This window comes from Natrinema halophilum (assembly GCF_013402815.2).
In the GTDB taxonomy this organism is placed as follows: domain Archaea; phylum Halobacteriota; class Halobacteria; order Halobacteriales; family Natrialbaceae; genus Natrinema; species Natrinema halophilum.
This window is the reverse complement of record NZ_CP058601.1, coordinates 3,819,436-3,934,778: the sequence shown is the minus strand read 5'-3', so window position 1 is coordinate 3,934,778 and position 115,343 is coordinate 3,819,436. Positions and strand designations below refer to the sequence as shown.

At 57.5% G+C, this 115,343-nt stretch carries 109 protein-coding genes, 3 tRNA genes and 1 pseudogene (1 of these 113 running past the window's edge); 60 read left to right on the top strand and 53 right to left on the bottom strand.

From position 1 onward, the window contains the following. On the bottom strand, nt 1-479 hold the beginning of the coding sequence (locus tag HYG82_RS39715; protein ID WP_179263503.1) for a polyprenyl synthetase family protein. The gene continues 586 nt to the left of window position 1, outside the view; 479 of the gene's 1,065 nt are visible here — the first part of the coding sequence; it begins with the start codon at nt 477-479; the stop codon falls past the left edge of the window. A 137-nt stretch (nt 480-616) separates the two neighbouring features. Between HYG82_RS39715 and HYG82_RS39710 the strand changes: the two genes are divergently transcribed. Together HYG82_RS39710 and HYG82_RS39705 are read left to right on the top strand one after the other, a co-directional pair. Next, nucleotides 617-1,927, top strand: a complete 1,311-nt coding sequence (locus HYG82_RS39710; RefSeq protein WP_179263501.1) for a M28 family peptidase — start codon at nt 617-619, stop codon at nt 1,925-1,927. 87 nt (nt 1,928-2,014) lie between these two features. Beyond that, nucleotides 2,015-2,833 carry an NAD(+)/NADH kinase gene (locus HYG82_RS39705; protein WP_179263499.1) on the top strand — a complete coding sequence of 273 codons (819 nt, stop codon included), beginning with the start codon at nt 2,015-2,017 and terminating at the stop codon, nt 2,831-2,833. 70 nt (nt 2,834-2,903) lie between these two features. Here the strand turns inward: HYG82_RS39705 and HYG82_RS39700 are convergent, their stop codons facing one another. Both HYG82_RS39700 and nth read right to left on the bottom strand, forming a co-directional pair. Further along, complete coding sequence (locus tag HYG82_RS39700; RefSeq protein WP_179263497.1) at nt 2,904-3,164, bottom strand: hypothetical protein; 261 nt, start codon at nt 3,162-3,164, stop codon at nt 2,904-2,906. A 119-nt stretch (nt 3,165-3,283) separates the two neighbouring features. Continuing rightward, nucleotides 3,284-3,967 carry an endonuclease III gene (nth, locus tag HYG82_RS39695; protein ID WP_179263495.1) on the bottom strand — a complete coding sequence of 228 codons (684 nt, stop codon included), beginning with the start codon at nt 3,965-3,967 and terminating at the stop codon, nt 3,284-3,286. Nucleotides 3,968-4,126: 159 nt separating this feature from the next. Here nth and HYG82_RS39690 point away from each other — a divergent pair, with 159 nt between their 5' ends. Together HYG82_RS39690 and mvaD are read left to right on the top strand one after the other, a co-directional pair. Then, nucleotides 4,127-4,771, top strand: coding sequence for a hypothetical protein (locus tag HYG82_RS39690; RefSeq protein WP_179263493.1), 645 nt, complete (start codon nt 4,127-4,129; stop codon nt 4,769-4,771). A gap of 186 nt (nt 4,772-4,957) precedes the next feature. Next, nucleotides 4,958-5,941: a phosphomevalonate decarboxylase MvaD gene (gene mvaD, locus HYG82_RS39685; RefSeq protein ID WP_179263491.1), complete on the top strand. Its 984-nt coding sequence runs from the start codon at nt 4,958-4,960 to the stop codon at nt 5,939-5,941. A gap of 139 nt (nt 5,942-6,080) precedes the next feature. On the opposite strand, the gene HYG82_RS39680 is transcribed toward mvaD, so the two are convergent. Next, nucleotides 6,081-7,664, bottom strand: a complete 1,584-nt coding sequence (locus tag HYG82_RS39680; protein ID WP_179264644.1) for an acetolactate synthase large subunit — start codon at nt 7,662-7,664, stop codon at nt 6,081-6,083. A 252-nt stretch (nt 7,665-7,916) separates the two neighbouring features. Between HYG82_RS39680 and HYG82_RS39675 the strand changes: the two genes are divergently transcribed. Beyond that, nucleotides 7,917-7,991: transfer RNA gene (locus HYG82_RS39675), tRNA-Met, on the top strand. 246 nt (nt 7,992-8,237) lie between these two features. Here the strand turns inward: HYG82_RS39675 and HYG82_RS39670 are convergent. The 14 genes from HYG82_RS39670 to HYG82_RS39610 form a co-directional block, all read right to left on the bottom strand. Further along, nucleotides 8,238-8,768 carry a DUF7974 family protein gene (locus HYG82_RS39670; RefSeq protein WP_179263489.1) on the bottom strand — a complete coding sequence of 177 codons (531 nt, stop codon included), beginning with the start codon at nt 8,766-8,768 and terminating at the stop codon, nt 8,238-8,240. Beyond that, nucleotides 8,765-8,899 carry a hypothetical protein gene (locus tag HYG82_RS44385; protein ID WP_284145011.1) on the bottom strand — a complete coding sequence of 45 codons (135 nt, stop codon included), beginning with the start codon at nt 8,897-8,899 and terminating at the stop codon, nt 8,765-8,767. Before HYG82_RS44385 ends, HYG82_RS39670 begins: the two co-directional genes overlap by 4 nt. Before the next feature lie 18 nt (nt 8,900-8,917). Beyond that, a complete protein-coding gene (locus tag HYG82_RS39665; protein ID WP_179263487.1) occupies nt 8,918-10,279 on the bottom strand; it encodes an ABC transporter ATP-binding protein in 1,362 nt (453 codons plus the stop codon). After that, nucleotides 10,276-11,481 carry an ABC transporter ATP-binding protein gene (locus tag HYG82_RS39660; RefSeq protein WP_179263485.1) on the bottom strand — a complete coding sequence of 402 codons (1,206 nt, stop codon included), beginning with the start codon at nt 11,479-11,481 and terminating at the stop codon, nt 10,276-10,278. Before HYG82_RS39660 ends, HYG82_RS39665 begins: the two co-directional genes overlap by 4 nt. Beyond that, nucleotides 11,481-12,605, bottom strand: a complete 1,125-nt coding sequence (locus HYG82_RS39655; RefSeq protein WP_179263483.1) for an ABC transporter permease — start codon at nt 12,603-12,605, stop codon at nt 11,481-11,483. Before HYG82_RS39655 ends, HYG82_RS39660 begins: the two co-directional genes overlap by 1 nt. A gap of 3 nt (nt 12,606-12,608) precedes the next feature. Next, nucleotides 12,609-13,556, bottom strand: a complete 948-nt coding sequence (locus tag HYG82_RS39650; protein ID WP_179263481.1) for an ABC transporter permease — start codon at nt 13,554-13,556, stop codon at nt 12,609-12,611. A gap of 23 nt (nt 13,557-13,579) precedes the next feature. After that, nucleotides 13,580-15,226 carry an ABC transporter substrate-binding protein gene (locus HYG82_RS39645; RefSeq protein ID WP_179263479.1) on the bottom strand — a complete coding sequence of 549 codons (1,647 nt, stop codon included), beginning with the start codon at nt 15,224-15,226 and terminating at the stop codon, nt 13,580-13,582. 186 nt (nt 15,227-15,412) lie between these two features. Next, entirely contained in the window at nt 15,413-15,982 is a 570-nt protein-coding gene (gene hpt, locus HYG82_RS39640; protein ID WP_179263477.1) for a hypoxanthine/guanine phosphoribosyltransferase, read from the bottom strand. 143 nt (nt 15,983-16,125) lie between these two features. Then, nucleotides 16,126-16,767, bottom strand: coding sequence for a DUF7344 domain-containing protein (locus HYG82_RS39635; protein ID WP_425495370.1), 642 nt, complete (start codon nt 16,765-16,767; stop codon nt 16,126-16,128). Between the two features lie 168 nt (nt 16,768-16,935). Next, a complete protein-coding gene (coaBC, locus tag HYG82_RS39630) occupies nt 16,936-18,096 on the bottom strand; it encodes a bifunctional phosphopantothenoylcysteine decarboxylase/phosphopantothenate--cysteine ligase CoaBC (RefSeq protein WP_179263473.1) in 1,161 nt (386 codons plus the stop codon). 116 nt (nt 18,097-18,212) lie between these two features. Continuing rightward, complete coding sequence (locus HYG82_RS39625) at nt 18,213-18,947, bottom strand: competence/damage-inducible protein A (protein ID WP_179263471.1); 735 nt, start codon at nt 18,945-18,947, stop codon at nt 18,213-18,215. Between the two features lie 271 nt (nt 18,948-19,218). After that, nucleotides 19,219-21,354: an IucA/IucC family protein gene (locus tag HYG82_RS39620; RefSeq protein WP_179263469.1), complete on the bottom strand. Its 2,136-nt coding sequence runs from the start codon at nt 21,352-21,354 to the stop codon at nt 19,219-19,221. An 80-nt stretch (nt 21,355-21,434) separates the two neighbouring features. Then, the gene (locus HYG82_RS39615; RefSeq protein ID WP_179263467.1) at nt 21,435-22,172 is read right to left on the bottom strand and encodes an NAD(P)/FAD-dependent oxidoreductase; all 738 of its coding nucleotides are present in this window, start codon (nt 22,170-22,172) and stop codon (nt 21,435-21,437) included. Between the two features lie 107 nt (nt 22,173-22,279). Then, nucleotides 22,280-23,032: a helix-turn-helix domain-containing protein gene (locus tag HYG82_RS39610; RefSeq protein ID WP_179263465.1), complete on the bottom strand. Its 753-nt coding sequence runs from the start codon at nt 23,030-23,032 to the stop codon at nt 22,280-22,282. Nucleotides 23,033-23,288: 256 nt separating this feature from the next. Here HYG82_RS39610 and HYG82_RS39605 point away from each other — a divergent pair, with 256 nt between their 5' ends. The 7 genes from HYG82_RS39605 to trkA all read left to right on the top strand — a co-directional run bounded on the left by HYG82_RS39605 (nt 23,289) and on the right by trkA (nt 28,581). After that, the gene (locus HYG82_RS39605; RefSeq protein ID WP_235217755.1) at nt 23,289-23,753 is read left to right on the top strand and encodes a plastocyanin/azurin family copper-binding protein; all 465 of its coding nucleotides are present in this window, start codon (nt 23,289-23,291) and stop codon (nt 23,751-23,753) included. Nucleotides 23,754-23,808: 55 nt separating this feature from the next. Then, complete coding sequence (locus tag HYG82_RS39600; protein WP_179263463.1) at nt 23,809-25,260, top strand: sulfite oxidase; 1,452 nt, start codon at nt 23,809-23,811, stop codon at nt 25,258-25,260. A gap of 2 nt (nt 25,261-25,262) precedes the next feature. After that, nucleotides 25,263-25,784, top strand: a complete 522-nt coding sequence (locus HYG82_RS39595; protein ID WP_179263461.1) for an FKBP-type peptidyl-prolyl cis-trans isomerase — start codon at nt 25,263-25,265, stop codon at nt 25,782-25,784. 132 nt (nt 25,785-25,916) lie between these two features. After that, nucleotides 25,917-26,105, top strand: a complete 189-nt coding sequence (locus HYG82_RS39590) for a hypothetical protein (RefSeq protein ID WP_179263460.1) — start codon at nt 25,917-25,919, stop codon at nt 26,103-26,105. An 11-nt stretch (nt 26,106-26,116) separates the two neighbouring features. Next, nucleotides 26,117-26,326 carry a hypothetical protein gene (locus tag HYG82_RS39585; protein ID WP_179263458.1) on the top strand — a complete coding sequence of 70 codons (210 nt, stop codon included), beginning with the start codon at nt 26,117-26,119 and terminating at the stop codon, nt 26,324-26,326. 86 nt (nt 26,327-26,412) lie between these two features. Beyond that, entirely contained in the window at nt 26,413-26,934 is a 522-nt protein-coding gene (locus tag HYG82_RS39580) for an SRPBCC family protein (protein WP_179263456.1), read from the top strand. A 306-nt stretch (nt 26,935-27,240) separates the two neighbouring features. Next, the gene (gene trkA / locus HYG82_RS39575; protein ID WP_179263454.1) at nt 27,241-28,581 is read left to right on the top strand and encodes a Trk system potassium transporter TrkA; all 1,341 of its coding nucleotides are present in this window, start codon (nt 27,241-27,243) and stop codon (nt 28,579-28,581) included. A gap of 38 nt (nt 28,582-28,619) precedes the next feature. Here trkA and HYG82_RS39570 read toward each other — a convergent pair whose 3' ends face one another. Further along, complete coding sequence (locus HYG82_RS39570; protein ID WP_179263452.1) at nt 28,620-29,672, bottom strand: NAD(P)/FAD-dependent oxidoreductase; 1,053 nt, start codon at nt 29,670-29,672, stop codon at nt 28,620-28,622. Nucleotides 29,673-29,917: 245 nt separating this feature from the next. Here HYG82_RS39570 and HYG82_RS39565 point away from each other — a divergent pair, with 245 nt between their 5' ends. The 9 genes from HYG82_RS39565 (at nt 29,918) to HYG82_RS44375 (ending at nt 37,597) form a co-directional block, all read left to right on the top strand. Then, entirely contained in the window at nt 29,918-30,667 is a 750-nt protein-coding gene (locus HYG82_RS39565) for a plastocyanin/azurin family copper-binding protein (RefSeq protein WP_179263450.1), read from the top strand. A gap of 625 nt (nt 30,668-31,292) precedes the next feature. Beyond that, nucleotides 31,293-32,084 (top strand): prephenate dehydrogenase/arogenate dehydrogenase family protein, encoded by a 792-nt coding sequence (locus HYG82_RS39560; RefSeq protein WP_179263448.1) that lies wholly within the window; start codon nt 31,293-31,295, stop codon nt 32,082-32,084. After that, nucleotides 32,081-33,661: a small ribosomal subunit Rsm22 family protein gene (locus tag HYG82_RS39555; RefSeq protein ID WP_179263446.1), complete on the top strand. Its 1,581-nt coding sequence runs from the start codon at nt 32,081-32,083 to the stop codon at nt 33,659-33,661. The genes HYG82_RS39560 and HYG82_RS39555 overlap by 4 nt, the downstream gene beginning before the upstream one ends. Before the next feature lie 91 nt (nt 33,662-33,752). Continuing rightward, nucleotides 33,753-34,559 carry a 5'/3'-nucleotidase SurE gene (gene surE, locus HYG82_RS39550; protein WP_179263444.1) on the top strand — a complete coding sequence of 269 codons (807 nt, stop codon included), beginning with the start codon at nt 33,753-33,755 and terminating at the stop codon, nt 34,557-34,559. A gap of 396 nt (nt 34,560-34,955) precedes the next feature. Next, a complete protein-coding gene (locus HYG82_RS39545; protein WP_179263442.1) occupies nt 34,956-35,351 on the top strand; it encodes a helix-turn-helix transcriptional regulator in 396 nt (131 codons plus the stop codon). A 197-nt stretch (nt 35,352-35,548) separates the two neighbouring features. Continuing rightward, entirely contained in the window at nt 35,549-35,728 is a 180-nt protein-coding gene (locus HYG82_RS39540) for a hypothetical protein (RefSeq protein WP_179263440.1), read from the top strand. Nucleotides 35,729-36,359: 631 nt separating this feature from the next. Continuing rightward, complete coding sequence (locus HYG82_RS44380) at nt 36,360-36,488, top strand: hypothetical protein (RefSeq protein ID WP_284145010.1); 129 nt, start codon at nt 36,360-36,362, stop codon at nt 36,486-36,488. 306 nt (nt 36,489-36,794) lie between these two features. Continuing rightward, nucleotides 36,795-37,334 carry an SHOCT domain-containing protein gene (locus HYG82_RS39535; RefSeq protein WP_179263438.1) on the top strand — a complete coding sequence of 180 codons (540 nt, stop codon included), beginning with the start codon at nt 36,795-36,797 and terminating at the stop codon, nt 37,332-37,334. A 137-nt stretch (nt 37,335-37,471) separates the two neighbouring features. After that, nucleotides 37,472-37,597 (top strand): hypothetical protein, encoded by a 126-nt coding sequence (locus HYG82_RS44375; RefSeq protein WP_284145009.1) that lies wholly within the window; start codon nt 37,472-37,474, stop codon nt 37,595-37,597. Nucleotides 37,598-37,704: 107 nt separating this feature from the next. Here the strand turns inward: HYG82_RS44375 and HYG82_RS39530 are convergent, their stop codons facing one another. Beyond that, nucleotides 37,705-38,553 (bottom strand): alpha/beta fold hydrolase, encoded by an 849-nt coding sequence (locus tag HYG82_RS39530; RefSeq protein WP_179263436.1) that lies wholly within the window; start codon nt 38,551-38,553, stop codon nt 37,705-37,707. Between the two features lie 166 nt (nt 38,554-38,719). On the opposite strand from HYG82_RS39530, the gene HYG82_RS39525 reads away from it, so the two are divergent. Continuing rightward, the gene (locus HYG82_RS39525) at nt 38,720-40,009 is read left to right on the top strand and encodes a DUF2238 domain-containing protein (protein ID WP_179263434.1); all 1,290 of its coding nucleotides are present in this window, start codon (nt 38,720-38,722) and stop codon (nt 40,007-40,009) included. Nucleotides 40,010-40,264: 255 nt separating this feature from the next. Here the strand turns inward: HYG82_RS39525 and HYG82_RS39520 are convergent, their stop codons facing one another. Continuing rightward, nucleotides 40,265-41,125 carry an aldo/keto reductase gene (locus HYG82_RS39520; RefSeq protein WP_179263432.1) on the bottom strand — a complete coding sequence of 287 codons (861 nt, stop codon included), beginning with the start codon at nt 41,123-41,125 and terminating at the stop codon, nt 40,265-40,267. Nucleotides 41,126-41,424: 299 nt separating this feature from the next. Between HYG82_RS39520 and HYG82_RS39515 the strand changes: the two genes are divergently transcribed. Both HYG82_RS39515 and HYG82_RS39510 read left to right on the top strand, forming a co-directional pair. Next, on the top strand, nt 41,425-42,015 hold the full coding sequence (locus HYG82_RS39515; protein ID WP_235217754.1) for an RDD family protein: 591 nt from the start codon (nt 41,425-41,427) through the stop codon (nt 42,013-42,015). 295 nt (nt 42,016-42,310) lie between these two features. Continuing rightward, a complete protein-coding gene (locus tag HYG82_RS39510) occupies nt 42,311-42,658 on the top strand; it encodes a four-helix bundle copper-binding protein (protein WP_179263430.1) in 348 nt (115 codons plus the stop codon). 395 nt (nt 42,659-43,053) lie between these two features. Here the strand turns inward: HYG82_RS39510 and HYG82_RS39505 are convergent, their stop codons facing one another. The 4 genes from HYG82_RS39505 to HYG82_RS39490 all read right to left on the bottom strand — a co-directional run bounded on the left by HYG82_RS39505 (nt 43,054) and on the right by HYG82_RS39490 (nt 46,765). Next, nucleotides 43,054-43,434 (bottom strand): SHOCT domain-containing protein, encoded by a 381-nt coding sequence (locus HYG82_RS39505; RefSeq protein WP_179263428.1) that lies wholly within the window; start codon nt 43,432-43,434, stop codon nt 43,054-43,056. Nucleotides 43,435-43,585: 151 nt separating this feature from the next. Further along, entirely contained in the window at nt 43,586-44,575 is a 990-nt protein-coding gene (locus HYG82_RS39500; protein WP_179263426.1) for a sulfite exporter TauE/SafE family protein, read from the bottom strand. Nucleotides 44,576-45,413: 838 nt separating this feature from the next. Continuing rightward, complete coding sequence (locus HYG82_RS39495) at nt 45,414-46,106, bottom strand: DUF6989 domain-containing protein (RefSeq protein WP_179263425.1); 693 nt, start codon at nt 46,104-46,106, stop codon at nt 45,414-45,416. Beyond that, nucleotides 46,103-46,765 (bottom strand): hypothetical protein, encoded by a 663-nt coding sequence (locus HYG82_RS39490; RefSeq protein WP_179263423.1) that lies wholly within the window; start codon nt 46,763-46,765, stop codon nt 46,103-46,105. Before HYG82_RS39490 ends, HYG82_RS39495 begins: the two co-directional genes overlap by 4 nt. 835 nt (nt 46,766-47,600) lie before the next feature. Between HYG82_RS39490 and HYG82_RS39485 the strand changes: the two genes are divergently transcribed. Then, nucleotides 47,601-48,569 carry an ornithine cyclodeaminase family protein gene (locus HYG82_RS39485; RefSeq protein ID WP_179263421.1) on the top strand — a complete coding sequence of 323 codons (969 nt, stop codon included), beginning with the start codon at nt 47,601-47,603 and terminating at the stop codon, nt 48,567-48,569. A gap of 63 nt (nt 48,570-48,632) precedes the next feature. On the opposite strand, the pseudogene HYG82_RS39480 reads toward HYG82_RS39485, so the two are convergent. Beyond that, a pseudogene (locus HYG82_RS39480) lies at nt 48,633-48,917 on the bottom strand (FAD-dependent oxidoreductase); the annotation flags it as partial. A gap of 262 nt (nt 48,918-49,179) precedes the next feature. Between HYG82_RS39480 and HYG82_RS39475 the strand changes: the two are divergent. Next, entirely contained in the window at nt 49,180-49,365 is a 186-nt protein-coding gene (locus tag HYG82_RS39475; RefSeq protein ID WP_179263415.1) for a hypothetical protein, read from the top strand. Between the two features lie 221 nt (nt 49,366-49,586). After that, nucleotides 49,587-50,000, top strand: coding sequence for an SWIM zinc finger family protein (locus HYG82_RS39470; RefSeq protein WP_179263413.1), 414 nt, complete (start codon nt 49,587-49,589; stop codon nt 49,998-50,000). 25 nt (nt 50,001-50,025) lie between these two features. Here the strand turns inward: HYG82_RS39470 and HYG82_RS44735 are convergent, their stop codons facing one another. Further along, entirely contained in the window at nt 50,026-50,166 is a 141-nt protein-coding gene (locus HYG82_RS44735) for an SHOCT domain-containing protein (protein ID WP_179263411.1), read from the bottom strand. 511 nt (nt 50,167-50,677) lie between these two features. Continuing rightward, entirely contained in the window at nt 50,678-52,633 is a 1,956-nt protein-coding gene (locus HYG82_RS39465) for an SHOCT domain-containing protein (protein WP_218834192.1), read from the bottom strand. 109 nt (nt 52,634-52,742) lie between these two features. Here HYG82_RS39465 and HYG82_RS39460 point away from each other — a divergent pair, with 109 nt between their 5' ends. From HYG82_RS39460 to HYG82_RS39435, 6 genes are all read left to right on the top strand, one after another. Further along, entirely contained in the window at nt 52,743-53,069 is a 327-nt protein-coding gene (locus HYG82_RS39460; RefSeq protein WP_179263409.1) for a hypothetical protein, read from the top strand. Nucleotides 53,070-54,484: 1,415 nt separating this feature from the next. Continuing rightward, nucleotides 54,485-55,186 (top strand): AzlC family ABC transporter permease, encoded by a 702-nt coding sequence (locus tag HYG82_RS39455; protein ID WP_179263407.1) that lies wholly within the window; start codon nt 54,485-54,487, stop codon nt 55,184-55,186. Next, nucleotides 55,183-55,530: an AzlD domain-containing protein gene (locus HYG82_RS39450; protein ID WP_179263405.1), complete on the top strand. Its 348-nt coding sequence runs from the start codon at nt 55,183-55,185 to the stop codon at nt 55,528-55,530. The genes HYG82_RS39455 and HYG82_RS39450 overlap by 4 nt, the downstream gene beginning before the upstream one ends. A gap of 388 nt (nt 55,531-55,918) precedes the next feature. Next, on the top strand, nt 55,919-56,980 hold the full coding sequence (locus HYG82_RS39445) for a tyrosine-type recombinase/integrase (RefSeq protein ID WP_179263403.1): 1,062 nt from the start codon (nt 55,919-55,921) through the stop codon (nt 56,978-56,980). 33 nt (nt 56,981-57,013) lie between these two features. Continuing rightward, on the top strand, nt 57,014-57,178 hold the full coding sequence (locus HYG82_RS39440; protein ID WP_179263401.1) for a hypothetical protein: 165 nt from the start codon (nt 57,014-57,016) through the stop codon (nt 57,176-57,178). Between the two features lie 355 nt (nt 57,179-57,533). After that, nucleotides 57,534-57,719 carry a hypothetical protein gene (locus tag HYG82_RS39435; protein WP_179263399.1) on the top strand — a complete coding sequence of 62 codons (186 nt, stop codon included), beginning with the start codon at nt 57,534-57,536 and terminating at the stop codon, nt 57,717-57,719. Nucleotides 57,720-57,996: 277 nt separating this feature from the next. Here HYG82_RS39435 and HYG82_RS39430 read toward each other — a convergent pair whose 3' ends face one another. Further along, on the bottom strand, nt 57,997-59,352 hold the full coding sequence (locus HYG82_RS39430; RefSeq protein ID WP_179263397.1) for a hypothetical protein: 1,356 nt from the start codon (nt 59,350-59,352) through the stop codon (nt 57,997-57,999). Nucleotides 59,353-59,635: 283 nt separating this feature from the next. Here HYG82_RS39430 and HYG82_RS39425 point away from each other — a divergent pair, with 283 nt between their 5' ends. Together HYG82_RS39425 and HYG82_RS39420 are read left to right on the top strand one after the other, a co-directional pair. After that, entirely contained in the window at nt 59,636-60,160 is a 525-nt protein-coding gene (locus HYG82_RS39425; protein WP_179263395.1) for a winged helix-turn-helix transcriptional regulator, read from the top strand. A gap of 166 nt (nt 60,161-60,326) precedes the next feature. Continuing rightward, nucleotides 60,327-61,037: a DUF429 domain-containing protein gene (locus HYG82_RS39420; RefSeq protein WP_179263393.1), complete on the top strand. Its 711-nt coding sequence runs from the start codon at nt 60,327-60,329 to the stop codon at nt 61,035-61,037. A gap of 57 nt (nt 61,038-61,094) precedes the next feature. Here the strand turns inward: HYG82_RS39420 and HYG82_RS39415 are convergent, their stop codons facing one another. After that, nucleotides 61,095-62,486 (bottom strand): ATP-binding protein, encoded by a 1,392-nt coding sequence (locus HYG82_RS39415; RefSeq protein WP_179263391.1) that lies wholly within the window; start codon nt 62,484-62,486, stop codon nt 61,095-61,097. Between the two features lie 166 nt (nt 62,487-62,652). Here HYG82_RS39415 and HYG82_RS39410 point away from each other — a divergent pair, with 166 nt between their 5' ends. Then, nucleotides 62,653-63,336: a hypothetical protein gene (locus HYG82_RS39410; protein ID WP_179263389.1), complete on the top strand. Its 684-nt coding sequence runs from the start codon at nt 62,653-62,655 to the stop codon at nt 63,334-63,336. A gap of 7 nt (nt 63,337-63,343) precedes the next feature. Here HYG82_RS39410 and HYG82_RS39405 read toward each other — a convergent pair whose 3' ends face one another. Beyond that, the gene (locus HYG82_RS39405) at nt 63,344-63,706 is read right to left on the bottom strand and encodes a hypothetical protein (RefSeq protein ID WP_179263387.1); all 363 of its coding nucleotides are present in this window, start codon (nt 63,704-63,706) and stop codon (nt 63,344-63,346) included. A 240-nt stretch (nt 63,707-63,946) separates the two neighbouring features. Here HYG82_RS39405 and HYG82_RS39400 point away from each other — a divergent pair, with 240 nt between their 5' ends. Further along, a complete protein-coding gene (locus tag HYG82_RS39400; protein WP_235217752.1) occupies nt 63,947-64,522 on the top strand; it encodes a tyrosine-type recombinase/integrase in 576 nt (191 codons plus the stop codon). A 109-nt stretch (nt 64,523-64,631) separates the two neighbouring features. Here the strand turns inward: HYG82_RS39400 and HYG82_RS39395 are convergent, their stop codons facing one another. Further along, on the bottom strand, nt 64,632-65,132 hold the full coding sequence (locus HYG82_RS39395; protein WP_179263383.1) for a hypothetical protein: 501 nt from the start codon (nt 65,130-65,132) through the stop codon (nt 64,632-64,634). 554 nt (nt 65,133-65,686) lie between these two features. Between HYG82_RS39395 and HYG82_RS39390 the strand changes: the two genes are divergently transcribed. Next, entirely contained in the window at nt 65,687-66,664 is a 978-nt protein-coding gene (locus HYG82_RS39390) for a tyrosine-type recombinase/integrase (RefSeq protein ID WP_179263381.1), read from the top strand. A gap of 262 nt (nt 66,665-66,926) precedes the next feature. Here the strand turns inward: HYG82_RS39390 and HYG82_RS39385 are convergent, their stop codons facing one another. The 5 genes from HYG82_RS39385 to HYG82_RS44825 all read right to left on the bottom strand — a co-directional run bounded on the left by HYG82_RS39385 (nt 66,927) and on the right by HYG82_RS44825 (nt 70,798). Beyond that, nucleotides 66,927-67,667 carry a hypothetical protein gene (locus HYG82_RS39385; protein WP_179263379.1) on the bottom strand — a complete coding sequence of 247 codons (741 nt, stop codon included), beginning with the start codon at nt 67,665-67,667 and terminating at the stop codon, nt 66,927-66,929. Between the two features lie 444 nt (nt 67,668-68,111). Further along, the gene (locus HYG82_RS39380; RefSeq protein WP_218834191.1) at nt 68,112-68,954 is read right to left on the bottom strand and encodes a DUF8168 family protein; all 843 of its coding nucleotides are present in this window, start codon (nt 68,952-68,954) and stop codon (nt 68,112-68,114) included. Further along, nucleotides 68,947-69,234: a hypothetical protein gene (locus HYG82_RS39375; protein WP_179263377.1), complete on the bottom strand. Its 288-nt coding sequence runs from the start codon at nt 69,232-69,234 to the stop codon at nt 68,947-68,949. Before HYG82_RS39375 ends, HYG82_RS39380 begins: the two co-directional genes overlap by 8 nt. Continuing rightward, nucleotides 69,231-70,196: a hypothetical protein gene (locus HYG82_RS39370; RefSeq protein WP_179263375.1), complete on the bottom strand. Its 966-nt coding sequence runs from the start codon at nt 70,194-70,196 to the stop codon at nt 69,231-69,233. Before HYG82_RS39370 ends, HYG82_RS39375 begins: the two co-directional genes overlap by 4 nt. Before the next feature lie 2 nt (nt 70,197-70,198). After that, nucleotides 70,199-70,798, bottom strand: coding sequence for a DUF8112 family protein (locus HYG82_RS44825; protein WP_484549568.1), 600 nt, complete (start codon nt 70,796-70,798; stop codon nt 70,199-70,201). Nucleotides 70,799-70,993: 195 nt separating this feature from the next. Between HYG82_RS44825 and HYG82_RS39360 the strand changes: the two genes are divergently transcribed. After that, nucleotides 70,994-71,227, top strand: a complete 234-nt coding sequence (locus HYG82_RS39360; protein ID WP_179263371.1) for a helix-turn-helix domain-containing protein — start codon at nt 70,994-70,996, stop codon at nt 71,225-71,227. 216 nt (nt 71,228-71,443) lie between these two features. Here HYG82_RS39360 and HYG82_RS39355 read toward each other — a convergent pair whose 3' ends face one another. The 4 genes from HYG82_RS39355 to HYG82_RS39340 all read right to left on the bottom strand — a co-directional run bounded on the left by HYG82_RS39355 (nt 71,444) and on the right by HYG82_RS39340 (nt 76,680). Further along, complete coding sequence (locus HYG82_RS39355; RefSeq protein WP_179263369.1) at nt 71,444-73,018, bottom strand: ATP-binding protein; 1,575 nt, start codon at nt 73,016-73,018, stop codon at nt 71,444-71,446. Continuing rightward, nucleotides 72,966-74,219 carry a tRNA-guanine transglycosylase gene (locus HYG82_RS39350; RefSeq protein ID WP_179263367.1) on the bottom strand — a complete coding sequence of 418 codons (1,254 nt, stop codon included), beginning with the start codon at nt 74,217-74,219 and terminating at the stop codon, nt 72,966-72,968. Before HYG82_RS39350 ends, HYG82_RS39355 begins: the two co-directional genes overlap by 53 nt. 3 nt (nt 74,220-74,222) lie before the next feature. Then, complete coding sequence (locus HYG82_RS39345; RefSeq protein WP_179263365.1) at nt 74,223-74,684, bottom strand: DUF6884 domain-containing protein; 462 nt, start codon at nt 74,682-74,684, stop codon at nt 74,223-74,225. 73 nt (nt 74,685-74,757) lie between these two features. After that, entirely contained in the window at nt 74,758-76,680 is a 1,923-nt protein-coding gene (locus HYG82_RS39340) for a tRNA-guanine transglycosylase (protein WP_179263363.1), read from the bottom strand. 142 nt (nt 76,681-76,822) lie between these two features. Between HYG82_RS39340 and HYG82_RS39335 the strand changes: the two genes are divergently transcribed. From HYG82_RS39335 to HYG82_RS39295, 9 genes are all read left to right on the top strand, one after another. Next, the gene (locus HYG82_RS39335) at nt 76,823-77,290 is read left to right on the top strand and encodes a 6-pyruvoyl trahydropterin synthase family protein (RefSeq protein ID WP_179263361.1); all 468 of its coding nucleotides are present in this window, start codon (nt 76,823-76,825) and stop codon (nt 77,288-77,290) included. Between the two features lie 6 nt (nt 77,291-77,296). Further along, nucleotides 77,297-78,079: a 7-carboxy-7-deazaguanine synthase QueE gene (locus HYG82_RS39330; RefSeq protein WP_179263360.1), complete on the top strand. Its 783-nt coding sequence runs from the start codon at nt 77,297-77,299 to the stop codon at nt 78,077-78,079. Between the two features lie 12 nt (nt 78,080-78,091). Beyond that, on the top strand, nt 78,092-78,802 hold the full coding sequence (gene queC / locus HYG82_RS39325; protein ID WP_179263359.1) for a 7-cyano-7-deazaguanine synthase QueC: 711 nt from the start codon (nt 78,092-78,094) through the stop codon (nt 78,800-78,802). Nucleotides 78,803-79,094: 292 nt separating this feature from the next. Then, a complete protein-coding gene (locus HYG82_RS39320; protein ID WP_179263358.1) occupies nt 79,095-81,863 on the top strand; it encodes an alkaline phosphatase family protein in 2,769 nt (922 codons plus the stop codon). 9 nt (nt 81,864-81,872) lie between these two features. Beyond that, nucleotides 81,873-82,631, top strand: coding sequence for a hypothetical protein (locus HYG82_RS39315; protein ID WP_179263357.1), 759 nt, complete (start codon nt 81,873-81,875; stop codon nt 82,629-82,631). Between the two features lie 5 nt (nt 82,632-82,636). Next, on the top strand, nt 82,637-82,957 hold the full coding sequence (locus HYG82_RS39310) for a hypothetical protein (protein ID WP_179263356.1): 321 nt from the start codon (nt 82,637-82,639) through the stop codon (nt 82,955-82,957). Further along, on the top strand, nt 82,954-86,811 hold the full coding sequence (locus tag HYG82_RS39305; protein WP_179263354.1) for a hypothetical protein: 3,858 nt from the start codon (nt 82,954-82,956) through the stop codon (nt 86,809-86,811). The genes HYG82_RS39310 and HYG82_RS39305 overlap by 4 nt, the downstream gene beginning before the upstream one ends. Then, nucleotides 86,808-88,049, top strand: coding sequence for an ATP-binding protein (locus HYG82_RS39300; protein WP_179263352.1), 1,242 nt, complete (start codon nt 86,808-86,810; stop codon nt 88,047-88,049). Before HYG82_RS39305 ends, HYG82_RS39300 begins: the two co-directional genes overlap by 4 nt. Before the next feature lie 616 nt (nt 88,050-88,665). Continuing rightward, entirely contained in the window at nt 88,666-89,400 is a 735-nt protein-coding gene (locus tag HYG82_RS39295; RefSeq protein ID WP_179263349.1) for a hypothetical protein, read from the top strand. A 23-nt stretch (nt 89,401-89,423) separates the two neighbouring features. Here HYG82_RS39295 and HYG82_RS39290 read toward each other — a convergent pair whose 3' ends face one another. The 3 genes from HYG82_RS39290 to HYG82_RS39280 form a co-directional block, all read right to left on the bottom strand. Then, on the bottom strand, nt 89,424-89,636 hold the full coding sequence (locus HYG82_RS39290) for a hypothetical protein (RefSeq protein WP_218834190.1): 213 nt from the start codon (nt 89,634-89,636) through the stop codon (nt 89,424-89,426). 540 nt (nt 89,637-90,176) lie between these two features. After that, nucleotides 90,177-90,959 carry an HNH endonuclease family protein gene (locus HYG82_RS39285; RefSeq protein WP_218834189.1) on the bottom strand — a complete coding sequence of 261 codons (783 nt, stop codon included), beginning with the start codon at nt 90,957-90,959 and terminating at the stop codon, nt 90,177-90,179. Between the two features lie 180 nt (nt 90,960-91,139). Beyond that, on the bottom strand, nt 91,140-92,306 hold the full coding sequence (locus tag HYG82_RS39280; protein WP_218834188.1) for a DUF262 domain-containing protein: 1,167 nt from the start codon (nt 92,304-92,306) through the stop codon (nt 91,140-91,142). A 103-nt stretch (nt 92,307-92,409) separates the two neighbouring features. On the opposite strand from HYG82_RS39280, the gene HYG82_RS39275 reads away from it, so the two are divergent. Continuing rightward, on the top strand, nt 92,410-93,207 hold the full coding sequence (locus tag HYG82_RS39275) for a hypothetical protein (RefSeq protein WP_179263345.1): 798 nt from the start codon (nt 92,410-92,412) through the stop codon (nt 93,205-93,207). A 191-nt stretch (nt 93,208-93,398) separates the two neighbouring features. On the opposite strand, the gene HYG82_RS39270 is transcribed toward HYG82_RS39275, so the two are convergent. Continuing rightward, nucleotides 93,399-95,285 carry an ATP-dependent nuclease gene (locus HYG82_RS39270; RefSeq protein ID WP_179263343.1) on the bottom strand — a complete coding sequence of 629 codons (1,887 nt, stop codon included), beginning with the start codon at nt 95,283-95,285 and terminating at the stop codon, nt 93,399-93,401. A gap of 52 nt (nt 95,286-95,337) precedes the next feature. Then, nucleotides 95,338-95,550: a KTSC domain-containing protein gene (locus HYG82_RS39265; RefSeq protein ID WP_179263341.1), complete on the bottom strand. Its 213-nt coding sequence runs from the start codon at nt 95,548-95,550 to the stop codon at nt 95,338-95,340. A gap of 381 nt (nt 95,551-95,931) precedes the next feature. Here HYG82_RS39265 and HYG82_RS39260 point away from each other — a divergent pair, with 381 nt between their 5' ends. The 5 genes from HYG82_RS39260 to HYG82_RS39240 all read left to right on the top strand — a co-directional run bounded on the left by HYG82_RS39260 (nt 95,932) and on the right by HYG82_RS39240 (nt 103,804). Further along, nucleotides 95,932-97,449 (top strand): metallophosphoesterase family protein, encoded by a 1,518-nt coding sequence (locus tag HYG82_RS39260; RefSeq protein WP_179263339.1) that lies wholly within the window; start codon nt 95,932-95,934, stop codon nt 97,447-97,449. Then, a complete protein-coding gene (locus tag HYG82_RS39255) occupies nt 97,446-100,157 on the top strand; it encodes an AAA family ATPase (protein WP_179263337.1) in 2,712 nt (903 codons plus the stop codon). The genes HYG82_RS39260 and HYG82_RS39255 overlap by 4 nt, the downstream gene beginning before the upstream one ends. Then, nucleotides 100,157-101,422 carry a DNA double-strand break repair nuclease NurA gene (locus HYG82_RS39250; RefSeq protein WP_179263336.1) on the top strand — a complete coding sequence of 422 codons (1,266 nt, stop codon included), beginning with the start codon at nt 100,157-100,159 and terminating at the stop codon, nt 101,420-101,422. The genes HYG82_RS39255 and HYG82_RS39250 overlap by 1 nt, the downstream gene beginning before the upstream one ends. Before the next feature lie 73 nt (nt 101,423-101,495). Continuing rightward, the gene (locus HYG82_RS39245) at nt 101,496-102,161 is read left to right on the top strand and encodes a DUF8166 family protein (RefSeq protein ID WP_235217751.1); all 666 of its coding nucleotides are present in this window, start codon (nt 101,496-101,498) and stop codon (nt 102,159-102,161) included. After that, on the top strand, nt 102,161-103,804 hold the full coding sequence (locus tag HYG82_RS39240) for an ATP-binding protein (RefSeq protein ID WP_179263334.1): 1,644 nt from the start codon (nt 102,161-102,163) through the stop codon (nt 103,802-103,804). Before HYG82_RS39245 ends, HYG82_RS39240 begins: the two co-directional genes overlap by 1 nt. Nucleotides 103,805-104,331: 527 nt before the next feature. Here the strand turns inward: HYG82_RS39240 and HYG82_RS39235 are convergent. Beyond that, nucleotides 104,332-104,405, bottom strand: a tRNA-Phe gene (locus HYG82_RS39235). 265 nt (nt 104,406-104,670) lie between these two features. On the opposite strand from HYG82_RS39235, the gene HYG82_RS39230 reads away from it, so the two are divergent. Continuing rightward, nucleotides 104,671-105,117 (top strand): DUF7344 domain-containing protein, encoded by a 447-nt coding sequence (locus tag HYG82_RS39230; RefSeq protein ID WP_179263332.1) that lies wholly within the window; start codon nt 104,671-104,673, stop codon nt 105,115-105,117. A gap of 587 nt (nt 105,118-105,704) precedes the next feature. Here HYG82_RS39230 and HYG82_RS39225 read toward each other — a convergent pair. Continuing rightward, a tRNA-Val gene (locus HYG82_RS39225) sits at nt 105,705-105,778 on the bottom strand. A gap of 62 nt (nt 105,779-105,840) precedes the next feature. On the opposite strand from HYG82_RS39225, the gene HYG82_RS39220 reads away from it, so the two are divergent. Then, nucleotides 105,841-106,491, top strand: a complete 651-nt coding sequence (locus tag HYG82_RS39220; RefSeq protein ID WP_179263330.1) for a DUF192 domain-containing protein — start codon at nt 105,841-105,843, stop codon at nt 106,489-106,491. A 10-nt stretch (nt 106,492-106,501) separates the two neighbouring features. Beyond that, nucleotides 106,502-108,439 (top strand): ABC transporter ATP-binding protein, encoded by a 1,938-nt coding sequence (locus tag HYG82_RS39215; protein WP_179263328.1) that lies wholly within the window; start codon nt 106,502-106,504, stop codon nt 108,437-108,439. 48 nt (nt 108,440-108,487) lie between these two features. On the opposite strand, the gene HYG82_RS39210 is transcribed toward HYG82_RS39215, so the two are convergent. After that, a complete protein-coding gene (locus HYG82_RS39210; protein ID WP_179263326.1) occupies nt 108,488-108,832 on the bottom strand; it encodes a DUF5789 family protein in 345 nt (114 codons plus the stop codon). 138 nt (nt 108,833-108,970) lie between these two features. Here HYG82_RS39210 and HYG82_RS39205 point away from each other — a divergent pair, with 138 nt between their 5' ends. Next, the gene (locus HYG82_RS39205) at nt 108,971-109,708 is read left to right on the top strand and encodes a creatininase family protein (protein WP_179263324.1); all 738 of its coding nucleotides are present in this window, start codon (nt 108,971-108,973) and stop codon (nt 109,706-109,708) included. 68 nt (nt 109,709-109,776) lie between these two features. On the opposite strand, the gene HYG82_RS39200 is transcribed toward HYG82_RS39205, so the two are convergent. Both HYG82_RS39200 and HYG82_RS39195 read right to left on the bottom strand, forming a co-directional pair. Further along, nucleotides 109,777-110,229, bottom strand: a complete 453-nt coding sequence (locus tag HYG82_RS39200) for a DUF5790 family protein (protein WP_179263322.1) — start codon at nt 110,227-110,229, stop codon at nt 109,777-109,779. Nucleotides 110,230-110,554: 325 nt separating this feature from the next. Then, complete coding sequence (locus HYG82_RS39195) at nt 110,555-110,929, bottom strand: dihydroneopterin aldolase family protein (RefSeq protein ID WP_179263320.1); 375 nt, start codon at nt 110,927-110,929, stop codon at nt 110,555-110,557. A 144-nt stretch (nt 110,930-111,073) separates the two neighbouring features. Between HYG82_RS39195 and HYG82_RS39190 the strand changes: the two genes are divergently transcribed. Then, a complete protein-coding gene (locus HYG82_RS39190) occupies nt 111,074-111,946 on the top strand; it encodes an LLM class F420-dependent oxidoreductase (protein ID WP_179263318.1) in 873 nt (290 codons plus the stop codon). Nucleotides 111,947-112,030: 84 nt separating this feature from the next. Here the strand turns inward: HYG82_RS39190 and HYG82_RS39185 are convergent, their stop codons facing one another. Next, nucleotides 112,031-113,002, bottom strand: a complete 972-nt coding sequence (locus HYG82_RS39185; RefSeq protein WP_179263316.1) for an aldo/keto reductase — start codon at nt 113,000-113,002, stop codon at nt 112,031-112,033. 225 nt (nt 113,003-113,227) lie between these two features. Here HYG82_RS39185 and HYG82_RS39180 point away from each other — a divergent pair, with 225 nt between their 5' ends. After that, nucleotides 113,228-114,226, top strand: a complete 999-nt coding sequence (locus HYG82_RS39180; protein WP_179263314.1) for a hypothetical protein — start codon at nt 113,228-113,230, stop codon at nt 114,224-114,226. 332 nt (nt 114,227-114,558) lie between these two features. Here HYG82_RS39180 and azf read toward each other — a convergent pair whose 3' ends face one another. Further along, on the bottom strand, nt 114,559-115,308 hold the full coding sequence (gene azf / locus HYG82_RS39175) for an NAD-dependent glucose-6-phosphate dehydrogenase Azf (RefSeq protein ID WP_179263312.1): 750 nt from the start codon (nt 115,306-115,308) through the stop codon (nt 114,559-114,561). Nucleotides 115,309-115,343 lie beyond the last annotated feature (35 nt).

Below are 115,343 nucleotides of genomic sequence, written 5' to 3'. Positions count from 1 at the left end.
ATGAGCATCTCGTAGGCGGCCAGTCGTCGATCGGCCGGGAGGTCGGCGGGATTTCGGGTGAGGATCTTCAGGGGGAGAAAGTACATCGCATTGCCGGCGTTGAGCGCGACATCGCGGCCGTAGATGCGGTGCAACGCCGGTTCGCCCCGTCGGATCGTGGCACCGTCTTCGACGTCGTCGACGATGATTGTTCCGTTGTGCAGAATTTCCGGAATACAGGCATAGGGTAAGTATTCGGTGGGATCCTCGCCAAAGCCCTCCACGAAGACGAGAAAGAGTATCGCACGCCACCGTTTCCCGCCACGATCGAGCAGGTCCCACAGCGGCGTCGCTAACGCATGCTGGATACCGTCGGGATCGTACGCGTAGGTCGGAGAACCGAAGAAGGACTCGAGGTAGTCGGCGTCGATATCGCGTGGAATCAGGGTGGCGATCGCCTCGTCGATCGCCGGCTGCCAGTCGGCAAGCGTCTCCCGCATATCCGTGACGAGTTGGAGCGGCGTAAAAAAGATTCGTAGTTTATCTTGCCAATGAACAGTGATAATACCACTCATACAGGCGACATCCGACTCGAGCAGGCGATACAATTACACGATCGTATCGTGACGAGTCCGCCATGTCCGACTGGATCGGATCCGTCTTCGAAAGCGACGCGGGCTGGACCCACCTCGAACGACTGGTCGACCTCGATAACCGGATGGCCGGCAGCGAGGGTGAGCGCGAGGCTGCCGAATTGACACGGGATGCACTCGCCGACGCCGGATTACGAAACCCCCGCCTCGAACCCTTCGAGATACAGGGGTGGACGCGCGGTGACAGCGCGATCACGGCCGGTGAGACGACGCAGGACTGCATCGCTCTGCCGCGCAGTCCGTCGGAACGCGTCATTGCACCGCTGGTCGATCTCGGCTATGGCCTCCCCGAAGACTTCGAGGAGACCGACGTTGCAAACGCGATCGTCATGGTCCGTAGCGACGTCCCGAACTACTCCGACCGATACATCCATCGTCGAGAAAAGTACCATCACGCCGTCGAACACGGTGCAGTGGGCTTTCTCTACCGGAATCACGTCGAGGGCTGTCTTCCGCCGACAGGAAGCGTCGGCTGGAACGAGGACCCGATCGGTCCGATCCCCGCCCTCGGTGTCTCGAAAGAGGTCGGTGCCCGTCTGGCCCGCCGATTCGACGGTGAATCGATCACGATCTCCGTCGAGGCCGACATTCACCCCGCTGAAAGTTACAACGTCCGCGCCGAAATCGGGCCGGATACGGACGAGCGCGTTCTCGTGACGAGCCACGTCGACGCTCACGATATATCTGAGGGAGCGATGGACAACGGTGCTGGAACCGCGATGGTGGTCGAGATCGCGACTGCGCTGGCGGAGCGCGAAGACGACCTCGAGACCTGCGTCGAGTTCGTCGCCTTCGGCGCGGAAGAGGTCGGACTTCTCGGATCGACGCGCTACGCCGAGAAAGCCGACCGCGATGCGATCAAGGCGGTGATCAACAACGACGGCGTCGTCCGCGATCGGACGCTCTCGATCGTTACGCACGGATTCGACGCGCTCGAGGAAACCGCAACCGACGTTGGGGACCGGTACGGTCACCCGATCGGAACGGTGCCAAAAGTCGGCCCCCACAGCGATCACTGGTCGTTCACCAGGTGGGGTGTGCCCGGGTGTCACGTCAAATCGAAGTCCGACAACGCCGGCCGCGGCTGGGGTCACACCGTCGCGGATACCATCGATAAGCTCGAGCGCCGCAATCTGTCCGAACAGGCGATTCTCCTGACCGCGTACGTCGTCGAACTCGCCCGCCACGGGGTGACGGTCGAGCACAGGGACCCCGCCGACATCGCGGCAGATCTCGAATCACAGGGACTCGCCGAAGGAATGCGTACGACGGGCGACTGGCCCTACGACGAGTAGGAGGACGAATCCGGGAGACCGTTAGACGGCGTCCGGTCGACGGGCGACAACCGTACGCTTTTGAGCGGGCCGCGTGAAATGACCGGCATGGACGTCGCGTGGAGTGCAGACGAGGAGCCCGTTGTCGGCGTCGTCGACCGCGGGAGAGACGCAGGCGATGCCGTCCAGATCGACGATTCCCTCGAATCGACGCTTACAGACGCGACGATCGTTCGTGGCAGCCGAAACGAGGTCCTCGCTGCCGGGTCGTCGGTACTCGTAATAGCCGGCGAAGAGGGGGTATCGGCCGCTGCACGTGCTGGCGTCGAGACGCCAGTTCTCCCGGTCGGCTCTATCACGGGCATCGAGTCGGTCGATCGTGATCGGGTGTCCGACGCTCTCAGAGAAGTGCTCGATGGACACGCCATCCGCCGCACTCGACCCGTTCTGAGCGTCACGCGTACCGCCGGGCCGAAAACTGAACGCGGGACCGAGAGCGACGACGGCAGCGGCTGCGAGCGAGCGCTATTTGACGTCACACTCGTCACCGATGAACCGGCTCGAATCTCGGAATACGGCGTTCACAGTCGGGGATCGTCCGTCGCGACCTTCCGCGCTGATGGCGTCGTGGCGGCGACCCCGGCCGGAAGCCACGGCTACGCGAGCGACATCGATGCTCCACAGCTCTCAACGGCCATCGACGCGCTCACGGTCGCCCCGATCGGCCCGTTCATCACCCAGACTCGTCGGTGGGTGCTGCCTGAGGACGACCTCGCATTGACGATCGAACGCGAGGAAGGTGACGTCACTCTCGTCGTCGACGGCCATGCGGTCGGTGCAGTCAGCGTCGACTCCCGTGTGACCGTCGCGGCGACCGGAACGCTCCCGACGCTGGTCGTTCCAGACGAGGGACACGAGGAGCGGTAATCGAGATCGGCTCGAGACTGAAACACTGCGAGACGAACGGGATGCGACCGAAAATCAGTAGTTGATTCGCTCAACTGTTGTACGGCTCTTCGTCCCGGTGATTGTCCGGATTCGTGTTCTCGAGTGCGTCGTCTTCCCGGTCGACGGATTTGTGTTCGATGTCCTGTCGTCGCTGTTCTTCATCCTGTCGCTCGCGGGCCTCCTTTTCCTCCTCGGTGAGTCCCTCCTCGTCTTCTGCCTCCGCTGGATCGGTTTTCTCTTTTGCGAGTTCGACGTCTCGCCCGTGTTCTTCTTTCCCGGTGTTGTCACGCTGATCTGTGTCGTCGGACATTGTTCTCCGGCCGTGACTAACCGAGATCAGTGAAAAGGCATTGGGCTTGCGAAGGTCGGGACGTCGAGTGAAGAGAGGGGGTGAGTCGAAGAAGGAAGCGTGCTCGCAACGGGTTCCAGTTACCAGGAATTTCCAGAGGCGAGGTCGATCTCGCTGTCACCGCGTTCCGAGGGACAGATGTCCGCGAGAACGCAGTCGGAACAGTCGGGTGATCTCGCCGTACAGACCGCTCGCCCGTGATCGATACAGAGGTGGGTGAACTGTTGCCAGTGCACTTCGGGAACGATCTCCATCAATTCCGCTTCGATTCGTTCGGGCCGTTCCGCTTCAGTCAGCCCAAGCCGACGCGAGAGCCGCTGGACGTGTGTGTCGACGACGATTCCCTCGACGACGTCGTGTCCGTGCTGGAGGACGACGTTCGCCGTCTTTCGACCGACGCCCGAGAGTTCCGTCAATTCGTCCATCGTATCCGGAACCTCGCCATCGTGTTCCTCGACGATCGTCTCACAGGCGCTGCGGATATACTTCGCCTTGTTGTTGTAGTAGGTGATCGAATTCAGGGCCTCCGCCAGTTCCTCCTGTGACGCGTTGGCGTACTCTTCCGGGCCATCGTACGTCTTGAAGAGGTCCTTCGTCTCCTCGTTGACCCGCTCGTCCGTACACTGGGCTGAGAGGATTACCGCAATCAGCAACTCGAGTCGGCTCGAGTATCGTAGCGAGATCGTCGAATCCGGATACGTATCCTCGAGGCGGTCGACGATCTCTTCGGCCTGTTCGGCGCGGCTCTCGAGGGAAGTTCCCATGGAAACCCGTTGCGAGACCGTACATTTGAGCCGTTCGATTCGAGTCGGTACTCCGCGTTCGCCGCGTGCGTATCGACACAGAATTCGTATTTAGGGACACTATTATTATCTATGGCACTAGTAGTATGAAAAACGAGACGTCGGGATGGAGGTTCGACAATGACGGGGGACAACGAACAAACACAGTTTGAGAGGCGGGGAAACGAACGGCCGACTGGAATCCTGGACGTACTACTGGCCGAACTCGAGGCCGACGACGGGGAACGCGCCGCGGCCTTACGATGGACGCTCGATGTCGAGGAAAACGGCACCGAAGAGAAACTCGAAACCCTCCAGAACGAGTTGATGTCGCTCCGGTCCGAGGTCAATCAGCTATCGGCGGCCGGTTCGGAGCGACAGTCGGTGATCGAAAACCAGATCAAGCCCAGATTTCTCACCCTCGAGCGTCGCTTGAGTGAACTCGACGACGAACTGACGAGCGTCCGGGCCGAAATGCGCGGTCTTCGATCGGAGTTTACCGACATACGAAATTCCCTCGAGAACATAGAGGCCAATGGTGGCAGCTCGGCCGACGTCGACGCCGTTGCGGCGGAACTGAACGAACTCGAGCAAACGGTCGCCGACGCCTTTCAGTCTGTTACGTCGAATCTCGAGAACGATCTCGAATCGCTGCAAGCGACGTACGAGGCGGATATCGACGCACTGAGGCGGCGACTGCGCGCACTGGAAGTGGAATCCCGGACCGGCAAATCCAGCCAGACGGGAGCCGAACAGAACGCCGACGATAACTATCGGCGCTACTGAACGAAGCGATAGGCTCGTTCGCGGTACGGACTGTGCGATCAATTTGGCTGGATTCAGCCTCGAGCCGCCCCGTCTGTCCGGGAACCCACGTCCGGTCGTCACGCTTCCTCACGGGTTGCGCCATCGCGGCGGAACTGTTGATGAGATGCCGTGAACTTTAAGCGGTCATCATCCACCTATCTGGGTATGAAAGCCACGGCCATGGCCCACCCCATCCAGGGGCTAGTCAAATATCACGGAATGCGCGACGAAATAGAGCGGTTTCCGTATCACGACAGCATCAGCGTCTGTACGGCACCCAGCCATACGAGGACGACCGTCGAGTTCTCGATGGACTACGAGGACGATACGTACGTCGTCGATGGCGAAGAGCTCGAAGGGCGCGCGTACGAACGGGTGGAGGCCGTCGTCGAGAAAGCGCGCTCCATGTCCGACGCCGCCCACACAGTGTATCCACTCCGCCTCGAGAGCGAGAACAGTTTTCCGTCGAACGTCGGCCTCGGCTCGTCTTCGTCGGGATTCGCGGCCGCGGCGATGGCACTAGCGGAAGCGGCCGAACTCGACGCCTCGAAGCAGGAAATATCGGCGATCGCTCGCGTCGGATCGGCCTCTGCGGCGCGTGCTGTCACCGGCGCATTCTCTCAGCTTCACACCGGGTTGAACGACGAGGACTGTCGCTCCCAACGAATTCCGTCGAACCTGCACGAGAATATGAAGATCATCGTCGGTCTCGTTCCCTACCACAAGGAAACCGAAGACGCCCACCGCGAGGCCGCCGACAGCCACATGTTCCAGGCGCGAAACGCCCACATTCACGACCAGATCGCCGAGATGCGCGATGCGTTGCGATCCGACGACTTCGAACGCGCGTTCGAACTCGCCGAACACGACTCGCTGTCGCTTGCGGCAACCACGATGACCGGCCCGTCGGGCTGGGTCTACTGGCAGCCGGCCACCCTCGCGATCTTCAACCGGGTGCGCGAGCTCCGCGAGGAGGAAGACATTCCGGTCTACTTCTCGACCGACACCGGCGCCAGCGTCTACGTCAACACCACCGACGAATACGCGGAGGAAGTCGAAGCGGAAATCTCCGACTGCGGCGTTTCGACGACGACCTGGAACGTCGGCGGTCCCGCGCGTCTGCTCGACGAAGACGATCACCTCTTCTGAGAGGGAGTAGCGTAGCCAGCCGGAGGTCAAAGCCACTCCGGCTGGTCACGGTGTGTCGATTCGGACCAACCGAATCGAGGAACGCCGACGCTACTCCCTATGAGACGACCGCCTCCTGCCGTTTTCCGCGATCGAAGGGCTATCCCTCGAGCCGGACTTCGATCAACGCCGGTTCGTGCGACGGTATCGCCCCCTCGAATGCCGCTTCGAGGGCGCCCCAGTCTCCAGGCCGATAGGCCTCGATTCCGAAGCTTTCCGCGAACGACACGAGATCGGGATTGGTCAGCTCGGTGCCCGTGTGTTCGCCGCGGTGTTCGGTCTGCTTTTCGGAGATCAATCCGTAGTCGTCGTCGTTGAACACGACTGTGGTGAAACCGCAGTCCAACCTGCGTGCGGTCTCGAGTTCGGCCGCATTCATCATGAAGCCGCCGTCGCCGGTGGCGGCGACGACGTTCGCATCGATGGCCAGGTCTGCCGCGAGAGCACCTGGAACGGCAATTCCCATACTCGCCAGGCCGTTCGAAATCACGCACGTGTTCGGCTCGTACGTCGGGAACGTCTGGGCGATGGCCATTTTATGACTTCCCACGTCCGAAACGAGGACGTCCGAGTCGTCCATGGCTTCGCGCAGCAGCGGCAGGGCGTTCCTGACGGTAATCGGATCGTCCTCGGCCGGAAGCTCCGTCACCGCCTCGAGCAAGCGATCGTGCAGATCGTCACACCACAGCGAACACGCCTCGTCCGCGAGCCGATCGTCGATTGCGGTGAGCGCCGCACCGACGTCGGCGACGATTTCGACGTCGGGGTTGTAGTGACGATAGACCTCCGCTGGTTCGTAGTCGACGTGAACGATGGTCTTCTCGAGGGTGGGGTTCCACCCTTCCGGATCGTGTTCGGCGATGTCGTAGCCGACCGCGACGACGCAATCCGCCCGCTCGATCGCCCGCGCAGCCTCTTCCTCCGGGCCGGAGTCGAGCGTCATCAGCGAGGCTTGCTCGCGGTCCGAGATCGCTCCCTTCCCCATATACGTCTCGACGACGGGAATGTCCACGCGGTCGACGATAGTCCGAATGGTCTCCGACGTGCGAGTCCGAACGGCGCCGTTGCCCGCGAGAACGATCGGCCGCTCGGCCGACTCGATCAATTGGGCGGCGCGAGCGGCGGATTCGTCGTCGGGGTCCGGGCGGCGTACTGGGTCGCGAGTTTCGATGGGAGCGGCGTCGACCGTCTCGGCGGCGACGTCCTCGGGGAATTCGAGATGGGTGGCTCCCGGTTTCTCGTACTCGGCGAGTTTGAACGCCTTGCGCACCGACTCCGAGACGATTTCGGAATCGGTGATCTGAGTGTTCCACGCCACGATCGGCTCGAAGATGTCGACGACGTCAAGCGCCTGGTGACTCTCCTTGTGTAAGCGTTCGCGACCGCCCTGACCGGTGATCGCGACGACCGGGCTCTTGTCGAGTTGGGCGTCGGCGACGCCGGTCATGAGGTTCGTCGCACCGGGACCGAGCGTCGAGCAACAGACGCCCGCTTCGCCGGTCAGTCGGCCGTGGACGTCGGCCATGAACGCCGCTCCCTGTTCGTGGCGGGTCGGAACGAAACGAATCTCCGAGTCGCGCAGGGAAAACAGGACATCCTCGATTTCCTCACCAGGAACGCCGAACACGCGGTCGACGCTCTCGGCTTCGAGACAGGCGACGAGAAGGTCGGATGCGGATTGCATAGTCGTTTCGTCCACATCGCTCGCATTAATACCGAGGTCGAAATCAGCGTCGGCGTCGCGAGCGAATTCGTTCGTTTTGTCGCGGCTTCGACGCCACTTCGACTGAGCCACTGCCGTCATTTTTCAGCTCACCGGAGCACGTACGATTCACGACCTGCCCGGACCTGAGGCCTTTCCGTGGCCCCAAAACGGAAATCCGCATACGGCAGTCGAATCATAACCCTTAACTAGCACACTCGGTTACGAGATGGTAGCGGGATGGGATAGCCAGGAGATTCCGGCGGGCTCATAACCCGCAGATCGGTAGTTCAAATCTACCTCCCGCTACTTCTGACGGATTCATTGACGAACGAAGAGCCCAGCGAGGCATGTGTTCGGAATCCGTCGAAATGCAACGAGTAAATGTCAACCCCCACGAGCGACCAATGGGTGCGACGTGGACGCCGTTTACTTCCCCTTCCGCGACAATTCTGTTGCGAGCACGTTTGCAAGCGGCGAGTATAGCACGACAAACGCAGGACGCGTTGAGTCGAATTCGCGAAACGGGGCTTCGGCAGAGACGAAGATGGCGTCTCAGTCTCGGATTTCGATTTCGGTGGCATCGCCGAGGCCCCGTTTAGCCGCGTCTTCCCGGGTGATGCTTGCCTCGATCGTGTAGGTTCCGGCGGCAACGGGTTTCCATTCGTCGTCGGTGATCCGAATTCGTTGTGGCCACGTCCGCCGAAAGCGTTTGCATTCACCCCGGTCGAAGGAGAACGCGGCAGGTCGATCGGGAACCGCACGAGGCACCTGTGAAGCCTCGCGGTGACCGTCGACAGCCCAAGTCCAGCGGTTCGGTGACTCGGTACGGAGTCGAATCGGAAACGGAAACCGGTTCCGAAACGAGACCACGAGTTCGACCGGTTCACCGAGGTCGTAGCGGCGCTTGTCGGTCGAAACGGTGACGTCGATCGCACGGCGACGCACCGCCGTCGGCGTGAGCGCGTGGCTCAACGCCGCCCAATTTACTGCGCGCCCGCTTTTCTCGTCGTTCGAACGACGGTCCGGCGTGAACGGGTCGTCGTCCGTCCGCTCGAGCGCACCGGATTCGTAGATTCGCTTCACTGTCGATCCCCTCGAGCGTGGTGTCCGAGGTGTTCGATCCGGATCGACGTCTCGCGTCCGAGATTGGTGATTCGGACCGACGTCTCGAGGCCCGGGTATTCGACTCGTGTCGCGATGTCGGGTCCGTTCATGCTGGCTTTCGTGGTCCGTTAGTTGGTGTACGATCTACCGGTCGGCTCGGCGTCGGCTTCGAATCGAGCGTCGAACCGGTGGCAGGCTATCGGGTGGTCGGCCGATCCCGGTTCGAGGGGCGGTTCGGTCGTCTCACAAGGCGTCTCGAACGCCGAGGCGAGCCGACGCCGGGCGGCGACAAGGTTACCGGTTGCGGCGGCCTCAAGCGCGTCCTCGAGGACGGCATCGGCGTCCGGGTCGGAGAGTCGGTCGGGAATTCCGCAGGCCTTCCGAAGGGCAGTCGGTACGGTCTCTGGATCGTCTCTGGTCCGCGAGAGCAGCGCCTCGAGTCCGGTGCCGGTCTGCCCCTCCGCTTCGGCGAGTCGGATTCGCAACGTCATGACTGCTCGAAATACGTCCGCGCCGAGGTCGTATTCAGCCGGCGGAATAATCTTCGGACAGCGCGTGTGAAACCGGCAGCCCGACGGCGGGTCCGTCGGGGAGGGAACGGAACCCTCGAGGACGATCCGGTCGCCGTCCCAACAGGGGTCGGGTTCGGGGATTGCCGACAGCAGCGCTTCTGTATACGGATGGGAGGGTGCGTTGAATACTTCGGCAGTCGTCCCGGTCTCGACGAGAGTGCCGAGATACATCACCGCGACCCGATCGGCGACGTGTTCGACGACCGAAAGGTCGTGGGTGATAAAGAGAAAGGAGAGTCCGTATTCGTTCTGCAAGTCGGACAGCAGGTTGAGGATTCCGGCCTGAACCGATACGTCGAGCGCGGAGACGGGTTCGTCGCAGACGATGAACTCGGGCTCGACGGCGAGTGCGCGAGCGATTCCGATCCGCTGGCGCTGGCCGCCGGAAAGCTCCCGCGGGTAACGCGACGCGTGTTCGGCCTGCAAACCGACCGTTTCGAGCAGGTCCCTGATGCGTTCGTCGCGTCGATTTGCAGGACCGATGTCGTGAACTGCAAGGGCTTCGCCGATGCTGTCGCCGACGGTCAGCTGCGGGTTCAAACTGGCAACGGGGTCCTGAAAGACGTACTGAATCTCGGTTCGCAGCTCTCGGAGGTCGGTTCCGGAACAGTCGGCAATCTCCTCGCCGCGATAGGTGATCGACCCTGCGGTCGGCTCGAGCAGACGAACGAGCGCCCGGCCGAGGGTGGTCTTACCGCAGCCGCTCTCGCCGACCAGCCCGACCGTTTCGCCCGGTCGAATCTCGAGGTCGATACCGTCGACTGCTTTGACCGTCTCGGTTCGCCCGAGGAGTCGGTCGAGGAACCCGTCAGCGGTAGTATAGGACTTCTCGAGGCCCTCGGCCCGGATGAGCGGCTGGTCGTCGGTCGGCTGACGTCGGTCGGCGGTCGACGATAGCTGGTCGTCCGCTTTCGTCATCGTGACTCACCGTGCTGTCCGTGTTCCCGTCGGGAGTCGTTCTCTCGCTCCGTTTCGTCTCTTCCTCGCTCACCCTCGTTTCGTTCGTTCTCCGTTTCGTCTCTTCCTCGCTCATCCTCGTTTCGTTCGTTCTCCGTTTCGTCTCCTCCTCGAACGTCTTTTTCGCCGGCTTCGTCCCTGACGTGCACCTCGTAGTCCAGCCCTCCGTCAAGGTCGCCGGTGTACTCGAGGCAGGCGGCGACGTGGCCGTCTGTCTCGCCGTCGGTCGGCGTCCCGCGATCGGCCTCCACGAGCGGTGGCTCGCGTCGAGCACAGACGTTCTCGGCGTACGGACAGCGCGGATGAAATCGACAGCCGGTCGGCGGATCGACGAGATCGGGGGCCGAACCGGGAACAGTCGTGAGACGGTCTCGCTCGTCGCCCAGCTGGGGGATCGAGGCGAGCAGGCCGACGGTGTACGGGTGTTTCGGGTCGTAGTACAGCTCCTCGATCGGCGCGCGCTCGACGATCTGCCCGGCGTATTGCACCAGCACCCGATCGCAAAGCTCCGCGACGACTCCGAGGTCGTGCGTGACCAGCTGGATCGACGTTTCGGACTCCCGCGAGAGGTCCGAGAGCAACTCGAGGATTCCCGCCTGAACCGTGACGTCGAGCCCGGTCGTCGGCTCGTCACAGATGAGCACCGACGGATCGCAGGACAGTGCCATCGCGATGACGGCCCGCTGTTGCATCCCCCCGGAGAACTCGTGGGGGTAGTCCGAGTACCGCGCGGTCGGATCGGGGATGCCGACCCGGTCGAGAAGCGCGGTGGCCCGGTCGCGGGCCTCGGCGTCGGAGACGGCTTCGTGGGCGCGTATCGCTTCAGCGATCTGCTCGCCGACGGTGTAGACTGGATTGAGCGCCGCCCCGGCGTCCTGAAACACCATCGCGATCTCGTCCCCGCGAAGCGCCCGGAGCTCGTCGTCCGGGAGGTCGAGGAGATTCCGACCGCGAAAGCGGATTTGGCCGCCGACGATTTCGCCCGGGCTCTCGATCAGCCGAAGCAGCGACAGGCTGGCGACGCTCTTGCCGGCCCCGCTCTCGCCGACCAGTCCGACCGTTTCACCCGCGTCGATCTCGTAACTGATGCCGTCGACCGCTCGAACCACGCCGTCTTCGGTGTAGAACTGGACGACGAGGTCCTCGACTTCGAGCAGGGCCATCAGCGGAACCGCCTCCGTTCGTCCGCCACGTCTCTGTGCGGATCGAGCGCGTCGTTGATGCCGTCTCCGACGAGGTTGATCGCGAGTACGAACAGGAAAATCGCGGCTCCGGGGAACATCGTTACGTGCCAGTCACCCCTGATGAGCGAACTTCGGCCCTGCGAGAGCATCGCGCCCCACTCCGCGCTCCCGGGCTCGAGACCGAGACCGAGAAAGCCAAGCGCCGCCGCAGTGAGGACGACCGTTCCGATGTTGAGCGTCGCCTGGACGATGACGGGTGCGATCGCGTTCGGGACGACGTGTCTGCGAATAATGGTCCGATCGGGAACGCCGAGCGCTCTGGCTGCGGTTACGTACTCGCGTTCTCGGATCGAAAGCACTTCACCCCGCAACAGCCTCGCATAGCCGATCCAGCCGGTGACGACGAGCGCCAGCACGACCGTAGAGAACCCGCTTCCGAGGATCGGCACTGGCTCGAGGATCGGGACGATTGCGATCGCCAGCACCAGAAACGGGAACGCGTACAGCACGTCGACGAGCCGCATAATACTCTCGTCGATCCAGCCGCCAAAATAGCCCGCGATAGCTCCGAGCGGAACGCCGACGGCGAGTGCGAGCACGACGGCGACGAGGCCGATGCTCAGCGTGTATCGCCCGCCGACGAGGATGCGCGAGAGCTGGTCGCGGCCTGCCCAGTCGGTCCCGAACGGATGCGCCGGGGAAGGCGGAGCGTTCTGTGGCCCGACTAACGTTTCGGATGGATCGTACGGAGCTAGCGAAATCGGCTGTAACGTGACCGTCACCTCCGCAGTTGACACCTCGATCGGCCGCGCGAAGAGTGCCAGTACCGCCATCGTGACGATAACGACCGCGCCGAACAGAGCCGAGCGGTTTCGGCGAAACCGTCGCCACGCATCTTCGAGGCGGTGACGTCTCGTTCGCTCGGCCCATCCGGTTTGCCGTTTCTCCGTCGGTGTGGCCGCCGTTTGATCTGTATTCGGTGCCGTCGCCGTCACCCCGTCGGCGTGCGTCTCGTCGTCCTGCCGGTGCTGGTTCGAGACGGCGTCGTCGAAGCCGACGATTCGAATACGGCCGCGTTCGGTGGTGGGGTGACGGTCGCTCATCGGTTAGTATCGAATGCGGGGATCCAGTACAGCGTAGATGATATCGACGAGCAGATTCGCGAGGACGATCGCGAGGCCGATAACCAGAACAGTCGCCTGGATGACGGGATAATTACGTTCGAGGATGGAGCGAACCAGGAGCCGTCCCATGCCCGGCCAGGAGAAGATCTGTTCGACGACGACGGCGCCGTCGACGAGGAAGGCGAGCTGGAGGCCGGCCACGGTCACGACCGGAAGCAAAGAGTTTCGAAGCACGTGTTTCAGGATTACCGTCCGCTCACGAAGTCCTTTCGCGCGGGCGGTCCGGACGTATGCCGCGTCGAGTTCACTCAACATCGACGATCGGAGCAGTCGCGTGACGAGCGCAGCCGAGGCCGTCCCGAGCGTGATCGTCGGCAACAGCATGAACTTCGCCATCGCGAGGCTCGCGAGCGGTGCGTCCGGTGGGATAACTCGAAACCAACCCAGCCGAATGCTGAACACGAGCAAGAGAATGAGGCCGAGCCAGAAGTTCGGCGTGGCGATTCCGGCGAGTGCGGCGACTCGGCTGAGTTCGTCGGCCGGTTCGCCCCGCTTCACCGCGGCGACGATTCCGGCTGGAATCCCGATTACGAGGGCGAGCAACCACGCGGCTCCGCCGAGCGCGACCGTCGCGGGGAGTCGGTGCCCGATCGATGCCGTTACGTCGCGACCGGTGATCGGTGAGTGGCCGAAATCGAGGGTGAGGACGTCGCCGAGCCACAGCAGGTACTGTTTCCACACCGGTTCATCGAGGTGGTATTCGGCTCGGATCGACGCCTCTGTTGCCGGGCTGACGTCTCGAAAGCCGATAATCGCATCCACTGCATCTCCCGGTAATAGATGGACGAACGAGAAGGTCAACGCGGTGACGCCGATCAGGACCGGTACAGTAATCAACACCCGTTTGCAGACGTATCGTCCGATCGACATTGGTGAAATCGTAAGGGTCGTGGTTAGTTCGGATGGACGTACTCGTTTGCGATTGCGTTCTGAAACGATTCGTCGGCGTAGTTCTCGAGCAGGGGCGAAATTGGCGTATAGCCCAGTTGGCCGACCCCGTGGTAGACGGTTTCGAGGGTTTCCTCGCGTGGGATCAACATGTTACAGCCCCGGCGGACCGCCCGATCCGAAAACGGTGCCAGATAGGCGGGATACAGAACCATGTCGAATCCGCCGCTTACGTGCCGGCCAACGCCGTACGCATCGTTCCCTTCGAAATCGGTAAGGCTCGCCGAAGGAATCCCGTAACTGAAGTCGATATCGCCTCGTTCGAGCGCTCCCTGCCTGGAGGACTTTTCGGTGATGATCTCGAGCGTTACGGATTCGATCGGCGCCGTCGCCGGGACCGATTTACTTCCGTCGAACCAGTGATCGTCGAACCGTTGCATCCGCCAGTGATTGCCGCTATCGTGCTCTACGAACCGGTAGGGTCCAGTCCCGATCGGTTCCGACGCGAGATCGTGAGTTCCGTCGATTGCCGCCATCGGCACGATCGGGACGTTGAATAGCGCCGTTTCGAACGGACCGTACTCTTGCGAGCAGACGATCTCGATCGTGTGGTCGTCGATGATCTCGCTGGTCTCGTACCAGTCGTAGACGTCTGCTTCTCGGACCGTCCCTTTATAGCGTTCGAGCGATCCCGTGACGTGTTTTGCGGTGAGTTCTTCGCCGTTGTGGAACGTGACGCCCTCGCGAAGCGTAAATCGGTATGTCTTCGGGTCGCGTTGTTCCCAGTCGGTCGCGAGCATCGGTTGGACCTCACCGTCGAAGTCGACACCGACGAGTTCCTCGTAGATGAGCGCCGTCGCTTTGCTGGAGACGGTCCCGTTTATCGAGACGGGATCGTAGTTGGCGACGTCGCTACCGAGGTCGCCGACGAACTCGGTTCCTTCCTCGAGATCGGCATAGACCCCGGCCCAGGGGGCGTACACCGCGTAATACGCCCCCGTTCGGAGTGGATACGTCTGCCAGTCGGCAACGACGCCGTCGTCCCAGACGTGAGTCGTCTCGCGAAAGCGGAGGAACGACGCTGGAGAATCGGCGACGAGTTTTTCCTGCAGATTTCGATAGATGTCGACCCGCTCGTCCAGGTCAGTCTCTGTGAGGCCCGAATCGATGTATTCGTCGACCGTCTCGTTTTTGTAGTGGCCGACGTTGAAACCGTTCGGCGTCCGGCTGTCTGAGTGAAATAACATCCCGACGTAGTCGCTTGGATCCCAGCCGCCTGTCCAACTCGCGACGAACATGGCGTTCGTGTTCGACTCGGCCGCCCCGAGCATCAGATCGACCTGAGAGCTGAAATCCCGCTGTTCGATCGAAACGTCGAAAAAGCCGGTGTCGTTGAGGACGTTCCGAAGAAGTTGGGCGAATCTCTTTCGCTCTTCGTCCTGTGTGATGGCGATTGTCGTCTCGAACGGCGGATCGACGTCCGTAGCTTCGAACCCTTTCTGGATCAATTCTTCTGCTGGACCGTCAGCCGTAACGTCATTAAAGCTGATACACCCTGCAAGCCCAGCGATGCCAGCAGCCCCCGCTCGCGTCAGGAACGAACGACGCCCCACCCGACTTCGTTCATCCCTCCCGACACTATTCCCTGCCATTGTTGATGGGTTCAGATCCTGACACCATATTCCTTGTGATGCGGAACAAAGACCGGTTCGGGATGGCGAATGTTGGCATCAATTGTATTCAATTCTCAAATATATCAATCCTCTTTTATTGCTGAATCTGACATTCGGTGATGGTGGCGAACGCCGGGACGGTTGTAGTGGCGTCGCTCGGTTCGGTTATTGGTCACCATCTTCGTCGATGATGACTACCTCTCCGTCGACGACGTCGACATTGATCAACGTCTTGACGTCGTAGTCGGCATCGTCGACCTTGTTTTCCCCGCCGACTTTCTTGATGACCGCGACCGTATCGACGACTTCCGCACCGATTTCGTCGAGCGCCGCAAGCACCGATGCGAGCGTGCCGCCGGTCGAGAGGACGTCGTCGAGCACGAGCACGCGCTCTCCTGCACGAACGTCGTTGATGTACATTTCGTTCTCCGAGTAGCCCGTCTGCTGCGAGATAGCGACCTCACCTTCGAGGCCGTACTGGCGTTTTCGGATGACCGTCAGCGGAATGTCCGTCATCAGCGAAACGGCCGTGGAGATATGTATGCCCATGGCTGCGGGAGTGACGATCCGATCGACGTTTTCGAGTTCGGCTTTTCGAATGATGCGGATGACGATTTCGCGCAGCAGCGTCGGATCGAGCTTGGGCACGCCGTCGCTAATCGGATGAACGAAGTAGTGATACCCGTTTTTTTCGATGATTGGCGCCTCCAAGAGCGACTGTTTCAGCTGATCCATGTCGTCGGTCGGACGGAAGCGGAGTAAAAGTTGACGATACGCGCTAGTTCTTTCGTTTGGTGAGTGGCAACGGTAATACCCACTCGCTGGTCACGACTGACCACACGTTCTTGCATCTGTGTCCTACGCGTCGGACCAGAGCGTCACTCCTCGATGCTGTAGTTGAGTTCTGGTGGCTGATTACCGTGGCCGAGACGCATGTTTCGCTCGTAGTAGATATGGATGACGGCGGTGAGCGTAAACGTCGCCGCCATGATTGCCGCCCAACTGAGATTCGAAAGATACGTCAACGGATAGATATTCAGCCACAGCGCGGCGACCAGCGCGCAGCTGATCGCACCGAGCGAGAGGTAGAGCTCCCGCCACGCGAACTCCCGACCGGGGACAATCTCGAGATAGACGCTGATGTCTCGCGTCCGCTCGGTCGACTCGATGACGCCCCGATCCGAGTCGAAGCTGAGGATGCCAACCGAATCCATTTTCGGAAGATGCGTCTGCTGAAGCGTCGTATAGACTCGCTTTCGTTGCTCCGGAGTGACGTCCTCGAGGGTCGTCTCGTACTCCCAGGCGGCTATCTGTTGGGCCAGATCGCCAAGTTCGACCGGCCGGGCGTCCTGTTTGAGAAACTGAAGAACGTACCGACGCCGCTGGTTTCGCAGCACTTCGAATACTTCTCCCTTCGAAAGGGAATCGTCGGTGTCCGAGTCGTCATCGGCGTCGTCTGCATCGGGACTGTCGACGGCGCGATCATCATCGGGTCGGTGTCGTTGCGCCACGCCGGTCACCTCAAGTTGCTGGACGGTCCCAATAACTCACGCGCGTTCGTTTCTGTTCGTAGACCCATTCGTTCGATCGAATGAACCGAACCTATATAATTCTCCTGACGGCCCTATCGGGACGCCGTTTTGGCCCGATGTCCTCGCCCGATCGGCCACCGGCGCTCAATCGGGCGACTAATCCGCGGCCACTACTGCCGCAATTGAGTCGGCGATTTCGCCACCGAGTCCCGCCTTCGTCCCTTCGTATCGGGCCGCGTCGTTTGCGTGGACGAGCAACGCAGTCGTCGACTCCGCACCCATCACGCTCGCGTCGTTGGCGACGACGAAAACGAGGTCGGTCCGTTCGAGGGTCGTCCTGGCTTTCTCGATCATCGCCGCCTCGTCGCCGGAAGTTTCGGTCTTGAAACCGACGATCGGCAGATCGGGATACTCGTCGCGGATCCGGTCGATGAGCTTTGGCGTCGACTCGAGTTCGAGCGTCAGATCGCGGCCAGAGCGGATCTTTTCGTCGCTCGATTCGACGGTGTAATCGCCGATAGCGGCCGCCGAGACTAGCGTATCCGCGTCATCGCAGGCGTCCTTCGTCGCCGCGAGCATCTCTTCTGCGCTCTCGACTGTACGGACCGCAGCGTACGGCACGTCGGAACCGTCCTGAACGAGCGTCACGTCAGCACCGCGGACGTAACATGCTTTCGCGACGGCTCGCCCCATCTTGCCCGACGAGCGATTCGTGAGGATGCGGACCGGATCGATCGACTCGCTGGTCGCACCGGCGGTGATCACGATGTGCTCGTCTTCGAGCGGCCGATCGCCGGCCGCCCGGGCCACGTCACAGACGATCGCTTCCTCGCTCGCGATCTTGGCTTTGCCCTCCTCGATACGCGGGTCGACGAAGTCGACGCCCCACTCGGAGACGGTGTCGATCGCCTCGAGGACACCCGGATGATCGTACATCGGTTCGTGCATCGCAGGCGCGATCACCACCGGCGTTCCGGCGCCGAGCGCGGTCGTGGCACACGTCGTCACGGGCGTGTCGTCGACAGCTCCGGCGATCTTTCCGACGGTGTTCGCCGTCGCGGGCGCGACGAGAAAGACGTCGGCCCACCCGTCGTAGCCACAGAGATCGACGTGTTCGACGTTGCCGGTGATCTCGGTGACGACGTCGTTCTCGGTGGCGAATTCGACGGCCCACGGGTGGATAATTCCCCGAGCACTGTCGGTCATCACACCGCGAACCGTGGCTCCGTGCCGACGTAACTCGTGGGCCAGTTCGACCGTCTTGACGGCCGCGATCGACCCCGTTACCCCGAGCGCGACGTTGACTCCCTCGAGCATTCGTCTGGAGTTTCCCCCGAGAACGCTTCAAGCTTGCTGCGGCGTCCTCCTCGTTCGTGATCACCCGCGGAGTCGAACGGTTCCGGATCGTCGCTCGTTGTCGGGCCAGCGGGTGCTCACTCGTCCGGCGCTATTGCGATCCGATCGGAGAGCCACGTGACGGCCGCATCGACGACCGCTGGGTCCGTTCCGGTCACTTTGAGGCGGTTTCGCGCCTTCTTGTCCGGATAACTGCCGACGGTCACGTCGAATCGTTCGCGGACGCCGTTGACCGCCTCGACCATCGATCCCTCCGGCTGTGGCGTGTACACCGTTCGGGCGACGGCGTCGCCGCTAAATTCCTCGGCGATTCCGTCGAACAGGGCCCGCATCTCTCCCGGAACACCCGGGAACGCGTAGACGTTCTCGAGGACGCAGCCCGGACAGAGCCCGTCTGGATTCAGGAGCGGCCGACTGCCGGCGGGCAGCGCTGCCCACTCGTTGACGTCGATGTCGAGTTCGTGAGCCGCGACCGTTTCGGGGTTCGCATCACGGTACTCCGCGACGGTTTCGATGACGTCCCTTCGGACTGATTCGTAGACCGCAAGGTCACGATCGAATGCGTCCGCGATTGCGTCGACGGTGACGTCGTCGTGTGTCCCACCCAGCCCGCCGGTGACGATCGCAGCGTCGAAGGCGTCCGTCCACGTTCGGATCCTCGTCTCGATGAGCCCCCGATCGTCCGGGACGGTGAGAATACGACCGACGGTGGCGCCGCGGTCGGTCAGTCGACTCGCAAGCCACTGTGCGTTCGTGTTCGCGATGTCCCCCGCGAGCACTTCGTCGCCGACGGTAAGAATGGCGACCTCCATCGTCGGATGCGACGCAGGCGACGAACATAAGATTGCGGTCGAACGCCTGTTCGCCCTTTCACCGGTACACTGATTCACCCTTCACCGGTACACTGATTCACCCTTCACCGGTACACTGATTCACCCTTCACCGGTGCACTGATTCACCCTTCACCGGTGCACTGATTCACCCTTCACCGGTGCACTGATTCACCCTTCACCGATGCACTGATTCACCCTTCACCGGTGCACCGTCCCATAATTTCGGATCGAACGGACGAATAACGGACCGTTATTCCCCCTCCGGCGAATCGATCCGCTGCCGTCCGTCCGACGAGAGCGGGTTCGACACATCGCTCGTCACGTACTCGTGACGCTTGCCCTGCAGTCGCATCGCGGTCAACGCTTTGTGTGTCGCCGGCTCCGCGAACAGTGCGCGCTCGTCCCGTCGGACCCGGTCTATCGGATCAGCTCCCTCGGCTCGGAGTCGGTCGAACGCACGCTCGCAGTGACCGCGAATTCGCGCCCAGCAAGCCCGCTCGTCGACGGCCAGTTCGTGTCCGATCGTCGCGACGAGTTCCGCGAGATGGTTCTGGAAGAGTGCATAGTACAGCTTTCGGTAACAATCCGCCTCGCTGTCGGCGTCCAGGTCGGAATCCGGATACGGATCGAGCGAGAGACCGTGATCGGCCAGTCGGCCGCGATGGACCCGTATGCCACCGAGATCGCGAACGAGGGTCGCAGTGGGTCGCCCGGTCGCTCTCTCGAAGACGACCAGACTGTTCTGGAGGTGACTCTCGAGGGCGAGGCCGTACCGACAGAGCAACAGGAGCTGTTCGGGGACGACGACACCCGCGTAGCGATCGACGAACGCGAGCGCCGCATCTGTGGGGCTCGCCGCGTCAGTTTTTGCCCCGTATCGCTCGATCAGATCGCAGACGAGCGGTTGCCCGGTAGCCGGCGAGTCGGCGACGAGGCTTGCGGCAACGACCGGCACGGTGTCGTCCGTAACGAGCGGGTGGGCGGACGGTGACGTCCGGAGTAATCCCGAGAGATGACGGGCGTCGTCGAACGCATCACCGCCCTGGTGGAGACCGCCTGGTCGATCGTAACACGTCGCAGCGGGCTCGGCCACCACCCCCAGCGTCTCGAGTGATTCCCGCCTCTCGATCGCTCTCACGACGTCGGTCACCTGTGGCCCGTTCGTCACGGCGTGTGGCGACAACGTACGGACGACGTTCGTCGTCTGAACCCCGATCGCGAGCTTGCAACGCGGTAGCGGTCCATCAGCGGTGCCTTCGGTGTCGAACGGAACGACGGTCCGAAGGTTGAGCTGTGGCGTCGCCGGCCGTGCGTACTCCGGAATGGGGATGACACGGCCGTCGGCGCGCTGGTCAGCGAATCGGGCCGGAATCGTGCGATGGTACTGTAGCGGGTGAACGGGAACGACGGCGTACTCGGCGGGATCGCAGCTCTCGGGAAGCGCCCGCTCGAGTGCATTCTCGAGGCCCTCGAACGTTCGGTACAGTCGATCGGTCATGCGGTCACCGTCCATCGAGCTCGTCTCGAGGGCGTACGCCCGGTCGATCGCGACGAAGCGGAGGTCGATCCGGTCGGTGAATTCAGATGCGTACGCGAGTCCCTCGGCGGGGCCCATTCCGCGCCGGATCTTGCCGCTCGGGTGAAAGGGATGGCCGTCGGTGACGATCCGCTCGAAGGCGGCGGCTGAATCGGCGGCCGGAACACCGTTTACGACCAACTCCAGGGGCGACTCGTTCGATTCGTCGGCCCCATCTGTATCTGGGTCCTGGGCGGCCGCAGCGAGCCGTGCGAGCGCGAGATTGACGACGCTCTCGGCGACCTCCGCTCGAATCCGTTCGGCCTGTTCGCCGTCGCTGAACGCCTCTTCGCACTCGAGAACGGGAACGAGATCGACCGGATGGACGTCTCTTTCGACGAGGGTAGCCGACGGATCGTCCGCCGACCACCGACGCACCGGTCCAACCAGTCGGAATCGATCGTATCCGTGTCTCGCTGCGATCTCCGCGATCAGGACGTTCCTCGAAGCGGGAAACGGAACGAGTGCGAGCCGGCGACACCCTTCGGAGACTGGGTCGACGATCGACTGCAACTGCTCCGACTCGAGCGCCGAGAGCGGTTCGGGTTCGGACGGGATGGCCGTCGGCGGCGGTTCGAGAACGATGGGTTGCGAGGCCGGGAGTCCGTCCGGGTCGCCGCGGAGGATGCCGCAGACGAACCGGTGGCAAATATCTCTACGGGCGCCGGCGAGCGCCTCGAGGTAGGTGGCCTCGGCCGGCGTCGCGAGATCGTGGGTTCGAGCGTACCGGGTCGCAGCGCCGAGTGCGTTCCGTTCCGCCGCCGTTTCGAAGGTATCGCGATCGCGGTTTCGCTGGATCGTCCCCTTCATACGTAGAACGGGCCAGAACGGAGCTTCGACGCGCGCCGTGTTAATTCACAGGGAGCGAGACAGCGAATACGAACGACCGTTCAGTCCCCCTCCACGCTCGGGTGCATCGTCGGCTCCTCGTCGAGCGGTTCGTCGAAGGCCTCGAGCAGTCGCTTTCGTGCCCGCTCGTCGCGTTCTCGGCGTTCAGCGTCGTCTATTTCCTCGCAACACGGCGGAACTTCGCGGCCGCGGCCCGTGAAGTAGCCTTCGGGTGCGACCCAGTCGTGATAGAAATTGGCGTCCGAGTCGTGGATCACCGCGAGCCCGACTTTGGCGCCGTGTCCGGCCGCGACAATCGCCTGGTGGGGTTCGTCCGCGAGCCGGCCCGCCGCGTAGATGCCGTCGACGGCCGTTCGCCCGCCCTGGTCGACCGAGACGAAGTGTTTGCTCCCGCGTTGGATACGGCCCACATCGAGCGGGACGAGGTAGTCGCTATCGGACCACGAGGCCGCGACGACGCGTCGCGCCTCGAGCGGTTCGCCCCCTTTTGTCTCGAGGACGAAGCCATCGTCGAGGTCGCGCTCGGTAACCGGCTCGATACTCGTCACCCGACCGAGTTCGAACGCGGCGCCGGCATTTTCGGCCTGTTCGCGGCTGAGACGCAGATACTGGCGGGCGTCGACACCGTCGGGGAATCCGGGGTAGTTCTCGAGGCTTGCGTTTCGCGCGAGAATGGACTCCCCGCCATCGATGACGAGGGTGTCAAGGCCCGCACGAGCGGTGAAGATCGACGCGGCGAGGCCGGAGACGCCCCCGCCGACGATACAGACGTCGTACATGGTCCGCGGTTGTTCGGCCCGCGTATAGAAGATTATCGTCTCCGTCGGGGTGCTCGAGGGGAAATCGGAGTCGGCCCCAACCGAAAGGGCCCCGAATACGTATCAGATCACGTGTGATGGCTAACTTGCGTACGGAACTCCTCGTCAGACCGTTGCAGGTATCCCTTGGCGAGTTGTGCTTCGGCCTGGCGGAGACGATAGGATACCGTCGACTGCGGAACGTCGAGGACTTCCGCGAGTTCACTGACCGTGATTTCTCGTGGCGTTTCGTAGTATCCGTGTTGGATGGCGGCCCTGATCGTATTCCGCTGTTCTTGGGGCATCGAAACCGTTGCTAACGAATCGTAGTTCAATTGTTCGGCTTCACAGAGGCGACCGAGGGTGAATTGAATCCCTTCGTCGAGGTTCGTTTCGACTTGTTCGTGGAACACGTCGACGTTCTCGTCGGTCGGCATGAGCATGCGCCACTTGAAACAGTTGCCACGTCGATGTGACTGGAATATGCCACCGAGATCGAGGTGACGGGCCGCAACCGCCATCACAGAATCGCAGGTATGGAGCCGTTTGACAACCGAATAGAGCGCGAGCGTCGTCGGCGATCGCTCGAGTATGTTGTGCTGGCGAACAGCTCCGCAGTTCGACTTCGTCATCTCTTCTCTCGGTGTTTCGTCGTCCAACCGGATGCGTTCGACGCTATCGAGTGCTGACGAGGACCCAAAGAACCGCTCGAGAGACCACAACCGATCCCGGCGGACACAACTGGCGATGGACTCCGACGAAAGCGTCGGATTCTCGATAAACGTGTCCATCAGGGGATCGACCCCGTCTTCGTACTCGAGCGTAAAAGTCAGCTCACGCATATTGTTGACCATTAGCACACGGTGGTAAATAGGTGTATATATTTTAACGCCTGAGTTGAATATCCGTAATCTTCGACTCGGCCCGAACAATCGTTCGGATGTGATAAATACGACGATCAGTCGCTGCCGATTCGAAGAGACGGGGCGACTCCGAGTGGTTGTACGATGAGCGTTAGTATCATTTCAGGACACTGGTCGAGTTGGTCTGTGCCAATTCAGGTTATTTGTGAGCCGAATACTTGCGATGGCGTGCAAGATGAACGAACGACGTACGTTCCTTCGGTCGGTCGGCATTGTCGCGATCGGAGCAAGCCTCGCCGGTTGTTTTGGGGGACAGAACGACGACCAGCAGGATGACACAGACAATACTAACGGCGGTTCCGATGAGTCTCCCGGCAGCGGTGGTACGGAAATCGATGTCGGTCCGGAGGGCCGACTTCGGTTCGACCCCGAGGAAGTAGAAATCGAGACGGGCGATACGGTCACGTGGATCGCACGGAGTGAGGGTCACAACGTTACGAGCCACCCAGACGCATCACCGAAGTGCAAAAATCCGGACGGTTCAGACCCCTTCACGTCGTACGATGGCGACGATCACTTTGCCATCATGGACGTCGACGAGACCTTCGAACACGAATTTACCGTCCCAGGTGAGTACGTCTACGTCTGTACTCCTCACGAAGGGCAAGGTATGGTCGGGACGGTGATCGTTTCCGAATAACGGTTGGCGTACACCAGACGATGTTTGATATTGTCCAACAAACACAATAGAGATCATGTCTGGCCAACAACCGGACGGTAGACACGGTTCTGACAGAGGGACACTGCGCGATCGGTTCATCGAACGACGCCGATTCCTGATGGCAACGGGATCGCTGGCCGGAGTCGGCGTTCTCGCTGGCTGCGGAGCGAATTCCGACGACACCGGCAATGGAAACGGCACCGGCGACGGAAACGGAAATGGTAACGGAGACGGCACCGACGATGGTGACACGGAGCCGTCGCTCGAGGATCGGTATCCGGGGCTCCGAATTCTCTCGCCGGAACCGGAAAACGGGGAGGCCGCCGCCAGAGCGACGTACGCGGATTACATCACCCCGCGTGAAGAACACTACATCAGAAATCACTACCCGACTCCCGACATCGACGAGTCCGAGTGGACCGTTTCGTTGACCGGCCTCGTCGACAGCGAAATCGACCTCTCGATGGAGGAAATAAAACACTCGTACAGCACGGAGTCGGTTACCCACACGATGCAGTGTGCCGGCAACGGGCGATCGTACTTCGACCCGCAAGTCGGGGGGAATCAGTGGAGTTTCGGTGCAGTCGGAAACACCGTCTGGACGGGAACTCCGGTCTCCGATATCTTAGAGGAGTACGGGGCAGAGACGAGCGATGGGTACTTCCTCACCGTGATGGGTGGCGAACATCCGGAGGGGGAAGACGTGTTCTGTCGGTCGATTCCGATGGAGAAAGTCATGGACGACACCCTGTTGGCGTATAACATGAACGGCTCGCCGGTGTCTCCCGATCACGGATTCCCGGTGCGGTTGCTCGTGCCCGGTTGGTTCGGTTGTAACAACGTCAAGTGGCTCAATCGGATGCACGTCATGGAGTCGATGGTCATCGGTAACGAGTGGGAAGAAGAAGGTGCGCCAGAAAACGGACAGCGGACGTACACGCACTGGCAGCAGTACTCCTATCGAATCTTGCCCGAAGAGGATTCGGGTGCAGAACACTACGAGGACATTCCGGTTTACGACACGCGCGAACAGATGGAACAGACCGACGCGATCAAAAACGCCTACATGTACGATCAGTTAGAAAAATCGCTGATCGGATATCCGGGAGATGGACAGACAGTATCCCAGTCGCCTGCTGGAACGGTTGAAGTCATCGGCGTCGCGTGGGCCGGAGACGACGCTGTCCAGACAGTCGAGGTATCCACGGACGGTGGCGACTCGTGGGGCGAAGCCGAGTTCTTCGGTCCGGTCGACGGCGCTTCCGGCTGGCGGCAGTTCCGCTACATCTGGGAGAATCCGTCTTCGGGCGACCACACGCTCGTCTCGCGAGCCACCGACGAACGCAGATACACCCAGCCTGCGGCGATATCCGGCAAAGACGAACAACTCCGCTCTATCGCGGACGACAAGTATCCGTGGAATCAGAAGGGGTACGGGAACAATGCCTACATGCCCCATGCTGTTTCCTGCACCATCGAGGAGTGACAATGATCGGACCAAGCCAGATCGTAATCGTTCACCTGACCGGTCGTCTGGTTGACGGCCCGGAATCGGGAGAGGTGTTCGAGACGACCGACGTCGACGTCGCACTTGAAGAAGGTGTCTATCATGATCACCGCGATTTCAAGCCCCTCGAGTTCCGCGTTGGGGAGGGCCACGTCCTCCCGGGAATCGACGAGGCTATTCAGGACATGGCTGAGGGCGAAACGAAAACGTTCGTCCTCGAACCCGAAGCGGCCTACGGAACCGTTGACGAAAACGCAATCGTAACGGTCCCTCGAGACGAGATCGAGGCTCGTAGCGATACGATCGCCGAGGTCGACGAACTTGTCCAGAGTCAGTCCGGTGCCGTCGGCTGGATAACCGACGTTTCCGAGGACTCGGTGACGATCGACTTCAATCACGAACTCGCCGGTGAACGCATCGAATTCGAACTCAAGGTCCTGGAAACACACGCCGTCACTACAGGCCACGAGGTGGATCCAGCTGACGGCGTCGGGACCACCTGAGCAGGCTGCCAACCGATTTTCAGGGCGCTGGGCGTCGCTGACAGCCTCGCACGAGTTGCCTTCGCGAACGATTCGTATCGATCTATCGTCGTTTCAAACGGTGAATTGTAACGCGAAACGCACGGTGCGACTGTGATTGCCCCACTCGCTCTCGTAATCACGCGCATCGTCGGGCCGGTCCTGACCGTCTGGACGTCCGCCAGGCGGGTCGAGCCAAAAGACGCATCCGTCGAGGATCGCTCGCACCGTCTCAATCGCGCTCAGTACGGGGAGTTTGCCCGTCCGACCCTCGGGATTCTGGGACCGACGCGCTCGATCTGATGGACCGGGCGATGACACTCGTCGGATCGACTGACCCGGAACTGGTCGGGCTCACCGACCTCGAGTTCGGGGCGGTCATGCTCGTCCCCTTCGCGACCGCAACGCTCCCGATCGTCTCGATAATCGAGTCCGGACGCGGCGTCATCGGCGAGAAGCCGCGAGCAGCGACGGACGATCGGTTCGGAGGCCCAGCCGTGAAAACGTGCTGTGTCGTACACTGACCCTGCAGCATCGCCGACGCCGCGAGTCGCCAGCGTCGATTCCGACAGAGAGTAATCCTTACGTTCGAACCCACCGTAGGCCAGCCGTGGACAGAATTCTTCTCAGCACGCTCGCCCATCGGTCGCCCGAGGAGGTCTTTCCGTACGTGCGGTCTTTTGCCGACTATCCGAGATACACGGACCACCTGAGAGACGTTCGAGTCAACGGCGACGGGACCGTCGGCTCGGTCTATGACCTCGAGCTGGCGTGGTGGAAACTCAGTTACACCGCTCGCTCGAAGGTGATCGAAGTTTCCGCTCCCGAGTCGCTCGAATGGCAGCTAGTCACGGACATCGACGCCCGCGGGGAGTGGCGCGTAAAACCGGAACCGGAGTCTGCACCGCCGACCGAAGAGACGGCGAGTCGGATCTACTTCGAGGCGGTCTACGATCCCCATTCGGCGGACAAAAACGCGGTTTCGCTACCGCGGTTCGTCTCGCTGGACTGGGTCGTACAGAAAGTCGAGCCGAAACTGCTCTCCGAAGCCGAGCGTGTCGTCGAGCGGCTGGTCGCGGACATCGAAGGCCGGCGACGCGATGTCGAGTTGACGGTTCACGAAATGCCGTGACAGCCACCCCGGCGGAACAGGCAGGGCTTCACCAGTGGGAACCCCGGTCGGTGCTGGTTCCCGGATGACGCTCCTCCAGGCAAGTACCGGGACGGCAATCCTCCAGGCAGATACCCGATCGTGCGATCGTGGCCGGTCGTCGTCGGGTTCGTCGGTTCAGCGTTCAAAGACCGCGGTTCGCCGGTCGTAACTGCGATGACTATCGGAGAAATCAGACCAAACCCACTTGCTGCTCGGAGTACACGTCAGTGACATGGGTGGCATCTGCGCCGACTCGAGTCCGCATCGCTCGCGGGTGAGACGACGGTGCGCGTGATCGTCGTCGGTGCTGGACAAGTCGGCTCGAACATCGCCGAGGGCCTCGCCGAAAAACACAACGTCGTCGTCGTCGATACCGATCCTGTCAAGGTCGAGTCGATCACGTACTCCCACGACGTGCTGGCGCTGGAAGGCGACGGGACGTCGATCGAAACGCTCACCGAAGCCGGTATCGAGAACGCGGATCTGGTCATCGCGAGTACCAACAGCGACGAGACGAATATCGTCGTCTGCGGTGTGGCAAAAGCCATCGGTACACCGTTTACGATCGCCCGAGTCAAGAAGACGAATCTCCTGCAGACCTGGGAACGTTCGGCGGGTGCGTTCGGCGTCGATTTCATGGTCTGTACGGATCTCCAGACTGCTGAAACGATCGTCCGCATCGCCGGCCTGCCCGGCGCACACGACGTCGATACCTTCGCCGGCGGACTCGTTCGGATGGCCGAGTTCGAGGTCGAGATGGAGAGCCCTATCGCCGGCGAAACAGTCGCAGAAGCCGATCGATACGAATCGTTGACCTTCGCCGCCCTCTTGCGCGGTGACGAGGTCATCGTGCCGACTGGCGACGCGGTCATCGAGGTCGGTGACGCCGTCGTCGTGATCGGCTCCGAGGAGAGCGTCCGCGCGTTCGCGGCCTCACTGACGCCCGAACTGTCCCTCGAAGACGTCGACGAGGTCGTCATCGTCGGTGGCGGCGAAATCGGCTACCAGACGGCCCGGCTCTTCGAGGAAGAGAAGGGCGTCGATGTGCGTCTCATCGAACGTGACCCCAAGCGGGCGCGCAAACTGGCCGAGATGCTACCGGAGACGCTTGTTTTGCGAAGCGATGCGACTGACATCGACTTTCTCGTTCGAGAGCACGTCGATGAATCCGACCTCGTCGTCGCCGCCCTCGAGAGCGACGAGAAGAATCTGCTCGTCTCTCTGCTGGCCGGGCGACTCGGTGTCAGTCGCACCATCGGTGTCGTCGAAGCGGGTGAGTACGTCGACCTCTTCGAAACGGTCGGAATCGACGTCGGAGTGAATCCGCGACTCGTCACTGCCGAAGAGATCACTCGCTTCACCCGCGAGCAAGAGACCGAAAACGTCGCCATGCTCGAGTCGGACCGCGCGGAGGTCCTCGAAATCGAGGTCAACCGTGACAGTGTACTGTTCGAAAGTCGGATCGACGATGCGATGACAGAACTCCCGACCGGAATCGTCATCGGGGCGATCACCCGTGACGATGAACTGATCACTCCGCGGGGCGAAACCGTCGTCGAGCGCGGGGACCACGTGGTCCTCTTCGTCGATACCGAGGTGTTAGACGAGGCCACCTCGGCGCTGTAAGGTTCCGCGACCGGTCGCAACCGCGGCGGACAGTTCCGCTATCGCTCCGTATCGGTGTCGGCGACTCGCCGCCCGACATCCAGTCCGTTGCGAAGCGCCGCGTGGATACGCCCTTCGCCGACGACCCAGTCGCCGAGACAGTACAGCCCGTCGCGTTCGGCGCGCTGTAGGGGCTCACGGTCGAGGCGATCGTCCGGTAATGCGTACCGCCAGTCCTGATAGTCGGTCCAGCCTGGGTCACGCAAGCGATCGTCGTCCAGCAGATCGGCGGTCAGGTCCGCGAGGCGCTCGAGCGTTGCTTCAGGCGGCTCGTCGGCGCGGTCGACCGACCATTCGTGATTTGCCTGGACGACCAACAGCGACTCGCCGTCGGGAACGTGGCCGGGCTTGCACTCTTCGCGACCGATCCAGCCGACCTCGTGATCCTTGTCCGTGTTGACGAGGGCGTAGTACGGTCGCTCGAGTTCGAACGGGTAATGGAAGATACCGGTCCAGACCGACCGATAGGGAACGCGCTCGGCGGCCGCCGCGAGCGAGTCGCGTACTGGCGCATTCCAGTCGGCCGACCGCAACAACTCGGCGGTCTGCGGTGCCGGCGGGTTCAGTAGGAGGACGTCGAACGGACCCCACGACCGGCCGCCGTCGTCCTCGAGTCGCCAGGTTTCCGTTTCCGCGTCCCTGAACAGGGTCGACACTCGCGTCTCGCGATGCACCGTCGCGTCGGTCCGAGCGACCAGTCGCTTCGCAATCTGGGTCAGCCCCCGCCGATAGGTCCATTTGTGATCGTCGCGACCTTCGCCTTTCGAAATCTCGCCGCGGCTATCGAACGTCCACACCGGGTCAGTCACGTCGACCAACCCGTCGGTATCGATCGTTTCCGTCAGCAACTCGTTTACCCGCTCGTCGTCGGATTTGACGTAGTTCGCCCCGTAATCGTAGACGACGTCTTCGTGGCGCCTGGTCGCAGCACGGCCGCAGAGTCCACGTGATTTCTCCAGGATGGTACTGTCCACCCCGTCTGCTGCGTCCTCGAGCGCGTAGGTTGCCGCGGTGGCTGCTGCTCCCGCTCCGACGATTCCGATCCTGATCATAGTCGTCCTTCCGTGTCGGATTCATAAGTATTCAGCTCCCGATTCCGTGCCCGGATACACGCCGGGACCGGTGGTTCGAAATCGGAGTAGATTTTCGGTATCGCAATACTCACCGGTGGACGCCCGACCCGAGTCGATCGACCTGCTTTGCTTCCCGAGGGAAAGAGGGACTGCGATCTGTTGGTAACTACACACCTAATATAAAGCGAAAATAATTTATATACTATTGATTTCTGCTTGTACTAATGGCTGGACCGACCGTTTGTCGGCGCCGATTGCTACGGTACAGTGGTGGCACTCTCACACTCGTAGCAGCGGGATGTCTCGGCGGAAACGACGAATCTGACGACGACAACGACGGAACAGACGACGGAACAGACGACGGGACCAGCGATACTGCCGACGGAACTGACGGAAACACCAGCGGGACCGACACTGAAACCGGAACACACGCCCACTCGTCCGATCACACCGTCGGGCAGCCGGTATCGGATATCGAAGTCGAGATGATATCGAACGAGGCGGGAATGCACTTCGGGCCCCACGTCGTTCACGTCGAGCCGGGAGGGACCGTTACGTGGGTACTCGAACGTGGATCCCACGATACAACTGCGTATCATCCGGAGACACACGGCGACCAGCAACGGATTCCCGACGCAGCCGAACCGTGGGGAAGCGGGCCGGTGAGCGAGGAAGGCGATACGTTCGAGCAAACGTTTGACGTCGAAGGCGTTTACGACTACGTCTGTACGCCACATGAAAGAGATGGAATGGTCGGCACCGTCCTCGTCGGGTGGCCGAGTCCGGACGACCAACCCGGCCTGAAACCACCGGCAAAGGACCGACCGGATGCGGCAATCGGGCAACTCGAGCGATACAACGAGCAGGTCCGCACCACTCTCGCGGAAGGTGAGAGCGGTCACAACGATTCTACCGGGCACGACCACAGCGGCAATGATCACGGCGACAGCAGCGACGACGGCCATAGCCATTGATTACGCGGCTCGAGCGGACTGTCAGAACACGGGTGACCGTTCCATCGATACTGGAACGAAGTGGGGAGAGAGAAAGAATACCCGATAGAGCGACTATTCGTGAAGTCCGGGTGCGACGAGCGGTCGGAGACCGATGTCACGTCGTTTCGCGTTCGATGTCACGTCGTTTCGCGTTCGATGTCACGTCGTTTCGCGTTCGATGTCACGTCGTTTCGCGTTCGATGTCACGTCGTTTCGCGTTCGATGTCACGTCGTTTCGCGTTCGATGTCACGTCGTTTCGCGTTGGTTCTCAGTCATCCCGTTCGCCTGTGACCGGGTCGTGCCGCCGTTCGCCTGTGACCGGGTCGTGCCGTCGACGACGATCACACTCACACTGTGCCGCGACTTCGCGTACCCAGCGGCGTTCAGAACCTTCGAGTGAATCATCGTCGTCGTCGCTGCTTCCGTGGGGCAATCCCTCAGCGACTGTCTAGTGGCCCGGGTCGATCCGACGATAGCTCCCTCCACTCAGTTCCGCTCCACGTCGCAGAGATCACCGGCGCGACGAGGACCTCGAGCGGACGAACACTCACTCGAGGCGGTCGATCGAACGGCTTTTGCAACGTCGGCAGGTAAGAGCGACCGATGGACGTACTGATCGTCGGCGCGGGGTCGATGGGGACGTGGTTCGGGAACGCGATCGACGCCCGGATCGCCTTCGCCGACGTCGACGACGACGCCGCAGCGGCCGCGGCCGAGACGGTCGACGGTGAGGTCGCCGACCTCGAGGGCGACAGTCGCTACGACGTCGTCTGTCTCGCTGTGCCGATGACGCACGTAACCGATGCAATCGCCGCCCAGGCGGGACGGGCCGAACGAGCGGTCGTCGACGTCTCGGGCGTGATGGAACCCGCACTCGCGGCCATGGAGCGCCACGCGCCCGAACTTGAGCGAGCGAGCCTCCATCCGCTCTTTGCACCCGAACGCTCGCCGGGCTCGATCGCTATCGTTTGCGACCGAACGGGACCGGCGATAGACGAAATCCTCGCCGCACTCGAAGGTCGCGGAAACGACCTGATTGAGACGACGGCGGCGGACCACGACGGAGCCATGGAGACCGTTCAGGCGGCGACTCACGCCGCGATACTCTCCTTCGCGCTGGCTGCAGAATCGGTTCCGGAAGGGTTCGAAACGCCGATATACGAGGAGCTTCGGCGGCTCGCTCAGCAGGTGACAGCGGGAACGCCGCGAGTCTACGCCGACATTCAGGACACGTTCGACGGAGCAGCCGCGGTTGCAGACGCCGCCGCGGCTATTGCCGAGGCCGATCAAGATGAACTCGAGTCGCTCTACCGGGAGGCAGCGTCCCACTGGCACGACGAGGCTACTGACGAAGTCGCCGTCGACGCGGGATCCACCGAAGGTGATGAAGAGTGACGGATCAACGCGAAGCTATCCGCTCGAACGCGAAGTATCTGCGGAACGTCCGACCGATCGATCCCGACGAAATCTGTGAATACGTCGAGGGAACTCCCCATCCAGCCGTCGTCCGTCAACATCTCCGCGAGGACGCTGCCGACCTCGGCCTGATCGAGCGCGACGACGGAACGTTCGTCCCGGTCGGCGACGATCCCGTTCAGCCCCGACGAAAGCCGGTCGAGCGAATTCCCCCCGAACTCGAACGCCGACTCGAAGATTTGCTGAGCGACCGCTACGGGCCGAACTGGGCAGACGGTGCGTCCGGAGACCTGCTTCGCTCGACGATCCGCCGATTCAAAGCCGACTACTTCGACGGCCGGCCGGTCGAGTACGACGAGGACGGTGCGGCCGGCTACGCGCTGTACCACCTGCCAGGCTACTACGCGGCGATTCAATACGCGCTCGACGACCTCGCTGATCGGGGCCTGCTGGGGCGAAACCTCCGAGTGCTCGACATCGGTGCAGGCGTCGGTGGCCCCGCACTCGGGCTCTGTGAGTACCTCCCCGACGACGCCTTGCTCGAGTACCACGCGATCGAGCCGAGTGCCGCCGCAGACGTCCTTGAGGATCTGCTTACGGTGACAGGGCGGAACGTCCACGCGACGATCCACCGGACGACAGCAGAGGAATTCGATCCGATCGAGAGTCTCGATCGGAGTGGTGATGGCTCCATCGACGGGTTCGATCCCACAGCACCCGACGACGGCTTCGACCTCATTCTCGCCTGTAACGTCCTGAGTGAGCTCGCCGACCCGGTCGCTGTCACGGGGACGTTTCTCGAAACGCTCGCGCCAGACGGGACGTTTCTCGCCATCGCACCCGCAGATAGGAACACGAGCATCGAATTGCGAGAGGTAGAACGCGAACTCGAGGGCGAACGGATCTGGGACCCGGAAGACGCTCGTATCGACATCGACAGCGGCGAGGATTCGGCCAGCCACCGACTCGGCGAGGTGACCGTCTACGGACCGACAGTCAGGCTCTGGCCTGGGGAAACCCCATCCGATCGCGGCTGGTCGTTCGACGTTCGACCGAACGTAGACGTTCCAGGGTTCCAGCGGCGACTTGACGAAGCCACGCCCGCCGACGACGAGGACCACGCGCCCGGAGAGTTCGTGAACGTCGACGTCCAGTTTTCCGCCACGCTGCTCCGACTCGACGGTCGTCGCCGGATCGACATGAGCCTCGAAACGAGCGAATGGGCGAAAATGGCAGCGATGAACCAACACGTCACGAATCGGATCGACCTCGTGGCGGCGAAACTCAGCCGGTCACTGAGCGGGAACGACCCCGCGGGCGACGAACCCGATAGCCACCACGGCGGATCGAACCCCCTGTTCAAGATCAGTGACGGAAGCGAGAAAACCGATCACTACGCCGTCCTCACGACGGAGACGTCGCTCAACCGGCCGCTGCTCGAGGCAGACTACGGGGAGGTCTGTTCGTTCGAAAATGCCCTCGCACTCTGGAACGACGACGAGGAAGCTTACAATCTAGTCGTCGACGAAGAAACAATCGTCGACCGGCTCGCCTGACAGAAGCGGGGGCGGTCGTCGATCACGTAGTCTCGGAACGGAAAGGTAAGAAAGCGGTGGGCTTTTCGCAGCGCCGACCGACCGGAATTGTATGAGCGATGCCTTCGAGATTTTGTTGACAAACGACGACGGGATCGACAGCTCCGGTATCCGGGCGCTGTACGATGCCCTCTCTCCGATCGCGAACGTGACCGTCGTCGCTCCGGCCAGGGACCGGAGCGCGTGTGGCCGATCGCTCTCACACGAAGTCGAAGTCGACGACCACGAATTGGGATATGCAGTTCACGGGACGCCCGCCGACTGTGTCGTCGCCGGCCTCGCCGAACTCGGGCCCTTCCCGGACCTCGTCGTCGCAGGCTGTAACAAGGGTGCGAACTTAGGTGAGTACGTCCTCGGTCGGTCAGGGACGATCAGTGCGGCCGTCGAAGCAGCCTTCTTCGACGTCCCTGCTATTGCGACGTCGCTGTACATTCCCGCCGACCATACACCCTTCTCCGAAATCGAGGTGACAGCTGGCGACTACGCTGAAGCGAAGCGCGTAACGAGCTATCTCGCAGATCGCGTGCTCGATGCAGGCGTCTTCGATCATGCTGCATATCTTAACGTCAACGTCCCCTTGCCGGACGGGGAGCCAGCGCCGATCAAGATCACGCGGCCCTCGAAGCGCTACGAGATGGACGCCGAACGCGACGGCGACCGCATTACACTCCACGACCGCGTCTGGGAGGACATGGACCCCGACTCGCTTCCCAATCCCGAAGACACCGATCGTCGCGCCATCGTCGAAGGTTGCATTAGCGTCTCGCCGCTGACCGCGCCGCACTCGACGAACCACCACGAGGCGCTCGACACACTCGCGGAGTCGTACCTCGAAGCAGTGGGGAGGACCGACCGGTAGCAGCCACGGCGATTCGGGCAGCCAAAAGCGCGACTCGACGACGATTCGGTCCGATCGAGCGTCCTCGACGGGATCGCACCGACCGATCTGCTGGTAGCGGGGGCTTTTGCCACTCGCGCGCTAAGAGAACGGGAACCGGGCGGGCACACTCTCTCTCGAGTCAACGGGCCCGTCGGTCACCGAACATGATAGCACCGCTGACGTATCCTCGCGACTGTCCCAGCAAGAGGAGATCAAAACTAACTTGCGGGTCGCAAGGTGGTTGCTATTCGACGACGGTACCGTCACGATACCTACGACGTAACCAATGGAAACCAAGTGTGTAAAATATGAAACATAAAATCAAATTAGGTGGGCGTTCAAGCTGTGGTAGTTCCAATGGAGCGTGATTAACACATGGTATTCAATACACTCTGGACGCGCCTCTCGTCTCTCTGGAGCAGTTCAACCGACGACACCCCATCAGACGAGCCGGCGGTGACTTCGACCGAGCAACAGGATACGGAAGGGGAAGACGAAACGTTAAGCTACGCAGAGGAGATAGAATACGGCGTTGACGAACGTGAACTGCCCGACGAAGACAAAATTCTTCGACTACTGGTCAAACGAGGTGGCCGGGTCGATCAATCGACGATTCGCGACGAAACCAAGTGGTCGAAAGAACGGCTCGAAGACGTAATCGATCGCATGGAAGACGATAACCAGATCAGCGCGATTACCGTCGGTCGCAAGCGCGTGATTTGCCGTCGTGGTTTCGAACCGAAGGGATATCGGGGCCATCTCAACGAATAAACGCGACGTATCCGCCATCCCGATCAAAACGGCGCTCTCCGCTCTAAATTGCGTTCTTACTCGAGAAACGGAGCCGTCCGGAGTTTCCCTGCAGTTCCGCTCTCGCTATCCACTCCGACAGATCGATAGGACGATGGTGTTGCCTTGCTGTTCCTCGGCTCACTTTTACGAGCATCGTTGACGTACGGCCGAGCCTGATGGACCTCACAATCGAGAACGCGCAGGTCGTCGTCGACTATGAGGGCACTGACTACGCGTTCGAAGTCGTCGGCGAAAACGAACTCGAGTACGCCGAGACGAGCGCGCCGGAGGCGACGGTTCCCGACGACGTACTCGAGGTGCTCGAGACGCAAGGGTACATCGTTTATCGAGAGTGATATCCACCTCACCCTGCTGGAACGGAATCCCGACGAGAGTGCGCGAATCACGACGCGACTCGTGTACGCGGCGCGAGACGTTCACCCGCTGAATGAAACAGGGACACCCATGGCCGTTCCGGTCAGTTGTTGAGCCTGTTCACCGGCAGAACCAACGCTGGTATTTCCCGTTATTGGCAGCATCGACGCCGGGACTCTTCTTTGCAGTGGAGTCGGCGCTGGTATTCCCCTCTACCGGCAGAGTCGCCGACTTCGGGGCTATTTGCCGGACAGACCCGGCATCGACGGCAACGTCCGACACCGTCCCCCGCTCCTCAATACGGACCCCGTCCTATCGTAGTCGGTGAACGTCATTACACACCCCGCTTCCAGATTCGCGGCCTGCGAGCACTCGCTGGCCGCCCCAGCGCAAGCGGTGGGGCCATCGTTTCAACGACTACTATAGTCGCAGCCCGACGGCGGAACCGACGTCATCCGGACTCTGCGATGACACTGTCTGTGGCTCGGCCGGGAGCTCACCACACGGTCTCGAGTTCGAATCACCTCCGCGTAACGACCCACGGCAATCCCTCCAGTGGGTCTTGCACCGACTGACCAGTACGTTTAAGCGAGCGGCTCGATATTTTCGGGCATGGTCTCTGACGAATTCCTCGACGGAGAATCGCTAACCGGCCGGCAAGCAGCGATGGTCTTTGCCGGTTTCCTCGGCCTCATTATCCTGTCCGGGCTCTTGCTAATTCTTCTTCGGGGCATTTTCTGACGGCTCTCGCGGTTTTTATCCGCCGTCGGCCCGCCTCGGCCCGATTCGACCGCCGCCCGACGGATTCTGAACCGACGCCAGGTCGCACACAGCGTGATTCTCTGTCGAATACCTGAGAGAGGGACCTGCAGAGACGCTCGAGCGGAACGCGTATTCAGAGAACTCGGCCGTCGAGTATCGGTTTCCAAGTCGCAGGCTGCCGTGTTCGGTTTCAAACGAACGATCGGCGCCGTCGAATTCGCTACAGCTGGGGGCTCGGGAAGGCATTGGATATACAAATCGAGCGACCGTATCGACGACCTGGTAATGGCACTTCTCAAGAACAAGTGGCTCTGGCTCGCCGTATTCGGCATTCTCCTCTCCGGGGGCCTCGTACTCGTCGCCGTCGGCTATCTCGGATTACTCGTTTACTCGGGCCTCGTCAGCGGGACGCCGGTCGTGGAAGTACTCCTCGAACTCGCGGTCCCCTTCCTCGGTAGCCTCTCGGTCCTGCTCGTGGTTTTTACGCTCTCCGTCAGCGGCGCCCTCTGGATCGTCGTCCGGAATGCATCGCTACCCCAGAGTGACCGAGTGGCAACGCTCGTGGAGCGACTCGAATACGAATATTCGCCGCTTCCGCCAGTCGGGCTGTCGGAATTTCTCTCACCGCCGGAACCAACAGCGACGGAGCGAGCCGAACGAGCGCTCGCCGACCTGAAACAACAGTACGTCGAGGGGCAACTCACTGAAGCGGAGTTCGAACGAAAGGTCGACCGGCTCGTCGCGAACGATTCCATCGACGAAGCCCGGGCCGCCCGCGAGCGGACACGACTCGTCGAAACCGACTCCAGGAAGCGCGGAGGCTAACCGGTGAGAATCCGTTCACATCGGCGGACCTCGGTCGTCTTCTCCCGCACCGAAGTCCCAGCGATCTCGGATCGCGTTGCGTGATCGGACAACGGTCCCGTAACTTGATACTCCCGTCCTCCCAAGAACCGCATAGTATGACCGAACACGAGTCCGTGCTCTGTCCGGAGTGCGGCTGGACGGGCACAGCAGACGTACTTGTGATCGACGATGGAAAGCACGAGTGTCCAGTCTGTGCAGAGGCGATCGAGTTCGTCGACTGAAACCCGATTCCGATCACCGCGGACCACGTTCGACTCCGGTTCGATACCCAATACAGCCGATCTACTGCACCGAAAATGAGATCCCACCGCCGGGCCGAACCGTCTCGTTACGCCGTGTCCTCTAGGAACCCCGTCAATCGGTCGATGAAGTACGCCGGCCGTTCCTCGGGGATCCAGTGGCCGGCGCGGTCGACGACGTCACCGTCGACTGCGGTCGCGACCGCGTTCATGTCTCTGATCGGCAGTTCACCGAACGAAGCGTCGCCACCGAGAGCGAGAACCGGCATCTCGAGTGGTTCTTCGGCGTGTTCCCGGTTGTGTTCGGCGTCGGTCTCGTAGGCGCGGTAGTACTCGAAGCCGCCGCGAAGTCCGCCGGGTGCGGAGTAACAGCGGACGTACTCGTCACGAGCGTCCGCATCGATCGCGGACGGATCGTAGGCACCCTTTCGATAGAACCAGGAAAGATAGCGACGTTCGCGTCCGGCGACGAGCTGTTCGGGCAGGTCCCGAACGCCGTGAAACCGTGTATGCCAGAGTTTTCGCTTCTCATCTTCGTTTATACCCGGTAGTCCAGCCTCGAGGACGGCGAGCGCTCGGACTTCGTCGCGGTACTGAGCGGCGTACGCGTAGGCCGTCGGCATCCCCCAGTCGTGACCGACGAGAGCGATCAGTTCGTCACCGAATCCGAGGTGGTGTACAAGTTCTCGGACGTCCGTCGCGACCGTGTCTTTGTCGTAGCCCGCGACGGGCGTTTCCGAGTCGCCCATCCCGCGAAGATCGGGTGCGATGAGGGTGTACTCCTCGGCTAATTCCGGAATCACGTTTCGCCACTCGTACCAGGTCTGTGGCCAGCCGTGGAGCAAAACCAGCGGCGGACCCTCCCCGGCGGTCACGTAGTGCAGTTCGACGCTATTAACGCGGGTTACTCCGTGCTCGAGTTCATTGATTTCGATCATGTTTCGATATTGAATCACTGCTCTATCAGTCTTCGGTAAACGAACCCCAGAGTGACCCGACGGAGCCGGAGGGATCACCAGTCGAGATCTTTGTGGGAACGGTCGACGCACTGACCGCTAATACACAGGCCCGCTCGTTTAGGTGGTCGAACCCGTGTTCTCGCATATGGCGGGCACCAGATCCGGTGAATCGTCCGATAGGTCAGAGCGACGCGCGGCGCTTGCCTGGCTCATGACGATCGCCCTTGGCGTCCTCGCGATCAGTCACGGATTCACCGGATCGTACCGCTGGTTCGTCTTTACCGGTTTTGCGGTCGCGATAGCGTTGCTCCCGGTCGCCGTCTTTCGGGATCCGCTCGCGATTCCACCCTGGGATCTGCTGATCCTCGTCCTGCTCCCGGTCGTCGACGCGACGGTGTACGGCGAGTCTATCCTGACGGGGATCACGACGTACGTCGCCGTCGCTGCTGTTGCGCTCATCGTGGCAGTCGAGATCGACCGGCTGACTGCGGTTCGAATGAGCCACTCTTTTGCGGTCGTGCTGGTCTCCCTCACGACGCTCGCCGTCGCCGGGGGCTGGAACGTCGCTCAATGGGTCGCCGACGTGGCGTTCGGAACCGACTACCTTCTTGACGGTCGCTCTCAGGATGCGGCCAATCGAGCGCTGATGATCGAGTTCGCCTATGCGGCGGTTGCCGGCTTCCTCGCGGGGATCCTGTTCGACCGTTCGTTCCGGTCGTACTCGGAGAGCGTCTCCGAGCGGGTCGCTCCGGCGGACGACTCCGGATCGGCCTCGAAATCCGAACCGATCCCCGCCCTGATCCGCGACCGACTGGACATCCCAGACGAGACAGTCCGACGGTTTTCGAGAGGAATGCAGATCGCACTCGCCGGCCTCCTCCTGTTCGGTCTCTTCCGTCGCGACCTGACGACCGTCGTCAACGCCGGCGTTGCGCTCGCGATTACGTTCCTTCCGGCTATCCTCGAGCGAGATGCCAGATTGCCACTCGAGCCGGGACTCGTGTTCTGGCTCACCGTGGCCGTCTTTCTCCACGCACTCGGTTCAGCTGGCGTCTACGCGCTCGTCGGACAGTGGGATAGTCTGACACACACGATCTCCGCCTCGATCGTCGCCGCGGCTGGATACGCGGTCGTCCGGGCGATCGATCTCCATACCGACGACGTGTATCTGCCGACGACGGTGCTGTTCGCGTTTATCCTCGTGTTCGTCCTCGCATTTGGCGTCGTCTGGGAACTCCTCGAATTCGCCATCGACGAAAGCGCGCGGCTGCTCGGGTTTCAGGCAGTCGTCGCCCAATACGGACTCAGCGATACAATCGTCGACCTCATGTTCGACAGCGCCGGCGCCGTGGTTGCCGCGGTCTGGGGCTCGTTCTACCTCACCGACCTCTCCCGGCAGATAGCGAGCCGACTCGAGGGAGAACCGGACCGCTAATCGTCAGCGACGGTGTGCTGAACGGAAACTCGTCAGCGACGGTGTGCTGAACGGAAACTCGTCAGCGACGGTGTGCTGAACGGAAACTCGTCAGCGACGGTGTGCTGAACGGAAACTCGTCAGCGACGGTGTGCTGAACGGAAACTCGTCAGCGACGGTGTGCTGAACGGAAACTCGTCAGCGACGGTGTGCTAAACGGAAACTCGTCAGCGACGGTGTGCTGAATGAGGACGGTACAAGACTCCGCAGTTAGTATCAGTCCGCCGCTTCGGTCAATCGCTGTACGTCGTCATCGCTGAGCGATAGCTGCGATGCAGCGACGTTCGACTCGAGGTGACCGGGATCGGACGTGCCCGGAATCGGGAGCATGACAGGCGAGCGTTCGAGGAGCCACGCGATTCCGACCTGTCGACGCGACGCATCGTGGTCGTCGGCGATCTCGTCGAGGAGATCACCGTGTTCCTCGAGATCAGCGCCGTTGATCGGCGCCCACGGGATGAAGCCGATGTCGTGTTCCTCACAGTACTCGAGGGCCGCTGCGCTTCCGCGATCGTTCAGATTGTATCGGTTCTGGACGGTCGCGACCTCGACGTGTTCGCGGGCTCGTTCGATGAGGTCGACCGAGACGTTACTGAGTCCGACTTGTTCGACGACCCCCTCATCTTTGAGTTCCGCGAAGGCCTGAACTGAATCCTCGAACGGTGTGTCGTCGTCGGGCCGGTGGAACTGGTAGAGGTCGATCGTGTCCGTTCGAAGCCGATCCAGCGACGTGAGCACCTGATTGCGGATGTAATCGGGGTCGCCGTGGGCGATCCAGTCACCCCGACGGTTGCGCAGCAATCCCGCCTTGGTCGCAATGAGAACATCGTCCGGATCGCCGATCGCCTCGCCGATAAGCCGCTCGCTTACGGCCGGGCCGTACGAGTCGGCGGTGTCGATGAAGTCGACACCGCAGTCGACTGCGTTTTGGACGATTTCGCGGGCAGTTTCTTCGTCGTCAGGCGAACCGATGATCTCGTCGCCACAGAGCCGCATCGCACCGAATCCGAGTCGGTGGACGGTCCTCTCGCCGATTTCGAACGTTTCGCTTTCGTTGATAATCGAGTTACTGCTCACGTGTATACTTTTGCACCGTAAGGGAAAGTCGTTGCCAGATACGAGCGTCTTGCCGGAACCCGAACGTCCCGGATCTCTACAGACACTAGCGGATGTGTCAGAATGCGTATCAACACACCTCTCCGTACCCTCGATCCGGAACCGACGGCAACTGATTCGTCCCTCCTCGTTTCATCCTGGACGGATCGCGCCTCTCAGTCACGACAGACGTTGTCCCGGTTCGAAATCGAGTGTATATATGAAATTGATTAAATGTATTTACCATTTATATTGAAATGTCTAGATTTCCTCGTGGTGCTTTGCAACGATATCCGACCCCGAACACGAACGAGATCGCCGGCATTCTCGACCGACGCGCCGAAGCACTGCTCATCGACGGCCTGTTCGTCGCCCTCGCCGTCGGCGTCCTCGCGTACGCCGCCGGAGTGGTCGTGATCGGTGGGCCGTTCGGCGGGTACTGTGTGCTCTTGCTCTCCGTGCAGTTCGGTGCTCCGATCGTGCTCTTACTGTACCAGACCAGTTTCGAGGGGTACTACGGACAGACGATCGGCAAACGGGCTCGAGGAATCGTCGTCAGGAAAGAAGGCTCTCGATGTACGTGGGGTGCAGCCGTGCTCCGAAATCTCCTTCGAATCGTCGATGCGCTTCTCATCTTCTACTTCGTCGGGACTTCGAATCGTCGATGCGCTTCCCATCTTCTACTTCGTCGGGATCGTCACTGCGTACGTTGCGTCGGACCAAAATCGGCTCGGCGATCTCGCGACCGGAACGATCGTCGTCTCGGCCGACGATTGAGATCCGATCGGTTCGGCATCGATCCGGCCTCGGTGACGGTCAGAGAGGGCGTCGCTATTTCCCCCTGCCGCCGTGAGGCGAACATCGGACGGTGACGACTCCCGCTATCAGATCTGTGGATGCAACGAGTGACAATGCGAATGCAACGAGCGATCGAGAGTCCAGGGAATTGCCCGCCCGGACTCAAAGAGAGGTGCCGGTCGCAAAGAACGGGACTGAAACTCTTCGCATCCTGCGAGTCCGGGTATTCGATGCTTGCAACCGAACGGGAGCGACAGCAATGGCCGGTCGCACACGTATGAGAACGGTTTTGCGACCCGATGTCACCACCCATACCCTTGGATTCGAAGGCACAACCACCATCTTCGCAGGAGATGTGCCTGGCATGCGATGGCGCTCCAAGAACTCGATCTGAATGAGACCGAAGAAACGTGCTTAGATAATTGCCTCGAAGCGGTACAGTCCTGTGAGTGGTGTGCCGATGAGTGCCTCGACGAGGACATGGACATGTCCCGATGCATCCGACTCTGTCGGGACGTCGCCGACCTCGCAAGCGACCATGCTCGGTTTATGGCGCGCAACTCAAATTACAGCGACGAACTCGCCGAAGCCACTGCCGGGGCCGCCGAAGAGTGCGCAGAGGAGTGTCGGCGTCACGATCACGATCACTGCCAGGTCTGTGCCGACGTCGTCGAAGCGTGTGCGGAATCGTGTCGCGAGATGATACAAGCGTCTTGACGTTCCCTACTCCCGAAAGGACGAGGATTCCACGAATGGGATATTCGCGTTGTTCGTTTTCTGGTTTTTCGGAGACACTTCCACGTATCCTGTCAACAGTCGCCGTCCAGTGGTAACCACAGACGCACTTTTCAGCGCGTACGGCCCTATCAACGGGGCCGTCCTCCACGCAGACAGCGACCGTCGAGGACGACGGGTCGTTCACCCCGCGAGGTCCCACGGGCCGCATCAACTGCTATACCGTACATGGGGTCGGTGATACTTCGACGATGGCGCCGGTGAAATACGCTACTGCCGACCCAGCGGGTCACCAAACGGTCTTGTCACCCAACGGTCTTAGAACTCCCATCACTCGTTCTCCGGACGGGGACCGAGCTTCGACCCGTCAGTTGCTATCAGCCTTCTTTCCGGGCCCGAAGTCGCTGTCGTCGCTCCTCGAATTCCTCGTCGGAGAGTTCTCCTCGAGCATACGACAGTCGCAATTCCCGCAGCGCGGCGTCGGTATCTCGTCCCGTTGGCCGACGAACCGCTCTATACAGGAAGTACCCGAGACTGACGACGACTGCCAGCACTACTGCCCACATCACGAGCCACATCCACGTCGCCCCCGTCCCACCCCAGGTCCCACCATCCCACATGTGTCCGCCGCCCCACATGTGTCCGCCGCCCCACATTCCCATCATGGGCATCATGAGTATCATCATGAGGAACGGAACGAGGATGACTACGGCAACGATGAGTAGCAGGCTCCTGACGAGCGGTTCTTGCGATGTCATAATTCATAATGCCCCTGTGAGAATATAAAGTCCTGTTCTGATTCCCGGTCTGTGGACTTACACGGGAGGATCACGATCCCGGCAGACCGATTACCGTCGGCGGCTATTCGTTTCCGTGGCGTGAAACGGGAGCAGTGACTGGACCGTCACCCTACCGTCTGACGGCCACTCGATCTTCGTGTACGGTTCGTATTCCGAGATAGAGAAGGAGTACGCTCATCACCAGCGCTCCACCGAGTAGGAACGTCAGACTGAGGTTGTGCAGTAGATCGATGTCGTACGTGTGGCTGACGGTTTTGCTCGCGACCGAGGCGCTCCCGACGAGTAACATGACGCCGAAAAACGTTCTGAGCGCTTCATCGTCGAGGTACTCTGTAAGCACGGCACCGATGTGAGTCCCGACCGTGCTGCCGACGAGCAGCGGGACCAGCATGGCGAAATGAATCGCCCCCTGTCGTCCGTATACGAAGGCACCGTAGGCACTGGAAATAGTTATCTGAAAGATGTCCGTCCCGACGGCGACAGGTCCCGGCATCGCCAGACCGTACACGAGAGCGGGCATCATCAAGAAACCGCCGCCGACGCCGAGAAAACCGGAGAGACTCCCGATCACCACTGCGATCAGTAAGATAACCCAGAGTGAGACGTCGATACTTTCCCGAACGGAAACCATCGGCGGAAGGGAGACGCGCTCGAGGGCCGTAGACGAGCGGGCCACGAGGTTCGTTTCGTCCTCGATTGCGGGGTGTCGTCCGTCACGGATGACGAACGTGCCAACCGCTGCGAGCAGTACGACGTATATGAGACTCACAGTGAAATCTGCGACTCCGACGACCACGAGTACCAGCAGTACTCGTTTCCCAATCTCGATGCCGACCGTCATTCCGACGATCAACAGAACACCGAGTCGATAATCGATGTGATCGAGGTCACGATGGCTGAGAGTTGCGATGAGTGACGTCCAAAACACGAAGGCTAGCCCAGTTCCGACGGCAGTAGGGGCGGAATGACCGAGAACGAGAAGTGCGGGGGTGACGAAGAAGCTCCCACCCATTCCGAAAAACCCAAAGAGAATTCCGACAGTCAGGCCAAATACGACGAAAAGCACGACGAGCTGTGTAGTCATTTCGAAAAGGCTCATACGGTCGATACGGTCGCGAACACCACAATTGTTTCAATCATCGGCTCGCTATAATTGTAGCGAGAGCTAAATTTCACGCTCGTCGATACCCCTCGTTCCGATGAATAGACTGCCTGCGGAACGTCTGGTCGGTCCCGCGTATTTCGTACGACAGTTCTATATCACGTACCGAACCGGGACGAAGTCGGTGGTAGCACCGATATCGTTTGCTCACGCGTCAATTCGTGCTGGAGACAGGCAGGGAAATAGACGAGCCCAAGATTGCGCTGTGACAGTATCACTACGGGAACTGGAATGCCTGCTGGGCACATTCAGAGACGTCAAACCGCGGTTCGAACGTGACGATGATGGGAAAGAGTCCGCCTCGCCGGGACCACGTCGTTCCCTTTGGGATCGCAAGAAACGAGTCTGGAATACTTACGCATTCGAACAGTAACTGAACGAAAGCGGACCCCGGACTGTGATGTGCCGAGCCCACGAGTTCAGCTACGCACACCCTACAGATTGCCGACTCGTTACCAGGCCAATCGCTGGAGGGGCAGAAGTCTCACGAGCAAGAAACTATCCGTACACAACACCGGATTGGTTTTCGGCTTCATCTTCGCGCCATCTCACGCGGCATGGATCGGATTCGTCACCGCCGAAACGTCGAGAACAGCAGTCGAAGCCACTGCGCTGACGAATTCCGGCACACCGGGGGGACGGTGGATTTGGCCTCTCGTTGATGCACGGTGGACTAACGATCGATTCAGTCGCCGGATACCTGATGGGGACTGTTCGAAGCCGTCTAAGATCACACATCGGCACCTGAGGCGACTAAGAGACCGCCTCGAGCCGATTACACGAGCGAACCGACGAGTGCGAAGAGGTAGTAGACCACGATGTAACTGACAGTGATCGTAAGCCCGATTCCGACCCCTGCGGTGAGCCACTCTCGTCTGACCCAGTAGTAACTCGTCGCGAACATGAGGGCTTCTGCAATCACGATAAACAGCGGTGCGTGCCCGATCCATCCGAGCGGGGCCGTCGTGTAGACCCACCCACCACCGTTGCTAGCGAACGACTCATATCCGCTTTCGGAGACGAACGCGAACGCCGATGGACCGATGTACGCAGCGAGTGAACCCCAACGGTCTGCAAACCGCAGCGCAACGTATCCCATGAACGCGATGAGGATCGCCCACGCGAACGGCATGTATGCCGGGGAACGCAAGAGGAACGGGTAGCCTGTCGGATAGACGAGCGTCTCCGCGATGCGAACGAGAAAGTAATCGCCGAGTAGTTCGATGAACCCGCCGATCGTCCCGATCACGAGCAATCGCCGGATAACCGCATCGTATCGCGCGTACACCGTTCCAAATCCGTACGCGCCGAAGGCGTAAAGATACGAGAGTCCGGTCGAGTGAACAAACAGGAAGTTGTGATAGAACGCGAGAACGGTCAGCGTCATCCACCCGCCGACGAGAAGGTCGCGGCGAGTGACCCCAGATCCCCGCATTCCGGCCTCCCGTCCAAGAGTTCGGTCGATCATACAGTTTCTCCTGACCGTTCGGACTGGGACGACTGCCGTCTGTACGCTTCGTAGAGCGCCGGCAGCCCCAGCGGCAGTGCGAGGACACCGAATGCTCCGATCCAGTACTGCGACCGCAGCCTCTTCTTATAGGCCAGGATTCCTGTGAAAACACCGAACAGTGCAACGACGTATGCGAGATTGTTCCACAACGGGTCGTACGAGGAACAGTACCCCCAACAGACGAACGTGTACGACGGTGCGTTCCACGATGCCGGATAGAGTTTCGGCCAGAAAAACCGGCAGTAGGTCGTCACGCCACCCATTACCACCGCCGGCATCCAGACGAGCCACGTCGTGCGGGATGTGTTCCACCGGGTCCGATATCGACGCCATCCGGCGAAGAACGTCGCGGGGACGCCGAAGACCCAGAGCCAAATCCCGATCGTGTACGTTACAGGCCAGTGCTCGATTCGAGGCTGGGTGAACGGGAGTCTCACGGATTGGGGAAGCGTTGCCCACGGGAACGATGGGTCAGGGATCGGGTTCGTAAACAGTGCGAAGAGACACAGTGCCGTTCCGACACCGAGCCCGTACAGCGCAATCGTGGTGTACCGATCGAGCCACGTTGGAAGCGACTGAGCCGACGTTTGCATCTGATTCTGCGTGTGCGTGTTCATAGTTCTGTGCCGGGATGCGTGGTCGTGCTGGTGGATTTCGTGCTCGCTTTGGAATTCGCTGCTGCGGCCGGCCCACTGACGGTCGGAGACCTAGACGGGAAAAATGAGCGTGAAAAGAGCGTTCCGGTACGTCGTGTCCTGCCAGAAGCAGCCCCGTCTGCATCTCCTCGTGGCACGACGAGATCGATTCCCGAACTTGTAGTACGGTTGTCCATCCGTGACGGATAATACGATATCGTTATTCAATCCGATTATGACTAAGAAAGTGCGTGTTTCGAAAGCGAATAGTTACGAATCCAAACCTGGCTGTAGTCGTCCACGGGCTAACGGGAACGGACCTGCGGCATCCCCCTCGGGAGGGCCTTTTTAGCCCAGCGTGTCGTGCCTCGTCGGTCTTTCGTGCCTCGAGAACGAGCAAAGACTCGCAAGCATACTCGACCCCTATCGCTCCCGCCTCAAGCACTGTAGCCAGTGGCAGGAGGAGAACTCGCGCGTCGAGAGTGAGGTTGCCCTGAGCGGCCGCGATCTGCAACGCGTCAAGACCTGGCAGAGGGCAGAGACGTCGTCGACTACGCCGAGCGCGACGGTTACACCGAGGCGTTCGTCTCATCGCGTTCCCCGACCGGCGCTCCCATCCAGCTGATGGAGTACACGACACCACCGCGGCGGAGTCGAACAGTTCCGCCGCGGTTTTGTTCGTCGGCGGGCGTCGGGGGGAGAATGATCCGTCCGGCGGCCGACCCGCCGACAGGGTTCCCCGCCTCGGCTCCGAGGACACGCAGCGGTAGTACCCGGGAAAGAAAAACCTAACGCGGAGGACGTGCTTTCCGGGTTCATGGTCACCATTCTCTCAGAATCCAAGGTTGAGCAGGTTCTCGACATCGAGGCGCTGCTGCCGGTCGTGGAAGACGCGCTCGTTCAGCAGACGGCGGGAAACGTCGAGCGTCCCGAGCGGATCCACTTCCCCGTCGGGAGCGGCCTCGAGGGCGACGAACCACTGGGGACCGGAATCGCCATGCCCGCCTACATCCACGGCGATTCGCAGTTCGTGACAAAACTGGTTACGGTGAACGAGGGCAATGAGACGCGCGGGCTACCGACACTCCACGCACAGATTCTGCTCACCGATGCGCGGACCGGCGTAACGAAAGCCCTCATGGGCGGGACGACCGTTACGAACGCCCGGACCGGGTGCATTGGCGCGCTCGCGGTGAGAGCGCTGGCCGAAAACGCGACCACCCTCGGCGTCTTGGGCGCCGGCGCGCAAGGATTCTGGCAGACCCGGGCTATCAACACAGTCGCGTCGCTGGAGGACGTCAGAATCCACTCCCCGAGCGATTCTCGAGATCGTTGCGCCGCAAGGCTCCGCGACGAGGGGATTCCAGCACACGCTGTCGACTCGGCGCGACGGGCCGTCGACGGTGCGGACGTCGTCGTCACCGCTACCACGAGCTTGGAGCCGGTGTTTCCCGCAGACGCGCTAGCCGACGGTGCGCTCGTCGTTGCCATCGGCGCCTACGAAGCGGGGATGCAGGAACTCGAACCCGAGGTGCTGGAGCAAGCCGACTGCGTCTTCGCCGACGTTCCGACGGAAGTAGCCGAAATCGGAGATCTGCTGGCAACCGACCTGTCGGAGGATGACCTCGTACCGTTGGGCAACTTGCTCGCGAGCGGTTACACACGCGCCTCGCCGTCGGAGACGCTGGTCGTGGAAAGTGTCGGAACCGCCTCTCTCGACGCGGCCGCCGCCCAGGCCGTATACGAACGGGCCGAAGAAGCAGGCACCGAGGTCCCGATGGACTAAGAAAGGGCTGTCTTCGTCGACCCGCGAGTGGACGGCAATTTTCTGGACTCGCCGGCGGGAGAGTCAGACGACGCTCCGTTCGACGAGCACTTCGTCCCCCTCGAACCGGTCGGCCGTCAGATCCGAGACGTCGACGAGCCGCGTCGTACCGTCGTAGACGAGTTCGGACACGATCTGGCCAGTCGCCGGTGCATGCTGGAACCCGTGGCCAGAAAACCCGGACGCGGTGACGAAGCCCGGGCCCGTTTCGTCGATACTAGGATGATTGTCTGGGGTAACCGCACACAGCCCGGCCCAGCCGCGTTTGATGCGAGTGTCCAAGTCGAAGTACTCAGCGAAATCTGATGCGGCAACCAATGGCAGCACTCGACCCCATCACTCCCGTAGACGCGAGAGAATGTTTCTGGCACAACGTCGTGACGAGGTTGCAGAAGCAACGCTACAGGGCTACCACTACCGTCTGGAGCCGTTCGCTCAATGGTGTGATCAAGTGGGTATCACCAACCTCAACGAACTAACGGCCCGCTCACTCCACGAGTATCGACTCTGGAGGAAACAGGACGGCGATCTCTAGACGATCACCCTCAAGGGACAGCTATCGACTCTTCGAGTGTTCATCAAGTTCCTCGGATCTATCGACGGGGTTGAGCAGGGCTTGCACGACAAGATGCTCATCCCCTCGGTTGAGGACGAGAAAGCGGTGAGGAGCAGCATCCTCGAAGCGGAGAAGACAGAGCAAGTCCTCGACTACCTGGATAAGTACGAGTACGCCTCGAAAAGCACTACTCACAGTTGACCGAGGAGGCGAAAATGGAGTAACGGAGAGAGTACCTTAGCCAAATCTGACCAGCAGAAATCTCGCGGGTCAAGAATCTTTGACGAGATACGAGTGGCTAATCACCGGGATTCTGTACCGCTATTTCGATCAGAAGGTAACTGTCCCTGTTGGGCATATCGCTTGGAAAAGCCCGCCTGTTGGAGCAGGCGGACAGTGGCCTTCTGTGGAGCAAAACGCCAATGAGCCAATCAACACTCGAACTACTTGAGTACGACGAACAGATGGCCAAACGAGCATCGTGGGAAGCTTTCGAGTTTACCCTTCTCGGAGAGGGTGTCATTGAAGTGGTGAACGGTTCCTACGACGATCCGCGAGAACACACCTATATGGTTCACGCCGAAGGGAAAATCCCGTCAGATTGTACCTGTCCCGCGTGGGAGTACCAGGAAGGGGCCTGCAAGCATATGGTCGCTGTCGCTATCCGTGAGCCCCTTCTTGAAGCTGTAGCGACTGAGCCTTCCACGAGAGCGGATGGTGGCATAGCAGTCGAAGCACCACCCTACGACGACTCCGAGGAGGAGTGCGACTGCGACAAGCTTTCGGATGATTTCCCCTGTTGGCCCTGTGTTCCTGATGGAAGACGCGAGCTATGAACGGCTAATAGACAGACTCTGTCGATCAGAAGTTGTCCAGCACATCTTCTTTTTTCGACTCAAATTCGTCGTCAGTGAGGATACCCTCTTTGTGGAGATCGTTCAATTCTCGAAGTCTGTCTCCTGCGCTATCATCCGATGCATTTTCTTTCAGCGAGATAATCAATCACCGGGGGCTCGTCCAGCTGTATTCCTCGTGTGACTAATCCAGACGTGTCTAATTGAGTCAAACGCTCTTCTGTTACCGTACTACTGTATGCTGCTTCTACAAGCTCAGTCACTCGCTCACGAGAAGAAGCAGTGTCATCTGAGTTACTCGAAAATAATCCCATATCTGAATAATCAAATAGCTCCTTATTACCTTTTGCGTCAGTACAGTAGCTTAATTCGCAAACCAACGCGGGTCAAGGGTTCTTAACGACTGGTCATATCAGACGTGTATGATCCATCCACGATACTGGAGCAACTGGCAGTCGACTTTGCCTTAGCAGTTCCTACTGTCGATAGTAAAGCTGATAACGAATCCTGATGGAAAGCAACGGGCTGACGTCTTTACGGAAAGAGCAGACACGAAGCTTCCAATTGAGGCAAAGCTCCTCCACTTCCGCTACGACAACGGAAACCATCGATCCTTACAGCTTTGAGACTACTGCCAGAAGAAAAGTAGATTTTATCAGTTAAAAGTCGTCAAGCAACTCTCTTTTCTTCGACTTAAATTCGTCATCAGTAAGAACTCCTTCTTCGTGGAGGTTTTTTAGTTCCCTGAGTTTGTCAGCTGGCTTGTTGTCACTCTCCTCTACAGGTTCCTTATTCTCGCGGCTCTGGCTCACCTGCTCCTGAATAAATGCGATTGCCTCTTCGAGAGCGGGTGAGTCCAGTGAGGAAAATAAACCATCTTTCCCAAACAGCATATTTGACGTCTGTCTCGGGCCCACGATAGTGTAAACAGTTCCGTCTGCTTCAATGCTGAAGCCGTTGTCCCTTTTCAGAACCCTATCGATTGCACTATAATCGAAATTCAAAACAGGATCAGAGTCAACGAATATTCCCTTCCTTGATATTCGCAGGAAGCTGATTTCGGATGAAAAGGAATTATCAGAAATACTACCATCCAACTCTGCAATAATCGACCCTTCAGACTGAGATCTAGCACTCGTATAGGGCCCAACTTGGATTCCTCGCGATTTTCCGCTGCTTTCTATATCTCCACCAATCCCGGCATTTATTTTGGTAGCACCTGATTCCTGCCACCCTTCTATCTTGAGATGCGAAGGACGTTCAATATAATCCTGAAGTATATACACCTCTGAAGACGTGGCTGACACGTCATCTCTGACTTTGTCGAAGAGCGTTTGCAAGTCACTTCTGGAAGCAGATGGAGCATCACTCACTTGATATTCGTTATCGCTCTTGTGAGATCCCTTGGCATACCTTCTGAGATCTTTCGGAGAACCAATGAGGTACAGATGAGAGACGCCCCCTTCATAATCAGTAGCTGTTTGATCTGGAGAGACCCCATCAGTGGCGACTGTGAGAGCAATATAATCGCACCCGCGTAGTACGGATAGATTAGATCCGGCTACAAGATCTCTATCTTCTAAGAACCGGACATTCAGAATGTCTAAAAATCTTAACTGCTTACCACCAATAGATAATCCATCATTTTCTTTGTAAACTTCGGCTATATCAGTAAATCCATATATGAACTCAACATAGTCACTACCAAATACCTTAGTATGATTTATTGATTTTTGTTGCGTGGCAACAGTTCCGTCAATGTTTTTCAGCCAGTCATCAGTATCCGCTGTTTCTGAGTGAATTGAGATACCAACCTCAATAGATGATGGCTCTGCTGAACCTGCCGAAGAGTCAGAAGCCTTCGGTCCTAAGTTATCAGGAGACTTTGATTCGGTAGTTGTGTCCGTTATAACCTCAGAATCATTTTCGCTATTAGGGTTGCCGGAACCGGTGGCTGACTCGGTATTTTCAGTAGTAGTCGGTTCTTGATAGAAATCAGTTGCTTCCTCAATTGCAGATCTGAGATAATCACGAGCATTTCGCATAACATCTATTTTGGACTTATGACCAGTATCAGAATCAAATGAGACATACATCGCTAAGTTCCAAAGATTTCCTTTGTCGGAGACTTGCTCACCAAAGCTTGAAAATATATCCTGGATAAGATCTGTAGCTTCTGTTTTGAGTTGTAGAGAAAGCTCGTAATAGCGATTATGATCCTCAATTCCTATGATTTTCGAAATTGCCGTATAAGGGATACTTTTTGCTAAGTCTCTACCATTACTGCTCTCGATGAGAACTATCCTATGGTCTGTGAGGCAAATGACAAAATTAGGTTTTTTCTCGAATTCCAACCTCAGATCAAGATTAACCTCCGTTGCCTGCAGGACAGGGGTGTCGTTTCTATAAAAAATAAAGTGGGGCTGTTCGTTATCTTCCAGAAAATAGTTGACTGGGTTATTCTTGAGCGTTATTCCATCTGAGAGGATACCACTCGTCTTAGTGCTGGTCAACAGCTCCGAAGTAACAGTGTCGCTTTCCGCGTTCTCGACCAACTCACGTACGACGGCCTCAGAATCACTCGTCTCACCTGAGTTTCTCGAAAACAATCCCATAGCAGTTTTGAGATTTCAGGCAATATTAACTTTTGTGTCTGCGTAGTAGCTTGATCGGAGCATTCACGCAGATCAAAGATTCTTAACGACTGATCATATTGAACCTGATATGAACCGATCTGCAATACTGGACCAACTGGCAGACGACTTTGCCTTAGCAGTTCCCACTGTCGACAACAGAGCCGATCACGACCGATGGCAGGCGGGCATCGGCCCGTTTGAGGAATGGAATCAGATAGAGATACTTCGAGAGGAAATTGATGGGGACACCAGCTACACCATCAAGACTGAGGAGCCATATCTTGATGGAGGGCAACGAGCTGATATCTTCACCGAGAGCACGGACACAAACTTCCGATTGAGACGAAGCTTATCCGATTTCGTTACGAGAACCGAAACATCTATCCAAACAGCTTTGCGAATGTATTCCCCCTAAACTGACAACTTTTACACTTACTCATAATTGAGGCGATTAGTAGTGCTTGGTGGAATTAATCACCTCACCTTTTTGTACAGTCGTCTTATCTCTGGCACGACCCAAACCAATCCATTAGGCCCGTGTTCTGCATATAATTCGCGTAATCGGCTTAGTGAACGAGCAGTCAGGCATTTAGCAGGTCTATACATCCGTCTTCCAGCCAGCAATAGGGTAGGCCCAATAATCAATAGTAGACTCAGATACACACCAATACGCACCTCCGTTGTGAGTTGAGGGAATAATTCAACTAACAGATCACTCCCTCCTGTAATAAATTGAACAAGTCCTAAAAGACCATATATGAGACAACCTAAACCGATACAAAACATATTTATTACAATTAGTATCGGCCATAGTGAAATTAGCAACCCGTATAGGTAAGGGAGAGAAAATAGCAGTATAGCAGCTTTCATACCTAGAATTATAAGAAATGCAATAGCCCCACCAATACCTCCAGCAAGATCTCGACCAGGATCATCAGATGGCATATATCTATTCATTATTCTACTTCCGGCAAGGGAGAATAGCTTTTTGATGGGATTTTTGCATCTTTCTGTTTGGCTTTACCGAACCTGCGCGTTCCTCAAATAGATGAATTAGGGAATCAGCACGGGTCAAAGGTTCTTAACGACTTCAATTCACCGTAAGAACTAGGTTCCCCCAGCGCGTTTCGATTATTGCACAACGCCAGACGTGACGGGGTGCACCCAGTGACCGGTTGAACTCGCACGAGAAAAGTTGGCGTCGCAGGATGGCGCGGATGCTTTCGGTTATTGATCAACCGGTAACAGGATGCCGCCTCCCGGATTTGAACGTCCGGAAGGCTTCGCTGCGCTCGCCTTCCGTAGCCCCGCTCGCTCCGCTCGCGGGACCGGGGACAGCTCCACTCCTCGCTCATGGGGGTACTTCGGAGAATCCGATGACGAAGAACGAACTCGAACCCATCTCGCCTGTTGAGGTGAAGGAGATGTACCTCGATGCGCGGAAGAACGAAGTATCGCAAAGTACGCTCGACGGCTTTCACTACCGGCTCAACCCCGTACACTCCATCCGCAGGTACGAGCCCGTCGAGGGATTCGGGAACGGGAATACGCTCTCCGGTCGGAACCGACAGCGACACAGGTCGCGCCGACACCCCGAGTTGCAACTCGCGGCAGGGAACGCTCGCCGCTCTTCTCGTGTCGTTCAAATACGATCGACGCCACGCAGGCGCTCTCACCGGTTCTCGCTCGCTAGCGGGGCATCGTTCCGACCGTTCCCAGTAAGGTGAAACCGCTCTCGAGTCGAAGGAAGTGCCACCGCCAGAACGCCAAAAACCTCGGCGGTATCGATAAACCGGTACGGTTTCACACTCGCGTCAGAGAGCGCTATGTATGATACTTCGTGAACGGCTTCATCCCGATTTATTTGCCGGTATCCGTGCAGCCATGCCGCTCGTCATCGGAATCGTTCCCTTTGCACTTATTACCGGAATCACTGCCATCAGTGAGGGTTTGACGATCGCTGAAACGGTCGGGATGTCCGCAATCGTCTTTGCGGGAGCCTCACAGTTAGCCGCCATCGACCTCATCGGTTCGAACGCGTCGTTTATTATCGTCGTTGGGACAGCGGTCGTGATCAATATCCGGATGGTGATGTATTCGGCGTCGATCGCACCGTATCTTCAACCGTTCTCCCTTCGTATTCGCGGGCTGGCCGCCTACTTGCTGACCGATCAGGCATACGCGATGTCCGTGGCCGAATACGAAACGAACGACGAACGGCATCGACTCTGGTACTACGTTGGGATAGCTGCGACGCTGTGGATCGTCTGGCAAATCGGAACGTTCGTCGGAGCCGTTCTTGGAGCAAGTGTCCCAGATGCACTCGAGTTAAACTTCGCGCTGCCACTGGTGTTCATCGCGGTACTGGTGCCGGCAATGAAAGACGCAGGAACAACAGCGGCGGGCGTGGTTGCCGGGGTCACTGCCCTCAGTATTGCGACACTCGGCGTTCCGTTCAATCTCGATTTGCCCATCGCTGCCGTGATCGGAATCCTTTCCGGAGTCGTCGTCGACGCGTGGAGGACAGCATGACCGAGTGGTCTCACATACGTATCTGGGCCGCGATAGCGGGTATTGGTATCTGTACGTACGTGATCCGGCTCTCATTCGTTTATTTGTTCGGGCGAATCGACTCGGTGCCGCCGCGCGTTGAACAAACACTGCGATACGTCCCTGCGGCCGTCCTCGCTGCCCTCGTCGTCCCTGCGGTCGTGACGGTCCAGCCGACGCTGGGAGAAACGGTGCTCGACGCACGCCTCGTCGCAGGGTCGATCGCCACGACGGTTGCGTGGCGCACCGAGAACGTTTTTTATACGATCGTCGTCGGCATGGCCACGTTGTGGGTGATACGGTTTGGGCCATCGCTGATCGGGTGACTCGTCTCGCGATCACCCGACTCGGGAGAGGGTAACGATCGCCCGCCGTCGAGCGAACCCGACCGGTTTACAGCCATCGCGAATCGAACCGCGGCAGAGCCACGGCCGATAAACGGTTGGCTGAACGATCTCGGTGAACGCGATCCGGGAAAGCTGTCACAGAAGAAGGGGCGCCTCCCGGATTGCGAACCTCGCCGAGACAGTCCGGGGTACTCGCTTCGCTGCGCTCCCGGGCTGTGACTCGTCTGGTTCAAATCCAGTCGAGTTCCATATTTGCGACTCTCGAAGAGGCGAGCAGATGAACTGCTCGCCGTAGTTCGTCGCAAAAGTATGCCGCCTCCCGGACATATACCAAGAGTTCAAATGCCTACCCATTCTAAATTAGAGTATGCCAAAGCTGCCAGACAAGATCGAAACACTCCACACGCGGATTGAGAAATCGGAGACTCTGTCACCAGAGGAGAAAGACGCCCTTCTCAAGTTCTCCTCAGAACTCGGGGTCCACAATTACTCTGAGGGCCGATGGACAAAGCTCCTCCAACACTGTACGATGATGGCTGGGGATTCGTCCAAATATTCGCCAGATGAAATACCTGAGCCAGATTTAGTAGAAATCATCGGAGAGTCAAAGAAAGAGAAAGAGGCCGCAAAGAAATACGTCAGTTGGATCAACGCAAACTATGATAGCGAAGAATCGAAACGTGACCATCGGGTCGCGCTTCGAGTGTTTGGTGGGCACATAACAGAAGGTGATTATGAGGACGAGAAACCATCAAGTATCGAGTGGATCTCGGCCGACCTCCCCAGAGACTACAACCCAAAACCAGACCCGACGAAGATGTGGTGGTGGGACGAGCACATCGTTCCTGTCCTAGATAACGCCAAACACGCACGCAACAAGGCAGCAGTCGCCGTCAGCTGGGATGCTGGTACGCGATCCGAGGAGTTCCGTGAACTAACTGTCGGTGACGTTAGTGATCACAAGTACGGGATGGAAATCACCGTCGATGGAAAGCGGGGTCGCCGCTCGATTGTACTAATCACATCAGTCCCATACCTCAAACGCTGGTTAGAGGTTCACCCTCGGGGTAACGAGCCCGATGCACCGCTTTGGTCGGACTTAGACACCGGGCGGGACGTGAGCTACAACATGAAGTTGAAAATGCTCCGAGCACCCGTCAAACGAGCAGTCGATAATGGCGATCTCAGAAAGCCGTCGAAGATAGAATTCACGCGGATGCGGAAATCTTCCGCAAGTTACCTCGCACGAAAGAACGTGTCACAGAATCATATAGAAAAGCACCATGGGTGGGTCGAAAATAGCGACGAGGCCCGCCGATACATCAACGTGTTCCGAGAGGATACTGCACGAGAAGTTGCCCGAACCCACGGAGCAGACGTTTCTGAGGATGAGATTGAGGACATCGGGCCGGTGGAGTGTCCGCGCTGACAACGCGATACGCCCAGGGGAGAGGCCCAATGTATGTGGTGTGGGCAGGCTCTGAGTCCGAAGGGTGTCGAGCGGCTCGAAGAACGGGAAGAACGACTCTTCGACTCAGCGTTGGAAGCTGGTGGCGACATGAAAGAGCGAGTCAAGAGCATCCAAAGCGAGATCGAGGAACTCCGCTCATTGGGGCTTGAAATATAGAACATACACTTCCGGTAAAGCCCCAAGATAGAGTTAGATTCGGTCTTGCTCTCACACATCACTTTTCAGTCATAACTGGTGTCCCGTTCGTTTTCGATTTGTAGTCTCTCACAACCGAACCAATTCAGTTCACTCAGATTCGCTGTACAGAGACGGGATGGTGTCTCCCGGATCTTATCCGGTTAGCAGACTCAACCAAATCCGCTGGACAGAAGTTCCTGCTATGATTTCGGAGGGGTCACAAGCCACCCAACTCAAATAATAATAAAACAGACATCTGGAAGTGATACATGGCGAAGGCTACGGCCCGTAATCGGCATCGACGCTTTTGTCAATAGAGCATACACCTTCAATTATGGACGACGAAGAGTTCCGGCGCTTCTTCACTAGTCTCGATCAGTTAAATCGGATGTTCAGCCATCCAATCGATGATCACGCCGAGGGTGAAGAAGACAAGCCACCAGAACAGGTGGATGATGCTGAACTCGATGCAGAACTCACTAACTTAGAAGAGGAACTGCGAGAAGATCTCAGTCGGTAAGTTCGGCTCACAGTTGAGCAGAGCCGTCAAGCGCGGGCAGCCCAGTAACCCTATCACTACGATACGACGGGACAACCCCCTACCACGCTGCAGACGCACGCCACCGACGTCCCAGCGGACGCCCAACCACGTGATGAAAACTTGACTATCCGGGGTCTGAAGCACCCGAATTCGGACACCTCACGCCTTAGAGGTCGATTCGTTCGACAGTCGAACCGGTGCCTGTAGATATCAGTGATCGGCGTGAGAGAGCACGCTATTGACTCCGCCAAAGAAACTACGCGTGAGTGTCGTAATCCTGAATCCTGGACTGTCCGCCGAGGTGTGACTCTTGATCTAATTCAGCTTGGAGCACAGCAGGTGTTTTGCCGAGATCGAGAATGCCATTGAAATATTGTCGCCCCAGTTCTCGAACGTGCTCTCGGTTCTCGACGTTATCGAGATAGTTCTTTTCGTCAACGCTAGGTGTTTTCGTCCCACCCTCTTCCGACACGAATTTGATTTCTTCTCGATTTTCGTGCAGCGCTCTCTTATACAGTGTCTTCCAGAATTGCCGGAAGTTCTGGATGGTCGGGAACGATCCATCGTCTAATCGAACATCAGCAATCTTGCACAGTTCCTCCAGCCAATCATTCAGCGTGGAGGCTCGACGGGACCCAGATGCAGATTGGGAGCTGGGGAGTAATTTCCCATTCCCGTCAACCGAGTTGATGTAGTCTACATAGAGTTCAAGCAATGTTGTGTCCATCATGATCGGGACTTTGCTAGGCCCTTCATTCCGTCTCTGGTTCTTTCGCTCGTCAAAGTGGACGTACGGATCGTCACCGAAATGAAGCTGGGATCGTACATCGATTTGCTCAACCTCGCTTGAACGAGGACCGACGGCAATCAAAAAGACGAGGAGGACCTTCATCCAGAGTCGCCATCGTTCCAACTCATAATCTCCTATCGGACACTCCTCAAGCACAGTCAACGCATTCCACAGATCGTTCAATTGCGGTTCAGTTACCGGCTGTGGGTCGCTCTCGCTCCGATACCATTCAAACTCGTCCAACGCTTCTGTGACTGGGTTAAAGCTGACTTGATACTTATTCTTCACAATATTGTAGTATTCCTCAAAATACCGGGGATAGTTCCCCATCGTACTGTCTGCTAGATCACGGTCCATGTATTCGATTACCGTGATCGTGTACTGGATGTTCTCCACACGCTCGTCGTTAGAACTGTAGACACCGAGGTCCAGTAACTCAATGTCGAGACCTTCCTCTCGGATCGCCTCGTACACTTTGTTGATCACTGATCGAACGGAATCAATGGTGTTCTCTTTCCATCCTCGTCGATCCTGAGCACTATTGACATAGTATTCCAGAGACTGAATGGTCTCTTCATCGTCGGTAGGCCATCTCCCGGTGTTACGGACACCAAACCCTTGTTCTCTGAGAAATTCGAGGAGGGTTTGTCCGTACAATTCTTTGGACCTGTTGTTCAGTCCTTCCGCAGAGTACCGAGTATTCGCGGTGATGTATTCCCAGGATGGGGCGTGGTCGCGCGGTAGTCCATCCAGTTGAAATTGCTCGCGGAGGATCGCCGGTAACTGTTCTTCGAGTGTTTTCTGGTCGATACGTCCCCTCATTTTGAGTCGTCACCTCGTGCTCGATCTAATTCTTCTAAGATGCGTTCGGCGTCGTAGGCGAACGGGAGATTGCTCGCTGCGATTGCCTCCAAATCATCTCGTAGGTCCTCTGCCGTGTCGATGGCCGACTGGTATGAGTCAGAAGCTTCAGAACTCATGTGAGCCCTGTTCACCTCTGTTCGGCCGGTTGTGGATCAAATACATAGTAGTTCTAATTTTGAGTAAGTAGTGGTTTGATTCACTGTAAGTTAAAACCTTGGAGCCCGAAGAGGAGGATAACAACATGCCGAACGACACCTCAAACACCTCTGATAACGAAACAGAGACTGTCGGGAATTTAGAAAAAACCAGCAACTCGGGCTCTGAATACCCTGATCAGAACAGTAAGTCCGTAGACGCTACTGAAGATACAAAACCGGATGATGAACCGGAAACCGAGATTGATCATCAGAAGGTCAGAGACTTCTTCCAGAAGAAAGGCGCAGTAGAAATCGTCGCTCAGCTCGCTGATGGTCCCAAGCGATTCAGCGAAATCGATGATGCACTCGTGGTGAGTCACGGCACGGTTGCAAGTCGGCTCACCGAAGGTGCCAAAACTGGACTCTGGAAAGAGTATTTCCAATACCCAGATGATGGCGGGAAAATCAAGCTATACCAACTCAACCCTGAAGCTGAAGACCTCGCTGATATCGCCCAACACAACAATATCGCTGAGACAACGGAACGCAAACGACAGGCCACCGAACAACACGCCGATGCTGTCTCGAACTTCCAAGACGAGATCACAACAGACAACTCTGAAGAATAGGTCACCAGTCTGCTGGGTATTCAATATCACGTATTCGGTTCCTGCACCACACCGTTCGACCTTATTCAACAGATGACAGACAAGACTGCCTCGTTCTTAACTGACCGTTTCTCATCCTTGGCCCCTCTTTGTTGGAAACTAAGTGTATTCCTCAATTCTCTTCTCTATGGGTTCACACGTCGGCGTGGATTGGGCAAGCGGATCATGGGTCGTTGTCGAAGCGACCACAGAGACCACCAACGTCAGTACAGAACCTTCACTGCTCAACGTCTGGCACGAATACAGGGAGCGAGCAAACGAGATCCTAGTGGATATCCCGGTTCACTTAGAAAGTGAGGGGGATCGAGAGTGTGATCAAGAAGCCAAGGACTTCCTCGGTTCGCGTGGCAGTACCGTCTTCTGGACACCGAACAGTGACGCAGTAACCGCAGGAGACTATGACGTGGCTGTAGCAAAGAATACCCGTGGGCTGGGAAGCCACAGCTGGGGCCTCGTCCCGCGTATCCAGGAAGTGAACACCTTACTAGATGAATTCGATACTGCACATAAGACACTCTACGAGAGCCATCCAGAGGTGTGCTTCAAAGCGTACCACGGCGACAATCTCCCGTCGAAGAAAAGCGACGCAGGCTTCGAAGTACGGAAAAAGTGTCTCATCAAGAATGGGGGCGAATCCTTCCAACCAGTAATAGAACTCGCTGACAAACGGCAAGCAAACAGCCAATGGCACCACCGAATCCAGTCTGGCCGCGTCGACGACGTCCTTGACGCCGCCATCATTGCCCTGACAGCACGGGAGTCTGCCGGCTCCTACTCAACCCTCCCAAAGGATGCTGACCCCGCCTGTGACCCTTCCATTGTCTATCCCGGCAACTAACCATTACCGGCGGAACACGCTGTTCTCTAAGCAACTCGTATCGTGCCCCCAATAGTTCTACTTTGACTCACTTGGGTCAACGATCCGTTCGAGGTCGAACAACTGCAGGTCGTCACGGTCCGACGCTTCATCACGAACAGATTGCGTGAACCCGTTTCGCGCGAACAGCGCATACTGGTGCTCTACCTCACCATCATCAGGCGACCATCGAATCTCATCTGTGTGGTCTTCAAGCGAGGCAAGCGCACCGTAATCAAGTGGCGCGGACGTGAACTTGCACTCACCCGTTACCATCGTCCCGTCTGCATCGAATCCAACCACATCCACTTCGTACTCGTTGTACCACCAGCGGCCGATATCGGTGAACATCAGCTCGGGGTAGATATCCGGGAGGATGTCCTGACAACGATTTTCAAACTCCTGGCTCACGAAATCCGCCAGCTCCGGTTCGATAACCGTCTCGTAGGCGTCGGCACCCAATCGCTCGTAGCGGTCTTCGTTCCCGTAGACGAACCGGAACCAAAACCTGAACAACGGATCGAGAATCCGGTACCGCCCTCGGCGTGACTTCGTCTTGTCCTCTGTCACCGGAACCTCACGTTCGACCAATCGCAGCCGCTCCAGTTTCTGCGTGTACGTCGAAATCTGTTTGCCATCAATCCCGACTGTTTGTGCGATCTCGTTCGAGGTCGTGTTCCCAGCGGCAATCGCTTTCAGGATGGCAAAGTATCGATTCGGCTCCGTCAGCTCAGTACGGAGCACGTATTCCGGTTCGTCGTGCAGGAATCCCTGCCGTGACAGCAGCGACTGCTGGATGACTGTCCCGAGGTCACCATCCAGATCGATGCCGTCCAAATAATACGGTGTCCCGCCAAACACGCCCCACGCGAACAGCAACTGTTCGGGGGTATAGCTCTCGGGAAAGAACGTCCGCACGGCAGCAAAGTCGAGCTGGTGGAGATCGATTTTCTCAGTGAATCGACCATACAACGGACTGTTCCCGAGGAGTGTCGCCTCCTCCATCATACTGATCGAAGATCCCACGAGCACGAGCGTCACGCCCGTGTCACGCAACTCCTGATCCCAGAGTCGCTGGATAACAGATGGGAGGCTTTCGTCGGCGTCAATCAGGTACGGGAACTCGTCCAGCACGATGACTGCATCCTGGTCAGCGAGGTACCCAAGCAGCGATTCCCACTCGTTCTCGATCCGGTCGATCCCCGGAAACGACTCGGCCGCTACGTCCACAAACGCGTCCAGCTGGATCTGCCGAGTCGTCTCAGTCGCTTGGTACAGAATGGCGTCATCGCGGTTTGTTAGTGACTCTCGGACGAGTTCGGTTTTCCCGAGACGACGACGCCCGAAAATCACGACCATATCAGCGTCGTCCGACTCATAGCAGTCTCGAAGCCGACTGAGTTCATCCTCCCGATCCACGAATCGCTCCATATCCTTTGACTGCGGCCCAACCAGATAAAACTCTCGAATAGCCTAATACAGAATAGGCTAACTGAGAATTGTCTATTCTGGTATAGTATATCGTCACCGGATTGAGAAGGACATTGGACCCGTTTGCTGAGGAGGATTTTTCAAGGCCGGTTCTGTCTGTGCATCTATGGAATTTTCTGAGATAGTCGGTGATGAGGACGGGAAGTCCAGTGACTGGCATACAAGCGATATGCCGGATGATGTCAAGAATGCACTGTCGTTGGCATTCCTGGACGGATTCCACAATGAAGTTCACCGGCTGCATGATGAACTACAGCAGGAATGGGAAGAGGCAGAGGATGATGATCTTCCCATGGAGTTCAGTTTCGGCGGTGTCGGGTTGAAGACGTACGAACTCCATAGCTTGACAGTGAGTTATTTCGAGGCAGGAGTTCCGATCCTGTGCTTCCACCACTTCCGAAATGAGACGGAAGAAGGGTACCAAATTCTGGAGTGGATGGAAGAGAACCGAAATCGTGCTCTTGACGAGGACAGTGAAGAGCCGTACGGTACACAGATCATGCAGTGGTTGAATAGTCGGAGATCCTCTATCACCGACATGGCCCGGTTGATGGATGAGACCGGGCTGTTGAGCCATGATAAAGTGAAGCGGGTAAGGTCTCACCGCCACGACTTCCTCCACTCTCCTCTGCAAATACTATACATCTCTGGTTGGGAAGACCTGCTAAAAATGTCGGAGAGATGTATCACAGTGGTCGATGACTTGGATGAACGACTGTACCAGGATATCGATCTCCACGCATTCTATCCGACTCTCACAGACAAAGAACGCTCCAGCCGTACTTTCTGACCTTTACTTACCCCTGTCGCAGCTGGATCTGTACTTTATCTCCGACTGCTGGTTCGCCGTTACCGTAGGTGAGTTCATAGAGGTCGCCGTTCTCTTTTTCTCCGACCGGGATGGTATTTGCCCCCTCAAGCAGGTGCGCAATCCGCTCAAATCCTTCGTCCAGCAGTGGACTCCATTTCGACTCCTCAATTATCTCGTTCACATCTCGTACCAGAACGTCTTCTTCGACGCCGCCGCGGTCACGATGATAGAACGCAGTAAACTTAGTGGGCTCCTCGTCAAATTCTATCCCGGATTCCATTTTAGCGAGTCGCTCGTCGGTTGCGAAGGTGTACTGGTAAAGTTGCTTCAACGAGAGTTGTTCCGCCATGCACGATAATTAAACAGACCTTGGATAACACTGTTGAATACCTTGTCTTCCTCGAAGATAGAGAACTCACGGACAAGCAACAACGTCCAGAGAAGTTGGGCACCGCATGTAGGGTCTCGCCGAAATTTCCTCGGAGAGCAAACGGCTGTTCTGTGAACGGTGACGGAGGCGTGTTCGAAGATATCGGCTTAGTCAACTTTGGAGTCTCCTGCAAACTCCAAAGTTCGCGCGAAAGTATGGATGACACCGGACCAAGTCGAAGCACTCCGATCAGCATGCTACACCACCGGTGCAGAATACCTCCAGCAGCGCAACGAAGCCATTATCGCGTTCATGTACGATACTGGACTCCGCGTTGGAGAACTCGTCCAGATCAACAAGACGCTGCTTCGAAACGGAAACTCGGAACTCTATCTGCCGACAGACATCCAGAAGGATTACCCGAACGAAAATTCCCCACCACCAGTGACCCTCACACTATCGAAGGACACAGCGCGATTGCTCTCAGCATATCTTAACTCCCGCTGGAAAGATCCGCAAGCACTCTTCCCGTCTCGATCCTCCAATCGGATTTCTGAACAAGGCGTTCGGAATATGCTTCACAAGGTCGCTGAGGAAGCAGGGGTTCAGCCATACAAGATTGATGGCACTCGGGGGAACGCCAGTGACGTGACACCGCACGCACTCCGACACAGCGTCGCCTACAGAATGATGAACGAAGAAGACGAAAATACGCTCTACCATGTCCGGAATCGATTACGACATCGCAGTATCCAGACCACTGAACGAATCTACGATCATATGCTGAAGGTCTGATTCAACTTGAGGACAGTGATTGGGTTCCCGACGCGACTTCACAGCAAATCTGCCTAAGGAGAGGAACACAAAGGACATCGCGGCAAAGAATTCTGTCCAGCGCCCCGGGTTAATCGATGTACCCACGATCACGGAGAAACGCGTGTCGATTTTTGTGATTGCCGAGAATCCCTTCGTGAGGGTACTCTTCGGCATACCGGTGGAGAATTTCTGGATCGTCGATGACGACACCGTAATAGTGGTCAAACGATGCTGTCGTCGGATCGACTAGATGCTCCCCGTCAAGCAGACACCAAGCGTGCTCAATCCCTCCAACGTCAAGATCACCCATGACTGCGAACCCTTCGACGTAGCTAAATCTCTCGTTGAACTTCCACATCCCGAGCGAATTACTGAAACACGACTTTTCCGCCGGGTCAGTCACTCGGATCCCATCCGAGATGAGATCCTGGTCGTCAGCATTCACGTCATTTGAGAGGGTTATCGACCGACCAGCAATCTCCGTATGTTTGAGATCACTTTGCGACACGCCTTGCCCATGATCTGCCACATACGCGCGCAGTGGAGACCCTGACTTCGACGCCTCCACGTATCTTGTAGCAGCGTTCATCTTCGCACACCACCGACTACATCCGTGTCAATGGGGTGGCGCTGTCCTCGTTTCTGAACTTGCTCTCTCTCGAATCTCATGATGAACAGGTGAAACCAGCATGCAGGGATAAACCCTCGTGCTCTCAGCAACACCGTCGGGGAGTTGCCTTCACACTGCGTCTTCCACTAGATTTCGACTCACCGATTCAACGCAACACTCCCACTACTTCGCCGCAAGATGTAACGAATTCTCCATAATCCAGAGACAGCCCCATCCGCCGCGCAAACCCGACTGCTTACAAGCCGTCGCGGGCGCACTCGCAGCAACACTCAACGCGTCCAACGACACGGATGGGTTGCAGCTAAGAGACGCCCATCGATCCCAACCGAAACGCATGGAGGACCGAGAAAGACACGCTAATTGAGAGCAGTCAGGAGCGACTCACAGTACGACCACATCGCCGAGGGCCGCACTCACGGCTGAATATCCCGATGTGAACCACGATAATCGAACAACATGACTGGAGGCGCTTATCGCGCGGATTATCTCCGTAGAGACCCTGTCTGGATGGCATGCCGACGATGGATTACGAAGCGGCAGCCGCCCGAGTACTGACCTATGTTGAGTCAGCCTCACAGATCCACCCAGAAAATAAGCGACTCATTCAGGAGTATCACCGGGATATGGTTCTCGCAGATATCAGCCACGCACAACAACAGAAAGTACTCTCTCATTTCAAAATCATCACCGACCACGTCGGTCAGACTCCGTTTGCTGATCTCGACAAAGAAGATATCGTGGAACTCGTCGCGTGGTTGTACACCCGCGGAACGAGCGCTTCGACAGTCGTTGATTACAAGCAGGCTATCAAGCAGTTTTGGAAGTGGATGAATGATGGCGAGGACCCCGAGGAAACGAAGTGGATCCGGCGCGGGCCGGTAGAGCAGAAACGAATCCTTCCCCAGAGTCTTCTCACGCCACGTGATGTCCAAGCATTAGTCGATGCGTGCCACAACGAGCGTGACCGCGCATTCATTGCAGTGCTGTGGGAAACCGGAGCCAGAATCGGCGAACTCATCGACCTCCAAGTCAGTCACATTGAGAACACGACGCTGGGGAAGCAAGTCGTTGTTTCAGGGAAGACCGGTTCACGCCGACTACTACTGCTCGAATCCGAATCGTATCTCGACTCGTGGCTTACCGCCCATCCAAACAGACGGCCAAACGCGCCGTTATGGTGCAAGATCGATGAAAAACAAGGCTCTCCAGATGAAACGATTGGCTACCAGTACATTCGATTACGGATTCTCGACCAGGCGCGAGAGCGGGTTGGGATTGAGAAGCCGGTCAATCCCCACCATTTCAGACATAGTCGCGCAACCTACCTGGCGAACTACCTCACAGAAGCACAGATGTGCGTCTGGTTTGGGTGGGTCCCTGGGTCGCGTGTCCCCGGTCGCTATGTCCACCTCTCAGGCCGAGATATCGATCACGCGTATCAATCGATGCTCGACGAACCGGGATACACCCGTCTCGCTGGAGCGAGTTGAGAGACGGGTCCCGAATGAGGCCGTGCTCGGACCTGCTGTTGTGGTAGCGTTAGTACCAGAGCCACTCCAATTTGCTGCTGGAATCCTCCCAACCTACTGGCCGGTGAAGGCTGTTGTGGCTGGCATCACTGGCGATCCATTTTGAGCATTGTTTCTCCTCGGTGGACTCATTGTGCACCTTCTCGGGATCGCTGTTCTCGATCGGTGGTTTGCCAGTTGGGCCGACTAATACAGAAACAACTCACAGATCCCGACTAGCAGCCTACCGAGAGTCTTGGTTGTCGGGCTGTCCGACTGGCCCGAGCCGTGTGACCCGTCCGTTCTCGATTAATGTTGTAATCCCGTCTTTCGCTGGGAAATCCCAGACAGCGTCTTCATCGGGTTGCCCTGGTGCGAGTGACTTGAAACGCCGGCCGTCACGGGTCATAGCGATCAATCGGCGGTGACTGCCTGCCAGGTCGAATAATCCGAGATCCCACCCGAACGCTCGCCGCGCAATCCGTGCTTTCCCTTTCCGATACCCAAGGATCTCCTCAGGCCGAAACTCAGCGAATTCCTCGACGGGGAACGCGTAGTTCTTAAACGTGATCGGGGTCCCCACATCTAACTCGTCTGCCAGCGGATCATACTCGCCGAACTCAAACGGACCCTCCAGCTCCGGTTCGAGCGCCGATCGCGCCGCTACCTGCTGCTCACGGTGCTCAGTGTGGAACACCCAGTGGACGACACACCCGAGCCGGAGCGCTTCCCGTGTCTTCGCGCGGTACGGCTGGTCACTCCCAGCGACGATCTCGATCCACCGATTCACCGGCCCGCCATACACCAGACAATCCGGGACCCGGTCAGCAAACTTCTTCTCGAATCGATACTCACCTGGAAACCACGGCTCACGTTCAGCCTCCCGTCGCCGATCTAACTCTACTTTCGCCCACAGATGTTCGACCGATTCCGTTCCCGCCGTTCGAAACTTATCGACATCACCCCAAATCTCGAACCCACTCATACGTCACTCACCTGATGAATGGTAGTCATACATACATCCCTCCGTTTCCACTCCAGGTTCTGTGCAGACGTGTGCCACCACGCACACGCTGACAACCGCCACACTCACGACACCACTGCACCCCCACACACCCTGTTTCAACTGTTCTCCGCACGGGCGTCCCAGCATCGGACCGGCCACACAGCCGCTGCAGCGACCACACAGAGCCACCCGCCACCACGCAGCGAGCGGTCGAGCAACGACGTCGGGACACCACCACGCATCCCGACGCCCGCCGTCGCCCACCGCACCCACGATCACTCTCACTGCTGCTCGCAACGGCACGCCCACCACAGCCTGCCACACAAGCAGCCACCGTTCGGCGTGACCGGTACCCCACCACGAGCACCGCCACGCCGCGACGACAGCCACGCCACCCGCCACCGCACCCCCATCCCACCGGCATCACCTCCCACCCCCAACACGACCGCCGCGACCCGAACCACGCGAGTCGAAGCGCCGACAAAACTCCTCAACATACTGGAGCGCCGCCGACCACGAGCGGATGCGCCGCAACTGCGCATCCAACACCCGCCACCGCCGCTCACCACCCACATCGAGCGGGTGTTCTGGCAGGCGTGCCCACACGTCCGCGAAGCACCGCGCCGGCCCGTCACCAAGCCGCGCCGCCGGTCGGCCACCCGGCTCACCAGTCACGCACAGTTGCATGTCGGGAGTCGAAAGCACCGTCCGGTGCGGCGTTACCGCCCCATCCGGCTCCTCGACCGCCAAGAACAACTCCTCGAACCCGAACCCCGCGTGGTAATTATCAAGGAGCGCCGCCGCCAGCAGCGTGTGGTACTTCAGCGACGTGTACGGATAATGCACTGACTCGTTGAACAGCCCCGCTACGTCCGACGACAGCCACGCCTCATGCATCTCCTCCGAATCCTCAATCCGGACTAACTCCCGCACGCCCGCGTCACGACCATCCGCACCGACCGACCCAGATATCACCACGTCACCAGTCACCAGCGACACCCGCGACGGAGCCGCGTGGGCATCCAGCGTCTGCTCCGGCTCCCCGGCCGGGCGGCTCAGCAGCGCCGCATCCCGATCCGCACCCAACAGGACCGTCTCATTCACCCGCACACCAGCAACGCGGTCACGAGCCGCTGCGTGTGACCGGCCACGCAGTTTGTGGACGTCATGCCGGTACACCGCCAGCATCGGATCCACGTCCGTCACAGCCTCACTGCCACCCGACTCTCGCCCCGCGCCCGCAGTCACCGACGACGAATCAGTCATCGCCACCACACCCCTCATCACCGTCATCACTCGAACCATCAGCAGCACCCGCATCGGGTTGGCTCTGGGCAGTCCGCACCCCCGACGCAACCGGGGCTAGCTCATCCAACGCATCCCGATCCGACTCCGCGTGGTCATCCCCTCTCTCCACGATCTGGTCCGCCCCGCCATCCTGCTCTTGCGCCGTCCGCAACGACGACACCACCGGAGCCAGCTCATCAAGATCTTCCTCCGCGTCCACATCGTCACCAGGATCATCAGCCTCGTCCGACCCCGTCATGCCGACTCACCACCGGGGACCGGCAGGTCACCATCACGCGCAGCCGTCCGTGCCTGCAACGCACGCACGAACTCCGCACGACACTGGTCACGCCACACATCGTCCTTCGTGTCCATCCCGCTCGTCGCATCCTGCGCTCGATTATACACCCGCCGGAGTTCAGCGTCCGTGTACAGCGGGTTCACCACGTCAGCATCGACAATCCCGGCACCGAAGTTCCGCGCCCCGCCAAGCTGCATTGCATACTCGGCACTATGCGCATCCAGATAATCGACGGCCTCGACGAGCAAGCCCACATATTCAGGTTTCAACTCCCGCAGCGTGAGCCGCCATGTCCCAACAAGATTCCCGACGACATCCCGCGTCGCCTGCCGCAACGGTTGGCCCTCATCTTCGGCGTTGCGGGAGCGCACCTGCGTGTTGAGTTGTCGGTAATGCGCTTCCGCCTCACCCTTCGTCACATCCACCTGGCGTCGGATCGGCGAAAACCGAATCGGACGACGAATCACTCGACCCGCCCGATCACCGAACCCACCGAACAAGTCATGAACGACACAGCCCGCGTCAGCATCGCCATCGACACAACTGCCTTTCTCGTGATACCCTGCATCCAGATCACGAGCGTACACGTCTTCCAACATGTAATCCGCGTTCGATTCGCCCGGATGGCACGCCGTCGCGCCCGCCGCCTGCACCACCCGTTCACAGCCATGGCGCAGCCACCCCGACAACGTGAACGGCGAAATCTGCCCCGCGATCTGATTCTGCGGATCGTCGGCTTCGTACCGGTCAGCTGAGGCGTGGTGTCGATCCGTGACGATCCCATCACCCGGCGCGAGCAAGTCGATATCGAGACCAACGTACAGGTCAGGAAACGCCACCTCATCTACGGGACGCGAGAAGTCAAAGTCGATATCCAGGTGCGATTCGTCGAAGGCCTGCGTGTCTTGCTCCCCGTGCATCGTCAGCGAACACCTCCCTGACGGCCACCATCAGCAGCGTGTCGGGCAGTAGTTTCAGTCGTATCATCACTCTTCGAACCAGCATCCGACTCGGACGCACCCTCGCGGTCCGATCTGTCAGCCCGCACCACCGCACGCTGCCACGGCTTACACGTCGATTCACCATCCGCAGTAACGAACGTCTCACTACGCGCAACCGGGCGTCGAAACCACACCACACCCGGCAGAGGTCGTACCGTAGTCGCATCTGCCGGACTCACAGCACGCGGCTGCGGGCCCAGCAGAACAGGCCACGACGACTGAGTCGCCGGATCACTGCACGTGCCGATCCGGCCATCCAAGACAAGCTCGTGCACACCCAGCGTGAAAAACTCCGACGGCTCATGCCGACACTCAATACATTTCACGTGCCCGAACTGGAAAGCCGGTTGATCGACCGGCCGGAAGACGAACACGACGACCGGTGCGCCTTCCCGCAGTTTTTCACCGCAGACTTCACAAACCGCGGCCCCTTCCCCGAGCGCAATTTTATCCAGCTGCTGTATTTCTTCAATTAACGCTTGGTCGATAGCTTCTTGAGCAGGTAGCTTTGATTCTCTCATGGGTTCGCTCATGTCTGTGTGGAACCCGACCCGGGTGTCTCAGCACCCAGGCATTCCTAATGACCTTAATGCCCCGAGGGGCCGGTGTCCACATCCATTATGAATGCTCCTATTGGTAAATGCCTTTCGGAGAATTCATAATGGTCTCTGATTAGACCGTTAGGACTAATCAGAATGGAACTGAACGATTGAGTAATGCCCGACCGTGACGAAGAATCTGGCCGGTATACCGGCGAGTACTCTACTGAAGATTTTCATAATGCCATCAGTGACAAGGGGGGAATGGCAGGAACGGGCGATATTGCAGATTATGTAGGTTGTGCCCACGACACTGCGTATAAGCGACTTCAGAAGATGGAAAAAAATGGATTAGTTTCCTCACAGAAAGTAGGGAACACTCTCCTGTGGAGACTTCTCAAAGATGATTGACCACTTATATGCTTTCCAAAAACACGCTTATTTACGCACTAATATAATTGAAATATAGGTGTGTCCAAACCTTCTACCCATCGGAGGGTCGATATCGCATAATCAGTGGCGTGCACTGGATTGTTATTTATGATGTGTCATCTCCTCACGATAATGAACGATATTCGGAAAGTCGATAGGTCTGCCAACTGTTCTATGACACTCTGCATCCGATAGCTACATTTTGTCGACTAATTCGAGAACAGGGATTGTTTTCTTATCTTCCTCTCCATACGTCACTTCGTTGTTGCTGAAATCAAAGCGGATGGGGTCACCGAGATAGGAGGCCCGCTCGATCTTGGTCAAAGCATCCCGATCACCAACCTTCCAGCAGATGAACCGGTCTATGTGAGTCAGCGGTGTCTCATCTTCGAAGAAATCACTGAGCTTGGCTTGTAGTGCTGCGTTCTTATATCCATCATCGGTGTTGACGATGGCATTAACCTCTTCGTCCATCCGGAAGTCCGCAATCTCAACAGTCTCTGGCGATCCATTAGCGCTGTACCGTTCTAACGCTGCGATGACCTCGGCAGGATTCGATGGTGAGAGCCCACCCTGCTCTTTGGTTTTCACCAGGCGATCTTGGAGTGAGCTTTCCTGCGATTGAACGCTTCGTTTCTTGTCTTCGAGTTTGCGGCGGGCGATGTAGTCTCTGTACCATTCTTCTTGGCAGACCTTGGTCATGAACCGTTCCAGTTCGTTCGTGATGGCCTGATAGACATCACCTGATTTATTCCGTATCTTTTCCCTATTGGCGGATAGTTCGAGCGACTGGCAGTTTGCGACGAAGAAGAAATGGAAGAACTCGTTGTCTGCACCGATAGCATCGTTGTACCGTTCGACCTTGATGTGGTCCTTCGCCAGCCAGATCCCGAACTGGGCTGAGTGCTTGCCATAAGTCGGAAGTTCATTACGCGCCTCTTTTCCACCGACCATTCCCACGACTTCGATAGTAAGCTCTCGGCCATCGTCCAACGTGACAGTTAGCTCACGCGGTGGGAAATGCTTGCACATCCGCTCTGCAACGAATTCACCGTCAGGATGGAGGTTTTCATCGGGGAATTCTAGCTTGTTGGTCGTCTCTATTGGCTTGCGCGTATTGTCGATTTGCGGTGAGAGCGTGACCTCAATATCGAATTCGTGGAAGTCATCATCGAAGTGCCAAGCAGTTGAGCCACCGATTGTCTTCCACTTGATGTAGTGCTCGATTTTGTTGTATGTGAGCTGTTCTGGATCGAAGCCTTGGCCTGCCCGGAAGCCGTGAACCTCGATCCGGGTGCCAGAGGTTTCATCTGTCTCTTCCGTATCAACCGAGTAGGTTGGTAGTTCGTGGTTGTTCAGTGTCTCCCACGGCTGCTCCATCACAGACTCAACGTGGTTACCGTCTTTCACGCTCTCGACACGAATCTCGTCGCTCTTGTAGTAGATCTTGGTTCCGTGTCCCTTGTACCCAATCGCGTCGTGCTTGTTGGAGTTGCCGAGGTCGAAGAACGATTCCAGGTCCTGTTCGTCCATACCGTGGCCGTCGTCCTCGATGATGAGGGTGTTCCTTCCCTCGTCATCTTGTTTGATCTCAATTTCGACCCAGGTTGCCTCTGCGTCGTAGGAATTCGACAGTGCTTCTCGAATGACTTCTAACGGATCCTCGAAGTCGCTTGCAATCTCGATGAACTCGTTGACCTCGTTAACTTTCGGTGTCTTATGCATAGCTTGTCTCTCCATCGTCGTCGAAGTATGGCTTGATTCGTTCATTGATCAGTTTGTAGGCGAACTTGCGGAAGCCCTTCTGATCCTTGACGGCTTCTTCTAGATACGCAGCGATTTGGTCTTCGTCGGCTTCGGCGATCAACTGACGGAACCGGCGTAGCTCCCTTTGTTGGATCGCCAGATTGTGGGCTGCGACGGAGCCCAAGATGTCCTTCTGATACAGGTCATCCAGTCTGTTCCGCATCCGATCGCGGTGGAGTCCGTCATTACAGATCCGGCAGTCACAAGCGTGGAAGTCCGCTTCCTCTACCGGCACAGTCTCGAAGAGATTCACACAGTACTTGCCGTTTATTGCCTGGTGGAGGTAGGAGGCTGAATCGAAGGTATCAGCCCCGACCGCTACAAGTAACGGCATCGCATTCCCCGAAATGCCGAATACGTGCAGCGGAAGATCATTGTATCCGCGTTGCTGCATTTCCAGTCGGCAGTCAGAGACTGCTTCAATCAGAACCTCGACGTTGTCCTTTCGTGGGACGAGGCTTCCCAGCGCGATACCATCGAACACTTCGGGGATTGGCTTATCCAGTTCGTTCTCGATCGCGTCAAACGATCGCTCCAGCATCGCCTCGTAATACCCGTGGACAGTCAGGTAACACGCGCCGTCAACTTCGTCCCGACGTTTTGCGAGCTGTCGAGCGTTGACCGCAGTCTTTTCCATCTTCTCGATCCGCTCCTCGAACTCGTCGTCTGGATGGATCGGATGATCGAGGTTGACGACGATGTCCGGCCCGAGATCCAACTGCATGTCCAACGCCTTGTCTTGGGTGATATCCTTCGTGAAGTCCTCGCCCTCCAGTTCGCCGCCCTGTTTTAGGATTTTATATCCACCTGAGTCAGCGAAGATCATACCGTCGTAGTCGCTGAACTTGCCCCATTCACGGATCTCGTTATCGAGGTACTCCTCCAGTTTCTTCTCCCTGATCCCGTAATCCGTCAGGGAAGAGATAGAGGTCATAACGCCGCCGAAGAGGTCGCTATAGTCCGTTCCACCGGTGGTCGGCGGATGGTTGACCATAAACTCCTTCACCGTCCTGTGGATACCGCCGCCGAACAAGGCCGGTTCGTTGCCGCCTCCATAGAAGTTGACGACAGGAAACAGGTGCGGGGTCTCCAGTGTTCTGTCGTTGATCTGGAGCTGGCCTCGTCGTGTCTCCCCTGCCTCAGCGATGACGTCGAACGACACCATCTGTTAATCTCCGTGGGTCGGTATCGAGCGGCTGCTGGACACCAAGTGTTTCAGTTGTTTGCCTTTCATTCCGATACCACTACCCTCGATATGGAGAACCGGGACATCGACCGCTTCATCAATTCCATCTACAGCGGGCATGTAGTCCTTGCCCAGATTGACCCATACTTTCTCGTACTCGTGTTCGACAACCTTGCTAGCGATAGCGTCGATAATTTCGTCATTCAATTCGTTGGCCCGCTCTGTGTCCATCTCCTGATCATAGTAGCCAATGTGGTCGTCAGGTTCGACAACACCATGTTTGGCTGATATAATTGTTATGTCAAGTCCGGGCTGAAACCGGTTCGTGCGCACTGCCTTTTTGATGATCCTGAAAAAGTAACCATCGTACAAATCAAGGGCAGGCACCGGTGTATCCACCGCTTCCTTGGTCGCAGAACACGATTGAATGAGTAGCGACGTCATCTACCTCCCTGATCAACGGCGAAGACCTATAGAACTATCGGACGACCTGAAGCAACGTATCTCACAGCACGGATTATTCGACAAGTGCTGTATCAATCCGCTCAACTAATTCATCGATGTTGGTGTTCCGGAAGTGTTCGGTCAGTTGGAGAGCGCGTGGCTCGCGCGGATACATCTCACCGCGGCCGTACCGGGAGAAGGCTTCCTCGATTGCTTGGCGGTAGGCTTTACTGGTCGTGTAGGCGAGGATATGATCAAACTGCTCACCGTACCGGTCCAGATACGCGGCCAGCCGGTTCGCAACGAGGTCAACCTGGTCCTCGTCTGCAGTGGTGAGCACGTATTCGTAGCTCATCACAGGCTCCACCGTTTCCTGTGCTTCGGGCACAGGTCCGTACAGTCCTGAGAGAGAAATCTTGTGATAGCTGTCCTCATAGTCCTTGAGTCGGGAGATGACAGCCTGGTGTGTTCGAGAGTCAGAATACGGCTTCTCTTGGCTGCACGGCAGAATCAGCAGTACCGATGCATCACTGGGTGGCTGGTAGCTGTCGTACTGGAGAATATCGAAGTCGTTTGGACCGTGTTTCAGTGAGATTGTTCGTTTCTCCTCCTGTTCATCATCGATGTCATCGTAGAAGCTGGACAGTTTGGTCTGGAAGGTTTCTGTGTCCGGCCCGGCGACAAGTGCTTCGTAGCCAAGGTCAGCAAGCTGTTCACGGAGCTCCGGGTTGTGGAGCTGTGCCCGTTTCAATCCCTTCTCGACAATGTTTTTGTCCTGGGCGAAGTCAGCGACCAGTTCGAGCAGTCCATCGTTGTCGATAGCATCGCGGACGTCCTGCATCTGACGGCTGTAAAGTTCGAAGTTGTGGTGAGCAATCTGGGCATAGTACTCACTCTTGAAATGAGTGCCATGCTCGCCTTCGATTGGTTTGTACTTGACGTCGGACTCCAAAAGGGCATGCCGCATATCATCGATATGAATATCCTGGCATGCCTTACAGCCACACCAGTTGTCCCAGTCCTCGATTTGATCCAGCTTCGTGCGTTTCCACGTCTCTGGATGGATGAAGCTCTTGTTACGGGCGGCTTTCAGATAGTTCGCTGAATCGAATGTATCGACACCGAGCAACGCGAGGAGTGGGCAGAGACGGCCGCTGATACCGAACACGTGGAGCGCTATATCGTCGTACCGTTCTTCGGGTATCGCATCTTTCGCCCCCTGGACAATGTCTACTAGGACATCAGGAGAGTTGCTGAGCGGGACCAGTGATCCGAGTGCGAAACCCTCGAAGGCTTCATCGAGTTCATTTGCGCGGTCTAGGAACCGGCTAACGTACCAGTGAACGTCCTCGTAGCTGTGACCGTGAATCGCCACGTAGACAGACGGCGTTTCATCTACATCCCATTCATCCAGCAGTTCGGGGTCATTGAGCATCTGCAGGCACTCGACTGCGTTGTCGATGCTCTTTTTCATTCGTTCCGTGGCTTCGTCTTGGTTCAGGTTCTGTGGAATCGGGAAGTCCAGTGTAGCGATGATGTCAGCCCCGTAGTCCAGCTGCAGTTTCAAGATGCTTTCTGGATTCGTGTAGATACCCCAGTCATTCTCACTGCCACCTTCTTCCGGTGGCTGGCCGAACGTGGTCGAGTTCATCAGCTTGAACCCGCCGGAGTCCACAAATAGTGGCTGGCTGAACCCGGGTTCTACATCACTCTCCTCGAAATGCTGTTTGAGGGGCTTCTCACGCCAGTCCGCCAGGTTATCCGGGGTGAGATTGTAGTCCAGGAACGTCATCGTCTGAAACATGATTCCCTGGACGCTGTCGCTCTCGAAGAGATACCGGCGGGCGTACCGCCAGATTCCCCCTGATTTTGGCGTAGTTCCTCCAATGAGGTTCGCAACGGGGAGAAGCGCAGGCGTCTGAATTTGGCCCGCAGGCGTGTCTATAACGCCTCGACGACCATATTCATCTTTTGCGAGCGTCCTGAATGCAGACATTAAATACCTGTGTAGTACCTCTGTGTGAGACCTCAATTAACCCTCCGCTCTCTCAATTATCATACTATAAACCATTCTGGTTTGAAGATACTACTTTCAGGGAGTGGTTTAGGTTTAAGTATTACCCGAGTAATCTCCGGATATGGCTCAACGTGCCCTCGAAGAACACTCTTTGGCCTCACACGATTTCACAGAGGATGAACGGACCCTCTCTGTCGGTCAGGACCGGCCGATCCGTATCAGTACAGGCCACCGCATTCTGCACCACGATGGGAAGTGTAGTCGCCCGCATGGTCACAACTATTCGGTCACTGTCTCAGTGACTGGTACCCTGACCGAGGACGGTTGGGTGGTTGACAAAGGTGATATCACCGATATTGTCTCTGACTGGGACCATCGCTTCCTGCTTGAACGGGGCGATCCACTGATTGAGGCATTTGACGCCAGCGGGGACAGTGATGCCGTCGTTGTCTTGGATCACCCACCGACAGCCGAAGTGATGAGCCTCGTCCTCGAACAGCGTCTCCGTCGTGGCTTACCCGATAGCGTGAGCGACGTTACTGTTGAAGTACAGGAGACCGGTGAACTAGCCGCTGGTGCCCCTCAATAACAGCGTATGCCGGTGAATGCTGATACGGACGTTGTCGATGGAGACGTTGATAACGTGGAAACGGACGGTTCGCTACCGATCAACGAGTTGTTCTACTCGTTACAGGGTGAGGGAAAACTGGCCGGTGTGCCGAGTGTCTTCATTCGGACGAGTGGCTGCAATCTGCGGTGTTGGTTCTGTGATTCCTACCACACCAGTTGGGAGCCCACCCATGCCTGGCTTGACCTCGACACCATCGTCGATGAGGTAAAAGACCATGATGAGGCAGACCACGTAGTGGTGACCGGCGGTGAACCGCTCATCCATGATGAGACAGTGCGGCTGCTGGACAGGCTCAGTACCGCCGGGTATCACACGACCGTCGAAACCAACGGCACAATCTACCGTGATGCATCGATCGATTTAGCGAGTATCAGTCCGAAACTCGCAAGCAGTACACCGCTCCCGGAGAAAGACCCGAAAGAGGACGGCCAATGGGCCGACCGACACGAGAATCAACGGATCGACATAGATGCCCTATCTCACTTGGTCGAGGACTACGGGTTCCAGTTGAAGTTCGTCACTATGGATCAGGACGATGTGTCGGATATCAACCAGCTTGTTGATCGGTTAAGGGCGTCAACAGATGCTGTAATCCGTGATTCGGACGTGTTGTTGATGCCAGAGGGGGCGACACGGGAACGATTGAACGAGAGGCGGGAATTGACTGCAGAAATGGCCTTGAAGCATGGCTACCAGTACACGCCACGGCTCCACGTCGATCTGTGGAACGACGCACCAGAAACATAGAGATAGTCAATAATGACGACTGCAACTAACGAAAACCGGAATGGAGCTGTTGTTCTTGTATCGGGTGGTATGGATAGTGCGACGGCAGCGTTCGAGGCGAAATACAGGGGTCATAACCTGTACTTCCTTCACACGTCGTACGGTCAGCAGACCGAGAACAAGGAACTCGACTGTGCCCACCAGCTTGCCGAACGGATGGATGTCGCTGACTTCCTCCACATCGAGACCGACCACTTGGCGCGGATCGGTGCCTCCAGCCTGACCGATGATAGTATTGATGTCAACGAGGTGGACCTCGACAGTGATGAGGTTCCGTCCAGCTATGTCCCATTCCGGAACGCAAACCTGCTCTCGATGGCAGTCTCCTACGCTGAAGCAAATGACTGTGAGACAGTCTATATTGGAGCACACAGTGAGGATTACTCGGGTTATCCTGACTGCAGACCCGAGTTCTTCGATGCTTTCCAGCAGGTCATCAACGTTGGGACGAAACCGGAGACATCGATCGAACTAGTGGCCCCGTTTGTCGATTGGAGCAAGACGGATATTGCTGAACGCGGTCTCGAACTTGACGTGCCATACGAGTTGACGTGGAGCTGTTACCGGGACGAATCTCCGGCCTGTGGGACCTGTGACGCGTGTGCCTACAGACTCAAAGCGTTCCAAGAAGCGGGGACTGAGGATCCGATTGAATACAAGGAACGGCCAGTCTACAGCGACTGATATCGGGGATATTCTACAGGGAGTCACTCGTCAGGGGCGAGGCGGCATGCCATACATTAATCTCATCAAGTATGCCGGGTGTCTTTCCGCTTCTATTCGTGAGCAGTTGTATACAGTCGCAACGGTAGGGTTCTCTGGATCGTCCTCTTTTGTACATTCTCGGGGCCGTGATGTCCGTTGTTGGCTGATTACCTTGGCAGTAGACAATCCTCCATTGACGATGATCAGAAGCAGAGGGTGTACTCGTCACGTTGGAAGCATTAAGTGGGGCCGTTGACAACGTACCGTTTAGATGAAGGAAGCCCTGGAACAGTATCTGGAGGATTCGTTCGATTTCACTGCGTTCCAACGTCTTACTGGAACTCGGGATGCGATTATGGATGGGACGGGGAAGATCCTCTATGTGCCGACTGACCTCCCGGTGCCCTTTGATAAACGGGTACTCAGTGCTATTGTTGATAGTGACGATGTCCGTGTCCTGTCGATGCCGGTCGATGAATGGGAGTTCCAAGAGACGATTTACACCGGTATCGATTACCTCGTGAACAACGACGGAGATGGAACTGTCGTATTCTTCTGTCCTCGGTTTCTCGTTGATGGCTACCAAGAGATTCCCGGCACATCGTTCGTTCATTTTGAACGTGTTCAGTTGGATGATCCGACCAGAACCATCCGTAGTGCCTTCGAACGCGGGGCTGGCACAGAACCACAACCGCGCACCATCGATGACCTTGCCGAGTTCGCTCTGCGCGCTTTCACCGCGGCAGCCACAGGAGCTGAGCTGAATCCCACACACATTCAGACCAGTACTGACGACCAACTTGACGACTTCTACATCCCCTACGACACCTTGTCGTCCGTCCCGACAGCTGTCCGCGAGTTCTTCCTCGACAGTATTGGTATTCCCAACACCGAGCTGTTTGACAGCCTCGAACCAACTGCCCAACAGAACGTCTACACGCCCCGGCTCCTCGCCACGTATGGCGACAGATTTGCACAAAACGAGCCTAAATATCCTGTCGCAGCCGAGATTCAAGATCTCGACCCGGATCTTCAGCGCCTGTATCGAACTCTGATTACCAAATGGCTCGCCCAGCGGCGGCTGTTCGATGCAACCCTGACCGAACTTGCCACCGTCCGATTAGACCGGGATGTCATCGATACCATCCAAGAGAGCTACCAAGAGATCACAGGACAGGACACGGCAATCAATATCCAAGAACCAGAACACGCCGCTGAGATCCTGACCCAACACTTCGGTATCCTGTTTCACACCGTTGACGAAGACGAATTCACCGATCTGGTCAATACTGTACGGGACCAATTATCAAGCGACAGCCATCAAATCGAGGACTACGGACCAGACCAAGCTCTCAACACCGTTGAAAAAGTTGATAGCCTTCTCCAACTCCTCGCGGAAGTCGCGCTCATCAAACACCCTCGCTTCGTCAATGCAGCGTTCCCGGAGGATCGCTGGGCCGACATCTTCCAAAAGTTCCTCCACGTTGTATATGAGAACGATCGGGAGGACCTGCTCGCCTACCGGTACCTGACCGCACTAAACCAGGCACGCAAACAAGAACTTCGTGAACGCGAGGCCGAAGACCTCGCAGAGGACATTCGGACACAGGAGGTAGAGCTAGATACGCTGCCTCACTTCTTGGACCAGTGGGCCTCGTTCCTCGCGGACACGCGGGAGGAGGAACCGGTCTCGGATCTCCTGCAACAGGAGTTGATCGACAAGTACGACAGCTACTGTGCTGAAGTCGTTGATCGGTACGACGAAATTGTCTCCGACGATGAGTGGCTCCATCTCTCCGATCTGCTCACGGCACCAGAGGACGGCAGGATCAAGCTTACTGTCATCCTCGATAGTGTCGGCTATACCGACTACCTGCTTCTCAACCAGTTCGGTTTCCTGAACACAGAACCGGACGATGTGGACCTTGCTTTCTCCAATTTGCCGTCGTACACACCCTCCGCTATCTCGACCATCCTCACTGGGCTTCCCGCTGAGACCACGGGTATCTACAGCTGGCAACCCCGGCACGGTGACGACATATTCAATCTCAAGCACAGCAGCTACGATCCCGACGCTTTCGATTTCGTCGATGAACGCACCGAGAACAATTTTCATCTCATCCAGCGACCGCAGCTTAATTCCTCCGGGATCTCACGATTTGCAGACCAAGTCGCCGATATCCGGTTCTCCTCTGACCTATCCATCGAAGCTGATCACCTGGGCGCAGTCCGCAGAGGCTTCGTAAACGAAGTCGAAAGCACGTTGAACGAACGCCACCACGTCCTGAACACCGACGATGTGGACCCGGAAGCGCGCGCAGCACAACGGTCCCAAATCGTCCTATACTTGGAAGACTTCGACAAAATACTCCACGAGATGCTCTCCTTCGAAGAATTCGAGAACTACTATAATACGCTTGGCAACTTCCTCGACAACCTTCTCGCAGATCTGCGCGAAGCTACAGACACAATCATTGAGGAACCGATTGACATCGAGGTCATCTCAGACCACGGGAAACTCACCCGTTATGAGATGGAAATGGTTCTCAACGAACGCCCGGAATACGAGTTCAACCAACAGATGCTGACAGAGACCGTCCCGCTACAACACGCATACCGCGTCAATTTCCGCGAGGCAGAGTTCACGAATCGAAGCGACCACCAGTTCGTGACTGTGGCCACCGATGAGAATGGCCCACCGGTGGACCGTATCCGTGCGATGCTTACTGAGGAGGATGCTAACGATGTCAGTGACGATGCACTCCGGGACGTAACTGAGAAAGTCGAGTATCTTCAGTCAGGCTCTAAATTCGTCTTCGGGTGGCATGCAGACAGCGATAATGCTTCGCTCAGTGATCTCCGGCAGTTCGACGGTGTCGATGTTTACCAGCCACGCGGTGACGGTATCTTCGATTTGCCTGATGTCGGGCTGCTCTCCCGGTACGATATCAAGAACAGGAGTGGGCACGACCACGGCTACCACGGCGGGACATCGATCAGCGAGATGGCGGGGCTTCGGCTTATATACGAAGACGAGTGATCCATATTTATGCCAAAAACAATCCCTCGTATTGGACGACAAGACCTTCTCAAGGGCATCGAAAAGCTCGCCCAGATCGTTCACTTCCGCGGCGAGCTTACCGAAGACGAACTCCGTGACGAAATGGAGGCAATCAACCGCGACAGAAACTCCAAACTCTTCAAATCGATCGACGGTTGGTTCAAATTCACCCTTCAAGACGAGAACCGGTCCATCGAGATTCTCAAACAGGATAACGACCACATCGAACTCACCGACGAAGGGTTGAAGCTCCTGAACGCCCCTGACTTCCGTGTTGCAGCATTCCACCTGTTAGAACGCAAATCACGGACCAACTTCACCTACTTCCACACCCTCCTTCAGGAACTTGACCGGAAGGTTCAGGCTGGCAATTACGATATGGGGGCCGACCTCGCGGACACCGTCAACACGTTGATGAAGGACACGATCAGCGGGAACAAGGTGACTGCAGGAGCGATTGCGAGTTTCCTCCGCGATTTTGAGATCGTCGTAGAAGAGGATGGACGATGGCATATCGACCCTGCTCAGTACACGTACTTCCGAGGCGAGGATGCGGATATCGTCGAGGATATCCTTGCCGAACATGGGAACCGGATGGATCTAGCAGAAATCCAGCGCGTCCTTACAATGGATTTCAAGTGGAGTGAGCAACAAGTCGAGAGTATCCTCCAACAGTTACAGGACGAGAACCGGGCTGCAACCGACCGCTACGAGGGCAAGACCGTCATTGAACTCGTTACCACCTAAACAGTATGAATATTGTACGCACCGTTTTGGATCATCTGGATCAAGCCGGCACCGATATCGCCATCGTTTCAATCGATGATATCCATGCCGAATATGAGACAGTCTTTGACTTCATCAGCGAGTGTCAGCGCCGAACACCAGATACAACGTTCGACACAGAATTTGTCCGCCCGACAGACCGTGATAACAATAATGGCGAAAAGATCATCTTGATGGCAAATCCACGACGTATCACGGAACACGACGTGCTTGATACAAGGATTTACATCGTCGACCCGAGAATCAATCTGAAACGGTCACTCTTCAAATACCAGGTAAACACATGACACTGGAGGAAGCAAAAGACGATGTTGTCAACATTCTCGACCGTCAAACGATAAAACGCGTCCGGCGAGAATGCCAACGCCTCGCCGATGAGAACGACCTTCCCCAGTTCGAGGAATTCCTTCAGGAAGGCACCCATTTCATCCTAACGGAGAAACGAGCCCAGATCCTTCGGGGGATCCAACAAGGCTTAGCAGAGCAGGAAACGCCTGGGGCGATACTACACGGAGCGTATGGCTCTGGTAAAACGGTGATGATGGAAAACATCGCCCTCCTCTGTCAGGACGATCAAGAGTACGGTGACAGAGAGTTTGACCAGCTCCACTACGGCGGGACACCTATCGACTGTCTCACGATCAGCCTTGAACAACATGATACCCCGACGGAGTTCCTCCACGCCCTCTTCACTGCACTGGTCGAGTACAGTTCGTCTGTCGATGAGGATGATCTCCTTGCTATTTTCAACGATCGGAAGATCAATCTCACACTTGAGGATCTTGATGACGACCTCCCTCCGAACCATCGTCAGGACCTCATCGATATCTTCGAAGATCCGTCCTCGCTCGAAGACATTGCTCGCGTCACAAAGTCACTGACAGCGGGTGATGCGCACCAAACGATCGCGTGGTTCACCACCTACTACCGCGAGCGAGAGGACCACTACCCGGCGTTCTATATTGACGAATTCGAACAGATCACGCGGCAAGGGGTGGACCCAGGTGGGAACTATCGGCTTAAAGCCATCGTCCAGAAGATGATCCGGAACACCGTCTCCGGGTTTGATGATTTCACCACGCCGCCATACATCTTATTCGCAAACACTGTCTCCCACGATGAGTTCAGGGAGAACTTCCCAGCTGCTGCACGGGACCTCACCGACCGCATTGATGAGAACATCAGCTACAACATCGATCACTCTGAGGAGGAAACAAAGGAGCTTTTCGCCAACCTGTACCGGCTCTACGTCATCCCATTGCTCGCGGACCGCGGTGGAGAGGCGGGTGACTGGTACGACACTATCGCCTCCGCAGAACCCGGTGAAGATGGCTATGTCTATCCGTTCACCGATGATACTCTCGAATTCGCCCTCAGTATCGTCCAAAAGTTCGAAGACGAAACACTGGACGAAACCGTTGTCCGTGCCTTCCGCGATTACAAACGCATCCTGATCTCGTTCCTCGACCACTGGGACGGTGAGGGCCAGATTGATCTCGATTTCCTGTATCAACATGGTGATGCAGTCCGTGACCAGCTCCGGGGGAACGTCGAACGCGTCAACCTCGATGAACTGCCGGGAGAGGACAGCATCGAAGCCACCATCGAGGCAGACTACCCAGATGCGTCCGGGATCGATCTCCGAATCCTCTGCGAAATCGCCAAGACGGGTATCCTCGACCGGACAGAACGACCGGTCTATTTCACCACTGATCAGATAACCAATATCGCTGGATCCATCGAACTTCAGATAGATGACAGCGAAGCCGAGGACCTGATCGGTGTCGCCACCCAAGGATCGGAGTATTTCTCTCTTGAAAATGAGCGATTAGAATTCAACCCGAACGAACTCACCGGGACAGCAGCAGATGAAGGCGAACTCTCCCTCGCAGATCAGGTTGGTGAAGCCGTCACAGACCTGCATTTGGAGGACCACGAGGAGAACAATCTTATCCAGCTCTGGGCGGATATGCTCAATCACCGGTTCCCCGATACTGCCTTCGAGAACCAGCAGGGCCAGTATCTCGTCTTCGATACAGACCAAGACCTCAATTATACCTCCAAGGTTTTGTTCACTGTCGCACCTGATGACCTGCCGGAACAGCTCAGTACCGAGGTCGATGATGATGCATTACACATTGTCATCCGACTGGGGCGGGACACAGAAGGCGACCTGCCTGCCAAGTACTATGTGACCGAGCGGAACGGGCAAGCAGGCATGGTCACGGACGATATTGCTTCGAACCTCAACAGAAATATCGAACTCCACATCGACGAAGAGTCCGGGTACTACAACCTGATCGAAGCGACCCAAGAACATTTCCCACGATACGATGATTACCAAGCCTATGTGATGTTCCTGAAGCTGTCGCTAGCCTATCTTGCAGGGAACGACCTGACGGAGGATATCCGTGACCGGACTGCCGATCCAACGAGTTTTTCCCTCATCCAGACTGTTGACAGTAACCTGACCAACATCGCAGACACGTATCCCTGTGAGAAGCTTGGATTCACCGGGACCTACCCAGGGAAGGATTATCTCAATCTTGTCTACGGGATCAAACACCTTGACCGGGAAGGGGACCTCATCTTCGAGAGCGCGAACCACCCCCACATCGATGTCCAATCATTCGGCAGAGTCAATCGTTCCCGCGAATCCGGGGACGAATTCCGCGCGATCGTTGAACAGTTCGCGGATAATGAATCCTTCATCGAGGAACGCAGCAATGGAGACTACGACATCGTCCCCCACCTGAGCAGTTACAGCCACGTCTTGGATTCCATCGAGGAACATCTCGACGAGGATGGCCTTGATTTCGATGAGATTCTGGAGCTGATCTTTGGCACCTCCGAAGTCGAAAACGTCACCCGGGCAATGGTCTACCTGCTGTTAATCCTGGGCCAATACGTAGATGAGTACAGTTGGGTCTTTGAAGACGATAACGAGACGACGATCATACCGGCCGATGTCCGTATCGAGACCCAGCGCCGCCAAGTCCGCAAACGGGTCGGCCGTAGAATCAAAATAGCGATCCTCGACCAGGCAAAACAGGACGACACAGATATCAGCCAGATTGAGGATTTGAACGACACATATGACAGCATCGAGACCGCTGATGCGACCGAGTTAGAAGACATACAAAACGATATCGATGCATCCTGGGACTTCGAGTATCAAGGCGCAGATGAATTATTACGCGAGATTATGGCAAATGATGTCTTCGTAGATTCTGCTGTCGCCAGCTATGCGAACACTATCCACCCGCTCAGTAACCTCGATCCCGAACTCCGGTACCTCGTCCTTGATGACTTGGACCACCTGGCCACACAGGTAAAAAAAGCCGCGACCATTTTGGCCAAGAAAGACGACCTGGAGGCATTGGCTACAAAGCTTGAGTGGTTCGGAACGGATCCTGATCTCCAATCTGAGGGTCTCAGCATCGAGTGTATAACCACTATCAACGACTTCTGGGAAACCCACCAGGTCGAACGCAACATCGAGGAAGCCGATGTTGCTGCTGACTTAGAACAGTATCTTGACGGGGATATCCGTCTCGACCGTTTGATCGAAATGCTCCGCACACAGCGGAAAAGCATCGTCCCACCGGTGGACACTTACGATCCAACCGAGGACGAGGCCTCCCTCGATGATGACATCAGATTCGTCACAGATGCGATCAGGGACGGAATCAGTGAGGAACAGGACAACGTCGCTGCGGCGAAGGAGGAACTGGAAAACTATGCTGACCGAATCCCTGGCGAATCAAGCTGGATCCGGAGAGGAGAGGGCTATCTGGAAAGCTGTGAATCAGAACTCGAAGCCGAACCTCACCGCTTCGATCACACTCAGTATGAGGACTTCTGGGAGCAGTGGGAAACCGCACGAAATCAGTTAGACGAGGAAGCCTTCGACGGTGACGAGTTCGAAGAAACTGTCCGGAAATACGACCCCGACATCGAAATAGATGTGGTCGAAGACGCGACCGAGGACAGCATCTCAGACAAGTTCTCTGAACTGGATGATGACGAGTTCCAGCAGGTGATCGATGGGTTACAAGGATCCACAACTGCTGCCGAGGAACTAAAACAGTCCCTGCTGAAGATACGTGTGAAAGCTGAACTCACTGGTGATGAGACATGATCATTGGCGGGGATAAAGAAGAACTGTCAGCCTATCTTGGCCGCAAGTTCGACAGTACTGACGAGCTCGGTGAACAGGTCCGTCTTGATCTTAATGAGCCACATATGGTTACCGTCTGTGGGAAACGTGGCTCTGGGAAATCCCACACTCTCGGTGTTATGATGGAGGAACTGATGACCCTCCCCGCCCAGGCCCGACAGAATCTGAACGGCTTGGTCATCGACGCGATGGGTATCTACTGGAGCCTCCAGGTTCAGACGCCTGACACAGATCTCCTTGATGGCTGGGACATCTCCCCCAGGGAGTACCCGGTTAAAGTCTACTACCCGGCCGGTCTCGAAGAACAGTACGAAGAAATCCAGCAGTACTTCCACGAAGGGTTCGAACTCTATCCCTCTGAACTCTCCGTCGAGGACTGGCTTTACCTGCTTGATATCGATGAAACCCAAGCACAGGCCGGTCTCCTCTCCCAGGTCATCGAACAGGCAGAGGAAGACTTCGGCCAGTACTACAGCATTATGGATCTACTCGATAAGGTCGAAGCATCCCCCGAGTCCGCCAACATCAAGGATGCACTCAACCGTCGCCTAGAGAAAGCCAAGAACTGGGGTATTTTCAGTTCCTCTGGATCCAAAATCGAGGAAATCGTCGAAGGCGGGGAGTTTGTCGTCCTTGATCTCAGCGGTGCCGGTGCCCTGCCCTGGAACGTCCGCACCATGCTCACCGGCATTCTCGTCAAGAAGATGTACAACAAGCGGAGCTTCGATCGCAGCCGCGAAGAAGTTAAGAAAATCAAAGGCGAACACACCGAAGTCAACTTTCCCCTTGTCTGGCTCTTTCTCGATGAAGCGCATCTGTTCGCACCGTCTGGTCATTCTGAGCCCAGCACCGATCCGCTCGTTGAATGGGTTCGGCAAGGCCGCCGCCCCGGCCTCTCCCTCGTCATGGCCACCCAACAACCCGGTGCTCTGGACAACAGGATCCTCTCCCAGTGTGACACCCTAATCATCCACCGTCTCACCGCAGGCCAAGACTCAGACGCGGTCGGAGACAAAATCTCTGAACTTCACGACGCCCAGACCATCAGCCACTATATGCAACAAATTCCGAAAGCCCCGGGCTACGCCTACGCCATGAACGACGATGCCGAAACTATCGTCCCCGTCAAGGTCCGGCCTCGGAAAAGCTGGCACGCTGGTGAATCCGCTAAACTCGAAGAGTTCCTTGATAACCAGTAAAGGAGTTTATCCGAGAGAGTTATTTCTGATAGCCTGAGTAGTTGAGAAGTTCTGCAATCAATGCCTGCTCCACTACGTTCTTTTTCTGGGATTGATTCTCGTTGTGGACCAGCCACATCACACGGTCGTCGGTATTTCAGCCGGTCAAGTGTCCCGGATCTACGCGGAGGAAGCCGTCTGAAAGGATATCATCCGGACGAACGTATTGTTCAATTTCGTGCAGCAGCTCAAGCATATCGGTGTGCTTGCCGCGGAGACACGCAGTCACAGCGGGAGGGTCAGCGAGTACGACTCGGATGCGAAGCCGTGGGTGTTGCGTGAAAGCTTGTGAAGGAATACGGATCTCAGACACATTTCGCCCTCGTTCCATTCTCGTCCTGCAGGGCGAGAGTTCAGGACATCTCAGGACGAGGGTTTTTAACTGCCAGATTCATCACAGCAAGTAAGCGACGCCCGAGAATCTCCCCGCATCTACAAGCTGACGATGCATAGACCTCTCTGGCAAACTAATTTGATACCAAAATCCCCGGTATCGTAGTCTCCTGCTGACGCGAGGCCAGCGCGTCATCGGACGTCGCGTGTTAGCAGTACGAACAGCGGACAGCACGCGATACCAATGACACGAAAAACAGCATCCGAAGCCGACGAACGCACAGAACAGGGCGATGAAACAAGCGTGGTCCTCGAAACAGCAGAAGACATAGCAAGGGAAGCTCTCAAACACGACCATCCGAAGAAGCCCTGCGAGGTTACCGTTCGCGCGCATAACCGCGATCGGAATTCCGACGGGAACGTGACTAACCACCTCATTAGAACCGGCGAGCTGTGGATCGCGGTTCGAACGTGGGCGGAGGCTGGCGGCGGAAGCGGCCTCACGGTCAAAGACCACGGCGGGACGCTTCAATTGGAAGCGCTGGAACTTGACCGTGATCTCATCGCTGACCGCATTTGCAGCGAAGCGCTTGACGCGATCGACACGCACGAAGCGGTCGGGCGACCCGTCCAACCGTTCACTACTATCGTCCGGAATGCTGCGGAGGTCACGGACGACCTCGTAACCAGATGGCAAACCGCAGCCGAACATGTCGTCGGTGAGCGGCTCCACGAAGGGATTGCCGGATGGACCGGACGCACAGCATGGACCGCGTACGAAGACGCAGCCATCTATCTTGAAGCAGATAGAGCCACGACGTGGTTCATCGACGAGCATGTCACCGGTGATGTGAGTGACGAAGTCGAAGCGACCATCCAAGACATCTACCGCGAAGCATTGAACGACGCCATTTTCGAGTACCGCGGTCGTCGAACCCCACATCTGGACTACGCAGCGGAGGTGATGCTCAAAGACTAATATTTTAGAATCCTGCCGGCAATTCAGATGTCGAACTTCCGAACGACTCGTTCCGTTGGACGATCGTCACTCACTCGCCAGAATCCTTGTGGCCAGAATGACTCTTCGTAACCGAGCAACCGATTAACGGTCTTCGGATCGATATCGATGGAGTCGTCGTAGTCCTCTACGGCGTAGATGTCGAGTGCTGGGCCCCCGTCCCAATACTCGTCGCGGACGTGGTCCGTATGGGTCATTGGCCCGACACGCCCAGTTGCGGTGTATCGGCTCTCCGAGTTGCGGTAGATCAGGAGCGGATCGTCACGCTCTATTCGTTCAAGATTTCGACGGTTACGCTCCCAAGAACCCTGTTCTGGATCAGTCCGGACGCCCCAAACGCGGGTGGACTCGGGGAATGTGTCGGGCCGGTCATCCCAGTCCGACAGGTCGATTGGCTTAGCAAGTGTCCGCTGGAAAGACGCTTCGTCGACAGGCACGAGCCACAAGTTCATACGCCACCCATGACGCTACAGTAACTAAACCGACGGGGAGCAGTGTAGCGCCGCTTAGCTTTGACAACGGCGATATATCACTCCCTATCATCTGTTCAGTCGGGCAAGTGTCTTTGCTAGAGAAACCCCGTTGCTTGAGTCTCGTGTGGGGTCTCTACAGCGATTCGTTGTTCCGTGCTGGTGACACTGTGGATTCAGGGCAGGGGCACATAGTCCACCACACCGATCACAGACACCAACGAAAATTCGGAGTGCGAGGTTTAGAAGGATTGAAGAAACCGAACGTTAGGTAGGAGCCTCCACTGAAAGCGCCTCGTCGGTGGGTGACCAGGTATGCTTGTTCTGCTCAGCGAGACCGACGTTTTGGAGGCGACTCAGAATCGAACCCACCTCGTTTCGTTCTGTACCGTTCGAGTTTGGATCGTCAAACGGTGAATCGGAAAGTTCGCACACATCTCCATGGATGACACGGCGAACCGCGCCACCGGTGTTCTGGCGGAGTGCCTTGAGGACGAACTGCTCCTCCGTCGTGAGTCGGTCAATGGCGTCTGCAGGTTCTTCAACGCCGCCAAGGCGTGTCTCAGGGGTCGCCCATTCTTCGAGAACGAACTCGATTATCGCCTTCTCGCGGTCCTCGATATTTGCGACGGACCACTCGTCGTAGTTGTCTTGGATGTCCCATTGCACCCAGAGCTTCGACTCTACATACCCGTCGTCGCGCTTTGTCTCGAACGCAGCATTTCCCCACTTCGAGTTCCACGATCTGCTCGCCAATGTGAGGTTTCCGAGATGGTGAACATATGCGTCATATCGAGCTTCGGGACTAGAATACTCGTCGGCATCCTCGATAGGGAGTCCGTCAGGACTCTGTGGCCAGATGTGTTCGACCGTGTATTCGTTACTCATTGCTTCCGAGAGCGTCGGGCCCCCACGTTCACCCTTCTCGTCAGCTCGGTGTTCGTTGTAGAAGTAGAAGAGGTACCGGAGATCCTGTGAGCTTGCTTTCGAGTAGAGGTCAGCAGCGGACAGTGACCGTCGGAACTGTGAGTCGTCCTCGTATCGATTCATCAGGGAGACGACTTTGCTCACCCAGACATCGGCAGGGCTGTCCTTGCTGAGGTTCCGAGTGCGGACGTAAAGGCTGGATTCACCGGTGTGGCTCCGATGGTTCCCAATAGAGTAGACGCGGAAGATGTACGTCTCAATTGCGTTCAGGAGATCCTGTCTCCCGTCCTCATCGAGGTTCGGCTAGGCTTTGAGGAGCAACGGGTAGAACTTCGTCGCATGACGCAGGCGATGTATCCGCTGGACAAGCGTCGAGATGTCGTCGTCGCCAGTACGGTCGAGTACTTTCGCTAACGCGTTGAACCCGCGCTCCAAGCTGTTGGTGTAGTTGCGGATGTATTCCAAGCACGCTTGAGGGTCTTCCCTTCGAAGCGTGCGAACGTGTTCTTTCAGTTCGGTGAGGAAGGCGGGATCGCTGTACTCGTCGGAGTTCGACCAGTCGAAGTACGAGATGAAGTGGTACCGTTGAACCGCATCGTCGCTGATGTCGGTGACGTACGGTGACTCCAGCATCGTCTGGTGGTCGTTGTACATCTCTCCGAAGGACTGCCGAATGCGGCGAATGGTGGCTTGGGCCTCACCTTCGTCGTCAGCAGCGAGGTATGCCATCCGCATCAGGAAGGACTTCGTCTTGTCGAACGTTGAGAGTGACCGGCCGCGGTCGTTGACGCTGTCGAAGATGAGTGTCGCCTTCTCCGGGTTGGCTGCGTCAACGACGTACACCATCAGTTCGAGTTCGAGGATGGTCTCCCAGAGTTGCTTGAGTTCGGTGGCGACGTCTACAGGATTAACATCAGGGGACGCAGTGAGATCATCGAGTTGCTCGTCGAAGTATTCCTTCGCCTCGATCATCTTCCGCTGGGACGGGCGCTCCGGTTCGTGAACGTCGTGCCCGGTAAGCAGCCATTCGAGATACTTGTTGTCCTCCTCGTCAAGTAATTGGAGCTGGTAGATGTTGTCCTCAATGAGAAGCGTCTCGCGCATCTCTTCGACGTCACCGAGTATCTCGGCCTCGTGATCCGTCTCCGGTGCGATCTCTTCCAGACACTCCGTCATTGAGCGCACCAGCAGTGCAAGTGAGGTGAGGCGCTGTTGGCCATCGATGAGGAGGTTGATCGGTTTCTCTCTGGAAGAGCCGTATCCACCAGTACTCCCGCCGCTTTCCGTTTCGTCCGTCTTCTGGATGATGATCGTCCCGAAGTAGTGCTGTTTGTCCGGAGGTAGCGTGTAGAGGTCAGTCCAGAGGTCGTCCCACTCCGGCTCGGTCCACGAGTAGTACCGCTGGTACTCCGGAACATGGAACACCCCTGCTGTCGTCAGTTCTTCTAACGATTTCTTTCCCGATTCCATACACCTGATTGCTCAGAGAAGGCAGAAAGTTCCTGTGGGAATCACGCTACTGGAGTTAAAGTATCCTCAACAGATTTTTCGGCGGTACATAAGACGGATGCGTATGGCTCAGGTCGAGTGGACGTTCTCAGACGAGGAGATCGGCAACGTTCTTGAGATCATCTCCGATCAAGAAGACGACCCGTTCGTGCAGAAACGACGGGAACAGAACGTGAACAAAGCCGAGATCGAACTCACTCCGGATCAGTTCTGGAATGCGCATCTCGCAGCACTACTCACCTCCCAGCAGCGCTCGGGACCGGACAGTCACGTCTCCAAATTTCTGAAAAACGAAATTGAGACAGTGGGTCTCGGCCAGTGTCGGAATGTGGATGACGTCAGTGGATTCGTTTCCGAGACGCTCGAAGAACACGGAGGGATTCGGTACTACAACAACATCGGTGACGCATGTGAGACGAATCTCGAACGACTGGACTCAGGAGGGTGGGACGAACTGTGGAGTGAACTAGAGCTGTTACGGGAGGCACGAACGCGAGAGCCGAAAGCCGGCGATCCGGGAACGGAGCGTGAAGCAGCGACTTACCTGTCCGAGCGACTCGCTGGTGATGGACTCCACAGGGTGGGGTCAAAGCAAGCGCGGAACATCCTCCAGATTCTCGGTCTGACAAGGTTCGAGATTCCACTCGACTCTCGTATCACGAAGTGGCTGAACAAGAACTTTGATCTTCCCTACCACGTTTCCGGGTCAGGACTCAGCACCCCGGAGTATTACCACTTCATCATGGACATCGTTCAAGACGGCTGTTCAACAGCCGATGTGCTCCCCTGTGTCTTCGACGCCGCAGTGTTCTCAAGCTACGATACGAACTGGACAGAGAGTGATGCCGATGCGATCTTCTAAGAGGCATTATACGACGCCGTTGCCGATCATCGCGGCCGCAGAACTCCGCACCTATATTACGCAGCGGAGGTAACGCTCACAGATGAGCAAGCCGGACGTTGTGCCGCGGTGGGATTTCGCTCGCAGACTGGCCCCTCAAACCGACATTAACTCGAAACATCACGACTGACGAGACACGCCACGCTAACCTCTCAGTTTTGGTTACAGTATTCATGCACGTGTTGCATGATATCGATGATCTCGGTTGGGTGTTCCACGCTGTCTAATCTCCCCATCTTAAGCCCGATGTTTGGTTTAGTCACACTGGGGCAGTCTTGGATATTCCGCGCGCAACCAGTTTGAATGATGTTAACGATTTCTCCACTTGGTTTCTCTGCCTCGTCTATTGACTGGAAATGGATTTCATCCCAGTCATTGCCATCTGCACGTGGCCAATGTTCTTCAGCGAGTCGGGCTAAGTCGTCTTTCTCCCACGTGTCTTCAAGTTCCTTGTCACCGACCCAGACGAGTTCTGGTTCCGAACCGCCGACTTCGTACATCTCTTCAAGATGGTCCTCAAGAGTATCTTCAGAATAGGTTCGCTCTTTTGCGTCGGAATCTAGGATAACGAACGTTCGTGCTCGTCCACTGTCCTGAAGGCGCTCAAGGGTTTTTACGATATGACCACACCCCTGACTATCCCAGACTTGGACGCCATCCTCTACGAGGGTGCTACCAGTGACTTGGTGGTATAGTTCTTCGATATATTTGTGTTCAGTTGCCCCCTCTACGACAATCATCGCTCGTTCGAGATAGACCCAGCTAGCAGAAAGGCCCAAACCGGCCATGATGTTGCCCATGAAATCCTCAGCCTCTGCCTCGTCTTTCGAAACTAGCGGAGCCCTTTCGTCGTTCGTATTCACTTCTTCAGGGAGATATACTACTTCATGTAAGGGAGTACCATCGACCATAATCAAACTATGAGTCGAGACGATACACTGGGAGAGATAACTATCTTCACCCGAGATATCACTCCGGAGAAGATTGATCAGCCTCCGTTGGACGTCAAAATGGAGCCGGTGATCCGGTTCATCCATCGTCCGGATGACAGATCCTTTTCCTTCATTGGCCTCTGCGCTCCATTCAAGCATTGAGAGGGCCGAGCGGGCATTAGTTCCCCCACCCAGTTCTTGAAGCGGGATCTGTTCACCATCCCGGCGAAGCACGATATTAGAGAGATCTGCCCCGTTGACAAAACTCCAATCAGGATCTACTGTGATCTGGTCCAGACCGGGGAGGTATCGCACCATCCTGTCGGAAAGACTTTCGAGTCGTTCATTAAGCGCATCCGTCGCCTGTTCTTCAATTTCGACAAGCTCATCAACTCCACTCTTCTCACCATCCTCATCCTCGGCATAGAGGAACGATTTGGTTTCTTGACGGAGTAGTTTTGAGAGTAACTTGATTGGACTGTCTACATCCTCGGTATCGATTTGCTCACTGGCTGGAGCTAAACGACCGAATTCTCTGGTTCCGCAAGATATCCAATCAAGACAGGTGTCTTCGGGATTTTCAAGGATCTCAGCCTTCAATTCCTCGAACTGTTCTTCCCGCTCATCAGCGTTGCTTCCTGGCTCAATATCGTAATCCTTCAGAATCTCCTTTTCGCCATCCGCATAATAGTCCCATTCGTGGAGCCGCTCATCTTCGGGAACCCGCTCTCTGAGATAGTGGTCTGGGGACTCCAAATAGACATCTTCTTCTGAATCTCCAGTTACTTCCCATTCCATCTTCAGCCCTGCAGCATCGCCATGCTCAAGATTGGCACGATCTGCCAGATCGTCCGGCGGGTTTTCAATGATCGCCTCGATTGAGGCGTCGGGTGCTCTTCCGGTGTCTCGTGCCATATCACGCCGGATCTGCTTAATGTCCAGACTCGAATGATCGCATACAGTCTGTAATGCCTCCAAGAGAGTAGTTTTTCCAGCGTCGTTAGGGCCCACCAAGAGTGTGAACGGGGTCAGCTGGAGTGTTAAATCCTCAAATTTCCCGATGTTCTCAACTGAGAGTCGTGAAACGTGTGTCCATCCGTCACTCACGGCTCCGCCCTCTCGATTCGGGGATCTTGGACACGGACTAAATTGATACGCATTATTTGATCTGATCGTATCGGTATTTATCTTCGATATTCTGATGGAAGTATTTCCCGTGCGAATTGGCGTTCATGAGTTCCTGGTGAGTTCGTTTGGGGACATCGAAATACTGGTAGACTCTTCCACCGTGGAACTCAATCTCTAGAACTTGATTCGACTCATCATACCCAACACTACTGGGGTTACTTGAGGAGACGGGGACCCGTTTCATACTGCGTTATGTGGCAGAATAGTCATTTAATTCTATCCATTAAATGACGGTTTGCTTAGCCTCAGTTGCTGTGTTGGGTGAGGCAGTAGGGAAGGCCGTGGACTTCGACGGCCCGAGGAAGATGTTGGTGTTGGTTTGTTTGAAGATGTCGCCGTCGATGTCTTCGGGATTTTGGGTGATCATGAAGAAGCCGAGTTCGTCTTTGCGGCCTTGTTTGACGGCGTCACGAGCGCGGTTGACGATTGTCTGTCGTCTTTACTTCACTTCCACTCTGGTTGGATGGTGTTTAATAGTCGTCCGGTTACACGTAGTCACATACTTTCAGGCCCGTGATTTGGTAGCACGCTTGGCTGAACAAGTACCCTCCACAACACACTGATCATGCTGACACTTACACACATTGCTGATACGCACCTCGGCCATCGACAATACGGGTTAAAACAACGCGAGGACGATATGGTATCGACCACGCGTGCTGCGTTCCAAGAGATGATTGAAGAGCGCGGGACGGATGCGATTCTGTTACCGGGTGACCTGTTCCACTCACGGGATTTGCGCCCGAAGATCCTGCATCAGATCGAACAGGAACTCGAACAGATCCCCGATGAGGTACCGGTGTTAGTCTCGCGCGGTAACCACGACGAGAATCTGACGCCGCGTGACGTGACGTGGCTGAATTACCTTCATCAGCGCGGACATATCGTGTTTTTGCAAGCCAACCTGAATGCGGATCCCGAGACAGCGTGGCTCAACCCGTACGATCCGGAAGAGCCGGGACAGTCTGCAGGGTTTTATGATATTGATGCCGCGGACGTAGACGGACCGATTCGCGTGTTCGGCCTGCAGTGGCGCGGCGCGAAGACGGACCAGGCGCTCCAGCAGGTGGCGAAGGGGATTCAGGAAACGAATGAGATGCATGGTGAGCCGGCGTGGACCGTGTTACTGGCACATTTCGGAATTGAAGACGAGGTGCCGACGCTCGGCGGGACAGTAACCCATGGCGAACTACGAGATGTGAAGGATGTCGTGGATTACCTGGCGCTCGGGCACATTCACAAGCGGTACGAGTCGGGCGGGTGGATCTACAATCCCGGGTCGCCGGAAGCGCATAACACGCGGGAAGGGCGGTCTGAGTGGGACCACGGCTACTGCTCGGTCGCACTCGACGCCGGAGGATCCGAGGCTGGTGGTGATGCGATTGATTTCGATGCGGAGCACCATCCGACGAAGCGACGGCCGTACTACCGGATTGAATTCGATGTTACCGCGTATGAGTCTCCGGGCGATCTCGAAACCGCGTTTCAGAACCACGTCCGGGACGAGCAGGCTGCGATAACAGAGTACTGTAGTCAGGACGAGTTCACGGCACGAGGCGAGCCGCGAGAACCGATTATCGACCTTCGGTTCACGGGGACGTTGCAGTTTAGCCGTGGGGATTTCCGGACGGATGAACTTGCAGAGTGGGCGGAAGAGGCGTGCGATGCGTTGTACGTGCAGGTGAATACGGGGATTCGGACGGCGAACGTGCAGCAACTCCTCTCGGAGATCGATGAGGATGAAGTGTTCAAGGATGGGCAGTTGAACACGGCTGCCTTAGAAAACCGCGTTTTCGAGACGATTGCGAAGGAATCAATCTACGATGACCACGCAGCCGATGTCGCTGACGTGTTGGGGAACGCTCATCAGATGGCGCAGGCTGACGAAGCCGTCGAGGACATTCGTGACTCGGTGAGTTCGGCGCGTCAGGAGTTGTTCCCAGAACTGACAGACGACGTCGTGCTGGACATTGAAGAAGATCCGTTCGCCGATGCCAACACAGGCGAGGAAGCGTCTGATAACACGACAGACGGCGACGAAGCAGACGGAGAGGCGGAGGCAGGGGAGGTGGTGGAGCAATGAGAATCACGGAAGTTGCGTTGGAAGACATCAAGTCGTATGAGGATCGGACTGTCGTGCCGATCGAAGGCGGTGTGACGGCGATTCTCGGTGAGAACGGCGCGGGGAAATCGACGGTTCAGGAGGCCATCGGATTCGCGCTGTTCGACTCGCTCCCGTTCAACAACAAGGAGTTCGTGCGGGAAGGTGCGAGTTCAGGAACGGTCGAAGTCACATTTGAGCAGGACACGCAGAACGGGACGGACAGGTACAAAGTTGTTCGGTCGGTCGGCCGGTCGAAGTACGGTGTACACCGGTATGATCCCGATTCTGACGAGTGGATCGATCAGGACATCGATTCTAAGACACAGTTGGTGGACTGGTTGTGTGCGCGCTTCGATGTTGAAGATGGAGACGAGCTTAGCAGTCTCTGGAGTTCCAGCATCGGAGTCCCCCAAACGCGATTCCTCTCGGACTTCTCGCAAACACCTCGAAACCGCAAGGCAACGTTCGATGCGCTCCTGAATCTGGACGCGTACGAGGAATCGTGGGAGGCACTCAAGGACGTGCCGGACGCAATCGAGAGTCGGCAGCAGGATCTTCGGAGGGATATCGATACGCTCACCGGCGAGGTGCAGGGGTTGCCGGACGAGCGAGCGGAAGCGGAGTCGTTGGCCAACGACGTTGAGGAAATTGAAGCCGGAATCGAACGGAAAACCGGCGAGTTGTCGGAGAAAGAAGAAGAGTACGAAGAGTTGGAAGCTGTTGAAGAGGAAATCGACCGCCTTGACCAGGAGGTTGAGTCGCTAGAAGGGGACATCGACTCGACTAAAGACAATTTGGGGACGGCGAAGGAGGAACTCGCGGCTGCTGAAGAGGCACAGGAGAAGTGCGAAGAAAACCGTGAGGGGTACCGTCGGTACAAGGAGGCCCGCGAGCGACAGGACGAGTTAGAGGACCAAGAGACCGAACGCGACGCTCTCATCGAGGATCGAGACGAACAAGAAGACACGATCCAGGCGATCGAATTCGAGGTCGAACAACTGGAAGAGGACTTGGAAGAACTGGAGGCTTCTCGGGAGACGTTGGAGGCGCGTGAAGAAGAGAAAGAGCGGTATGAAGAACTTGATGACCGTATTGAATCGCTGAAAGACCGCAAGGACGACGTCGATGCGTTAGAGGAAGAAATCGAGCAGTTGACCGAGGAGATTGAATCGAAAGAGAGCGAAATCGAGGCCAAAGAGGAGATAATTGCGGAGATAGAGGACGAGTGGGAAGCGACGACGGATCCGGAAGCGCTCTCCGAGGAGATCAATGACCGGGAGGCGAGCCGGAAGCAACTTGAGAGCGAGCGTGAGCGGCTTGAAGAGCAGTTGGATCGGTTGCGTGACACGGATGTTGATGCGCCGTGCCCGACGTGTGATCGTCCGTTAGACGAGGATCACCGGTCGAAGACGATTGAGCAGCGTGAAGCCCGCATCGAGGAAATCGAAGCGGAACGTGAGGAACTCGCCAACGAGCTTGATGCCTTGCGTGAGCGGCGTGACACTGCGAGGGAGGTCAAGCAGCGTGTTGATAAGCTCCCTGTGCATCGGGAGAAAATCGAGTCGTTGGAAGCTGACATCGAAGATCTGCGCGCCGAGAAGGAAGAGACAGAGGCGGAGTTAGCGGACTTGGAAGACGAATTGGCGGATCTCCCTGATCTCGAAGCCGAGCGAGATGACTTGGAGGAGGCGTACGACGAGTATCAGACTGCTGAATTCCGAGTGAAGGAGCATGCTGATGTCCCTGATGAGTTGGAGGCAAAACGAGCGGAATTAGAGGAGGAACAGTCGGCGCTGGCGGAGATCGAGGACGAGTTAGAGCAGTTCGAGGGCTTGGATGAGGAGTTGGAGGAAGTCAAGGAAACGCTGGAAGAAACGGAGTCGGCACATCAAACGTATATCAAGCACGAGCAGCAAGCGTCGCAAGTGGAAGAGCGGCAGGAGAGAGTCGAAGACCTGGAAAGCGAGCTTGCAGACCTCGAAACGAATCTCGAAGAGACGGAGGCAGAACTGGAGGAGACGAAAGCGTCGTTCGATGAAGAGCGATTCGAGACGCTGGAGTCAGACATCGAGGAACTCCGGGAGGAACTGGCAGGTGACCGGCGGTCATTAGAGCATAAGAAGGAGAGCCTGGAGGCGGTTCGTGAAACGATCGAAGAACTGGAGACGAATTTAGAGGAGCGTCAGGAGAAGCTCCAGCAATTGAAGGAACTGGAAGCGGATCAGCAGTTCGCCGACTGGGTGCGGGAGAACGTCCGCGAGGCCGGACCAAAAATGCGGGAGATCATCACTGACCGAATTGGGTCCCGGGCGAATGAGTTGTTCCGGTCGATTCGCGGCGCGTCGGCTGAGACGCTGGAGTGGACGAGCGACTACGAAATCGTCGTGCACGATGCGGATGTCCGAAAGTCATTTTCGACGCTGAGTGGCGGGGAGAAGATGGCAGCTGCACTTGCGGTGCGGCTGGCTATTCTCGAACAGTTAGCGTCCGTGGGGATCGCGTTCTTGGACGAACCGACGGCGAACCTCGACCGGCAAAAGAAACGGAATCTGGTCACCCAGCTCAAGCAGCTGGATAGCTTCGAACAACTCACGGTGATTAGTCACGACCAGACGTTCGATTCGATGACTGACTACACGATCACCATCGAGAAAGACCGGCAGACATCAGAGGTGTCGGTCAATTAATGCCGATCGATAAACGCGGTGTCGCGTCTGAATTGGAGGCGAACGTTGACACGATTAAGACGTATCTCGAAGACGATACGGGGATTGTAGAACGGTATCAAGACGCGTTTCAGCGGTTGCCCGACGAGTGGACAAGCGAGGAGATTCGAGCGTCGCTTCAGGACGCGTCATACCCGGGGGCGTATCCAACGGACGATTTTGATGACGTGGACAGTCTCATCGTCCCATACCCGGAGAGTGACGGGTGGGAAAATCACGAGGAGGTGAACCAGTGGGCGCGCGATATTATTCGTGACGTGCCGGTGATGGCTGTCGATGGGTCACAACTCCCGCCGACAACGCAATTCAACGTTCCGCTCGCGTACGTCCAAGCGGCATGGGCAGTCAACCATCATCACTCAGAAGGGAGGCTTGATCGCGGTGTTGAGGGGCGACTCCTGACGCCTGACGAGGTCACACAGGAATCAGAGGACGGGGACTACCGGTTTGTGGATTCCCAACTCGTGGGCCATCACCGGTTCGAACACGAAGGACAGCTACTTATCGACCAACTCTCGGAGTTAGCTGACGCGCGTGATGCAGGTGACATCGACAACACGCCGGTCGTGTTCTACGACGGGCCGTTGATCGCATCGTTTGCGAACCCGTTGAAGCCGGAAACCCGAGAGCGATACATCTCCACGCTGAGTCGAGTTATTGCAGCGAGTCAGCACCACGAAATCCCCCTGGTCGGGTACGTTGCAGGGTCGAGCGCGACTGAACTCGTGAAGATGACGCGACTCCTGTTACGCGAGGAATTCGGGACAGATCGCGTCATCCCAGATGCGCACGTCCTGACAGAGTTAATGAGCCCGTGGGGTGACACGACAATCCCGTTCATCTCGAAACGAGATGGGAGCATCGACGCGTTGCAGACAACGTACAACGGTCAAGCGTACGAATTCCGCGATGACATCTTGTTCTCGTACCTGAACGTGCCGCCGGGCGCTGGACTCGACCGACTCGAATTCCCCGGGTGGCTGTGCCGAAGTAACGGCCCCGACGGGTACGAGTCAATGTACGAGTACACCGTTGACATTGTCCGGGCAGAAGCAGGCATCGGACGTGGCTATCCCGAAATCCTCCAACAGGCCGACAGCGACGCTGTGTTAGACCATCAGGACCGGCAACAGTTCCAGCGCGTCGTTCAACGCTGGGCTGAATCGAACGACGTGCCGCTGGAATGGGACGCCAAAGCACTAAGCAAGGAACTTCGCCGACGATGATTCACCACCACACCCCACACGCACCAGCAGGATGCACCGCGCGACAACCAGACGACAGTACGGAGACGGAACTATGACAGCTACACCACCTGACGGAGAGAGTCCGGATCTCGATTCGTGCGTTCGGATTGGCAGTATCGTGTCCTCGAACAGCCACTTGGATTACGTCGTCGAGGTCTACAAGGAACGAGACTGTGATCGCCCACCGGAACTTCACGAACGCGAGTTCGGGCAACCAGTCTTCATCAAAAAAACCGTCAACGGAACCGAGCACGCAGTCATTGGCGTGATTTACGACACACAGTTAGTCGATCCTGATCAAGGGCGAACCGGGCCGCGATTAGCGCAGGACGACCAGGCTCAATTCACGCCGGGGTACATCGAAGAGCGCACCACGCTCGCTGGCGTGGCGCTTCTCGGTACTGCAGAAATCGCCGAAGACGGGACAATACAGAATCCAACGCATCAAATGCCGCGGTGGACGTTAGAAGTTGAGGATACCGTCTTCCACTGTCCGGATCAGGTCACGGTTTCCTTCCATACCGTCGATGAGCATATTCAGCTGGCGTACATGGATCGGCTCTTGGATATTGCTGGTGACCTCGGGTCGGAGGTCATCGTCGCACTAATCGACCGGTTGCGAGGGGTGCTACCGGAAGACGATCCGAACCACCGAGTACTAGATGTGGTTGAACAGAACGTACAGTGGCAAGCGCGTGAACAGCGAGGGGTGGTCTAATGGCTGACCGATCAAACGTGGTTGGAACCGTCGCTGGACCGGGTGACGATCCGAACGAATTCGTGTTCGTAACTCCATCAGACAAGTCGATCAAGACCGGTGAGTTCATCACGTACACTGTCTCGGTTGAAGGTGAGCCACGCTCGGTGTTCGCTCGCGTGACGAACCGTGAACTGATTCGAGGGCTTCCTGAAGGGTTCCTTGCGGATCCGGAAGTCGGGCCGGAGACGGTCGCAGCGACACTCGGTGTGTCAACTGATGATACCGAGTTGTACCGGTTGACAGCAACGGTCATCGGGTACTACGACACGAATATGACGACGTTCGCTAATCCTCGCCAGCTGCCTGACCCGGGGACACCACTGTCGATCGCACCGCATCAACAACTCGAAACCGTATTGCCGAACCTCGGCTGTGAAACTGACAGCACAGATGTCACAACACTTGACGGAGTCGCGCACGTCGGCTGGCTGTTGAATCGCCCGGCAGAGGCGACAAACCTATACATTCCAATCGAAGAATTCGCTTCGACACACCTAGCGATCCTCGCATCAACCGGGAGCGGGAAATCCTACACAGCGTCGGTCCTGATCGAGGAGATGATGCGTCCGAGCTCGCGCGCATCACTGCTCGTGTTTGACCCGCACGGTGAGTACGATACCTTGGCAGAAATGCAGGGTGAAGAGGCATTTCAGGGCGAAGATGGGTATGAACCAGAAATCGAGTACTACGATCCGGAACGGCTCCGCGTTCGCATCTCTGAACTGGAAATCGGCGATGTCATGGCAATCTTGGATAATCCGAGCAACCGGATGCAAGAGCGACTTTCGACGGCATGGCAGGCCATGCAACGCCAGGAAAGTCGAACATGGGGGATTGATGAACTGATCGGTGAAATGGAGCGGATCTACGGCGATGATGACGCGAGCGTCGGCGCACTAGAGTGGCGGCTCCGCCGGTCTATCGAGCGAAATGATCTCTTCCACCCTGAAGAGAACGTGCCGCTGGATGAAATCGTGGACCCAGGGCAGTGCACCGTCCTTCAGATGGATACGTTGGACCGGCGGGATCAGCAACTTATCACGACCGTTCTTCTCCGGCGGATGTATCGAGAGCGACTTGATGACGTGCGAGACCGAGACTCGGATATCGAGCATCCGATTTTCGCCTTGTTCGAAGAAGGACACCGGTTCGCTCCAGCCTCCGGTGAAGCCCCATCGCTAGGGATCATGCGAACGATCACATCCGAAGGCCGCAAGTTCGGATTCGGACTCGGGATTATCAGTCAACGCCCGTCGAAAATCGACCAAGACGTTCTGTCGCAGTGCGGAACGCAGATCTCAATGCAGATCAAGAACCCGAATGACCAGGATGCGATCAAAAACTCCGTGGAAGCCGCCGGCGAAGACGTACTTCGAGAGTTGCCCGGGTTAACCCCGGGGCAAGCGGTCGTGTCTGGTGACGCGATGAACACGCCGGCACTGATACAAGTTCGACAGCGACGCACACCGCACGGTGCTGGAAGCCGGCCAGTCATCGAAGAATGGCGTGAAGCCTACGACGAACGACAACGCGAACCGACGCAGTCAGAATCGGCTGATTTCGGAGAGGGAGATTCGACTGGCGTTCAGAGTCTTGATTAATGGGTTCTGTTTAAATCTTTGATCGACTCCAAGCACCTCGCCGGATTCCAGATACGCGATTCGAAAGTCCGGAGGTATACACCTACGGACCGTCAGAATCCAAATGAGCGTTCTTCTACTGATCGTTGAGTTGAAAACACGGCATGATGAGTCCGGTCGCGTTCTTTCACCATGATCGCTATCAGTACCTCAATATCGGATCTCCAGTGGGGATTCTAGCGTTCGGAAGAATGTACGTACTCACGTACTTGTGGACGTACTCATTCATGTACACGAGTACGTACCCAGAGACGTACTTGAGCCGATGGTAGATTATGTGATTACGTACTGGTCTTTGAGCACAGCGTATTCTTGAGCGCTCGGCAAGGGACTCCCCGTCTTCATCTCATTGGTGACGTCGGTGCCCTCATCTGAGGATCCGCGCGGGACGGGGAGAGTACCGAGTCGAGTTTAACGAATAGGTCGTGAGGAATATCCGGAGAGGTTGCCCACGCACCGCTCCGTGGGCATTTGAACCGTGAGTATGATGCCGCCTCCCGGATTTGAACCAGGGACAGCTCGATCTTCAGTCGAGTGCTCTCCCAGTCTGAGCTAAGGCGGCCTACTCCACTCTCCGTCCATGGTATAAAAAAGGATTTCGAATCGAGAGCGCCGTCTCGCCCTCGAGATGTGATACACACCTCCAAGTGACATACGTTCTATCTGCCACGCAAAATTAGGGCACTGTGCAACGAAACGTCACATAAGGTACTCGAAACAGATGTTACACTATGAATACGATCACGCTTACACATGATTGGCCACAGTCTGTTGGATTATCGGATATTCAAGACACTCTTTTCCGCCCTGCACGGTAATATCGTGTTATGGAAGCACTTGCCTCGAGTCAAACAGAGGAAGAACTCTCCGCCGACACCATTCTCGAGTTACTGGCGAACCGGCGGCGTCGCTACCTCCTTTATGCATTGCGTGGGCGAGAAGACCCCATCGAACTCTCGACGTTAGCGGAAACGGTCGCGGGATGGGAACACGACGTTCCGCCTGATGAAGTAGCGAAAAACGAGTACAAAAGCGTCTACGTCTCGTCGGTCCAGTGTCACGTCCCGAAACTGGACGACGCGGGCGTCGTTGATCACGACGAGGATAATCACACCGTCATCCTGTCGGACAACTTCGACCAACTCGAGCCGTATCTTCAGGTCGTCGTCAAAGACGAACCGGAGAATTCGACGTTGCATGCCGCATTACAGACCGAATCGGGCGAGGGACTGCTCGGTCAGATCCGCGAGAACGTCGCGCGTCTCAAGCAGTGACTACTCTCGGACGAACCAGTCTGATTCGTGAATAGTAGCTAATTAGTCGCGCCGATCGGACTCGAGGACTCGAGTGCTTACGTTCGTTTTCGTGGTGCATCCACAGAGACACTGACCCTCTTGCGAAGGAATGGTGTCCGGTTGTCCCTCTTGCGAAGGAATGCTGTCCGGTATCGGTCACTGGTAGGTTCCGTCTATACCGGTGGCGTCCGGCCGACGCCAACGAGGTCGGATAGCCGTAGATGATTTCGAGTGGATGCGAAACACCTCGAGATTCTCTTCATTCCGGTCGTAGAATCTCGGTTCAGATCGAATCTCCAGCAGATCGTGTTGCTGTCGCTATCAAATTTTTCGCGACAGTAATCGGCCCGAGCGGGTTCGAACCGAAATCAGACGTGTTCCTTCACTGCGCGCGACTTATAGGGCTGTGAACACGCCGCTCGCGCCACAATTCCCTCTTTCCGTCCGTTCGTCGCAGAATCGAAGTGGGCTCGGGCGGGTTCGAACCACGGTCGGAGCGACGCTCTTCCCTGATTCGAACCGCCCTCGCATACATTTCTCTGACTCACTGTTGTTCGCCAGAGAAATGGGCTCGGGCGGGTTCGAACCACCGACCTCGGCCTTGTAAAGGCCGCGTCATGACCAGCTAGACCACGAGCCCGCACTCGAGATGAGTGCCCCCGTCCGAATAACCTTTACTTTCTCGCGGTGCAGGTACCGTCCATGTCAGTCGGGCGTGGTCGGAAAGCCCTCCTCGTCGTCGCGATCCTCTCGATCAGTGGCGTCGCCCTCGTACAGGCCGGCATCGTTTCGGGACCCTGGAGCCCGGAGAAGGGAGAGGCCCGTATCGTCGATCCCGGAACTGACACCGACGAACCAAAAGCGGTTGTCGACGTCGAAATCGCCGACTCCTATCGGGAACGGTACACTGGGTTGAGCGATCACGAATCCCTCGAGTCAGGCAACGGGATGTTGTTCGTCTACGACCACGAGCAGGACCTGACGTACGTGATGCGAGAGATGAACTTCGACATCGACATAATATACATCGGTGCGGACCGCGAGATTACGTCGATTCACCACGCTCGTGCACCTGAACCCGGCGAGGACGGAAACGATCTCACATATTCGGGCCGCGGGAAGTGGGTTCTCGAAGTGCCCCGCGGATACACGAACGAGACTGGTATCGAAGTCGGCGACGAGGTCGAAATCGACCTCGAGTCGAAACGGACGATCATCGGCTGGGCTGGAGCAAGTACCGGTGGGATGGCAGGTGTCGCGTCGACGGCGAACAGCGACACAGCCACCCAACGAGCGGCCCGTCGGGCGACCAATTTCGATTCGTCGAAAATTCTTATTGCCGGCGGTCCCTGAGACCCGTTCAATGAGTAGCGCCGACTTGGACGAGGACGATCCGTTCGAGGAGCAGCGCGAAGACATCGAGAACCCGATGAAGCGGCTGTTTCTCGAGTACGGGTCGCACTATCTGGGCGCTGCGACGATCGGCGTGATCGCGAGTATTTTTGCACGGATTCTGGACCTGCTTCCGGCGCTTATGTTAGGTGTCGCGATAGACGCCGTGATTCGTCAGGAAATCGGATACGTCGAGGCGTTCCCGATCGGTGGGAGCCTCGTCGCACCGTACGTTCCGGACGGGCGGATGGCCCAGTTCTGGCTGACGATCGGAATCATCGCAGGGGCGTTTCTCCTCTCGGCGGTCTTTCACTGGACCCGAAACTGGGGATTCAATACCTTCGCCCAGCACGTCCAACACGACGTCCGAACCGACACTTACGACGAGATGCAGCGGCTGAACATGGGGTTTTTCGCCGACAAGCAGACCGGTGAGATGATGTCGATCCTCTCGAACGACGTCAACAGGCTCGAGAAGTTCCTCAACGACGGGATGAACTCCCTGTTTCGGCTGCTCGTGATGATACTCGGAATCGGCGGCTTACTGTTCGCGATCAACTGGCAACTCGCGCTGATCGCGTTGCTGCCGGTACCGCTGATCGCCGTCTTCACGACGCTGTTTATCAGGACGATTCAGCCAAAATACGCCGCGGTGCGCTCGACCGTCGGCAAGGTCAATTCCCGACTCGAGAACAACCTGGGGGGTATCCAGGTCATCAAGTCGAGTACGACCGAGTCCTACGAATCCGACCGCGTCGAAGATGTCTCGCAGGAATACCTCGACGCCAACTGGAGCGCGATTCGCACCCGGATCAAGTTCTTCCCCGGCCTGCGGGTCCTCGCTGGCATCGGCTTCGTCATCACCTTCCTCGTGGGCGGGCTCTGGGTCATCGGCGGTCCGCCGGGACCGTTCTCGGGCGATCTCAGCACCGGGATGTTCGTCGTCTTCATCCTCTACACCCAGCGGTTCATCTGGCCGATGGCCCAATTCGGACAGATAATAAACATGTATCAGCGCGCCCGTGCCTCGAGCGCCCGTATTTTCGGTCTGATGGACCAACCGAATCGGGTCGGCGAAGAGCCAGACGCTCCAGATCTCGATGTAACCGGCGGGCGCGTGACGTACGACGAGGTAGCGTTCGGGTACGACACGGACGAGGCGATCATCGAGGGGATCGACTTCACGGTCGATAGCGGCGAAACGGTCGCGCTGGTCGGACCCACCGGGGCTGGCAAATCGACTGTCCTCAAGCTCCTCCTGCGGATGTACGACGTCGACGAGGGAGAGATTCGCATCGACGGCCAGAACATCCAGAACGTTACGCTCCGAAGCCTCCGCGAGTCGCTCGGGTACGTCAGTCAGGACACCTTCCTCTTCTACGGCAGCGTCGCGGAGAACATCACGTACGGGACGTTCGACGCCGACCGCGATGACGTCATCGAAGCGGCGAAAATGGCCGAGGCACACGAATTCATCCAGAACCTGCCCGAGGGGTACGACACCGAAGTCGGCGAACGCGGCGTCAAGCTCTCGGGAGGGCAGCGCCAGCGGATTTCGATTGCCCGTGCGATCCTCAGAGACCCCGATATTCTCCTGCTGGACGAGGCCACCAGCGACGTCGATACGGAGACGGAGATGCTCATCCAGCGATCGATCGACGATCTCGCCACTGATCGAACCACATTTGCCATCGCTCACCGGCTCTCGACGATCAAAGACGCGGACCACATCCTCGTTCTCGAGGGCGGTGAGATCGCCGAACACGGAACCCACGAGGAACTGCTCGAAAACGACGGGCTCTACTCGCATCTCTGGGGCGTTCAGGCCGGAGAAATTGACGAACTCCCACAGGAGTTCATCGAGCGCGCCCAGCGTCGGCAGGCACGAACCGAGGTCGGAGACGACTGAGGTCACCCGTCCATGCGGAGCGACGACCGATCTCCCTCACTCGCCGTTTCAGAACGATTCCTGGTCTCGCTGATCGTCCTGATCCGGCGCACCTTCATCTTGCCTGTCTTCGCCCGCCGCCGGCGGCGTGCGATCGCTGTAATTTTTCCGTCCGATAGCCTCGTCGCTCACCATGTTCATGATCGCCCCCTCGACCGCGTCGTAGTCGCGATACTCGTCTTCCCCCAGCGGTCCGATGAGGTCCTCGAGCGTGGTCGTTTCACCGCTCATTTCGATCTCCTCGTCGCCGTGTTTCTCGAGCAATTCGTCGTGGCCGATCGGATACTCCTCGTTCTCGAGGGTCTCCTGAAGGTCGCCGAATTCGACGCCGAGTTCACGACTATCGTCGGGCATACGTGATCGTTTGTGACGGCGCGGAAACGGGTTCGCCCTGCGTTCGCAACTGGGTAGTCGGACGGCACCGATCGTGGGATCGGCATCCCGCCCGTCAGTACCGGGGGTTTGATGCCCGTACGGTCGACATATTCGCGCATGGATCTCTCCGACGCGACGTGGACTGACGTGCGAAATCTGGAGACGAATCTCGCGGTCGTACCCGTCGGGAGTACGGAACAACACGGTCCGCACGCGCCTCTCGGAACGGACGTCGTGACCGCCGAAGCGGTAGCCGATGCGGGGATCGAGCGCGTCGATCGAGAGGTCGTCCGGGCGCCGGCGATTCCGGTCGGGATCGCAGCGGAACACCGTCAGTTCCCCGGGACGATGTGGGTCTCCGAAGACACCTTCCGCGACTACGTCGGCGAAACCGTCTCAAGTCTCGCCTACCACGGTTTCGACCGCATCGTCTTGGTTAACGGCCACGGCGGTAACGTCGCCGCGCTTCGAGAAGTCGGCGGCCGTCTCACTCGGGACGGGGACGGGTACGTCGTCCCGTTCACCTGGTTCGAGTGCGTCGGCGAGCACACCGCCGATATGGGCCACGGCGGGCCCCTCGAAACGGCACTTCTCCGTCACCTCGAGCCGGAATCGATCCGGGAGGATCGGATCGACGAGGCACGCACGGACGCGGCCGACGGCTGGGGCGACTGGACGGGATACGTTAATCTAGCCTACGATTCGGCGGAGTTTACGGAAAACGGTGTCGTCGGCGATCCGGGCGATGGTGACGCCGACCGGGGGACCGAACTACTCGAATTAGCCGCCGACGCCCTGGGCCAGCTACTCGGAGCGGTCGCCGAGCGTGACGTGACACGGCCGGAGCGCCGATAGCTGGACCTGAACGCCGTTCGAGACGCGAGATGACGAACTGTCGCGGTCGTGGAACTGGACGAGATCGGTTATGCTTCGGCTTCGTCCCCGTCCTCGTCTGTAGCATCCGCTTCGTCGTCTGCTTCGGTATCGGGACCTGCGTCTTCGAGCGTTCCGCGAAGCGCCGGGATCGTCGTGGTGAGTTCACCGACCTGCTCTTCGGCGTCCGAGATGTCCGCGATGGCATCCTCGAGATCGGCGATTTCCGCCTCGAGATCATCGGCATCGTCGAAGGCGTCGGCTCGCTGACCCATGGTAAACCACTTCTTCGCGTCGCGGAGATGGTCCTCTGCATCGCCGGCGTTCAGCGCGGAGTTGAGGCCGTTGAGAACGCCCAACACGTTGTCGGCGTCCGCCTCCCAGACGTCGTCGGCGTCGGGAAGCGCAGCCCAGGCATCCGCAAGCGAGGTTTCGACGTCCTCGCGCATTTCGTTGGCCGCTTCTCCGAACAGTTCGTCATCACCGAACGTCGCTTGGCTCATATCACCGTCTTTGCTGCCGGCGAGGTTAAAAGATAGCCCGAAAGTGAAAGTGAAACTGGCGGAGAGCGGCCCGATATCGGTCGAACGGTGAACGAATTTCGAAAGGAAGGTCCTCGAGACGATGCGTGTACGTCGGCTCGAATAATTCCGTCGTCGAACGGAGCGATACCGGCGTTGAACCGGAAAGCTGACGTTGAACGGTCCACTTTTTCCTTCGCTATCGCAGAGGGAGGAAGGAAGCGCGTGAGGATGTGGGTGAGCGTGAGCGTGAGCGGGAGGCCGAGCGTGGAGTGAGAGTGTCGACCGATCGCCAGCGACGCTACTTTCAGCTACGGACTGACTCGAGTCGCATCAGCGGATAGCCGTCTTGCATTTCCATGCGGGTGACGACCTCACAGCCCTCGTAGTCGACGACGATCTCGACTTCGAGAAAGCGACCCGTCAGTTCAGTGTAATCTGCGCTCGAGTCGGCGAGTGCGGTCTCGAGTTCGTTGGTTCGGACGTCGACGGTGACGTCGCTGCAGTGGGGTTGGTTTTCGATCGATTGCTCCATCGCAGTCGTGAGGCTCGAGACGCTTTCGGGTGAGATCGGCGTCCCTGCGAACTGGTGATAGAGCGAACCGAACTTGATGCCGGCCTCGAAGCAGGCAGATTCGGCGTCGGTTGGCGTGGTATCGGATGGCGCTGAATCAGGAGACATGGCTGAGTGAACGGGTGCCGTCGGAAAGGAGATTGCGGTGCGACGGCGGTCGTAGCCGCGTTCGTGGATCCGATATCCCGTCACCACCAATCTCGTCTCATCAGGTTGGTGCACTTTCAAGTTCGTCTCCGGTGAAGACGTGATATGGAGATTGGGACTGTCTTCCCGCAACTCGAGATTGGACACGACCCGCAGACGATCGCCGACTATGCACAGCGGGTCGAAGAATCAGGATACGAACACGTCGTTGCGTACGATCACGTCCTCGGCGTGAATCCGGACCGCGAGGGGTGGGACGGGCCGTACGATTACGAGAATACGTTCCACGAACCGCTGACCACCTATTCGTACCTGGCGGGTCAGACCGAGGACCTGGCGTTCATGCCCGGAATCCTCGTCCTTCCGCAACGCCAGACCGCGCTGGTGGCAAAGCAGGCCGCTCAGGTGGATCGCTTTACCGACGGTCGGTTCCGCTTGGGCGTCGGCGTCGGCTGGAACGAACCCGAGTACGTCGCGCTGGGCGAAGACTTCTCACAGCGCGGCCGACGGATCGAGGAACAGATCGAGTTGCTCAGACGACTCTGGACGGACGAACTCGTCGAATACGACGGCGAGTTTCACGAGATTCCAGATGTCGGAATCAAGCCGCTTCCGATCCAGCAGCCGATTCCGATCTGGATGGGCGGGATGGCCGACCCGGTCAAGCGGCGCGTCGCCCGACTCGCCGACGGCTGGCTCCCGCAATTCCAGCCCGGAGACGAGGCTGAGGCACACCTCGCGGATCTCTACGAATACGCCGAAGAGGCTGGTCGCGATCCCGACGAGATCGGCCTCGGCGGTCGGATGTACGCAGTCCCGGACGAAGAAGACGAGTGGATCGATCGGGCCCAGGCCTGGCACGACCTCGGTGCCGACTACCTCTCGATCACGACGATGTACCACGAGCTCGAGGCCGAGGAGCATACGGCTCACCTCGAGCGGGTTGCCGAAGTGTTGCAAGATGCCGACCTACTCTAACCGACGCGCGGCGTCGAATTGGGATCGCAGGTCGAGAACGACGACGCTACCGCGTTCGGTTCGTATCGACTGCCACAGACGACCCTATTCGTGGCCCGCCACGGGAAGCGGCTCGTAGGGATCTTCGAGATACTCCATCTCCGATTCTGTCAGATCGATCTCGAGGGCTTCGACCGCGTCTTCGAGATGCTCGACGCTCGTCGTGCCGACGATGGGCGCGTCGACCCAGTCCTTGTGGAGCAGCCAGGCGAGCGAAATCTGGGCCATTGAAACGCCCTTCTCGTCGGCGAGTTCCTGCACCCGCTCGTTGATTTCCTCGCCGCCGCCCTGGAGATAGGACATCTGCTCGAGGTACTTGTCGGTCCGTCCGCGCGTAGTGGACTCGATGTCCTGATGGGACCGAGCTGCGACGCCACGGGCTAGCGGCGACCACGGGACGACGCCAACGTTCTCTTTCTCACACAGCGGCAGCATCTCGCGTTCCTCCTCGCGGTACAGAACGTTGTAGTGGTTTTGCATCGTTGCAAACCGCTCGAGATCCAGTGTGTCGCTGGTCTGCAGCGCCTCGGCGAACTGGTGGGCCCACATCGAGGAGGTGCCGACGTACCGAACCTGTCCACGCCGGACTGCATCGTCGAGCGCGCGCAGCGTTTGTTCGATCGGCGTCTCGTAATCCCAGCGGTGGGTCTGGTACAGATCGATCGTCTCCATCCCCAGCCGCTCGAGGCTTGCCGCGAGTTCCTGCTCGATCGCTTTGCGGGAGAGACCACTCGCGTTCGGGTTATCGGAATCCATCTCGGCGAAAACCTTGGTGGCGACGACTTGCGAATCGCGGTCGTATCCTTCGAGAGCCTCGCCCAGAATTGCTTCGGATTCGCCCGTCGAGTAGACGTTCGCGGTGTCGAAAAAGTTGATTCCGAGGTCGATCGCGCGGTCGATGAGGGCCTGACTCTCGTCGGGGTCGAGCATCCACTCCTGACCGGTGCCGAAACTCATGCAGCCAAGACAGATGCGGCTGACCGTCATCCCCGTGGAACCGAGGGTGGTGTACTCCATGCGAACTGGTCCGACGCCAAATGGCAAAAGGGCGCGGCTCGTCCGAGGGGGTTGCCGGCTCTCGATCGCCCCGTGACGATCAGACAGAAGTGAAAGTACGATCAGTTGTCGTGTAGTTATTGGTCAAATACCGGTCAAGTAATTAAAGCCACACCTTAATTCGGCGTACATAATAATTCCAATCTGCTGCTATTAACAATGTATTAGGGGAGAATTCAGGAGTCTATGGCTCAGAAGCCAAGCCGACGAGAGGTGCTGCTTGCCAGTGGAGTGACAATAGCAGGATTGAGCGGCTGTACAGGAAGCGCTCAAGAGGGTGCCCCTGCCGATGACAATGGAGAGACAACGCTTGATTGGAACGGACAAAACGGGAGTGAGCATGCAACACAGAATTGCCCCGAAGAGAAGGGATACTGGCACTGGATACTGACGCCAGGGGGGCAAGCTACCATACAGGACGCGGTACTCCACGTGACATTTGACGATGGCTCGACAGCTGATTCCGTAGAGGGGTACCGCCCCGGTGGGGACCAGGGAGCAATCCATTTTGACGTGTACAAAAGCGGAGGTGGGACGATCAGTAGTGCTTCAGTTGTTTTCTCTGGGGAGGCGGGGAACGCCGTCCTTACGATAAGTGGCGGAGAGTGCGTCCCTGATGATGGCAACGGTGACGACAATGGCGACGGCGACAACGGTGACGACAATGGCGACGGCGACAACGGTGACGACAATGGCGACGGCGACAACGGTGACGACAATGGCGACGGCGACAACGGTGACGACAATGGCGACGGCGACAACGGTGACGACAATGGCGACGGCGACAACGGTGACGACAATGGCGACGGCGACAACGGTGACGACAATGGCGACGGCGACAACGGTGACGACAACGGCGACGGCGACAACGGCGACGACAACGGCGACGGCGACCGAGACGAAGATGATCAAACGGACGAGAAGAACCGCGAGATCGCAGTTGACCTCGATAGCGTCTGCTACAAGGAAGAGAAGAAAAAAGCGCAGTTCCGGATCGAGAGTTACGAAAAGAGGGAGGTGACGGTAACGTGGAAGGTGCTTGGGACTATGCAAACGGGCACTGTCTCAGTCCCGAAGCATGGATCCAAGACGATCTGGGTGAACATGGACACCGACCAGAAGCTCGGGCTTTACCGCGACGGTAGCAGGATTGCCAGGACAAAGGTGCATACACAGGTCTGTTAAGGCCTCCACCAGTAGCGTATCGCTTACTGGCAAAATACCGGTTATCGGCCCTCAGCCTTGATCGGCTGGGATGCTCTCGGGTCGACTGCTCCTCGGGTCGCTGTTTCGCATCGCTCACCCACGGCCAGGAAACTGAGCTTTCGAAATACCCTCCCGACGATAGACAACGAAGGAAATGGATAGTCCACGTGAGAAATCATGGGCGAATCAGCCGATGGCGGCAACCGCCGATACGACTGCCACCAATACGCCGCGCACGACGACGAAGAAAGGAGGCGAAATGTAACCAGCAAACACGGTACCTCAATCCCATAAAGGCGTTGCTGTGACCCCTACTCGTCGAGGAATTCGGCAGAATTGTCCTGCGGGTCATAGCCCAGCTCGTCGCGGGCACGCTCGAGAGAATAGTACTTCCGGTCGTTGTCGGAGATACCGTAAACGATCTCGTAGTCGTAGTCAGCGCGGATACAGCGATCGAAGAGGTGCGCACAGTCCCGGTAGGAGAGCCACATCGCTTGTCCGCGCTCGTAGTCGATCGGCGGGTGGCCCTCGGTGAGATTTCCGATGCGCACGCAGACGACGGAAATGCCGTGTTCGTCGTGGTAGTACCGCCCTAGCGTTTCGCCAGCCGCTTTCGAGACGCCATAGAGGTTGCTCGGTCGGGGGAGTTCCGTCCCGTCGAGACGGTAATCGTCGTGCGTCCGGTACAGCTCCGGCGTCCGTTCAGTTGTCTCGTAGGCACCGACGGCGTGGTTCGATGAGGCGAAGACGACCTTCTCGACGCCAGCGTCGACAGCCGCTTCGAATATCGTCTGCGTGCCGTCGATGTTGTTGGCCAGGACGCTGTCCCACGGCGCTTCCGGTCGGGGATCGCCCGCCAGGTGGACCACGACGTCGATACCGTCCATCGCGTCGCGGACGGTATCCACATCGGAGATATCTGCAACGACGAACTCACCCGGCTGGTCGTCCGTCGGCGGATCGCGATCCAACAACCGCCACTCGTGATCATCCGCGAGGCCGCCGAGAATTGCCTCTCCGACCCGCCCCGCAGCCCCCGTGAGCAGGACTGACTGTGCCATTCGTTCGGTGTGAGGGAAAGCGGCGATAAGTACCA

Bases quoted from the DNA above. Each gene is read 5' to 3' on its own strand.
- surE (WP_179263444.1), top strand. From the start codon at position 33,753: ATGAGCGATGCCTTCGAGATTTTGTTGACAAACGACGACGGGATCGAC.
- HYG82_RS39430 (WP_179263397.1), bottom strand. From the start codon at position 59,352: ATGAGGGGACGTATCGACCAGAAAACACTCGAAGAACAGTTACCGGCG.
- HYG82_RS39625 (WP_179263471.1), bottom strand. From the start codon at position 18,947: ATGGAGGTCGCCATTCTTACCGTCGGCGACGAAGTGCTCGCGGGGGAC.
- HYG82_RS39195 (WP_179263320.1), bottom strand. From the start codon at position 110,929: ATGTCTCCTGATTCAGCGCCATCCGATACCACGCCAACCGACGCCGAA.
- HYG82_RS39280 (WP_218834188.1), bottom strand. From the start codon at position 92,306: ATGGAATCGGGAAAGAAATCGTTAGAAGAACTGACGACAGCAGGGGTG.
- HYG82_RS39210 (WP_179263326.1), bottom strand. From the start codon at position 108,832: ATGCCCGACGATAGTCGTGAACTCGGCGTCGAATTCGGCGACCTTCAG.
- HYG82_RS39425 (WP_179263395.1), top strand. From the start codon at position 59,636: ATGCCGAACGACACCTCAAACACCTCTGATAACGAAACAGAGACTGTC.
- HYG82_RS39535 (WP_179263438.1), top strand. From the start codon at position 36,795: ATGGCACTTCTCAAGAACAAGTGGCTCTGGCTCGCCGTATTCGGCATT.
- HYG82_RS39395 (WP_179263383.1), bottom strand. From the start codon at position 65,132: ATGAACGCTGCTACAAGATACGTGGAGGCGTCGAAGTCAGGGTCTCCA.
- HYG82_RS39700 (WP_179263497.1), bottom strand. From the start codon at position 3,164: ATGTCCGACGACACAGATCAGCGTGACAACACCGGGAAAGAAGAACAC.
- HYG82_RS39185 (WP_179263316.1), bottom strand. From the start codon at position 113,002: ATGGAGTACACCACCCTCGGTTCCACGGGGATGACGGTCAGCCGCATC.
- nth (WP_179263495.1), bottom strand. From the start codon at position 3,967: ATGGGAACTTCCCTCGAGAGCCGCGCCGAACAGGCCGAAGAGATCGTC.
- HYG82_RS39345 (WP_179263365.1), bottom strand. From the start codon at position 74,684: ATGACGTCGCTACTCATTCAATCGTGTTCTGCGACCAAGGAAGCGGTG.
- HYG82_RS39295 (WP_179263349.1), top strand. From the start codon at position 88,666: ATGACACGAAAAACAGCATCCGAAGCCGACGAACGCACAGAACAGGGC.
- HYG82_RS39490 (WP_179263423.1), bottom strand. From the start codon at position 46,765: ATGAACACGCACACGCAGAATCAGATGCAAACGTCGGCTCAGTCGCTT.
- HYG82_RS39300 (WP_179263352.1), top strand. From the start codon at position 86,808: ATGATCATTGGCGGGGATAAAGAAGAACTGTCAGCCTATCTTGGCCGC.
- HYG82_RS39560 (WP_179263448.1), top strand. From the start codon at position 31,293: ATGGACGTACTGATCGTCGGCGCGGGGTCGATGGGGACGTGGTTCGGG.
- HYG82_RS39350 (WP_179263367.1), bottom strand. From the start codon at position 74,219: ATGGTGTCGTTCGACGTCATCGCTGAGGCAGGGGAGACACGACGAGGC.
- HYG82_RS39305 (WP_179263354.1), top strand. From the start codon at position 82,954: ATGACACTGGAGGAAGCAAAAGACGATGTTGTCAACATTCTCGACCGT.
- HYG82_RS44380 (WP_284145010.1), top strand. From the start codon at position 36,360: ATGGTCTCTGACGAATTCCTCGACGGAGAATCGCTAACCGGCCGGCAA.
- HYG82_RS39460 (WP_179263409.1), top strand. From the start codon at position 52,743: ATGAACCGATCTGCAATACTGGACCAACTGGCAGACGACTTTGCCTTA.
- HYG82_RS39180 (WP_179263314.1), top strand. From the start codon at position 113,228: ATGGCTCAGAAGCCAAGCCGACGAGAGGTGCTGCTTGCCAGTGGAGTG.
- HYG82_RS39385 (WP_179263379.1), bottom strand. From the start codon at position 67,667: ATGAGTGGGTTCGAGATTTGGGGTGATGTCGATAAGTTTCGAACGGCG.
- HYG82_RS39255 (WP_179263337.1), top strand. From the start codon at position 97,446: ATGAGAATCACGGAAGTTGCGTTGGAAGACATCAAGTCGTATGAGGAT.
- HYG82_RS39435 (WP_179263399.1), top strand. From the start codon at position 57,534: ATGGACGACGAAGAGTTCCGGCGCTTCTTCACTAGTCTCGATCAGTTA.
- HYG82_RS39505 (WP_179263428.1), bottom strand. From the start codon at position 43,434: ATGACATCGCAAGAACCGCTCGTCAGGAGCCTGCTACTCATCGTTGCC.
- HYG82_RS39705 (WP_179263499.1), top strand. From the start codon at position 2,015: ATGGACGTCGCGTGGAGTGCAGACGAGGAGCCCGTTGTCGGCGTCGTC.
- HYG82_RS39215 (WP_179263328.1), top strand. From the start codon at position 106,502: ATGAGTAGCGCCGACTTGGACGAGGACGATCCGTTCGAGGAGCAGCGC.
- HYG82_RS39510 (WP_179263430.1), top strand. From the start codon at position 42,311: ATGGCGCTCCAAGAACTCGATCTGAATGAGACCGAAGAAACGTGCTTA.
- HYG82_RS39370 (WP_179263375.1), bottom strand. From the start codon at position 70,196: ATGCACGGGGAGCAAGACACGCAGGCCTTCGACGAATCGCACCTGGAT.
- HYG82_RS39610 (WP_179263465.1), bottom strand. From the start codon at position 23,032: ATGCGTGAGCTGACTTTTACGCTCGAGTACGAAGACGGGGTCGATCCC.
- HYG82_RS39500 (WP_179263426.1), bottom strand. From the start codon at position 44,575: ATGAGCCTTTTCGAAATGACTACACAGCTCGTCGTGCTTTTCGTCGTA.
- HYG82_RS39405 (WP_179263387.1), bottom strand. From the start codon at position 63,706: ATGGCGGAACAACTCTCGTTGAAGCAACTTTACCAGTACACCTTCGCA.
- HYG82_RS39465 (WP_218834192.1), bottom strand. From the start codon at position 52,633: ATGGGATTGTTTTCGAGAAACTCAGGTGAGACGAGTGATTCTGAGGCC.
- HYG82_RS39445 (WP_179263403.1), top strand. From the start codon at position 55,919: ATGCCAAAGCTGCCAGACAAGATCGAAACACTCCACACGCGGATTGAG.
- queC (WP_179263359.1), top strand. From the start codon at position 78,092: ATGACGACTGCAACTAACGAAAACCGGAATGGAGCTGTTGTTCTTGTA.
- HYG82_RS39650 (WP_179263481.1), bottom strand. From the start codon at position 13,556: ATGTCGATCGGACGATACGTCTGCAAACGGGTGTTGATTACTGTACCG.
- HYG82_RS39285 (WP_218834189.1), bottom strand. From the start codon at position 90,959: ATGAATCGATACGAGGACGACTCACAGTTCCGACGGTCACTGTCCGCT.
- HYG82_RS39410 (WP_179263389.1), top strand. From the start codon at position 62,653: ATGGAATTTTCTGAGATAGTCGGTGATGAGGACGGGAAGTCCAGTGAC.
- HYG82_RS44385 (WP_284145011.1), bottom strand. From the start codon at position 8,899: ATGAACGGACCCGACATCGCGACACGAGTCGAATACCCGGGCCTCGAG.
- HYG82_RS39260 (WP_179263339.1), top strand. From the start codon at position 95,932: ATGCTGACACTTACACACATTGCTGATACGCACCTCGGCCATCGACAA.
- HYG82_RS39420 (WP_179263393.1), top strand. From the start codon at position 60,327: ATGGGTTCACACGTCGGCGTGGATTGGGCAAGCGGATCATGGGTCGTT.
- HYG82_RS39360 (WP_179263371.1), top strand. From the start codon at position 70,994: ATGCCCGACCGTGACGAAGAATCTGGCCGGTATACCGGCGAGTACTCT.
- HYG82_RS39250 (WP_179263336.1), top strand. From the start codon at position 100,157: ATGCCGATCGATAAACGCGGTGTCGCGTCTGAATTGGAGGCGAACGTT.
- HYG82_RS39595 (WP_179263461.1), top strand. From the start codon at position 25,263: ATGATCGGACCAAGCCAGATCGTAATCGTTCACCTGACCGGTCGTCTG.
- HYG82_RS39190 (WP_179263318.1), top strand. From the start codon at position 111,074: ATGGAGATTGGGACTGTCTTCCCGCAACTCGAGATTGGACACGACCCG.
- HYG82_RS39290 (WP_218834190.1), bottom strand. From the start codon at position 89,636: ATGACCCATACGGACCACGTCCGCGACGAGTATTGGGACGGGGGCCCA.
- HYG82_RS39200 (WP_179263322.1), bottom strand. From the start codon at position 110,229: ATGAGCCAAGCGACGTTCGGTGATGACGAACTGTTCGGAGAAGCGGCC.
- HYG82_RS39565 (WP_179263450.1), top strand. From the start codon at position 29,918: ATGGCTGGACCGACCGTTTGTCGGCGCCGATTGCTACGGTACAGTGGT.
- HYG82_RS39415 (WP_179263391.1), bottom strand. From the start codon at position 62,486: ATGGAGCGATTCGTGGATCGGGAGGATGAACTCAGTCGGCTTCGAGAC.
- HYG82_RS39310 (WP_179263356.1), top strand. From the start codon at position 82,637: ATGAATATTGTACGCACCGTTTTGGATCATCTGGATCAAGCCGGCACC.
- HYG82_RS39220 (WP_179263330.1), top strand. From the start codon at position 105,841: ATGTCAGTCGGGCGTGGTCGGAAAGCCCTCCTCGTCGTCGCGATCCTC.
- mvaD (WP_179263491.1), top strand. From the start codon at position 4,958: ATGAAAGCCACGGCCATGGCCCACCCCATCCAGGGGCTAGTCAAATAT.
- HYG82_RS39620 (WP_179263469.1), bottom strand. From the start codon at position 21,354: ATGAAGGGGACGATCCAGCGAAACCGCGATCGCGATACCTTCGAAACG.
- HYG82_RS39570 (WP_179263452.1), bottom strand. From the start codon at position 29,672: ATGATCAGGATCGGAATCGTCGGAGCGGGAGCAGCAGCCACCGCGGCA.
- HYG82_RS39495 (WP_179263425.1), bottom strand. From the start codon at position 46,106: ATGATCGACCGAACTCTTGGACGGGAGGCCGGAATGCGGGGATCTGGG.
- HYG82_RS39645 (WP_179263479.1), bottom strand. From the start codon at position 15,226: ATGGCAGGGAATAGTGTCGGGAGGGATGAACGAAGTCGGGTGGGGCGT.
- HYG82_RS39525 (WP_179263434.1), top strand. From the start codon at position 38,720: ATGGCGGGCACCAGATCCGGTGAATCGTCCGATAGGTCAGAGCGACGC.
- HYG82_RS44825 (WP_484549568.1), bottom strand. From the start codon at position 70,798: ATGAGAGAATCAAAGCTACCTGCTCAAGAAGCTATCGACCAAGCGTTA.
- HYG82_RS39470 (WP_179263413.1), top strand. From the start codon at position 49,587: ATGAGCCAATCAACACTCGAACTACTTGAGTACGACGAACAGATGGCC.
- HYG82_RS39315 (WP_179263357.1), top strand. From the start codon at position 81,873: ATGCCAAAAACAATCCCTCGTATTGGACGACAAGACCTTCTCAAGGGC.
- HYG82_RS39615 (WP_179263467.1), bottom strand. From the start codon at position 22,172: ATGTACGACGTCTGTATCGTCGGCGGGGGCGTCTCCGGCCTCGCCGCG.
- HYG82_RS39680 (WP_179264644.1), bottom strand. From the start codon at position 7,664: ATGCAATCCGCATCCGACCTTCTCGTCGCCTGTCTCGAAGCCGAGAGC.
- azf (WP_179263312.1), bottom strand. From the start codon at position 115,308: ATGGCACAGTCAGTCCTGCTCACGGGGGCTGCGGGGCGGGTCGGAGAG.
- HYG82_RS39205 (WP_179263324.1), top strand. From the start codon at position 108,971: ATGGATCTCTCCGACGCGACGTGGACTGACGTGCGAAATCTGGAGACG.
- HYG82_RS39330 (WP_179263360.1), top strand. From the start codon at position 77,297: ATGCCGGTGAATGCTGATACGGACGTTGTCGATGGAGACGTTGATAAC.
- HYG82_RS39335 (WP_179263361.1), top strand. From the start codon at position 76,823: ATGGCTCAACGTGCCCTCGAAGAACACTCTTTGGCCTCACACGATTTC.
- HYG82_RS39600 (WP_179263463.1), top strand. From the start codon at position 23,809: ATGTCTGGCCAACAACCGGACGGTAGACACGGTTCTGACAGAGGGACA.
- HYG82_RS39585 (WP_179263458.1), top strand. From the start codon at position 26,117: ATGACACTCGTCGGATCGACTGACCCGGAACTGGTCGGGCTCACCGAC.
- HYG82_RS39710 (WP_179263501.1), top strand. From the start codon at position 617: ATGTCCGACTGGATCGGATCCGTCTTCGAAAGCGACGCGGGCTGGACC.
- HYG82_RS39375 (WP_179263377.1), bottom strand. From the start codon at position 69,234: ATGACGGGGTCGGACGAGGCTGATGATCCTGGTGACGATGTGGACGCG.
- HYG82_RS39355 (WP_179263369.1), bottom strand. From the start codon at position 73,018: ATGAACGAATCAAGCCATACTTCGACGACGATGGAGAGACAAGCTATG.
- HYG82_RS39665 (WP_179263487.1), bottom strand. From the start codon at position 10,279: ATGACGAAAGCGGACGACCAGCTATCGTCGACCGCCGACCGACGTCAG.
- HYG82_RS39660 (WP_179263485.1), bottom strand. From the start codon at position 11,481: ATGGCCCTGCTCGAAGTCGAGGACCTCGTCGTCCAGTTCTACACCGAA.
- HYG82_RS39240 (WP_179263334.1), top strand. From the start codon at position 102,161: ATGGCTGACCGATCAAACGTGGTTGGAACCGTCGCTGGACCGGGTGAC.
- HYG82_RS39450 (WP_179263405.1), top strand. From the start codon at position 55,183: ATGACCGAGTGGTCTCACATACGTATCTGGGCCGCGATAGCGGGTATT.
- HYG82_RS39690 (WP_179263493.1), top strand. From the start codon at position 4,127: ATGACGGGGGACAACGAACAAACACAGTTTGAGAGGCGGGGAAACGAA.
- HYG82_RS39245 (WP_235217751.1), top strand. From the start codon at position 101,496: ATGACAGCTACACCACCTGACGGAGAGAGTCCGGATCTCGATTCGTGC.
- HYG82_RS39390 (WP_179263381.1), top strand. From the start codon at position 65,687: ATGCCGACGATGGATTACGAAGCGGCAGCCGCCCGAGTACTGACCTAT.
- HYG82_RS39605 (WP_235217755.1), top strand. From the start codon at position 23,289: ATGAACGAACGACGTACGTTCCTTCGGTCGGTCGGCATTGTCGCGATC.
- HYG82_RS39455 (WP_179263407.1), top strand. From the start codon at position 54,485: ATGATACTTCGTGAACGGCTTCATCCCGATTTATTTGCCGGTATCCGT.
- HYG82_RS39230 (WP_179263332.1), top strand. From the start codon at position 104,671: ATGGAAGCACTTGCCTCGAGTCAAACAGAGGAAGAACTCTCCGCCGAC.
- HYG82_RS39545 (WP_179263442.1), top strand. From the start codon at position 34,956: ATGGTATTCAATACACTCTGGACGCGCCTCTCGTCTCTCTGGAGCAGT.
- HYG82_RS39320 (WP_179263358.1), top strand. From the start codon at position 79,095: ATGAAGGAAGCCCTGGAACAGTATCTGGAGGATTCGTTCGATTTCACT.
- HYG82_RS39265 (WP_179263341.1), bottom strand. From the start codon at position 95,550: ATGAAACGGGTCCCCGTCTCCTCAAGTAACCCCAGTAGTGTTGGGTAT.
- HYG82_RS39530 (WP_179263436.1), bottom strand. From the start codon at position 38,553: ATGATCGAAATCAATGAACTCGAGCACGGAGTAACCCGCGTTAATAGC.
- HYG82_RS39380 (WP_218834191.1), bottom strand. From the start codon at position 68,954: ATGACTGATTCGTCGTCGGTGACTGCGGGCGCGGGGCGAGAGTCGGGT.
- HYG82_RS39400 (WP_235217752.1), top strand. From the start codon at position 63,947: ATGACACCGGACCAAGTCGAAGCACTCCGATCAGCATGCTACACCACC.
- HYG82_RS39485 (WP_179263421.1), top strand. From the start codon at position 47,601: ATGGTCACCATTCTCTCAGAATCCAAGGTTGAGCAGGTTCTCGACATC.
- coaBC (WP_179263473.1), bottom strand. From the start codon at position 18,096: ATGCTCGAGGGAGTCAACGTCGCGCTCGGGGTAACGGGGTCGATCGCG.
- HYG82_RS39275 (WP_179263345.1), top strand. From the start codon at position 92,410: ATGGCTCAGGTCGAGTGGACGTTCTCAGACGAGGAGATCGGCAACGTT.
- HYG82_RS39340 (WP_179263363.1), bottom strand. From the start codon at position 76,680: ATGTCTGCATTCAGGACGCTCGCAAAAGATGAATATGGTCGTCGAGGC.
- HYG82_RS39655 (WP_179263483.1), bottom strand. From the start codon at position 12,605: ATGAGCGACCGTCACCCCACCACCGAACGCGGCCGTATTCGAATCGTC.
- HYG82_RS44375 (WP_284145009.1), top strand. From the start codon at position 37,472: ATGACCGAACACGAGTCCGTGCTCTGTCCGGAGTGCGGCTGGACGGGC.
- HYG82_RS39440 (WP_179263401.1), top strand. From the start codon at position 57,014: ATGTGGTGTGGGCAGGCTCTGAGTCCGAAGGGTGTCGAGCGGCTCGAA.
- hpt (WP_179263477.1), bottom strand. From the start codon at position 15,982: ATGGATCAGCTGAAACAGTCGCTCTTGGAGGCGCCAATCATCGAAAAA.
- HYG82_RS39540 (WP_179263440.1), top strand. From the start codon at position 35,549: ATGGACCTCACAATCGAGAACGCGCAGGTCGTCGTCGACTATGAGGGC.